Source organism: Nonomuraea angiospora (assembly GCF_014873145.1).
Lineage (GTDB): Bacteria > Actinomycetota > Actinomycetes > Streptosporangiales > Streptosporangiaceae > Nonomuraea > Nonomuraea angiospora.
Window position 1 is genome coordinate 5,632,693 of record NZ_JADBEK010000001.1, and the last position, 112,589, is coordinate 5,745,281.

Below are 112,589 nucleotides of genomic sequence, written 5' to 3' on the forward strand. Positions count from 1 at the left end.
GATGCGGCCCCGGCAGCTGATCCTCCTGGTACGCCCGTCGTACGTCATCCCTTGCGAGCGCAGGGCGTTGGTCAGGCGGCGGCCGGCGGGGGCGCCGTCCGGGAGGCGGATGCTGCGGATGTCGAAGTTGGCGACGAAGAGGCCGTCTTCGGTGAGCCAGTCGGCGGCCTTCGCCAGGAGCGCAAGCTTGTCGCCGATGTAGTGCAGGCCGTGCACGCAGGTGATGAGGTCGAACGGGGCATCGGGGCGCCAGGTGGCGGCGGAGGCGGCGATCAGTCGCAGTCGTGGCGGTCTCGGCGGGCAGGCGAAGAAGTCGACCAGGTCCACGCCCACGATCTCGGCGTCCTGTCCGAGCTGTGCGGCGGCCTCGTTGAGGGCGTTCGCCGTGCCGCAGCACAGGTCCAGCCAGCGCGCCGGGCGGGCTTTCGTGGCGCGGAGCACGTCGATGACGTCGATGCCGAGCTCGCGGTTGTAGGAGGGGAGGCGGCGTTCGCGGTTCATCAGGCTGTTGGCCACGACGGGCGAGTCCTCCAGCTCGTCGTCCATGGTCAGCGGCATGATCGCACCCTTCTGGCCGCGCCCCGGGCTACCGGAAGGTTTCCGACAGATCCGGAACTTCGCCACAAATCCGCATGCAGTCGCTATCGTACGTAACGATCACCCGCCCCCGCCTCAGGAGTCACTTCTCTCATGCCGCAAGTCGAACCGCTGCGGGAGGATGACCCAGCGACAGTAGGGGCATACCGCCTGTACGGCCGGCTGGGCGCGGGCGGCCAGGGGACCGTCTACCTCGGGCAGGCCCCCGACGGGAGCCCCGTGGCGGTCAAGGTGCTGCGCGAGGGTGCGGGGTTCGACGACAGGCTGGCGAAGGAGATCGCCGCCGCGCGGCGGGTGGAGCCGTTCTGCATCGCGCAGGTGCTGGACGCCTCGCTGGGCGGCCCACGGCCGTACATCGTGACCGAGTACGTGGAAGGCCCCTCCCTCCACCAGGCCGGCCGCCACAGCGGGGCCGACCTGCAACGGCTCGCCGTCGCCACGGCCACCGCGCTGGCCGCCATCCACCAGGCGGGCATCGTGCACCGGGACTTCAAGCCCGCGAACGTCCTGCTCGGGCCCGGCGGGCCGCGCGTCATCGACTTCGGCATCGCCCGGGCCATGGACGACGCCCTCACGCATACCAGCAGCATCGTCGGCACGCCCGCGTACATGGCGCCCGAGCAGCTGGCGGGGCAGTCGGTGGGGCCGGCGGCGGACGTGTTCGCCTGGGCGTCGGTCATGGCGTGGGCGGCCAACGGGACGCCGCCGTTCGGGCAGGACACGCTGCCGGCCATCATCAACCGCATCCTTCACAACGAACCCCAGCTCGGCGACCTCCCGCCTCCGTTACGGGGCATCGTGTACGACTGCCTGGCCAAGGATCCGCATGCCCGGCCGACGATGCGGGACGTCATCCTGCGGCTGTTGAGCGGGCAGAACTCCGGGGGGCAGCACTCCGGGGGGCAGCACTCCGGGGGGCAGCACTCCGGGGGGCAGGGCTCGATGCCCGGAGTCCCCCAGGGGGTGGGGCCCGGTCCGATGCCAGGAACCGCATGGGGGCCAGGGCAGGGTCAGGTGCCGGGCCAGATGCCGGGGCACGGGTCGAGGCAGGGTCAGGTGCCGGGGCAGGGGGCGGTGCCAGGCCACGGGCCGGGGTCAGGCCACGGGCCGATGCCGGGGCCAGGGCGGGGTCAGGTTTTCGGGTCTGGGAACGGGCCGATGCCGATGCAGGGGTCGGTGCCCGGGCAAGGCCCGATTCCCGGGCCGGGCCACGGGCCGGGGCAAGGACCGGCGACTGGGCCAGGGCGGCGGAGGACGGCTGGGCGGCGGGTTGTGCTTCCGGTGGCCGTAGGGGTGTCGGGTGTCATGGTGGTGGCGCTGGTCGGCGGCGTTGTCTGGCTTGCCCCCTGGTCGAAGCAGCCCGTCCAGGCGTCGTTCGCCGCCGATCAGCCCAGCCCGTCCGCCACCACCAAGACCACGCGGCCCCCGGCCACGAAGACTCCGTCCCGGAAGATCCGCAAGACCACCCCCGAACCCACCCCGAAGATCACCCCCAAGGCCACACCCACGACACCGGCGGCGACGCCCACCCCCAAGCGCACCACGGCGCGTCCCACCGTGACTCCCACCCCCACCAAGACCACCAAGAAGCCGGTCGCGAACGCCAGGGTCAGCATCCTCGAGATCGAGCTGTTCGGCGGCCCTGGCCAGAGTCAGGGAAGCGGCTGCTACATGCCGCCGATCCACTTCCAGACCAACGTGGAGGCGACCCGGCAGGAGGTGTGGGTCTCCTACACGTGGCTGCTGGACGGCAAGGCGGTCTCGCGGAGCAGGTCGTGGGTGTCCAAGGGCGGGTACACCGCGTTCGCGTCGACCTCCGGCCAGTACATGCTCAAGGCCGGACGCCACACGGTCGCCCTCAAGGTCACCTCCCCATCGGCGGCGCAGAAGAGCGTGTCGTTCAACGTCTGTGCCATCCCGACATGATGACGCCGGAGGCCATCGGCCCGTATCGGGTGGTCAAGCAGCTCGGCGAGGGCGGCCAGGGCGTGGTCTACCTGGCCACCGCACCCGACGGCACCCCGGTGGCCGTCAAGGCGCTGCACGAGGGGCTGCCGGGTGACGGCCGGTTCGCGAAGGAGATCGCGGCCGCGCGGCGGGTGGAGCCGTTCTGCATCGCGCAGGTGCTGGACGCCTCGCTGGGCGGCCCACGGCCGTACATCGTGACCGAGTACGTGGAAGGCCCCTCCCTCCACCAGGCCGGCCGCCACAGCGGGGCCGACCTGCAACGGCTCGCCGTCGCCACGGCCACCGCGCTGGCCGCCATCCACCGGGCCGGCGTCGTCCACCGGGACTTCAAGCCCGCGAACGTGCTGCTCGGACGCGACGGGCCGCGCGTCATCGACTTCGGCATCGCCCGGGCCATGGACGCGGCGCTGACCCGTACCAGCAGCGTCGTGGGGACGCCCGCCTACATGGCGCCCGAGCAGTTCATGGGCGCCGCCGCGGGTCCGGCGGTGGACGTGTTCGCGTGGGGGGCCGTCATGGTGTACGCGGCCACGGGCGCCCCGCCGTTCGGCAACGACTCCGTGCCCGCGGTGCTCAGGCGGATCCAGTACGAGGAGCCGCAGCTCGGCGGGGTGCCGGAGCCGCTGCGCTCGATCGTGTACGCCTGCCTGGCCAAGGATCCGGCGGCCCGGCCCGCCATGCACGACGTCCTCTTCCAGCTGATCGGCGGTCAGGCGCCTCCTCCGTCTCCAGGCGGTCCGGCAGGTCCGCCGGCCTCGGGCTCAGCACCCCTGGGCTCAGGGCACGCGGGCCCGGCGGCGTTTCCCGGTCCGGCGGCGTCTCCAGGAGCGGCGGCGTTCCCAGGCGGCCCGGCGCACGTGGCCGCCCCAAGCCCGGCGTACCCAGGAGCGGCGGCGTTTCCGGGGCCGGTCGGGTTTCCGGGAGGGTCCGCGCATGGGGCCGGCCCTGGTCAGGTGCCTTTCCCTGCCGGACCAGGGCCAGCGCATAGGGCCGGCCCTGGTCAGGTGCCTTTCCCTCCCGGACCCCATGGGCCGGGCCCGAGCCGGAGGGGGCCCGGGCAGTATCCCGGCGGGCCGTTTCCGCACCAGCCGCCGATCGCCCACCTCCAGACCAACCCCGGACGGGCGGCCTCCGGCAACGGGCGCGTCCTCGCGTTCCTGGCCGGCGGGACCGCGGTCGTCGTGACCGGTGCCGTGGTGGCCGCCTGGGCCTGGGCGCCGTGGTGGCCCGGCCGGGCCACCACCGCCAACATCGTCACGGCCTCCACCCCGACCGTCTCCGACCCGGGCACGGGGGCGAAGGGGTCCGCCAAGACCCCGCACCCCTCCAAGACCGCCAAGACCCCGAAGACCCCGAAAACTCCCAAGACCTCCACGACCCCCAAGGCCACCGCCCCGACCCGTCCCACCGCCGAGCCCACGGTCAGCCGAACGACCGAGCCCACCACGAGGCCCAGCACCTCCAAACCGACCGAGCCCACCACGAGGCCCAGCACCTCCAAACCGACCGCGACCAGCGGCGGCGGGGTGAAGTCGGTGACCTTCCGGTTCGAGGGCTACAAGCTGAGCGACTGCTGGCGTAACGACACGAACATCTGGGCCACGGTCTCGGCCACGGGCACCTACAGCTACCGATGGCTCGTCAACGGCCAGAACCAGGGCAGGCAGGAGGGCACGGCGTCGTCGAAACCCCTGCTGCCGTCCATCACGTGGAAGGGCGCCGGCACGTACAACGTCGTCTTCGAGGTGGTCACCCCCACGAGCTTCAGGAAGAGCGCCACGGTGAAGATCTGCAGCAACAGCGAGAGCTGGGGCGAGGAGTGGCCGGACTAGCCTCGGCCCTTGGCCAGCAGCTCCTCGAACGTGGTCGCGGGGTGGCCGGTGAGCGTGGGGATCCCGTCGTCGACCCCCTCCAGCTCACCGGCGGCGATGGCCTCGTACGTCGACACCCACGCCGCCACCTGCCACCCGGGCGCGTTGTAGCCGCGCCGGGACTCGTACGCCTCTTCGACCGTCTCCGGGTGGTACGTGATCGTCCGCCCGGTCGCCCTGGTCAGCGCGGCGGCCACCTCGTCCAGCGTCAGGGCCTGCGGCCCAGTGAGGTCGTAGGTCGCGCCCTCGTGCGCGCCCGGGTCCAGCAGGACGGCGGCCGCCGCCTCCGCGATGTCGTCCTGGGCCACCGCCGCGACCCGCCCCTGCCCGGCCGGGCCGCGGATCACGCCGTCCTCCCCCGCCATGCCCGGCAGGAAGTCGGCGTACAGGTTGTCACGCAGGAAGGTGAAGGGCAGGCCGCTGTCTCAGATGTGCTGCTCGGTGGCCCAATGGTCGCGCGCCAGTGTGAACGTAGCGTCCGGGGCGGCACCGTAGAACGAGATGTACACCAGGTGGTCGACCCCGGCGTCGCGCGCGGCGTCCACGAAAGTGCGATGCCGGTCGAGGCGGTCGGCGCTCTCCGACGCGGACACGAACAGCACGGTCGAGGCCCCTTCGAGGGCCCGCCGCACCGCGCCGGCGTCGCCGTACTCGGCGCTGACCGCCCTCGCGCCCGCGAGCGGGGCGACGCGGCCGGCCTGCCGTGAGACGAGCCGCTGCTCGGCCCCGGCGGCGGCGAGCAGCGCGGCCACCCGCCCGCCGAGGCGGCCGGTGGCACCGGTGGTGACGATGAGGCCCATGCCGTCACCCTATTGCGTCCGGAGCTGTCAACCAGGCGTCCCCGTGCCCCGTCTCCTCATGGTCCCCATCCGTCGCAAGGAGTCGCCGTGCGTGTTCTGCTGCTCGTCCCAGCCGCCACCCTGTTGCTCTCGTCCGCCCCCGCCCAGCCCGACGTCGTGGAGTACGCGTGCAAGGTCCGCGCCACGGGCCAGACGCAGGACGTGAAGGTCGAGGTCGAGCTGACGGTGCCCACGGACGCGCAGGTGGGCGAGGAGATGGCCATCGGCTGGCAGGGCTCGTACGTGGAGGGCTCCGAGTTACGCGCACCCACCACGGGCCTGGGGGACGACCTCAACCTGTACGCGTACGCGGGCATCAGCGGCATCGACAAGCTGACGTCGGCCACCGGCGTCGCCGCGATCGGGCCGATCATCCCCGGGGCACCCGTCCCACTCCCCGCGACGACGGTCAACCTGAAGACGAGATCCAAGAACCCGGGCACCGGCACCGTGCACGCGGCCTCCATCAACTTCGGCACCAGCTCCAGCGACCGCGCGATCGAGTGCGAGGTCAAGGACAAGGACGCCCTGACGAAGCACCCCCTCACCATCCCGGGAACCGGCGACACCACGAGCCCCAGTGACAGCGCCAGCGAGAGCCCCAGTGACAGCCCCAGCCCCGGCGAGACGGAGACGAAGACCAGGACCCCGGCGGGCGCGGCCGACACGGGTGGCGGTGGTGAGGCGGGGCCCGATGGGCGGGTGCTGGTGGGAGTGGGGTCGCTGCTCGTCCTCGCCTCCGTAACCGGCCTGGTCCTGCGGCGACGCAGGCTTGTAGCGGGCTTGTAGCGGCCCTGTAGGACCTGGGCTGATCGTTTACGGCAGAGGGGCGCAAGGACAAGGCCCCCGGTCCCGAACAACGAGGGAGAGTCCCATGGTCAAGACCGTTCGCCGGTACGCCAAGTACGCCATCAGCACGCTGTCGACCGCGGTTTTCGTCCTCAACGGCTGACACCCAGGTGTCCCCCGGGCGCTCCGGGCCTGGGGGACACACTGCACCATCGCGACAGGAGGGCGAGGCGTGTTCGGCACAGCGGTGCGGCAACTGGGCTACGCGTGGACGATGATGTCCGGCCGCAGGTTCCGGATCAAGGACGTGCGGGCGCTGGTGGAGGACACGCGGGCGACCATGGAGGCGTTCGGGTCGCCCGGCGAGGGCTCCGACGACATGCTCGCCGCCGCCGACCCGGAGATTCAGGAGGACCTCACGAAGCGGCGCCTGCGCCGGACGATCCGGCACGCCCGCGCGGAGGTCCCGTACTACCGCGGCCTGGAGTCGGACGACCTGGCCGGCATCGCGCCCACCCCCAAGCAGGCGCTGCGCGGCATGTCCGCCGCGTTCGTCTCCGAGCTGGCCCGTCCCGCCGTGCTCGCGCACACGACCGGCACGACCGGCAGCCCCACGCTCGTGTGGTTCTCCGCGTACGAGATCGAGCTGATGTCGTCGATGGCGGCGCTCGCCGCGATGCTGAACGGCGGCCTGCGCTCCGAGCACCTGTGGGCCAATGCCATCAGCTCCCGTTCCATCGCCCAGATCGTGGCCGAGCGGGCGGTGCCGATGACGGGCGCGGGCTTCGTACACCTCGGCATGATCGACCCGCGCGCCACCCTCGACCGGCTGGCCACCCCGATGCACGTCCCCGGCAAGCAGCCCCTCATCACGCACCTGAACGTGACCGCCTCCTATCTGGCCGCGCTGGTGCAGGAGGCCGAGCGCGGCGGCTGGAGCCCGCGCGACTTCGGGCTCGTCGAGGTGACGTCCGGCGGCGAGGTGCTCACCGACGCGCTGCGCCTGCGGGCGGAGGAGGCCCTGGGGGCCAGGGTCTACGACGGCTACTCCATGACCGAGGTCGCGCCCGTCACCGGGCGGGTCTGCGACGACGGTCACCTGCATCTCCCCGCCGACCAGGGTCTGATCGAGGTGCTCGACCCGGTCACCATGGAGCCCGCCGGGCCGGACGCGCTCGGCGTCCTGGTCATCACCCCCTTCTCCACCTTCCGCGACACCACGCTGCTGCTGCGCTACGTCACCGGCGACCTGGTCAGAACCCTGCCCGAGCCGCCCACGTGCGCGCTGGCGGCGATCCCGGCGACCTCCCGCATCCTGGGACGCGCGGTGGACGGCGACGTGACCACCCGTGACGTGCTGGACCTGCTGCAGGCCGAGCACGCGCTGCCGCTGCCGACCAGGTTCGCGGTCGAGGACGGGATCCTGCACGTCGTGTCGGGCAAGGACGACCCGGCGCTGCTCGGCCGGCTGGAGGAGCGGGCCGCCGCGACGAAGCTCGAGGGCATCGTGCTGGTCGAGAGCCCCGACGACCTGCCGCGCCCCTGCCACGTCCGGGCGGACCTGATCGAGCAGAGCTTCGAGCACGCCGCGCACCTCCCGATCGGAGTCCGATGACCGCGCACGTCCTGGGCCTGCACACGCTCATCGCGCTGACCGTCGCGCTGGCGGCCCTGTTCCTGTCCCGGTACGAGATCCCGCGCCCGCCGGTCGGCAAGTTCGTCGGGTCCGACATCGCCGTCATGATCGTGGCGCTGGTGGCGATGCCGTTCGCGTACCTGCACATCCCCGTCGGCGTCGTCGTGACGGTCTTCGGCGTCGTGGTGTTCACGCTCACGCAGCTCACGCTGGCGCCGGTGCTCGGCGGGCGGACGGCGGCGATCGCGGCGGCGGTGCTGGTCGGCGGCGACGTGGCCGCGTACTTCGCCGGCTGGGAGCCCGCCGTCCTCGTGCTGAACGACGTGGCGGTGATCCTGCTCGTCGTGGGGGTGGTCAACCTCTGGGTCCAGACGGCCGTCACCCCGGCCCAGGTGGCCGCCCTGGCCGCCGCGCTGACCTGCTACGACACGCTCGCCACCGGGCTCAGCTCGCTCACGCTCGACTTCGTGGCGCGGCTGGACGGGCTGCCGTTCGCGCCGGTGCTGGCCACCCGCTACGGCGCCGACGCCTCGCTCGTCGGGCTGGGCGACTGCCTCATGCTCACGTTGTGGCCGCTGGTGGCGTACAAGAGGTACGGCAGGCGCGCCGGCTGGCTGGCCGCCGGGATCGACGCCGCGCTGCTGGCCGTCGCGGCCACGGCCTTCCTGGCCGGGAGCGGCGCGATCCCGCTGCTGACCCCGCTCGGCCCGCTCATCGTCGCGCAGTGGCTCTTCTGGCGCACCCGCCCCGTCCCGGCGCCGTCGCGGCCGGTGGTGGAGCGGGCGCTGGGCGAGGCGATCCCCGCGGGCGTGTGGGTGGCGCTGGCGGACGGCGAGATCGTGGGCGAGGGCCCCACGCCGGGAAGCGCCCGGCGGGCGGCCCGGCAGTCGGGCCTCGAGACCGTCCCCGTGGTGCGGCACCGCCCCGCCGAATGACAGGTCAGTCCTGGTCCGCGCTCAGGAAGTCCTCGACCTGGGCCCGTTCCGGCCCGCTCTCGAACAGCTCGGCCGACTGGCGCCACACCGCCGCCGCGCACGGGTGCTCCCCCAGCTCGGCGTACGCGCGGCCGAGCTCCCTGAGCACGCGGGCCCGCCAGGTCGGCGGCCCGCCGGGGCCGAGCCCGTCGCGGGCGGTGACCAGCAGGCCGAGCGCCTCCGCGGCGCGCCCCTGCCGCAGCCGCACCTCGCCCAGCGCGTACGTGGCCAGCGCCTCCCCCAGCCCGTCCCCGCACTCGCGGAAGAGCGACCTGGCCCGGTCGAGCGCCTCCACGGCCTCGTCGAAGCGCCCGAGCGCCCCCAGCGCCTCACCGAGCCTGCGCAGCCCCCTGCTGGCCGCGACGCGGTCCCCGATCAGCTCGCTGATCACCAGGCTCTCCTGGTAGCACCACACGGCCTCGGCCACCTCGCCGTGCCGGTAGCGGGCGATGCCCAGGGCCCGCAGCAGGTCGCCGCGGGCCCGCCGGTCCTCCCCCGTCCTGGCCAGCCGCTCCTGGCAGAGCCGCACCGCCTCGCCGTACCGGCCCAGCTCCATGTGCATGTAGACGGGCCACGTCCAGGCGTAGTCGAGCCCGCCCTCGTCGCCCAGCTCCTCCAGCAGGGCGATGGCCCGGTGCGCCTCCTCCAGCCCCTCCTCGAACAGCCCGGCCCCGTGGAGGCAGGCCGCCCGGTTGATCAGCGCGTACGCGGCCCCGTGCGAGTCCCCGATCCGCAAGCAGTCCTGATATATCCGGCCGAAGTGCTCTCCCGACGGCCCGTAAGCCCCGCGCGACAGCGGCACCCCGGCCAGCAGCAGCTCGGCCCGCAGCGCGATCCGCTCGCTCGGCGCCGCCGCGATCACGATCCGCTGCAGCCGCTCCACGTCGTCGAAGAACCCCTCCAGGTTCAGGTACGCCGACAGGTGGTGCGCCAGCTCGGCCGCCTCCTCCGCCATCCCCAGCTCGACGGCCGCCGACACGCTGTGGACGAGCGTCCTGCGCTCCGCGGCCAGCCACGCGATCCCCACGCCGTCCATCCCCTCCGCCTGCGGGAAGGGCGGCGCCGTCGGGATGGGCAGGTCGCTGGTGGCCGCCCTGAGCCGGCGCAGGCACTCCCGCACGTGCCGAGTCAGCGCCGCCCGCTGCTCCTGCGGGTCGTCCTCGACCCGGGCCCGCTCTTCGGCGTACACGCGTAACAGGTCGTGCAGGCGGTAACGCGGCTGCCCCGCCCCGTCGACCTCGCCCGAGTCGAGCATCCCCCTGGCGACCAGCGTCTCCAGCGCCGCGTCCGTCTCCAGCCCGGACGAGCCGAGCAGGGCCGCCGCCGACCACTCGGCGATGCTCCCCAGGTCGGCCAGCCCGAGCAGCCTGAACGCCCGCCGCGCCGGCTCCGGCAGGGCCGCGTAGCTCTCCCCGAACGTGCTCCGCACGTCCAGCCCGCCCACGATCAGCTCGTCGAGCCGCCGGTCCTCCAGCCTGCTGGCGAACACGCCGACCGGCCAGGCCGGGCGGATCGCCAGCCGCGCGCCCGCGACCCTGATCGCCAGCGGCAGCAGCCCGCAGGCCTTCAGGATCGCCCGCGCGGCCTCCGGCGCGGCGCGGAAGCGCGCCCCGCCCGCCACCCGCTCAAGCAGCAGCCGGGCGTCGTGCTCGCCGGGCAGGTCGAGCTGCAGCCGGGTGGCCCCCTCCAGGGCGGGCAGCCGCGACCTGGACGTCACCAGCACGCAGCTGCGCGCGGTGCCGGGCAGCAGGTGGCGCACCTGCGTCTCGTCCTGGGCGTCGTCGAGCACGATGAGCACGCCCATGTCGGCCAGGCGCTGCCTGAGCAGGCTCGCCCGCTCCTCCAGCGGCCCCGGGACCAGCGTGCCGTCCACGCCCAGCGAGCGCAGCAGCTCGCCGAGCAGGTCCTCCGGCCGCCGCGGGCCGGCCGCGTCCCGGCCCAGCCGCAGGAAGACCTGCCCGTCGGGGTAGTCGGCGCGTAACAGGTGCGCCGCGTGCACGGTGAGCGTGGTCTTCCCCACTCCGGGCAGCCCCGACACGACCACGATGGGCGGCGACATCCGCTCCGGCCGGGCCCGCGCGGCGGGGAGCAGCACGTCCAGCTCGGCCTTGCGGCCCACGAAGTCGGAGGTGTCGGCGGGCAGCTGGCACAGCGGCACGCGCTGGGAGACCGTGGCGCTCGGCGCGGGGTCGCCGGCCAGCAGGGCGGCGTGCAGGTCGGCCAGCTCGCGGCCCGGCTCGATGCCCAGCTCGCTGCTGAGCACCGCGCGGGCCTGGCGGAAGGCGTCGAGCGCCTCGCTGCGCCGCCCGCTCCTGTGCAGGGCCAGCATGAGCTGTGCCCACAGCCGCTCGCGCAGCGGGTGGCCGGCGACCAGCGTGCGCAGCTCGACCACCAGGTCTTCGCCGCCGAGCTCCAGCCGGACGTCGATCCACTCGGACCTGGCCAGGAGGAGCTGCTCCTCCAGCTCGGCGATCCTGGGCTCCATCGCGCTGCCGAGCCGGCTGTCCTCGGCCGGCCTGCCCCGCCACAGGGACACCGCCGTCTTGTAGGCCTGCTCCGCGGCCTGGTGCTCGCCCGCCTGCCGCGCGCGCCGCGCCCGGCGTACGACGTCCTCGAACGCGAGCAGGTCGAGCCGGTCGGGTGACAGCTCGCACGCGTACCCGGAGGGCTCCGTGCGCAGGCGCAGCGCGGTGCCGCTGACGACGCGGCGCAGCTGGGAGACGTAGGTCTGGAGGTTGGCCACGGCCGAGCGCGGCGGGTCGTCCCAGACGGCGGCGACCAAGCGCTCGGTCGAGATCACGACGTTGGGGTGGAGCAGCAGGACGCTCAGCACCGCGCGCTGCTTGGCGCTCAGCCGAACGGGCCCGTCCGCGCCTTGTACGCGCAAGGATCCCAGAATCGAGAAATCCATCGTGGCAGTCTCCCCGAGGCCGTCCGGACCCACGACGCAGTACATCCCTTGCCGGATGTTTTGGCAACTGCCGACCTTGACGGGTCTAGTTTGATGTCATGGGATATCTGCCGATCGGCGAACATGGGCTGATCGGCGACCTGCGAACGGTCGCCCTGGTCGGCACGGACGGCACGATCGACTGGTACTGCTGCCCGCGCTTCGACGCGCCGAGCGTGTTCGGGTCGATCCTGGACGCCGAGCGGGGCGGCTGTTTCGAACTGGCCGCCGACCTCGACATCCGGACCAGGCAGTTCTACATTCCCGACACGAACGTGCTGGTCACGCGGTTCTTCGCGGACGAGGGCATGGCCGAGGTCCAGGACTTCATGCCGGTCGTCGAGGGGGAGACGCACGAGGCCGACCGGCACCGGCTGATCAGGCGGCTGATCTGCGTACGCGGCTCGCTGCCGTTCCGCGTGGTGGTCGCGCCCCGCTTCGACTACGCCGCGCAGGAGCACACCGTACGCATGCACGACGGCCGGGCCACGTTCGACTCGTCCGGGCTGTCCCTGACGCTGACCTCGACCGTGCCGCTGGAGAGCGACGGGCGTGACGTGCGGGCGCGGTTCACGCTCTCCGAGGGCGAGCAGGCCGTCTTCGCGCTCGACCGGACGGACTTGGGGCTCGGCCCGAAGTCGTGCGCGCTCGCCGAGGCCGAGCAGGAGCTGGCCGGCACGGTGCGGTTCTGGCGGTCGTGGCTGGCCGGCTCCCGTTACCGCGGCAGGTGGCGGGAGATGGTGCACCGCTCGGCGCTGACGCTGAAGCTGCTCACGTACGCGCCGACCGGCGGCATCGTCGCGGCCCCCACCACGAGCCTGCCGGAGCAGATCGGCGGCCCGCGCAACTGGGACTACCGCTACGTGTGGGTGCGCGACGCGGCCTTCTGCGTGTACGCGCTGCTCAGGCTGGGCTTCACCGAAGAGGCCGAGGCGTTCATGAACTTCCTGTCGAAGAACGTCACGCTCGGCCGCGGCGACCCGTCGGGCCCGCTGCAGATCATGTACGGCATCGACGGCCGCATCGAGTTCCCGGAGCGCGAGCTCCACCACCTGGAGGGCTACCGCGGATCAGCCCCGGTACGCGTGGGCAACGCCGCCGCCGGCCAGCTCCAGATGGACATCTACGGCGCCCTCATCGACTCCGTCTACCTGTACGACAAGTGGGGCCAGCCCATCTCCAGCGACCGCTGGGACGAGCTGTGCACGCTGGTCGACTGGGTCTCCGACAACTGGGACCAGCCGGACGAAGGCATCTGGGAGACCCGCGGCGGGCGCAAGAACTTCGTCTACTCCAGGCTCATGTGCTGGGTGGCCATCGAGCGGGCCATGCGCATGGCCATCCGCCGCGGGCTCCCGGCCGACATACCGCGCTGGCGCGAGGCCCGCGACGGCATCTACCGCCAGATCATGCGCAAGGGCTATTCGGCCACGCTGAACGCCTTCGTCCAGCACTTCGGCGAGGACGTGCTGGACGCGGCGGTGCTGATGATGCCCCTGGCCAAGTTCGTCTCGCCGATGGACCCGAAATGGCTGTCCACGCTCGACGCGCTCGCCGAAGGGCTGGTCTCCGACTCGCTGGTCTACCGCTACGACCCCGAGGTCAGCCCCGACGGGCTGCAGGGCTCGGAGGGCACGTTCTCGATCTGCACGTTCTGGTACGTCGAGGCGCTGGCCAGGGCGGGCCGGGTGGAGGAGGCTCGCAGGGTCTTCGACAACATCCTGAGCTACGCCAACCACCTGGGCCTGTACGCCGAGGAGATCGGGCGCTCCGGGGAGCAGCTCGGCAACTTCCCCCAGGCGTTCACCCATCTGGCGCTGATCAGCGCGGCCTTCAACCTCGATCACGCCCTGGGTTGACGCGTTCCGCTCCGGCAAACTGGGCGGATGACGTCGAGTGATCACGAACCGGCCACGCCGTTCGAGGAGCGGTTGTGGGCGGCGCACCGGGACGGGCAGGGCGCGCTGTGCCTGAGCCTGCTCCGCGACGCGGACCTGGCGCTGCCGATCACCGCCGCCGCGGCGGCCGGGACCGAGACTCCCGCGTGGGCGACCGCCGCCGACGGCGAGCGGACGTGGCTGCTCGCCTACACCTCCGTGGAGGCGATGCGGCTGGCCACCGGGGGCGTCGCCACGCACTGCCGCGTCCTGTCACTGGTCGAGCTGGCGGCCGGCTGGCCGGACCTCCGGTGGGGGCTGGCGATCAACCCGGGGCTGACGGCCGCCTTCCTGCTGGAGCCGGGGACGGTGGCCAGGCTGGCGGTGCCCACGCTGGCCCAGGACCTCGCGCTCGACCCCGGCTCGGGGGTGCCGGCGGTCCAGAAGCTGCTGTCCCCCGCCGCCCTCCACGACCTGCTGACCGGGGGCGAGCCGCGCGTCTCCGGCTACTGCCATCACGCCCTGGACGTCTCGCACATCGCGACGCCCGTCGTGCTCGCCGACGCGCTGGGGCAGCCGGACCTGCTGACCGAGAACGGCTCCTTGAACATCCTGCGCTGGCGCCCCGTCGGCCTGGCCGGCTACCGCACCCCCTACGGCGGGACCGACGAGGAGGGCAGGGCCGCGGTGGCGGGCTGGGTGATCGAGGAGCCGCCGTTCGTGGGGATGGGCCTGGTGCCGAACGTCGACCAGGTCATCCGCGAGTACAAGGTGTACGGCGTGGGCCTGCCGCACGGCGCGGAGATCTGGGAGCTCACCTCGGGAGGGACGGAGCACCGGCGCGCGATCTACCACGGCGACCTGGGGCGGTGGCTGCTGGTCGGGAGGCGGACGGGATGAGCCGGCACTTCTACCGGGCCCGCTGGCAGGGGGCGGACTACGTGGCCAGCCCCGAGCCGCACTCCCTGGAGCTGTGGATCCGGCTGCGCAGCCCCGAGCCGGCGGACGGGTTCGAGGAGGTCGAGCCCGGTTGCCACGTACGCCCGGTGCCCGCGTACGAGTGCACGGCCCTGCACTTCGTGACGACGGTGTGCACCTGGCGGGGCGAGCGCTTCCACGTGCACGACGAGCGTGACGGGCGGCTGCTGCTCGAATACCTGGGCGGATCCGCGCCCGCGGCGGTGGAGCTCGGGCTGGAGCGCGTCGAGCGGGGGGTGTACCGCCTCTGGGTGCCCCGGGGCGAGGTGACAGATCTCCACGAACACGCCGAACCACTAAATGTCGGGAAACAACACTTTTGAACACACTCTTGTCTCATGGTGTTCATGTGACGGAAACTAACTAGAAACGTGGAAGTTTCGTAAGAGGATTTCCCGTAGACGGGAGGCCTGGCTTCAGGGGGTGTCATGGAGTCGCTCGACCAGCCAGATTCGGCGGCGATGAGGGCATACGCCGACGAGCTGCGCGACATGTTCCGGCAGATCCAGGACGCCGGCATGGAGCTGCATGCCCAGGCCAGAGCGGTCCAGTTCACCGAGAAGTCGCGCGACGGCCTGGTGTCGGTCACGGTCGGCCCGCGCGGCGAGCTCGTTCGGCTCGACCTGGACCCGCGCATCTACCGGCGGCCCGAGGCCCGGCAGCTGGCCGACACGATCGTCGAGACGGCTCAGCGGGCGGCGGCCGGCGCCCGCGAGCGCGTCACGGAGATCCTCGAGCCGGTGATCCCCCGGGCGGAGCTCGAGGCGCACCTTGACGGCGACGTCGAAACCGCCCTGACGCAACTCGCCGAGCGGATGGAGGGTGAACGATGAGACTCTGGGACGGCACGCAGATCTTCAAGCCCAACGTGGACCGTGGGCTCTCGGAGTGGTCGGCGATGGCCGAGGACCTCGAACGCGAGTCGGCGAGGCTGGTCGCCCAGGTCCAGGAGGCGCTCGACGCCGCCCCGTGGGGTCCCGGCGCCGAGGGGGAGTCGTTCAGGGCCGCCCATTTCCGCAACGACGGCCCCAACCAGATGCTCACCCAGTGCACCCAGCTGGCCAAGGAGATCGCCGCCGCGGGAGGCGGGGTGCGTACGGCCGTCGACAACACCCTGAAGATGGACCTCGACATCAGGCGCGACATGGCGGCCGGGCGGGTGCGGGAGATCTGAGGCCCAGAACGTGACGGTCAACGCCGGTGACACCGGCGTCCACGGCTCCGGCAGCCGGAACGGCGGCGGCCTGGCCGCCCCGAGGCCGCCGGTCCGCATCGACAGCGACGTCCTCCCCGCGTGGGAGACCGAGGCGCTGCCCGACTGGGTCGTCCACTGGCTGATCCCGCTGCTTTCGGCTGGGCAGAAATGGCCGGGCGCCAGCGAGAGCGGGCTGTCGAAGCTGGCCGAGGCGTACGACAAGCTGGCCGAGGGGTCCGTCAGCTCCGCCCCCGCCGCGGGCTCGGCCACGCGCGTCCTCCTGGACGGGTGGATCTCGCCCGCGACCGCGAACTTCGTCACCAGGGCCACCTTCCTGTACGGCCACGAGGGCGGGCTGGCCGGGGTGTCCGGGAACGCGCGGGCCTATTCGCAGCAGGCCGGCAACTTCGCCGTCGAGACGCAGTACTCCAAGCTCTCCATCAACGTGGCCTTCTGGGTGACGGTCGTCGCCATCGCGATCGCTCTGTTCGTCGCCTTCTTCACCGCCGGCTCCTCCACCGCGATCATCGGGCCGTACGCGGCGGGGGCCCGCGCGGCCATCACGCGGATCCTCGTCAGGCTCATGACCCTGGGCGGCCGGGAACTGGGCGTGACGCAGCTGGCCAGGGTGACCGCGCTCAGCGGCGCCACCGGGCGCGGCCTCATCGCCAGGCTGCTGGCCTCACCGATCGGCCGGGAGCTGATCGAGGAGATCGGCGAGGAGTTCTTCATCGACGCGGCCGCCCAGTACCAGCAGCTCCAGCTGGGCACCGTGCAGGACTGGGACGTGAACAAGTCGGCCGCCTCGATCATCGGCGCGGGCGGCGGCGCGCTCTTCGGCACGGCACTGGCCGGGCCGGTGTCCCAGATCACCAGCCACGTGCCGGGATTCGCGGGCCGCGCCCTGACCACGGGCATGACCAACACGATCGCCTCCCCGGCCGGCAGCTTCATCGCCAACGGCGTGGTCTACGACCAGTGGCAGAACCCGTTCACGGCCGATTCCCTCCTGGGCGGCTTCATGGGCGGCGCCGGGCGCACGGGGACGATCAGCCCGTTCAACCCCGAGGTCTACACCGCGCTGGCCCACCCGGTCACCTCTCTCGCCTCCGCCTACGACCTCGCCGCGCGCGCCGACGCGGGCCACGCGGCGGGCGGCCCGCCCGGGGGCACGGCGGAGGGGAACACGGCGGGCGGCGGCCCCGCGAACGGCGGCCCCCAGCCCGGCACGCCCGGAGCCGTGCGCCAGCCCGACCCCGCGGCGCCCACCACCGTACGGTCCGGCGGGCCGGCGACCGCCCCGGCGGCCCCGAGACCCGACGCTCCGGCGACCCCGAGGGCCGACGGCGGCCGGGACGCCGACGGCCGGCGCACCCCCGCCGCGCCGGACCCGGACGCGACCTCGCAGCGGCGGACCTCCAGGGGCGAAAACCCCGACCAGGCAGACCCGAGCGCGGCGACACCGGACCAAGCGGACCCGGGTGCGACGGCACCCGACCAGGCGGACCCAAGTGCGACGGCACCCGACCAGGCGGACCCAAGTGCGACGGCACCCGACCAGGCGGACCCAAGTGCGGCGACGCCCAGCCAGGCGGACCCGAGCGCGGCGACGCCCGGCCAGGACGACGCCGCGCAGCAGCCCGCCGGCGACGCGGGCCCGCGACCGGACGACGCCTCGGGAAGGGCCGGGCACCCCTCGTCCACGGGCCAGGCGACGGACGGCACCACCGCGCCCGACGCCACCCCGGCCCAACCGGACAACAACCCCGCCCAACCCGACGCCCAGGCAGCGCCCGACACCCAAGCGGTGCCCGACACCCAAGCGGTGCCCGACGCCCAGGCCGCGGCCGGCTCCACGCAGCTCGCCGACGACGGCTCCGGGCAGCCGGTCACCACCCTCGACGGGTCGGTTCCGGCCGGTCAGCCCATGCCCGCCGCCGCCCGAGCCCGTACGGCGCTGATCGGCGCGCTCGCCACGAACTTCCCCGACGCGGTGGTCGGCCCGGCGGGCGACCTCCTCATCTCCACCCCCGGCGGCGTACGCGTGATCTCCGCGGCCACCATGGGCCGCATCCGCTCCGCGCTGGACATGCGGGCCGAGGAGGTCTCGGACCTCTCGGAGCTGCAGGCCGAGGCCGCCGCCATGCTGACCGTCGTCCAGGCGGAGGAGGGCGTCCAGGCCGGGGAGCCGGCCGCCCCCGCGACGGCCCCGGCCCCCGACGCCGCGCCGGCGTACACGAGCAAGCCGGGGACGGTCACGTCGCGGCCGGTCCCCGGCACCAGGTACGTCCCCGACGGCCGCCAGGGCCCCGACCTGACCTTCGACGAGCTGTACGACGCGGTCGCCGAGCTGCTCGCGGGCCACTTCCTCGACCAGGGCGTGACGGGCTTCAGCTGGTCGCAGGACGGCCGGACGCTGGCGGTCCACACGGCGACGGACGGCACCCACTACTTCCGGCCCGTCATCGGCGGCCTGTCCCCGCGTCTGATGGGCGAGACCCAGGTCAGGACCGGCAAGAGCGAGGACGACGCCCATCTGGTCCACTTCAACCCGCGCGTCGCCACCGACCAGCTGCCCAGGGTCTGGCTGCACGAGATCACCGACACCCTGCAGAAGCTGCAGGAGGCCGGCGAGGGCGGGCGGCGGAGCATCCTGCCGCGCAAGAGCGGCGAGACGCAGAACGCGTGCGTGCCCGCCTGGCTCAACGAGCTGGCGTTCCTGGCCGACAAATGGCACCAGGCCCAGACGCTCCCGGAGAAGCGGCTCATCGCCGTCGACATCGACGGTGTGGCCCGCCAGTTGCGCGAACACGGCCAGACCCCGCCCCTGCCGCCGTGGGCGCCCACCCAGGGCAACCGGCCGTCCCTCGCGCCTCCCTTACTCGGCCCCAACCCCTCCGCCAAGGACGTGCAGGCCGTCATCGACGCGCTGGTCCAGGCCGAGCAGGCGCTCAAGATCCAGATCCAGTCGAAGACGGACAGCGCCGAAGCGGCGCGCAGGAAGGCCCGCCAGGCCACGCGGGAGGCGCGCAAGGCGCTGAAGCAGCACGACCAGGGCCGCTTCGAGCGGGCGCGCAAGGCCCGGCAGGAGAACCGCGCGCACCGCGCCACGCAGGCGCGGCACACCAGGATCGCGAAGGCGTACGGCCCCGCCCTGGCGCGGGCGACGCAGACGAGAAAGGCCTACGAGCAGCTGCTGTCGGCGATGCGCCGGACAGGAGCGCCCACCCGGCCCGGCGAGGTCGGCATGGCCTCCATCGCCCGATCGCTGGCGAACGAGGCCGCGCGCCGCCACCGGGGTTATCTGGACGCGCTGTCGGCGGCGCTGCCGCCCCAGGACAGCCTGTCCGCGGCCATGCCGACGGGCCCGCTCGCGCATCACACCGCTCTCACCACCGCCGTCAACAACGTCCTGGAACGCCACGAGATCGGCTACCGGTTCAGCCCGGACGAGCTGGAGCGCGCCCTGCGCGCCGACTTCCACAAGCTCGTCTCCCCCGACGGCGTCGTGCTGCGGGTGGGCCGCGGCAGCAGGGCGGCGGAGGTGCGGGTCAGGCTCTCCCTCGCCGACCTCGTCGAGGTGCTCGACGCGAGTGTCAAGGCGTCGGAGACGATGGTGGGCCTGTTCTTCCAGGCCGGCCGTACGGTCACCGCCACCGAGTCCGGCAGCGGCGGGCTGCCCCTCGGCTTCAACACGGCCGTCCTGGCGCAGCTCCTGCCCGAGGGCGAATGGGGCAGGACGCTGGCCGAGATGCTGGGGGTCGGCGTCGGGGTCGTGGCCGGGCGCAACTGGTCGGCGACGGGCGGCGCGGGGATGTACGCGCAGGGCGGCTCCGTCGCCGACAACAGGAGCGAGTCGCTGCTGTTCGACGCCGCCGCGACGTGGACCGTCGAGATCCGCACGCGGAAGTCGGACGGCTGGCAGGACGCCACCGTCGTGGACTCCGGCGCTCCCGGCGACGCCGCCGGGCAGCGGCTGTGGGTCTCGCACTCCTTCACCGACCAGGCGCCGCGGAAGCTGGCCTGGATCGACGACGCCAAGCGCGACGACAAGCTCCCCAACCACGTCATCACCAGCATGACCGGCCTGGAAGGCGCGCTGGACACGGTCGCCGCGGCGCTGGGCGGGCTGTACGACCAGGTCGGCGCCGTCCCCCACGACCAGCTGCGGACCTTCGTGACCGAGGAGCTGCCCCACCGGCTGCGCGACGCGGTCAACGGCGATCTGGAGCGCGTCTTCACCAGGAACGGCAAGCCGCACGCGAGGGTACGCGCCGAGACCCGGGTCGTGCTGGTGGCGAGCGAGCCGCTCGGCGGGGCGACCGCCGAGGAGTGGGAGGAGGAGGTGCTCGTCGACTTCGCCGCGACGCCGGGCGGGGCGTCGTCCGGCGGGTCGCTGGAAGCGAGCGCCTCGGCCGGGTTGACCCATCCCGCGCTGCAGGAGATCGACGGGTTCGGCAGCTACGAGCCCAGCATCGGGCCGCGGGTCAGGGGCTCCAGGTCGGCGTCACGGTCGTACTCGGCCACCGCCAACCAGCAGGCGATCCACCCGAGCGTGCACCGGAAGACCAGCCCCAAGCAGAGCTACCGGCTCGCGCTGGAGACCACGTTCGTCGTGGAGGAGTTCGGCAAGCCGCCCGTCAGGCTCCGGCCGATGCGCAGCACGGCGGTGGTCAGCATGCGGGAGTCGGCCGCCTACCGCTTCGGCCTGCCCGTCGATCACGATGCGCTGGTCTACCACGACGGCCGGCCGCTGCTCGACGCGGACGGCAACCAGGTGCTGCGGGGCGACCCGCGCCCCGGCCCGCCCCCCGGCCGCAAGCCCGAGCTGCCCTCGTGGCTCGGCGACGGCCCGGGCCAGATGCGGGGCGCCGGCCCCGGCCTCGTCCAGGAGATCGACGGGCTGGCCGAGGTCAGGCAGAAGGTGATGGACGAGCTCGCCGAGCGCGGCATCATCCCGAAGGCCGAGGGCGACGTCCGGCAGTACGCGTCCAACACGCTCGCCCGCGCCGCCCAGATCCTCAACCTTCAGGAGGTCACCGAGCAGCTGTCCGAGCACCGGATCAGGTCCGGCTACGACACCCTGGCCCAGGAGGGCATCACCGTCGACCTGGTGACGCACGGCCTGAACGGCGCCCCCGAGCACCACATGCTGCACATCTCGCTGAAGCAGGACTTCAACGACTACCGCTACATCGGCTACACGGACTCGGAGACGGTGGTCAACCTCGACATCGGCTCCGATACCTCGGCCCGGGCCGTCAGCCAGTCCCGGACGTACGGCGGCGGCGCCTCCGTCGCCGAGAGCGACGGCCCCGACCAGGGGCACGACGGGCTGTCGCACGAGGTGGGCGTCAGCGCCGGCGGCAGCCGCACCCGTACGGCGGGCTCGAGCGTCGGCAGCACGGTCAACGTGGTGAGCCTGCACGAGAGCACCGGCCCGGTCGCGATCTTCTCCGTGAGCCACGACCTGAAGGTCGATCTCGTGCACAACGGGGAGACGACCCCCCTGGCGTCCGGCAGGGGCTCGGCCAGGCTGCTGTTCGCGGCGGACCTCCTCCCCGCCAAGGACGGCTCGCCGCCCGCGTCCATCGGCAAGGTGTCGAAGAAGGTGCTGTCCAGGGCGAAGCTCGTCCACTGGGACGCGCACGGCAGCGTGCAGGGCGCCGCCCAGAAGGTGCAGCCGGGGAGCATGCGCCGGGACTCGGTGGCGTACCAGATGTTCATGGCGGTCCTGGGCGTGCGCAACCTCGTCTCGCACCCCAGGATGCTGATGCGGCTGCTCACCACCGGCCTGGCCATCCGCCCCCAGGGGACGCCCACCCGGTCGTCCATGACGGTGACGGGTGAGGTCGGCGAGATGGAGGTCCTGGGCGTCGTCGACCACGTGAAGGGAGAGATCCTCTTCGGGCTCGGCAGCGCCGGCGTGTCCTGGGGCGGGTCGTCCGGTCACTCCGTCGGCGCCTCGACGACCGTCTCCGACCTCGACGGCGGCGGCACGTCGAGCGACAGCGGCACGCTCTCGCTGCCCTCCCGGTCGGGAGGCACCTCCGTCTCCACCTCGGTCCTCGACATCTGGGGCGACGAGGGGCTCTCGATCGACTTCGGCCGCCAGATCCTCCTCCGGGCCACCGCGGACCTCACGGTGACCGGCTCGGAGAGCATGGCGCACGCGGTGCCGCTGGCCGGCCGGGTCCCGACCGGCGAGAACGACACGGCCACGGCGCAGGGCACCGGGCTGTTCATGCTCTCCGAGGACGACGCCCTGGTGATGTACTCCGAGGGCGAGCTCCCGCTGCCCGGCCCCCTGGTGGGCGACGCCGTCGAGCGCTTCCTCAACGGCAGCATGAAGCTCGACCAGAGCCTCGCCGTACCCCTGGTCCAGCGGTACATCATGGACGTCGCCAAGGCGCGGGCCGCCGGCGAGGACGTGGGGTACGCCGCGCGGCACACCCCGCAGGCCCTGCTGGAGAAGATCCAGGAGCTGACCGGCCTCGGCCCGGCGGCCACCACGGCCCAGCAGGGGAACGGGCAGCAGCAGCTCGACCAGGCGCTGAGCGAGGCGACGGACCTGCTCGACCGCTCCAGGGACGTCGTGCTGGCGCCGTCGTACGACGGGACGGTGGGCCTGGGCACGGTGGAGTCGCTCGATCTGACCGACGAGCAGGGCAATCCCGTCGACATGATGGACGCGGTGCTGAACGCCGTGCGCGCCGCCCACCCCGAGGCCGTGGACGGGAGCCCGACCCTCCTCGACGAGCTGAGCGTCGACTTCTCCAGCGACGCCGCGCTGATCCACGTCAACGACATGTGGTCGGTACAGGGCTACGAGAAGAGCTACCACGTCCAGGTCGGCGCGCAGGCCTCGCAGGCCGAGGAGGTGACGGTCACCGCCCGGCTGGTGTACGACGACCCGGGGGACTCCCGCCGGGGCCGATTCCTCACGCACACCTCGCAGGCCGGCGCCATCAGGCAGCGCTACCGCTACACCGACCTGTCGCACTCCGAGTCGTACAACGGCTCCTACTCGGCGGGCGTGAACCAGGGCAGCGTGGACAACGGCGACGGCCACGGCGTCGGCGTGGGGACGGACCGGGGCCGCTCGTACTCGGGTTCCACCAACCGGCAGGGAACGCGGCTGCAGCGGATGGCCGTGTTCAACGGCATGAACCGGGTCGAGCAGTCGATGACGCTGGTCATCGAGGTCACCCGCAGGCCGGTGCGCAAGGGCAGGGTCCGCTCCGCGGCCCGTCGCGCCGCGGACGCGCTCCGGCGCATTCTCCGCATCGCGCCCCCGGTCAAATACCGCGCCACACTCGTACGGCGCATCCCGACCGGCATGATCCGGCCCGTCGCCGAGGACCCGGGGCCGGTCATCCCCGTGCTCGACCCCCGGCTGGTCGAGCTGCGTCCCGGCTACTTCCCCGACAGGCTGCGCGAGCACGCCGGCAAGCCGCTCCTCTTCGACATCATCACCTCGCGGTTCGCGAAGATGCTGGGTGCCGCCACGGTCGCGGAACGCCGCTCCGAGCTGGTCAAGCGGCTGTCGCACGACGCCCTGCTGACCGGGTTCGAGCGGATGGCGGGGCCCGCCGGCCTCGTCGTCCCGCTGGCCAGGCAGAAGTTCAAGGACCAGGGCGCGCAGGTCACGATCCGGGCCCGCCTGTCGGACTTCACCATCGTCGCCGGGCCCTTCGACGCGGAGAAGGGCGAGGTCGACAGGGCGGCCGACGCCCAGAACGCGACGGTGTCCCGCGGCCGCGCGCTGCCCGTCGGCACGAGCGGCAGCATGAGCGACGGCGACTCCGGCCTCGACGGCGGGGTGCGGGCCGGCGAGCAGGCGTCCGAGAGCGTTTCCGACCATCACGGGGCGCGCCGCGAGCGCAGCAAGTTCGAGCAGGGCAAGGCCTACGTCGTCCGGCTCAGGGTGGACTACGACCTCACGTTCGAGCACGTGGCGCGGCTGCGGGACGGCAACGTGCACCCGGTGGGCGACCCCGTCCACATGACGGGGGCAACCAGCGGCGAGATCGACGTGACGCTCTTCGAGGAGGAGATCGCGGAGCTGCGCTCCCGGGTGGAGTCGAACGTGCGGCTCGCGCCCGCGGTCGATCCCGGCTGGGCGACGTTCTTGTTCGCTCCGGCCGAGGGCCGCTCCGGGTTGATCCAGATCCTTCAGGACGCGCGGCTGGCCGCCCGCGAGAGCGGCATGGTGGCCCGGGTCGCGGTCCGGGAGGCGGACGGGATCCGCTGGTACCTGGCCGCCCCCGACGGCTCGGTCACCAGTGAGATGCCCGACGGCGGGTTCGCCGAGGCGTTCGCCACCCTTCCGCCCAGGCTCCTGGACGCCGCCGACCAGGCGGGCGTCGACCTGCGCGACGTCTTCATGAACTCCCACGAGCCCGGCACGTTCGCCCATCAGGTCAGGGCCGAGCTGATGGCGCGGGGCGTCGTGCCCGCCGACGTCGACAAGTCGGTGTGGCCCGCCGAGCGGCAAGCGGTGAGCCCGACGGCGGGCGGGAGCGTCGCCCAGGGGGTGACGCCCGCCGGCATGCCCTCTCCCGCGATCGAGGGCACGCCCTTCAGCCGGTCGGGCCGCCCCGACGGGGTCCCCGACCTGACCGTGGACGAGCTGCGCCGCCAGAACGTCACCCTCGGCGACCTGGGCGGCGCCGCCGCGCGGGTCACCTGGCACGGCGACATGGTGACCGTCCAGGTCCCCTCCGCTCCCGACCAGCACGTCCGCGTGCTGATCGGAGAGCCGGGCGCCGGCAACGACGCCTCCACCGAACTGCGCGCGGGCACGCCGGACGACCCGCACGTCATGCGCTTCTGGCCGCGCGTGCACCCGGACGTCGCGTCGTCGGTCCTGGTGCACGAGCTCTCGCACGTCCTGCAGCAGACGCTCGCCGCCTCGTCGGGCGCCCCGCAGGGCGTGATCAGGACCTCCCTGTCGGAACACCAGGCCGAGGGCACCGACTACTGCCTGCTCCCCCGCCTGAACGAGCACGCCCACCTGTCGCGCAAGTGGCACGCGACCTCCGACCCGGCCACGCGCTCGCTCCTGGCCGAGGCGATCGACGCCATCGCGGCCGACCTCGAACGCCGCGGCCACGCCCCGCCCGCGCCACCGTGGGGTACGGGCCCGCGGGCGCCGGCCGCCCCTCAGCCGATGAGCCGGCTCGCGCGGCTGCTCAACGGGGGAGGCCCCGTGGGGCTGGACACCTCGCCGGCCGGGCTCGGCAGGCTGGCGCAGATCGCCGGCGTCGCCGACCTGGCTCCGGCGGGACCCCTGGGCGAGTTCACGGTGTCCACGAGGAGCGGGACCTTCACCGTGGCGCTGGCCGACGCCGCGCCGGGCGCCACGGAGGTGACCGTCGACTCGCGCGCGCCGGGGCGGCTGGCGCTCCGGGTGCCCGCCGACGGCGGCGGGCGAGGGGTCGTCGAGGTGGCCGAGCAGATCGCCGCCCACGCGGCCGCGCTGGACGGCCGCCCGGCGGGGCAGGCGCTCAAGCCCGGACCGGTGGCGCCGGGCCTGACCTTCGGCACGGCGCCGGGGCAGGTGCTCGGGGTGGCCGACGCCGCGGCGCTCGCGCGGCTGCGCGGGCTGGCCCGCGCGGTCGCCGACGGCGGGTGGAGCGGCGCGGCCGACGCGCTGCGTGCCGAGGTGGCGCGGGCCGGCCTGGCGCCCGGCCAGGACGGGGCGGCGCCCCGGTTGCTGGCGCTGGCGCGGGCGGGCGAGCTCTCCCCCGCCGACGTCACGGCGATCCGCGGCCACGCGACGCTGCCGGAGACGGCCGCGGCCAGAGCCGTCGAGCGCGGAGCGGCGCTCATGGGCGCCCGGGTCCACGACTACGGCTCGGGCCTGCTGGACATCGTGCTCCCCGACCACTCGCCCATCCCCGTCGAGGTCCGGTCGGGCCCGGCAGGGGGCCCGGGGTCGGGCCTGCTGACCGTCCAGGTGGACGGCCGCCTGACGATCGGCGCGAACGAGCGGGCCGCCGCCGCGACGGCCGCCGGAGCGGTCGCCCGTACGCTGGGCGCGACGGCCGCCGGCGACCACGCGGCCCTGGCCGGGCTGTACGAGGCCGTGCGCCAGGCGCGCGCGGCCACCGCCCGCCAGCGGCCGGCCCGGCTCGGCGTGCTCCACGACCTGCTCGCCACCACCCGCCCCCAGGTGTGGCAGCTCGTCCCGCAGCCGCTGGCCACGGAGCTCACCATGCTGGCGGACGGGGCGCGTCCCCGGGACTGGCCCGCGTACCTGGACCGCCTGCGCGCGCTCGCCAACGCGACCGGCTGGTACCCGCCGGAAGAGCAGAAGTGCCGCTGCCCCGCCGGCGGGCCGTGCGGCTGCGGCCTGCGCGCCGGGCAGGCACCGGACGTGACGCGCACGATGGCGGTGTGAGCGGGCAGTGTGGGCATGGCGGTGTGAGCGGGCGGTGTGGGCATGGCGGCGCGAGCACGGCGGCGCGAGCATGACGGTGTGAGTGGGATCGCGCGTTCCGGCATGATGGGACTTCCGAGGAGAGGACGGCTATGGCATTCGCGGTGGCGCGGACGAGGGACGAGGCGCATCTCTACCTCGACCTGCACCCGTGCGCCTGCGGGTCGGTGGACACGACCTGGCACAGCGGGCTGGTGAGCGTCGAGGAAGGGCTGGTCAACCGCTACTCCGGCGTGTGCGGGGAGTGCGGGACGGCCCGGGAATACCTGTTCGGCCTGCCGGAGCGTCCCGTGCTGCCCACCGGCTATCCGACATTCGGCGGGGCGGAGCCGTCCGAGCTGCTCGACGCGGGCGAATGGTTGTGGGTGGCCGACCTGAGCGCGGGCAACGTGCCGGTGGACGACCGGGCCGAGGCCCGGCGCACGCTGCGGGTCGCGACCGCGGCCGTCGAGGAGGTCGTCAAGTTCGTGCCGCCGGGCGCGGACGCGGTGCCCGACGACGGGTTCTGGTCCGAGCGCGGGCAGCAGCTGCGGGCGGCCGACCCCGGCAGGTTCCAGCTCGACCGGCTGCTCATCGTCAGGGACACCTACCAGGACCTGGCGGGCCGGCATGCCTGAGCGCGCTCTCGCCCGTTCCCTCGTGGAGGCGTACGTCTACTTCGACCTGACGGCCGGCGGCGTGGAGCGGGGCGCGTCGCGCCGGGCGGTGGCCGAGCAGGACGCGGACGGCTGGGTGGTGCGGCTCGGCGGCACGGAGGTCCTGGTCCCCCGGGAGGCCGAGGTCGTGGCGAGGCAGGAGGGGCTGATCTTCGGCTCCGGCCTCTCCGAGCTGATCGACCCCGGCCAGTGGGTGCTCGTCGCCGCCACCTACGCGAGCCGGGCGCTGGAGGGCGCGCTGTTCTTCGCCGCCGGCCCCTCGGACCCCGAGGCGTTCGGCAAGGTCGAGACCGACTGGCGCTTCGCCGCCGACGCCGTGGCCGAGGCGCTGAAGTTCTTCCCCCGCGGCGCCGCCGAGCTGCCCCCTGACGCCTTCTGGAGCGAGATGGGCAGGGCGTTGCGGGAGTCGGAGCCCCATCGAGTCACCAGGCAGAAGCTGGAGAGCGATCTCGCCTTCTACCGCCAGAGTCTGAACGACTTCCACCGTCTCCACGACAGCTGAGGGCCGGTTCGGTCAAACGATTGATCTCCGGGTCGCATCTGTAATATTTTATCGATCATGGTGCGACGCAGCCGAATCAGAAGTGTGTTGGTCATCCTGGTCGCGGCCTTACCGGCGACCGCCGTGGCGCAGGCCCCGGCGGCGGCGGACGCCCCGCTCACCGTGTACGTGTCACCGGACGGCAGGGACGGGGCCCGCGGCACCAAGCAGGACCCGTTCGCGACCGTCGAGCAGGCCCGCGACGCGCTGGCGGGCCGGACGAGCGCCCGCTCCCCCGGGGTCGTCCGCATCAGGGGCGGCGTCTACCGGACGTCCAGGACCGTCCAGCTCAGCGGGGAGCGCAACTCCTACGTCACCTATGCCGCCTATCCGGGCGAGCGGGTCGAGTTCGCCGGGGTGACCACGCTCTCGCCGGAGAAGTTCCGCAAGTTGAGCGACCTCCCGGCGGGCGAGGCCAAGTGGTCGTCGAGGTCGCGGGTCCGGGACTCGGTGTCCGGCAACGTCTACGTCTACGACCTGGCCGCCGAGGGCATCCCGGCCGGGCGGCTCAACAAGAACGGGTTCAACTGGAAGCCGCAGCCGTACGCGCCGGAGTTGATCACCGACGACGTCGCGCAGACCCTGGCGCAGTACCCGAACGGCGGCGAGAAGCTGGACCGCGCCGACCTCACCGTCAAGGAGGCGCCGAAGGGCGCCCGCGACTACTTCTCGGACAAGACCGCGGACGGCACCACCATGCCCTACGAGGACATGCTGAAGCTGCCCGGCCCCGCCTACACCGCCCTCGACCCCGCGCTCAAGGAGCGCTCCGCCACGTGGGCCCCGCCCGGCGGGACCGCCGACAACACGGCGTACGAGACCGACGGCTGGCTGTCCGGATATTTCGGCAACAACTATGCCAACGACCGCGTACGCATCGACTCCGTCAACGGCGACGAGCTCAGGACCCGCTACCCCACGATGTACGCCGCCACGGACAAGTGGACGTCCTTCGTGGCCCAGAACGTGCTGAGCGAACTGGACGCCGAGGGCGAGTACTACATCGACCGCTGGAACGGCGGCGACACCCTCTACTACTACCCGCCCGGCGGCACGGTCGAGGGCAAGCGGATCAGCCTGACCTCCTTCGACGCCCCGTTCTTCACGCTGGAGAACGTCAAGGGCGTGACACTCAAGGGCCTGCGGCTCAACGGCACGACCGGCACCGGCGTACACCTGCTCGACGCGGAGTCGTGCACCATCGACGGCCTGGAGATCCTCAACGTCAGCATGGACGCGGTCGCGATCGGCGAGGCCAACGACGCCATCACGGCCATCGCCGAGTACCGCACCAGCCGGGGCGGCCACCGCAACCGGGTGGTCAACAGCACGCTGCACGACCTGGGCGGCGGCGGGGTGTTCACGGCCGGCGGCGACCGCGACTCGCTGGAGCGCGGCGACCACGTCGTGGAGCACAACGAGATCTACGACTTCTCCAAGCTCGCCACCTACACCCCGGCCGGCTACCTGTACGGCGTCGGCAACACCTTCAGGTACAACAACGTCCACGACGCGCCACACATGGCCATCCAGATCATGGGCAACGACATGGAGGTGAGTCACAACAGGTTCGAGAACCTCGTGACGCACGCCTCGGACCAGGGGGTGATCTACGCGGGCCGCGACTACACGTACCTGAACAACGTGATCGCCTACAACCTCTTCAGGAACGTCGGACCGAAGGGCAACCAGGCCGTCTACATGGACGACGGGATGTCGGGGATGGTGATCCACCACAACTTCTTCGACGGCGCCCAGCACGGCCTGTTCTACCAGTCGGGGCACAGCAACGTCGCGTCCGACAACGTCTTCAAGGACGTGACGTACGTGGGGCACGACAAGCTCTACCACGAGAGCGGCGGGCGGCTGCCGGTGCCCAACTCCAAGGTCGTGGTCGAGCGCTTCAACGACATGCTGAAGGCCGGCGACGGCACCGGCTTCACCAACACGCGCGAGAACGTCGAGAAGTGGTACCGGCACTACGGCCGCCAGTACCCGAACATCCGGTCCTGGTACGTCCCGGCGGACTCGAGCGGGCGGATCTGCACCGCCGTCGGCACCACGGAGTGCACGGAGGCGTACGTCTGGCACGACCCGGACTCCGTGTACGTGCCCTCCCACAACGTGCTGACCCGGTCGGTGAGCATCGCGTCGGGCGGCTTCGCCTACACCGACGACGCCGGCGGCCTGAGCAACAAGACGTTCAACCCCGACTTCGACTCCTACAACGTCAGGCAGGACACCGCCGCCGGCTTCGCCTTCGACCCGGCGACGGGGAAGTTCGACGCGGCCGCCACGCCGCTGAACTCGACCGAGGGCTTCGGCCGCGGGTGGGTGCGGGAGTGGAACGCGCGCTTCTCCCTGGAGGGCATCGGGCCTCACTGACTTCACGACTGACAGAAAAGCGGCGCCGTGTAAAGATCGAGACTCGGCGAACCCTTCTTTTGGAATTGAGCAAGATCTGCTTCTGCCGTTCCGGGTGGTTTCGGGTCATCGTGAGGACGTGCATCCGACCCCCCGGCAACAGGAGCAGGTCCTCATGGTCAGACGATCCCGCGCGCTACTCGCCGCTTTCGCCCTCTCTGTGATCACCGTACTCGGGTTCGCCCTGCCCGCCCACGCGGTGACCTTGGAGCAGAAGCTCGCCGCGCTTTCCGGTTTCTCGCAGCCCACGGCCGCCAGCGCCTCCTCCTGGCGGGCGGCCTGGGAGAACCAGGCGGCGTGGGCCGACTACGCCTTCGACTGGTCGACCGACCTGTGCTCGAGCAGCCCCGACCAGCCGCTCGGCTTCGATTTCCGGATGCCGTGCAGGAGGCACGATTTCGGTTACCGCAACTACAAGGACGTGAGCCAGTTCCCGGCGAACAAGTCGCGCATCGATGACTCGTTCTACTACGACATGAAGCAGGTGTGCGCCAGGTACTCGGGCGTCTCCAAGTCCACCTGCAACGGCCTGGCCTGGACGTACTACCAGGCGGTCAAGGAGTTCGGGAACCTCAACGTCACCCAGGAGCAGATCCAGGCGGTGCAGCAGGAGGCGCAGCTCAGCGCCCAGAACGCGGAGACCGCCGGGACCGCGGAGACCGTCGGATCCTGACAGCGAAAAAGGCGGGGATGCCTTGGCGTCCCCGCCTTTTTCGCATCTCCTTGTAACGCTCCACCCCTTTCCGTCGTCCTCGAAATGCCCCAAAATGCCACCTCCTTCATCCGGACGGTGAACGGCGGCCACGTGCTGAGGCAGAAGTGGTATGCGGAGGACGCCTTCGCGTGCCGCGAGCAGATATCCCCCGACCTGGACATTCCCCCGGGCTGCTTCGAGGAGTATCTACGCGAGGAGATGGGCCTTCAGGGGACGCAACGCAAGATGGCAGTCGTCGCCACCGGCGAGCTCGTCGAAGGCCACGAACGCCTGCCGGCCTACACCGCGCCCTGGTTCTCAGGCGGCGCGTCCGATCCGCTGCCGCCGCGTGACGACCCCCAGCGGCGCACCTTCAACCTCGGCATGGTGGCGCTCGGCTGAGCCGCCACCTTCGTCATCTACCCGTCCAACCCGCCTGCCTTCGACCTGAACCTGCTGCTCGACGAGGCCGCGACGGCATGGCAGGAGAAGCGCGGCGCGTGGCGCATTTCGGCCCGGATCTGCTGCTGGGTTACGAGCACCGCCCCTGCATCAAGCTCGGCACCCAGCACCTGGACGACCCCGCGGACGCCTACCAGCGCGTGTGCGTGGACTTGCGCACCCTGACCGAGGTCGGCCTGTACGGCTACCACGAGGTCCCGCCGCCGGACCCGCTGTGGATCTGGGCCAAGGACCTGGACCAGGCCCGCAAGGACCTGCCCATCAAGCACTGACACGGCGGAGCGCTTCGTCCTTGAGGAGGGAGCCGACCCAGGCGTCGACTCTCTCACCGTGGTGGAACAGGCGTTTGCGGAGCGTTCCCTCCTCGAGGAAGCCGGCCTTCTCGACGACCCGCCGGGACGCGTGGTTCCCGACCTCGCATCGCCATTCGATGATCTCCAGATCGAGGGTCTCGAAGGCCCAGGCGCAGACGGCACGCACCGTTGTGGTGGCGACGCCTCGCCGGCGCGCTTCGGGTCGACCCAGAAACCGATTTCGGCCATGCCTTGACGGCCGACGCCGAGCCCAGCCCGGCCCAGGCGGGCGCCGGTGGCGGCGTCTTCCGCGAGGAACTCCAGGCGATGGGCGCTTTCCCAGCCGGCGATGGCCAACTCCTCCACGAAGAATCTCGCGTTCTCGAGCCGGTAGGACGAAGGCAGCTCGACGAACTGCCGCAACGCCGGGTCCAGCGAGACCTCGTAGACCCATGGGATGTCGAACAAGGCGTTCAAGCGGTCCTGCCGGCCCTGAGGCCGTCGAGCATCACGGTGGTGAGCGGGTCGTCGGGCCGGGCTCCCGGGCGGCAGACCATCACGTTGAGCAGCCCCACGACCTGGTCGGGCGTGATGTCGCCGCGCATCGTGCCCTCTTCCTGCGCCTGCTTGGCGATCTCCGCCAGCAGCACGTTGACCTCCCGTATGAGCTCCTGGGTCGAGGGCGGCACCGGAGGCGTCCCGGCGAGTGATGTGATCAGGGCGAACGGCTGGCCGGCGCAGTGACGTACGACGCGCAGGAGCACCTCCCAGCGGGAGATGTCCTCGGCCGACTGAGCCAGAGCGTGATCGCGCAGACCTTGCAGAGCGGCGTTCGCGATGTCCGTCACCAGGGCGAGCCGGTCGGGGAAGTGGCGATACAGCGTGCCCACGCCGAGGCCCGCCGCGCGGGCGATGTCCTCCATGGACACGCCGGACCCGTGCTCGGCGAACAGGTCGAGCGCGGTCGTCGTGATGCGTTCACGGTTGCGCCGCGCATCGGCTCGTACCATTCCCACCCCTAACCGGAATTCCGGATTCAGGTTACTGTAGCGTTTCTAGACGGAAGCGGAATATCCGATTCAGGTTAGGAGCAACCATGAAGATCGGCGTCTACCTCCACAGCGGTGGTGCGGATGTGAACTCCTTGGTCGGCCAGGTGCGTGACGCCAGGGCCGCGGGTTTCGAGAGCGCCTTCTTCAGCCAGCTGACCTCGTGGGACTCGATCACCGTGGCCGCGCTGGCCGGGCGGGAGGTGCCGGGCATCGAAGTCGGCACCGCCGTGGTGCAGACGTACCCGAGGCACCCGCTGGCGCTGGCCGGACAGGCGCTCACCGCGCAGTCCGTCAGCGGGAACACCTTCACGCTCGGCCTCGGCCCGAGCCACCGGGAGATCGTCGAGGGCGTCTTCGGCCTGTCCTACGACCGCCCGGCCCGGCACGTGCGCGAGTACCTCAGCGCACTGATGCCGCTGCTGCGCGGCGAGACGGTCGAGTACCGCGGCGAGACGCTCTCGGTCGCCGGCCAGGTGAATGCGCCCGGCGCCACCACGCCACCGGTGCTGCTGTCCGCGCTCGGCCCGGTGATGTTGCGCATGGCGGGAGAGCTGGCCGACGGCACGGTCACCGTGTGGACGGGCGCCCGGGCGATCGGCGAGCACATCGTGCCCCGCATCACTGAGGCCGCGCGGGCGGCGGGCCGTCCCTCACCGCGTGTCGTCGCCAGCGCCATGGTGGCGGTGACAAACGATCACGAACGTGTCCGGAACCAGATCGGCGAACGTTTCGGGTTCGCCGGGAGCTTCGCCAGCTACGGCTCCATGCTGGAGCGCCAGGGCCTTTCGGGCGTGCACGAGACGGTCATCGCCGGGGACGAGGGCACCGTCGAGAAGGCGATCTCCCGGTACGCGGACGCCGGCGCGACGGAGTTCCTGGTGAGCCCGGTCGGGGACGAGCAGGAGCAGGCCCGTACCCTCGACTTCTTCCGCCGCTGAGACCAGGCGGCGCGGATCACCCGCCGCCTCCGCACCCCCCTCCTCCGCACCCCCCGCTTCCGCATCCAGAGCCGCCGTCGCCGAAGAGAGGCGTGTGGTTACCGCCGCACGCGTTGCGGAGGCCCAGGTCGGCCGGGTAGAGGTGGCCGTCGGGGATCGCCCTGGTGCTGATCTCGGCCGACAGCGCGGGGTCCCCGAGGTGGCTCAGCCCGTAGAGCGCCAGCGGCATGGCCACCGCGTCGGTGACGACCCCGTACGGGTGCTCCCGCCGCGCCTTCTCCACGTGATGGCGCCCCGCCCGGCCGAGCGTGACCCGCCGGCTCCTGGCGTACAGGGGTCCGACCTTCTTGGCCACCAGCCAGCTCGCACCGAACCCCAGCAGGCCGGCCACCGACAGCTCCGGCGAGTGCAGCACGATCATGGCGATCACAGTGACCACCGCCCCGCCGACCGCGATTCCGGGGATTCATCTCAGCAGGTCACGGCAGACGCGGTACCCGGCCACGGCCTGCGGATCGACGAGCAGGCCCAGACCGACGAGCCTGTCCCTGATCTCGGCGACCTCCACACTCCCCGCCACCTCCCGCTTGACGTGCACGGCCGGCCGACCGACCCGCCGCTCGGCCAGGATCGCGAGCACCCGCCGCTCCACCGGGTATCCCGCGGAGACGGCAGTCCGGACGTGGTGCAGCTTGCCTCCTCTCGAGACCCGAATCTCGCCCTCCCTGGAAACCGTCGTGACCAGCCCGCCCGCGCCCGCGGGCAGCCCGAACCGGTCACAGAACCAGGTCAGCACCCTGTGTTTCATGGCGACCGGCGCGGGCGCCACCTGGGCCACGCCGGTGAAGCGGTTGGCGGCCTGGGCCAGCAGTCCGGCCAGCGCCGCGGTGACCAGCCCGCCCGCCGCCGTCGCCGGGCGGCCGCCGCAACGTGGTGGCCAGCGGCGAGACGATCCGCTCGATCGCCCCGTTGACGGCAGCGAAGGTGAACGTGCCAGGAAGGCCGGCTGCAAGCGGCAGCCCAGGGACTTCGCCAGGGCCGGCGCGAGCTTCGAGACCTGCCGGCTCGCGGCCGCCCGTTCCGGTATCGACATCGTCGGCGCGAAGTTCGACCAGGACAACTACCGCAAGGATCCCGTGGAGTGGCGCCGTTAATACCCACACCCCTGACGAGCGGCCAGGAGCCACCGACTTCCACACGGGCACGCAACGAGTCCGGCACCAAGATGGTGGTGGCACGCACATCGTCGCCCCCGACCAGGGGCGGCCGCGTTGGCGGGTAGCCGAAGAAAGCCTCAGTTTTCAGACCCCGTGGGATGCATCCGGTCCCAGAGGGGATGGCTCGGCCAAGCCGGGACGGTCGACGACCCCCTGGGCACGCGCCGCTCAGCAGCCGCTTGTGATCGCGGTCAAGGTGCGTGCGGCTCCGATGGAGTACTTCTTCTTGCCCTTCGTCCCGCCGTTGGTGGTCAGGCACAACGTGTAGTTGGGGCCGATGGAGTTCTTGATGTGCAACTTCGCCCCCACCTTGTGCGAGCAGTGGTTGTTGAAGTACACCGTGACGGATGTGCGGCCATCACCCCACGAGTAGTTGGCCTTCGCACCCTTGGGACGGCTGCAGCTGATGCTGGCCCGATGAACCGGTGCCGATGCCTGGTTCGACGTCGCCGCCTGCGCGGTTCCGGTCGACAGCGTCGTGAGCGTGCTCGCCGTCACCGCGGCGACTACCAGCAGCCGAAGGTTCCTCGGCATGTTTCTCCTTCTTTGAACGATGTTGTGCGCGCCGCTGGAGTGCGTCTTGTCAGACGGGGCTCGTCGTGACCTGCGCGACCGAGACCTCAGGCGCTCGTCTTGCTGAACGAGAACCGATCGTGCCCGTGGCCGGTCATGCGCACCATCGGCACCGCGTGTCCCCTGGGCGCGTGATGACAGTCTGCCCAGGAGAGGTTGTCACTTCAGGTGCGTAAAGATCCTTTCTGGGTGATAGGGAGCCATCTTTACCTGATGCGGCCTGGATAGGCGATGTCGAGATCGATGAGTGCTTCGCGCCGGCCGATGGTGCGTTGCCCTTCGATGAGGCGGGCGGTGCTGGGCGAGTTTTTGATCTTGCCGGCTTGCTCTTTGTGTGCGGCGCGTTCACATGCCGCTGAACTGCGTGCATGGACTTTCCGGCGGCGCGCAGTCCGGCGGCGTAGAACGCGGCCTTGAGGTAGTCGACAAGTCCTGCGGTGTCGTGTCAGGTGATCCACAGCGTGACGGTGGTGCAGCTCGCCGGGATGTTCATGGCTGGAGGTTATTTGGCAAATAGCTCAGATCTCGTCCCACATACACACGTACGCCGAGACGGTTCGTCGTGCCGGGTCGGCAGCGACGAACCGTCAACGTCATCAATCATCGAGAATCATCCGTGACGAATTTCCTGGCGGTCGCGGCGCTGCGCGATCAGTCGATCCAAAGGTAGAGTGCGTAGGCCCGAACACCGCCGATGGTCACGAGATCGCACCGGTATTTCTGGCCGGAAGTCTTTCCCGCCGCGTTGCAGGCCCGTCCGCCCGCTGTGGTGCCGGGGAACAACGCATCGGGTTCGTTGGGCCAGTATCCCGGCTGTACCGGCCCGGAGTCCGGGGCCGCGGCGGCGTTGGCGGACGTTGCCAGCGCACCGACGCCCGTGGCCATTGTCAGAGCAAGGGCGAAGGCGCCGACAGCGCGTTTGATTGTGATCACACATCTCCAATATCTACATAAGTCCTGATGGACGATTCGAGATTCGAGCACAGCGAGTCAACGGCGGCCAAGGCATTCCCGAACCGTTTCTCGCCGTAACCAACAATAACCATCCCGCCAAGTGCGGTTTCAGTTCTATTTTCAGGCCAAAATTTAGTGGCCGCCGATAATTGTTTTAGGGCACGTGTCTGCGATTGACGGTCGGCGTTGTGGGGCTGTCGCGCGGCCGAAGCGCGACGGGAGAACGGCACGTACGACCTTGCGCCCTTCACGCGGAGAGCGCGATCCGCGACCCGGTTCCCCCGCAGCGTCATGCGACGGCCCGCTTCAACCACATCGGGGAGTATGAGCTCGAGGTGGTCGAAAGGTTTCGTCGCCTGGACGGCGCTGACATCCCGTCGGCCGTCCGGCAGCACCTGCGGGCGCGTCACACCAGCGTTGTGATCACCGAGCAGTCCTGCGCCTGTCCCCCGTCTGCCCTACGGGCCGGGGCCAGCCACGTCAGAGATCGGCCCGAATCGCTCCCCAGCCGCATCGTCAAGCCTTAACCGTAAGGAGGCAGGGTCATACGCGAGCAGAACATCAGTAGTAGCACTGGCCGGCACTGGCCACATCGGCGACCTTCACCCAGTAGCCGGAGGTGGTCTCCAGGCGGCCGTTCGACGCGGACCCCTGGTAGACACCAAGGGTTGCGCCCTTGGCCCAGGCGCCGCGGAAGCTGGAGCTCGTGGCGGACACGTAGCGCTGGGTCGCTCGCAAGGTCTTGTAAGGACAGATGACAGCAGCGGCCGCGGCCTCAGCCGTGGTGGTGGTGGTGGTGGCGGCGCCGGCTGCGGGGGCGATGGCCAGTGCAGCGCCGGAGACCAGGACAAGCGCCGTGAGCGTCGTGGTGAGACGGGCCTTAGATATGATCATGTGGTTAAGGTATGCACTTCGCGACCAGGTGTCGCTGGCCGTGAGTCGCCAATCTGTTGACCCAGCATCCACTGACTTGTGCGGCGCGGACGTGGGCTGGCGGATTTCTTGGCCCTTGGCACTTTCCAAGGGGTTTCCGCAGTGGTCAATCCGGTTGCGGGGTGCACGTCGTGATGTGGGGTGGGCTGGTTTCGTGACGGCCGGGTGAGGTTGTGTCCACGGGAGTGGTGTACGAGTTTTGACTGGTCACAGGCGTGGCGTTGGGAAATGAAGACGGCCATCGAGTGATCCTTCGAGTAGCTAGATCAAGATCGAAGGAGAAGCAGACGATGGCCGCAGACACCAGTGTGCCGCCCACCCAGTGGCTGGCGAAGCAGATCGAGACCGACGACCCACCGCTGTTCTCCGTGCTGTCCGACGGCGCGCCCCCGGCCCTCCCGCGTGACCTCCCCGAATCCCAGGGCGGCGATGGAGGAGCACGCCCGTCAGACGCTCGGAGACGACTTCAAGCGCCTCCAACCCCACCAGCTCGAACGCCTGCTCGGCAACGGCGAGGTGTTCCTCAGCGCCGACGCGCCCGACGTGGCCGCCTCACTGCCCGCGCCCGGCACGCTCGCCTCCGCTCTAACGGACTCCGCCGTCCCCCTTCACGTGCTGGCCGGCCCGGGAGGCCCGGAGCACGCGCTGCGCCGTACCTCCCGCTGGATCGCCGACCAGGCCGCGACCACCGTAATCGACCTGCCCGGCGGTCACATGCCGTACGCCGTCCAACCGGAGGCGACGGCGCAGATCCTCCGCAACATCCTCCGACGGCCCGCAACAAAGGAGACCCACACATGATCCTCGTCACCGGCGCGACCGGCAACATCGGCCGCCATGTGGTCACCGGTCTGCTCAACCAGGGGGAACGCGTCCGCGCCCTGACCCTCGACTCTTCCGAAGAGGCGGCGCTGCCCAACGGCGTGGAGGTGGTCACCGGCGACATGGCCGACCCCCAGGTGCTGGCCACGGCGCTGCGGGACGTGCGCCGGGTGTTCCTGTTCCCTGTCTTCGACGTCTTCAGCCAGGTCCTGGCCGGGTGCGTCGCGGCCGACGTCGAGCAGGTGGTCCTGCTCTCCTCCGCCGTCGTGACCTTCCCGGAGCCGGGGTGGCTAGGCCGCGAGCAGGCCCGGTTGGAGACGGAGGTACGCGAGTCCGGCCTCGGCTGGGCCCGAGGATCGTTTCCGGTCACAGCACTGTCGTCCGCGAGAGCCTCCTGGTCCAGGCCTGGGCGCGAAAGCCTCCCAGCCCAGCATGACGCCCGTGCGCCGCCGTTGCGGCTGGGCGCCAAGACGCGGATGATCGGCGAACTGCGCGACGTCCTGGCCTCCAGGGCGGCAACAAAGCCCACGCCCGGCAGCGGTCACACCTCCTGAGCATGATCCTGTTCCCAGCGGAGGAAGCACGCGGCTCAGGGCCGACCACCAGCCCTGAGCGTCAAGCACCACCTCTCACGGACGGGCTGAAGGTCGCCGTGGGTCCATCCTGACGGATGGAACGCGACGAGATCGTTGATCGTCGTTATAGGTGTGGTCACGTATTCGATACTCTTATCGATCGTCTTTTTCGTCGGATGCCTGATCAGCCCGCGATGGTTGTGGTGGAACCTGAGCGCATGGGCATACCGCGACCCCGAGGCGAACGAGCCCAGCGAAAGCGCTTATGCGACCGGCCGTGCGCTTCTGCTCGTGTTGGCGATCGTCTGTCTCCTCGTGGCGGTCTCGCAGTGCTCGGCGGACAAGCGGGCAGCCGAACGGACGGATGCCCGGCCGGACATGCCGGTCCGTACGGATGACGAGATACGCAAGAAAGCGGACCCGTACCCCGAGGACTTGGTCGCCAAGGGGGTGGCGCGTGTCCTTTCCCTTGAGCCGGGAACCGGCCACGCATCCGGCTACATCATCGGCTACGACTACGCCGACCGGGCGGCCAGTGCGGTGACCATCCTCTATTACTTGTCGCCGTGCGGGCGTCTCCATAGCGCCTGGGCAGAAGAGAAGTCCCCATACGACTACAGAGTGAAGATCCGCCTGGTGGAGGAGACCAGAAACGGGCAGAAGTTCACGAAAAAATGCCGGGGAAAGGAATGGAAGAACCGCAGTTTCGTGGTGCAGTCCACGACGATCGCACTCACCAGGCCGCTCGACAATCGATGGGTTGTCCTTTACGACGGAGGCCGAGTCCACCCCAAATAGCGTTCCGTTCCGGCCAGGTTCGTGTCGGCCCGAGCGACGGCAGGACTGGGGTCTTGTACTGGTGAGCTCGCCTATTCAACTGTCGCGGATTGTGGGTGGGACGGAGCTCGATGGTGACTGTCCGTGCTCCCCGGTGGCAGAGCGGCTCCACGCTCCTCCGCCTTCGTTGAGGAGCCGGGCAGTGGTCTTGTCGTGGTAGCCGAGGGCGTCGGCGACGACAGGGGCGGGCATTTCTAGGAGTTGCTGCCGGATGGCGGCGCCGCGGGCGGCGGCCGCGGGGATGCCGATCTGGTTGAGGAGCTCGGATAGGTGGTCGGGGCGGCAGGGCTGATGTGCGCGGCGGCCGGGGAACAGCCACCGCGAGGCGCGGTTGGTGGCGGTGTTCATGTTGTCGCGAGCCGCGATGTATTCCAGCAGTAGGAATGCGACCGGCGCGGGGACGGGCGAGGGCGGTTCCCCAAGGTGCAGGAGCACGGCTTCGCCGTCGTGCACCAAGTCATCGATGGTGAGCCGGACGTCACCGCGCTGATGTTGTCGGTGCTCAAGGACACCAAGCGCCTGCCCGACGTCGAGGAGGTGCGGCGCAAGGTCCGCACCCGCTGTCGGCGTACGGGCGCAGGTGCAGACTCAGGTACAAGTAAATGCGCAGAGATGATCACTGCGACGGTCGTAACGCACGATGAAGAAGTATTTGAAGGCCAAGGGGCCGACCGAGCCGACGTCGGCAGATCGCTCAGTACGAGCCGGTGATCGATGCGCGGTTGCGGGCGGAGCTCTCGCTGAAGGCCGCTGCCTCCTCGATCAGCTGCTGCACCACTCAGGCGATTGTCGGCTTCATCCCTGACGACGCCACACGGTGCCGCGACGGTCGTGGCCCATGAACCGCTCGACACGCACCGCCAACTGCGAATCGCCCAACTCACGCTCGATCAGCCACAGCGCCAGATCAAAGCCCGATTTCCAGCCGCTGCCCGAGGAAACGATGTCCCCATCGTCGACAACCCTCGCATCGACGACCTCGGCCCACTTCGACAGCCGCTCGAAGTCGGTGGCGAACGTGGTCGCCGCCCGCCCCTCCAGCAGCCCGGCAGCACCAAGCATGAGAGTGCCGGAGCACACGGCGGCCAGCACGAGCCGCCGACCCGCCGCCTCCTTCGCCTCGCGCAGCCGCATGACCAGATCACCATCCATCATCTGCTCCAGCCACCCACCGGCCACGACCAGAACATCGGCCTCCTCCGGACGCCATTGGCGCAGCCCACCTATGCGGATCCCCTCAACGGCGGTCACCTCGCTCCGTCCATCGACCGTCACCATGGCCACTTCGATATCACCGCCAAGGCGCCGGGCGAGCGAGAACACCTTGAACGGCGCGATGGTGTCAATCTCGGACACCCCGTCGTACATGAGCACTTCGACACGCATCGTCCAAGTATGCCTGCCAGCCGATCTAGCCGGCCTTCGTACAGGAAGCGCTGACACTGGATTGGGTGCCAGCAACCTCAAGCTCTGTACGTTTACTCGTACTCACCTCTGCATATTCAGGAGTACGCCGACACCCGCCAAGACCTCAACCGCAATGTCACGGTCGAGGAGTGGTTGGCGGAGTTCCTCAAGCGCAAGCGCGCCATCGAGCCGACCACAAGGCGCTCCTATGAATCCCATGTCCGGCTCTACCTCACCCCCTACCTCGGCAACATCCGCCTGGACCAGCTACGGGTCTCCGACATCGCGGGCATGTTCGATGCTATCGAGGAGTTCAACGACACCGTCGCCACCGAACGCGCCAGCGGCGACCCTGCCCGCGTACTGGCGGTCCGCTACCGGCGACCGGTTGGTCCCACGAGCATGCATCGCATCCGCGCCACCCTCCGCCACGCCCTGAATATGGCGATCAGACAAGACCGGCTCCTGGACTTCAACCCCGCCTCCGTAGTCGAACTGCCAGCGATCGACCGGCCCAAGCCGGTCGTGTGGACCGAGGAGAAGGTGATGCAATGGCGTAAGGATCACGCCGCACATCTGAACCTGCTTCACCGAGCCGGTGAGAGTAGGCGGGCCGATCCGATCGCCGCCTACATCAGCGCGCCCCGGCCCTCGTCGGTGATGGTGTGGACGGCCGAGCAGACGAAGACGTTCCAAGCCCACGCCCGCAAGGATCGGCTGTTCGTCCTGTACCGACTCATTGCTACGCGCGGCCTGCGACGCGGTGAGAGCGTGGGTCTGCGCAAGGTGGACGTCAACTACGCCACCTGCAGGATCGGCATTCACTGGCAGATCACCCAACTCGGCTGGGACCCGATCCAGGACGTCCCGAAAACCGATGCCAGCGACCGCGAGATCGCCGTCGACGCCGAGACGTTGACCCTCCTGAAGGAGCACGACAAGTGCCAGAGACGGGAACGGCAGGCCGCGGGCGAGGACTGGGCCGAGTCCGGGTTCGTCTTCACCGACGAGATCGGCCGGCCCCTGCACCCGCAGCATGTGACCGACCGCTTCTGCGGGATCTGCTACCAAGCAGGGCTGCCGCCGATCCGGTTGCACGACCTGCGCCACGGAGCCGCTACGGCAATGCTCGCGGCCGGGGTGGACATCAAGATCGTGCAGGAGACGCTCGGGCACACCACTTCGGCGTTCACACGTGACACCTACACCAGCGTCTACCCCGAAGCCGCAGCGGCGGCAGCCGAGGCAACCGCCGCATTCCTGACCGGATCCCCCGTACCCGCGCCCCGGCCGGTACCTCCCGGACGGCGCACCCCGCGTCCCGGACAGGACGCGAAAGATGCGGCTGCCGGAGACACGGGCGGGACGGTGACCCTCCTTCCCACCAGCTGATTGGCCACCGGCGGAAAAATGGAAGAGGCAGGTCAGCTTGCACGCTGACCTGCCTCCTTCTTCTTCTCCTCTTACCCGCATCGGGAAGGAGGGGCCTTCAAGATGGGATGATCCATCCACCAGGGGGGTGACTCCCAGCGTGAGGTACTTCCCGAAGGCCCCACGGGGGTTCGGCAGCGGCACGCGCGAGGGAAGATGTGCTGCCACTGCCGGCCGTCTATGCGGAACTGCATCGTCGCCTCGGCTCTTGAACGACGAACCCCACACCTGGAAACTCATCTGATACCCCCGCGACATAGGCGCTCAGGAAGGGCTGAGCAGATCAGATGCTTCCGCGAACGCCGCGCAAGCCCGGTCTGGCCACGAAACGTTTTGTCCATCCGGAGCGCCGCACCAGGCACCTGCGCCTGCCGATAATTACATCCGCCCAGCTCATGACTCTGCGAGGGCTTCACGTGGCGTACGCGAGCTCCGGGCACCCGGGAGGCGGAAGCGTGTACGGCAGGATGATCCGCTGTGCTCCTTCGCCTGGCCTACCTCACCGTTACGAACGCCTTCGCCGCGCTTCGGCTGCTGCCCATGAGCGATCGGGACAAGGACGTGGAGATCCTCGTCCTGCGTCACCAGATCGCCGTCCTGGAACGCCAACTCGGCGCTGACACCAGAGTGAGATTCGCACCCGAAGACCGGGCCCTTCTCGCCGCTCTCCTGGCCTCGCTGCCCCGCGAGGTCATGCGCCGACTGCGGCTCCTCATCCGGCCCGACACCGTCCTGCGCTGGCACCGCGATCTGATGCGACGGCGCCATGCCCGTACCTGCCGGCCGAAGCGGCCCGGGCGCCCACCTACGGTTCGCTCCATCCGCGCCCTCATTCTGCGCCTGGTCCGGGAGAACCCCAGCTGGGGCTACCGGCGGGTTCACGGAGAGCTCACCACGCTCGGCATCAAGGTGGCACCGTCCACGGTATGGGAGATCCTCAAGCAGGAGGGGCTCGATCCGGCGCCCGAGCGGGCGTCCACCACCTGGGCCGACTTCCTGCGCTCGCAAGCCGACGCCCTACTGGCCTGCGATTTCCTCGAGACCATCACCCTGAACGGACAGCGCCAGTACATCCTGGCCGTCATCGAGCACGCCACCAGGCGCATCCAGGTGCTCGGCACCACCGCGCACCCGAGCGCCGACTGGGTCACGCAGGCGATCAAGAACCTGGTGATGGATCTGGACGATGCGGGCTACCGGGCGCGCCATCTGATCCGCGATCGGGATGGGAAGTTCCCCGCCCTGATGAACGAGATCCTCGCCGAAGCCGGCATCAAGACCGTGATCACCGGCATCCGCATGCCACGCATGAACTCGATCATGGAGCGGTGGGTGCAATCGTGCCGTCACGAGCTTCTCGACCGCTGCCTCGTCTGGAACGAACACCATCTTCGGCACGCCCTACGCGAGTACGAAGACTTCTACAACCAGCACCGAGCCCATCAAGCCCTGAACCAAGCAGCGCCGCTGCGTACCGTCCCCGATCCGATCACGGATCCAGAGCGAATCACCGACCTGAATGTACGCCGACGAGACCGGCTCGGCGGTGTCCTCCACGAGTACTCACATGCGGCTTGAACTGCATGGATGGAATTTTCGGCAGGCGCAGGGTTCGGGTGGACGACAAGGTCTGGGTTGTTATCGTGATCGGGCTGATCTCGATCATCGTGGTGCTGGACGCCGGTATCCTGCGGAGCATCGGCGGTGACCGGGTTCCCGCGGCGATCCAGCACGCCACGATTCCACGGCGTATGCGAACTTGAGCCCTATTGACTAAACGTCGGTACGCTTCAAACTTAAGATCACCAAGGCTGCTGGGTCTTGCGCTGTGGAAATCGCTTCTCTCCATACGTTCTCATATGCCTCTCCTTGTAGAGAAAAAGAAGCGTTGTCGGGCACTTCAACCGTCAGCAGATGGTTCGGCCATCTTTGGGATCTAAATTGTACCCACATGGAAGTTTGCTCTGTAACCTTCCAGCTCTTCGACTGCAGCGACGCAGCTGCAGCGGTTAAGACTTCATTTGGACCACGAGCTTGGAGGGCGAGGACCACGAACTCTGTCACAACCACCGAGTCCGACTCGGTGTACCGGCCCTCTGCCCGCGCCACCACGGTGCCGATCGCCGTCACCTCTTGAAGCGCCCCATTGTCCACTTCTAGCGGTTTCGCCGCCCAGAACCAACCGATAGCGCTGCCGATGAGTGCGTATAGGAGCCCTAGCACCACAAGGAGCAGCGCCATCGATAGAGCTAGCGATCTTCCACTGATACGCGACACTATTTCACGTCACTCCCCATCGGCGGACCTTTCTTGAATAGATCCTTGCAGGACGGAGCATTCGCACAGTCCAAGTATTCGTTTGCCGCGTCTCTCACCCAGCCATATATAGCTCTCTCCCGCTTCTGTCCTTCCGCAGTAAGAGATCCGCCACCGTTCTTATATCTCTGGTAGTCAGTCGGACTGACCCCGTAGGCTACAGCCGCCTCCCAGTCATTGATCTGGCGAGTCGACTTTTCATTGCCGTTTCTGAGCGGGCCGGCGGGAGCGGTGATGGTTTCCTTAAGGTGCCGCATGTATGCTGCTGCGAGACGTATCGCGAACGCGACATCGTGATTCAGTACGGCCCCGATCCCGCGGTTGCTAAGTTCATCTCCCATTCCATCGTAGTATTTGTTCATCATCTCTCTGGCCGTTTGGATCTGCATCTGACCAACGCCGAGGGACGTCCAATCTTTCCAGCCTTCTTTTTCGCCGACTGCGTCGCCAGGATACCCGCCAGTGGGCTCCCAGTGGGACATTTCGTAGATGAGCACGGCCGCCAGAGCGTCCTTATTGATCTTGTGTTCTTTGGCGGCGCGTCTGATCGCACCTTCCAATGCGACGAGCCTTTTGTACTTCCCGTATTGTTCAAATCTGGGATCGACCGAATTGCCAGCCGCATTGCCGGTGGTGGTGTAATAGCGATTAGATGCCTTCAAATTTCCGGAACGGGTCGGCTTCATGATCTTAAAACCGGCCAGGCGGCGATCGCTCGAATTGATCGCTGCGGCTCTTTCCATCGCTCCGATACTGTCCAGTCCACCCGCCTTAACCCAGTTGAAGGCAAGGTCATCGTTCGTTAGGGCTGGCGACCAGCTCTCCATGTACTCATTCCGTACCTTCTCATCGGCGAACCAGAAGTTGGGCTGATCGACCGGTCGACCATTGGGCATGACCCTCATGCCCAACCTGTCGATTTCGTCCTGTCCGAGCCAGAACTTCTTCTCATTCTCCAGCTCGATCATGCGAGCCCAGCTTGGGTCGACGGTGGCGCCAGCACAGCTGTAGATGTCGCACGCGACACCTCCACCGCCGATGTCTTCCCGTCCGCAGGAGCCGATGCATTGCCCGCCACTCGACGATCCTGAGCTGCTGTAGCTGCCCGCAGGGCCGGTGCCGGGCTGGTACCAGCGGGCGTGCATGTTGACCTTGCCGGTGTCCGGGTCGGTGTACTCGCCCTGGTAGCCGAGGCTCGTCTTGGTGCCGGTCTGGGCGGTGGTGGTGCCGACCGCCTTCTGAAAACGACAGTCTTATTGATCTTGGACTTCCTCTTAAGTTTCGGGACCGTTTTAGAGTCACTCAAGTCATTTGAGCAACTGCTCAGACGTCAACCGCTCAAGATCTGCAAACCTGCGGGGGGCTGCAGGTCGGCGCATGGATCAATGATTCGAGCTATGCAAGATGGACGGCCGCCGCGTCGACCGCGCATGGACTCGGCCGAAGGCGACTTGACCACTGCTTGGAACCCTTGCCGGCCGTCCCCAGGTCGAGGACGACGCCGAGGCCCTTGCGCCCGTCCCCGTCGGTGGCGTTCTCCTCGACCGTGATGTTCGGGATCTTCGCCAGGACCCGGTACATCGCCGCGGCCTTCCCCGGAGGGACCATCGGCCCGTACTTCAGGTACCACCCGATCGCCTCGAAGGCCCTGACGTCCTTCCCAGTCCCGGCGGGACAGCCGGGCTCGCAGATCGACAGCGGCGTCTGCTCGTTCGGGAGGTTGCGGCGACGAGCTCGGCCCGATCCAGGACCGGCGCCGCGGCCAGCAGCCGGACCACGGCCTGCTGATTCACCTGTTCCCTCAGCTGGGTCGCGGCCACCACGGCGACGGCCAGCGCGGCCAGGGAGAGCTCCCAGCGCAGGCGCGGCGCGGGCCGGGCCGGCCGACGGCGGGGCGCGCAGGAGCTCTCCCGAATCTCGGCGAGCAGCCTGCCTTCCTCGGCCCGCACGTCTAGCCGTTCCGGGACCTCGTCCCGCAGTTTCCTGAGGAGTTCGAGCTCGCTATTCCTTCGTTCGTGGTCGGATCGATGTCACCGAGCGCCCGTCGGAGCTTGCTTCGAGCCCGGTTGACCCGCGAACGCACAGTTCCCACCGGAACGCCGAGCGCCTCCGCGGCTTGCTCGTACGTGAGGTCCGCCCACGTCACGAGCAGCAGCGGGTCCCGGTGCCCTCCCTGGGAAGCCCCGCCAGCACCGCAGCAGGCCTGCGCCGCGCACCGTCCGCCACCACACTCTCGTCCACCTGGTCGGTGAACGGTTCGGTCACCGAGTCCGCCCCCGTGCGGCTCAGCGCCCGGTACAGGGCGATCTCGCGGCGGCGGTGCCGCCCGATGAGGTTGGTGGCGATGCCGAACAGCCACGATCGCGCGTCGCCGCGGGTCAGGTCGTACGACTCCAGGTCCTGGAAGGCGACCGCGAAGGTCTCGGCGACGATGTCCTCGGCGGGGTCTGAGCCCAGCCGTCTGATGACGTAGCGCTTGAGCGCGGGCGCGTGGCGGGCGAACAGCGTGGCGAACCGTTCGGGCTCACGCCGGGACCGTGCGATCACCGTGGCGTCATCGGCTGTGTCCTGGTACAGGTCCGTGGCTGCGAGCGGAGGCGGTGCGTCCGTCCGGCCCTCTTGTCGCATCTCATGCCTCTCGGGGGTCTGTCATGACACCGGTAATTGCCGCCGGACGGTCCCGCGGTTCCCGTGATTTCGGTGGAAAGGCCAGTCTTCGCAGGGAACGGCGCGATCAAGGCCGAGTCGCTCACCGCTACGGAATGCCGTCGCGTACGCCCGCCCTTCCAACGTCTGGCGGGCCTGCGCGGCGCAGAACTCGTGGCGCGCACGTGATGCCGCAGTCGGGCCGGTGGACGCCCATCGCCTGCCAGGGCGAGTGGTCCACGCTCAGCATGCGGGCGGCGCGTTCGTGCTACTCGTACGAGCACGCGATCCAGGCGAGGACCTCGATGCACTCTATGAGGCCCACTGGTCGCCGATCGCGCTTCTGACCGACGCCGCCTCCTTCGTCATGGCCTCCGCCCGGTGCGGGCGTCCCTGGTGCCACGCGGTCAATCTTCGATGACGAGTTCGTGGCCGGACTTGCACTCGATGACCTTGGTGACGTCTTCAGAGGGGGACAAGGTGAGGGCGTGGTGTTCCGCAAGGATGATCACAGGGAGCTCAGTCCCCGCATGACCAGGTCGATGGCGTGACGCAAGGAAGCCACGGACTCCTCCTCCGACTGGCCCAGCCTGTGGCTGGCGAGCCCAGTCGCCTGGACGGCTCCCATCAGCGCGCCCACTGCGGCCGACGCGATGATCGGGTCGAGTTCGTCTGGGAAGGCTTTGACGAACGCGTCGGCGATCTTGCGTTGCAGGTTGAACATCACGTGCAGGGCCTTGGCCTGGACGGCCGGCACAGTCGCGATCAGCTGGGCGTACATGTCCTCCAGCTCGCGGTCGCCCACCGGAGGGCCGTCGGTCATATAGCGGTAAAAGACCCGTTCGTAGGTCTTGACCAGCAGGTCGGGCACGCGCTCGCCGGGCGCCCGACCCTCGACCACCTCCAGCGCCATCTCGTAGGACCGCTCGATGTCGGCGAAGACCACATCCTCCTTGCTGGGGAAGTAGTTGGAGAACGTCTTGACGGCCACGTCCGCCTCGGCGCTGATCTGAACGACGGTGGTCTGCTCATATCCCTGCTCCTTGAACAACCTGAAAGCGGTGTTGACCAGCAGCTCCCTGGTCTGGCGCTTCTTGCGCTCGCGCCGCGTCTCTTCCATGATGGCAATCTTACAAGACTAAGATAGTTACACTGATTGAAATTTTATGGAGGATGTAGTTATCTGGAAACACAGGAGGGTGAGCGCAGCGCGAAGCCGCCCTACACAAGGAGCGACATGTCCGATCCATCAGCCCTTTCCCGGCTCCTGCACCAGCACGCAGAGGGCTGTCCTTTCGACCCACCGCACGAGCTCCGGCAGCTACGCGATCAGGAGCCCGTCACCCCGATGACCTATCCCGACGGCCACGACGGCTGGCTGGTGACCAGCCACGCCCTGGTTCGCGAGGTGCTGGCTGACAACCGCTTCAGCCACCGGCACGAGCTCCTCCACTACCCGATGCCCGGGACGGAGGCCGCCGGGGAGCCCCGGCCGGCACAGCCCGGCGCCTTCACCGCGATGGACCCGCCCGAGCACACCCGCTACCGCCGCCTGCTCACCGGCCAGTTCACCGTCCGCCGGATGCGCCAGTGGACCAGCCGGGTCAAGAAGATCACCGCCGAGCACCTGGACGCGATGGAGCGGCTCGGCCCGCCGGTGGACCTGGTGGAGGCGTACTCGGGGCCCATCCCCGGCCTGGTGATCTGCGAACTGCTCGGCGTGCCGACAGGCGATCGAGCCGACTTCGTACGGACCATGTCCGTCGTGATGCGCCTGGACACCGCTCCGGATGGGCGAGTGGCCGCCATGGCCGAGATGCAGGACTACATGCGCGATCTGGTGCGGACCAAGCGGGCCGAGCCCTCCGACGACGTGCTCGGCGGCCTGGTCTCCGACAGCGACCTGAGCGACGACGAACTGGCCATCATCGGCAGCCTCCTGACGGGCGCGGGGTTCGACACCACCGCGAACATGATCGCCATCGGCGCGTACGCACTGCTGAGCCACCCCGACCAGCTCGACGTCCTGCGGGCCGAACCTGACCTCACCACCAACGCCGTCGAGGAGTTACTCCGATATCTGAGCGTCATCCCCGGCACGGTACGCGCCGCGCTTGAGGACGTCGAGATCGGCGGCCGGCTCATCAAGACAGGCCAGTCGGTGACCGTCTCGGTCCCGGCGGCTAACCGCGACCCGAAACGTTTCCCCGACCCCGACACGCTCGACCTGCGCAGGCCGACTGCGGGGCACGTCGCCTTCGGCCACGGCATCCACCAGTGTCTGGGCCAACAGCTCGCCCGGGTCGAGATGCAGGTTGCCATCCCCGCGTTGTTCGATCGGTTCCCGACGCTGCACCTGGCCGTCCCGCCCGAGGAGATCCCCATGCGCGACGACATGATCATCTACGGCGTACACAGCCTCCCCGTCACCTGGGACGAGCAACGAGGAGATCTGCCATGAAAGTGGTCGTCAACTAGGCCAGGTGCATCAGCGCCGGGCAGTACACGATCGCCGCGCCCGTGGCGTCGGACCAGCGAGAAGACGACGGCACCGTAGTCCTGCTCGATCCGATGCCCGGCCCCGGGCCAAAAGACGCGGTGTGCGCGGCCATGCCGGTATCCGGCAGAGCCATCAGCATTGTGGAGGAGCCCTGACCTCAGCTTGCTAGTCGTCGGCGCCTCGGCCACAGGCCCGGTCGTGGCGGGGAGCCACACCAGACCCTCACATCAGCATGGCGCCCGGTCGGACGACTTCCTGTCCTCCATTCAGCCGACACCACCACCGCAGCGGATCACGGTGTTCGGGGCCGATGCGGGCACGCACAACGTCGTGGGCGACAGGTGCCGACCGAGCGCGGCTACGCCTACGTGCTCGCCCGCGCCGCCGACGTACCCATGCGGCTGCACGGCCCCCAGCCGAACTGATGCCCTGCTTGTGACTTTCCCCGGGTCGACAACGTTCGCTTCCGCGCAGCCACCGGCCGATTCTCACGTCACCCCAGCGCCCGCAAGGGGCTGACGCGCCAACGATACATCTCGCACAAATATGCATCCGTTGCAACATCTTTGAAGGGTCCCGTCTGAGGGTCATGACAGCAACGCACCAAATGCCCTTGCTTACTCGCGTGGCGCCCGCGATCGGGCTGTTCTTCCTGGCGCCGCTGAACGCAGAAGCCCTCATGGGCAACTTTCCGATCGCCAGCCCCATCGGTGTCGTGGGACTCCTCGCCATACTTCCCCTGTACGGAGCCGGCGCCCTGTTCATCCGCGAACTGGTCCGGCGGACCGGGCGCGGCTGGCCGACCATGCTGGCGCTCGGGCTGGCGTACGGGATGTTCGAAGAGGCGTTCATCACCCAGACGCTCTGGAACGAGAACTGGGTCGACGTCCGCATCCTGGACTACGGCTACATGCCTGCCATGGGGACAGCGCTGCCATGGATACTGTTCATGGCAGGCGTGCACACCATCTGGAGCATCAGCGCCCCGATCGCGATCGTCGAGACGCTGGCCGGCACGCGCCGGACCACGCCATGGCTGAAGAAGCGCGGTTTCGTGATCGTCGGCGTGCTCTTCTTCGCCTATTCGGTGTTCGCCGCCGTCGGCAACGCCGTCAACGAGGGAGGCACGCTCGCCGGCCTGCCCCAGTTCATCGGGGCGGCCGTGGTGGTCGTCGGCCTGGTCGTGCTCGGCCTGCGTCTGCGTCGCAGCGCCCCTGCGGTCGAGGGTAGGGCGCCCAGCCCGTGGACGGTGTTCGCCTTCGCCCTGGCGGCCGGCGCGATCTTCGTCCTCCTCTACGCAGTCGACCCCACCGGCCTGTCGCCCTGGCTGGCGATCCCCGTCCCGGCGTGGGGCAGCGTGCTCATCTACCTGGCCCTGTTCGCCACGGTCGGCACCCTGGTCAGGCGCTGGTCGCACCGCTCCAACTGGTCGGACGCGCACCGGCTGGCGCTCGCGGCAGGAGCCATGCTCACCTACGCGTGGCACTCCTTTCCGTGGAAGCCGACCTTGACCGTGCCCATCAGCCAGACGGTGGACCTGACCAGCAACACGATCACAACGATCGGCGCCATCGTCCTGCTCGTGATCGCGGCACGCCGGGTCACCACATGACCAGCCGGAACCCGCAGCGGACCAGACCCACCCGATAGTCACCGCGGCTCACCAGAAGAGCCCGCCATAGGCGACCATGGCCTACTCCAGGCGAGGCCGGCCGCCGAGCTGCTGCAGCAAGTCCTGCCGAAACCGGGCCTGGGAAGTGCGCACCGCCGAACAAGATCACCAGGCCCTCCACCATTGTCGTGATCTTCATTGCTTGCATCCGGCAAATAACGGAGCATCTGCTCTAGAATCATGTATCTTTAGGGACGCCATTTCGACGGAGCTCGATACGACACGGCGGAACGCCGGAGAGGAGACATCATGACTGGTCTCGTCGATCGTCTACTGGCACGGGTCGCGCAAAAGGCGACCGTGGAGGCAGGCTGCAGCTACAGGTACTACTGCATCGGCAGCTACATGTATCAGGAGATGTGCTGCCTGGACCAGAAGTGCCAGGTGACCAAGGTCGGCAAGTGCATCTGAGGTAGTCGGGCTGGTGTCCGGCGGGCGGTGGCGGGCCACCGCCCGCCGATCGGTGGGGTGGGCGGATGGAGTACGTGCGGATCGGATGCGTTTGCCTGGTGGGCCTGGTCTTCGCGGTCACGGCGACGTCGAAACTGCGAGACTTTCAAGGGTTCGCCCGGTCGCTCCCCGGGCTTGCCCCTGTCTCCGGCAAGGCCGTCAGGCCGCTGGCCGCAGTGGTGGTGGCACTGGAGGCCCTGGTCTCGATCCTGGTCGCGGTGCCGACGGCTCGGCCGTACGGCCTAGCGCTCGCCTGCGGACTGCTCGTCACGTTCACTGCGGCGATCGCTTCCGCGTTGAGGAGAGGGCAGCGCGCCCCGTGCCGCTGCTTCGGCACGTCCCTCGCGCCCCTGAGCGCCCGTCACCTCGTCCGCAACAGCCTCCTGATCGCCGCCGCCACGCTTGCCGCGCTCTTGCCCGATGGCTCGCCGGTGCTCGCCGGGACGGCCATGGCACTGGGCGCAGGCTTGATCGGAGCGATTCTGATCGCTTCCTTCGACGATATCGTCGATCTCTTCGCTAGGAACACCTGATGCCCTTCTTGACTGCAGCGGTCGTGATCATCGGCCTGCTGTCCGTGTTCAACCTGCTGCTCACCGTCGCTCTCATCTGCCGGACGAGGCAGACGAACGAGAGTGCCGCCGCGACGGCCGGTCCCCCCATCGCGTTGCGGCCAGGCTCGCCTGTCGGTGAGTTCGCCGCCGAGTCCGTCGACGGGGAGGCGGTGTCGCACGACACGGTCACCGGTCTTGTCGGGTTCTTCTCCGCGGGATGCGTGCCCTGCCACAGGCTCCTGCCCCGCTTCGCCGAGCACGCCTGCGCCGTGGGACGGGAGAACGTGCTGGCGGTGGTCGCAGGGGATGACCCGGAAGCGGTCGCCGTGCTCAAGCCGGTGGCGCGCGTGATCGTGGAGGACTACGACGGCCCGGTGGCCGGTGCGTTCCAGAACACCTGGACCCCGGCGGTCTACCTGATCGGTTCCGATCACCGCGTCGTCGCCGCGGGTGGCCGTCTGGAGGACCTCTCCATCGCGTCGTCGGCATGATCGCTCGTGGGGCGATCCGGCGGAGCGGGATCCGTGAGCTGACCTCGGCCGCCGCGGCGGCCCTGTCACTGACCTGGCGGTCGGCGCCAGGAGGGGTCATCGGCCAGGTCATCATGACAGTCGCCGAGGCCGCGGCCCCCGTCGCCACCGCGTGGCTCACCAAATCCGTCCTCGACCGGCTGGCCACCCCGGACGGCGCGGTCGCCGGACTCGCGCTCGGGCTGGCCGCGGCGGGTCTGGCCGCCGCGGCGCTGCCGGGGATCGGCCGCTACCTGCGCGCGCAGACCGGCCGCCGGGCCGGGGTGGAGGCGACCGACAGGCTGTTCGCGGAGGCCGAGCGGCAGGTCGGTCTGCGGCGTTTCGAGGATCCGGTCTTCCTCGACCGCTTACGCCTGGCCCAGGAGGGGGCCGGGACCACCGGTGACCTCGTCAACGGCATCTGCGGCAGCCTGCACGGCATCCTGTCCCTGGCGGGATTCGTGGGCTCGCTGCTCATCCTCAGCCCTGCCATGACGGCGCTCGTGGTGCTGGCCGCCGTCCCCGTGCTCGTCGCCGAACTGCTGTTGTCGCGGCGACGGGCCGCCGTGCAGTGGGACATCGAGCCGATCCACCGGCGCGAGTTCTTCTACGGCCGGCTGCTCACCGACGTCCAGGCCGCCACGGAGATCCGGCTGTTCGGTATCGGCGCGTTCCTGCGTGCCCGGATGATGGCGGACCGGCGCGAGGCGAACGCCGCGGAAACCCGGATGGACCGCCGCGAACTGGTCGCCCAAGGCGGTCTTACCGCGCTGAGCGCGGTGGTCTCTGGTACCGGGCTGTGGTGGGCGATCACGGCCGCCCGCGGCGGATCGCTGAGCGTCGGCGACGTCGCCATGTTCGTCGCGGCCGTCGGCGGCGTGCAGGCCGGGCTGAACACGCTCATCTCCTCGGTCGCCTCCGCCCACCAGCGGCTGCTCACCTTCTCGCACTACGTCGCGGTGACCAGGGCCGAGCCGGACCTGCCGAGCGTCGACGAGGGCACGGCTCTCGCCCTGAGCCGGGGCATCCAGCTGCAGGACGTGTGGTTCCGCTACAGCGATGACCACCCCTGGGTGCTGAGCGGGGTCGATCTGACGGTTCCACAGGGCCGGTCGGTGGCCCTCGTCGGGCTGAACGGCGCGGGCAAGAGCACCCTCATCAAGCTGCTGTGCCGCATGTACGACCCGACGCGCGGCCGGATCCTGTGGGACGGTGTGGACCTGCGGGACATCCCTCCCGCCGCGCTCCGCGAGCGGATCAGCGCCGTGTTCCAGGACCACATGAACTACGACATGACCGCCGCCGAGAACATCGGACTCGGGGACCTACCCGCTCTGGGCGACCCTGCCCGCCTCAAGGAGGCGGCCGTCCGCGCCGGCGTGCACGAGACGCTCTCCGAGCTTCCGCGTGGGTACGACACCCTGCTCACGCGCATCTTCTTCTCCGAGGCCGACAAGGGCAACGCCGAGACGGGCGTGGTGCTGTCCGGCGGACAGTGGCAGCGTCTCGCGCTGGCCAGAGCCCTCGTCCGCGACGGCAGGGACCTGATGATCCTCGACGAGCCCAGCTCCGGCCTGGACCCGGAGGCCGAGCACGAGGTCCATACCCGTATCAGGGAGCATCGCGCCCGCCGTACGAGCCTGCTCATCTCCCACAGGCTCAGTGCCGTACGGGACGCCGATCTCATCGCTGTGCTGCACGACGGGCGGATCGCCGAGCAGGGACCGCACGAGGCACTGATGGAGGCGGACGGTCACTACGCCCGACTGTTCCGGCTCCAGGCCGCGGGATACCAGGAGGCGCGGTGAAGCGGGGCGCGCTGCTGCTCCCGGCGTGCGGTGCGCTGGCGCTGGGAGCCTCGCTGTGGTGGATCCGCCGGAACTATCTGGTCGCCGCCGTCGAGGGGCGGAGTATGGAGCCGTCCTTCCGCTCCGGCGACAGGCTACTCGTGCGCAGGGCCAGGCGGGTTCGCGCCGGCCAGGTCGTGGTCGTCCGGATTCCAGACCCTCCCGTGGTGTACGAGCCGCCACCGGGTCTTGAACTGGGCCTTGAACTGGTCCCCAAGGCGGAGGCGCCGAAGCGGGATCGTCCCGGCCGGCGACTGCTCATCAAGCGGGCGGTCGCGGTGGCCGGCGACCCCGTGCCGAGAGAACGCTTCCCGGCGCTGCGTGACGTCCCGGAGACCGTCGTGCCTCCGCGTACTCTCGTCGTGCTGAGCGACAATCAGGCCGCCGGCTGGGACTCTCGGGCCTTCGGCTTCGTCCGGGGCGACCAGTTGGTCGGCGTCATGGTGCGCCGCCTGACGCCACTGTGACCGCCGCCGAATGACAGCTGCCGGGCCGCTCCCCCACACCGCCGACGGCACCCTCGTGGAAAAGTATGGGACTCGTGCGCTCGGCCCGCCCAGCCCACTCCCCTGCGGTCCTGGGTGAAGCGAGGAGGCCGAGGAGTTCCTCCCGCCTAACAACAGCCGCTTACGCTCGGCGGACAGCTTGGCGTGGCGGGCCTGCAGGCGGGCGCCCACGTTCCGAACCCATTGGGTCGTCTTTGCGACCTCGCATCTCGACGCTTACTGGCGTTACCACCTCGCCCGACAACACGAACGTGTCTCCCGATGCCCTTCGCGTGGATCTCGGTCAGCGCCTCGGCGAGCCCCGCGGCCAGCCACCATCCGCCGATCGAGTCGACCGGACCGCACCTGCTGATCAACGTGTACAGCGAGGGTGCCTGGACGTAACGGGTGGCGATCCACGGGGGTTCGTCGTCTGCGCCAGCGTCCAGCAGCCCGGCTGTGTGGACGCCGCCCATGTCTCGGACGGCTTCAATCTCTCGGCGGAATCGGGCCAGCCAGGTCGAGGAGGAGGCGAGGCCCGATTTGAAGATCTTGACAGCCGTGCACTTCGCTCGCATAGCCCGCACCATTCAAGGACGCCGGAGTTCGCCGCGCTCGATGCCTCAGCTTGGATCCACGGCTTGATTTCCCACGGTCAGTTTGTTGGTCCAATTCCTCGATGAGGACCAATCTCGCAGGTAGAGGCCAGGTTCCGTGCCATGAGGGACCTGCCGTGCTCGGTCACGGCTTGTCCTGGGGACGGTCGGGAGGCAAAGGCGTGCGCCGGAGCGGCGCGGGTAACCGGGCGGGGTTGTCCAGCAGAGCGGTGATCTGGGCCTTTGAGATGGTCAGGCCTCGGGGGGCCGGTGACGGGCGGTGGGTCGGTGGAAGGCGTTGGTCCAGGCATGTTGCCAGGGCCAGTGCTGGACCAGGTGGAAGACCACGTGCCCGTGGCCGTGCCGGGCGATGCTGACGCGGCAGGCTTTCCAGCAGCGGCGAGGCGCTGTCGTGTCGTATCGGCGGACAGCGGTGTCGGTGCTGAGCTTCGTTCACGGCCTCGGCCGTCCCGCCCGTGCCGGTACCGGGCTGTCCGTCCCAGACGGCCACCAGCTGATCGACCGTTGACAGTACGGCCTCGTTGGCGGCCTCGTACGCCTGCCGGTTGGCGTGGTCGAAGTCCATGATACGGACGGTCTTCGCCGCCTCCATGAGCCGGTCGAACTGTTCGGCGTGATCCGGCTTCACCTTGGCCTGCCGGTAGTCCCGCGACGGCAGCACCACCTCCAGTGATCCGCCGACTGCGAGCACCGCGTCAGCGAACAGGCTGTCGGCCCCACGAGCAATGCAGGAGACGCCCACGAGTTCGCCGGTCAACAAGGCAAGGTGCGCGCGGAGCGCGTCGGAGACGAGGCGGGCCACCGCCGGCGTCAGGTTCATGTGGCCGGTCACGCCGATACGCATCATCGAGTCCTTCCCTGTGTGCCAGTTCCTGGCGTGCCAGCGTCTCGCGGATGTGCTGCTGAAGAGGAGCCACGATGGGATCTTTCCGGGTCTCAATCTCAAGATAGAACTCGCGGAGCCGCACCCTGAGCCTGTCGGACTGGACTTGCCCGGCGGTGTCGGCTGCGGCGTTTCCCACGGTCACGGCCTCGTCGAGGTCGCCGCTGATGAGGTGGGCGTAGGCGAGCCCAACCTGATCGAGTGCGAGGCTGCGCATGCTGGAACGTTGCCGGAGTGCCACCGCTTGTCGGATGTGGTCAAGGGCGTCGCCTGCGACCTCGGCGTTGCCCGTGGCGCGCTTGAAGGACTCGGGCCGGCCCATCTTGGCGTACGACCGCGCCTCTCGGGTGTGCAGCATCGCGCGGAGCCGAGGTGTCGCCGTGGACCTGACTCCGTCCAGGGCGAGCCGGATCAGCTCCAGCGCGTCCTGCGGTTGATCGAGGTACAACAGTTGCCGAGCCATGGACGCCAGGACGCTCGCGCCGAACGGCTTGTCTTCGCCGGGCGTGGACGCCTGCAGGGACATGACGTAGTACTTCTGCGCCGCGGTTTGCATGCCGCAGTCCCATGACATGGTGGCGGCGATCTTCGAGAGCTGCGCCATCACGTGGAACAGGCGCACGCTCACCTCGTGGGGGTGGCTGTCGCGCAGCAGGTCGGCCACTTCGTTGAGCTGCCCCATCACGGCCTTACGGGCAAGCCCGCCACCGTGCTGGTCGTCCCATGTGCGGAAGACGTTCGCCGCCTGCTCCAATTGGGCGACCTCGTCCAATCCGATCCGTCCGCTGTACTCCGACGGGGAGGGCACAAGGGGCGAGTGCGCGAGCACCCTCCAAGAACGGGGCCCGAGCAGGACGGAGCCGACACTTCGGAGACGAGTAAGACGAGCTCACGAAAGGAAAGCGCACCCCTGCCCGGTATGCCCGCTGCACCTTCCGGTTTGGCGTTCTATCGAACGTCCTACGGGTCTGACCTGACGAACGGGGCCACGCGTGGTTCCGGAACGCCCGGCCGCGTGCCGGGACCGTGCCGAAGAGCATCCAGCGAGCAACCACGGGAGCACCTCAACGCGGCCGGAGTACCGCGAAAACCGAGAAACCCCAGCTCAGTGCCCTGAGCTGGGGTTTGATGCGGTGCGCCGCCAGGGACTCGAACCCCGGACCCGCTGATTAAGAGTCAGCTGCTCTGACCAACTGAGCTAGCGGCGCTTGCAGAGAGGAATATACCGGTGATCCGCATCCTGGTCGAATCGGTAACAGGCGGGGCCTGTCGGGCAGTCAAGGCTAGAATAAAGTTCGGCCCCCGGCTCCGGCAGACAGGATCACCGATGTTCGACTCTCCCGCCGAGGTGGCGGAGCGGCTCGCCGCCGTGGACTACCTCTCCGACGACGCCATCTCCACCTCGGTGTTCCTGGCCGCGGCGCTGGGCAAGCCGCTGCTGGTCGAAGGCCCCGCGGGCGTCGGGAAGACGCAGCTGGCCAAGGCCGTGGCCCTGGCGACCGGGGCCGAGCTGATCAGGCTGCAGTGTTACGAGGGGCTCGACGAGGCCAGGGCGCTGTACGAGTGGAACTACAAGAAGCAGCTGCTCAGGATCCAGGCCACCAGCGCGGACGACGACATCTTCTCCGAGGAGTTCCTGCTGGAGCGGCCGCTGCTGAAGGCGATCAGGGCCCCCGGCCCGACGGTGCTGCTCATCGACGAGACCGACAAGGCCGACGTCGAGGTCGAAGGGCTGCTGCTGGAGCTGCTGTCGGACTTCCAGATCACGATCCCGGAGCTGGGCACGATCGCCGCCACCCGCCGGCCGTACGTGGTGCTGACCTCCAACGCCACCCGCGAGCTGTCCGAGGCGCTCAAGCGGCGCTGCCTCTACCTGCACCTCGAATACCCCACGCCCGAGCGGGAGCGGGACATCGTACTCAGCCAGGTGCCGGGCATCCGGGCCGACCTGGCCGAGCGCCTCGCCAGGACGGTGGCCACGCTGCGGGCGCTGGAGCTGAAGAAGGCGCCGTCGGTGGCCGAGACCGTCGACTGGGCCAACACGCTGCTGGCGCTCGGGCGGGACGACCTCGACGAGGCCACCGTGGCCGGGACGCTGGGCGTGGTGCTCAAGCACGCCTCCGACCAGGCGCGGGCGGTCAAGGAGCTGGGGCTGCCCGATGTCGCTGATCGATAGGCATGTCGGGTTCGTACGGGCGCTGCGCGAGGCCGGGATCCCGGTGTCGGTGGCCGAGGGGCTGGACGCCGCGCACGCGCTGCGGGTGATCGAGCTGAGCGAGCGGGAGTCGCTGCGTGCCGCCTACGCGGCCACGCTGGTCAAGAAGCCCGCCTACCGGCCGGGGTTCGACGTGCTGTTCGACCTGTGGTTCCCGGCCTCGACGTCCGGCATGCACGCCGAGCGCGCCGAGCGGCCGATCGACCTGGAGACGGCCCCCGTCCCCGAGCTGCGCGACCACCTCGCCCGGCTCCTGACCGGCGGCGGCGACCAGGAGCTGCGCGAGTTCGCCCAGGCCATGGTGGGGCGCTTCGGCCACCAGCCGGCCGCGACCCCCGGGCGGCAGAACTGGTTCTCCTACAGCGTCATGCGCGCCCTGTCCCCCGAGACGCTGATGGCCCGCATCCTCCAGAACGTCCTGCAGGGCCAGGAGCGCGGCGGTCTGGCCGAGAGGAACGCCCGCAGGACGGTCTACGACAACACCCGGCGCTTCGAGGAGGCCGTGGCCACCGACGTGCGCCGCCGCATCGCCGAGGACTCGGGGATCGAGCGCATCGCCCGCTCCGCCGTCCGGCCCCCGCTCGACCAGATCGACTTCCTGCGCATCACCAAGGCCGACCTGGCCAGGCTGCGCCGCGAGGTCCATCCGCTGGCCAGACGGCTGGCCACGCGCCTGACGATCAAGCAGCGCAAGGGCAGGCGCGGCCGCCTCGACTTCCGCAGGACCGTGCGGGCCTCGCTGCAGAGCGGCGGCGTGCCGCTGACCACGCACTTCAGGCCCCCGCGGCCGCACAAGCCCGAGCTGGTCGTCCTCTGCGACACCAGCGACTCGGTCTCGTCGTTCGCCCACTTCACGCTGCTGCTCACGTACGCGCTGAGGGAGCAGTTCACCAAGGTGCGGGCGTTCGGGTTCGTGGACACGGTGGACGAGATCACCCGGTTCTTCGTCCCCGGCGCCGACGTCGTCGAGGCCCTGACCAGGCTGACGACCGAGGCCGACATGGTGCGCTTCGGGCGTACCAACTACGGGCACTCGCTGGAGCGTTTCGCCGAGCGGTACGGCGACGCCGTCGGCCCCAGGACCTCGCTGCTGATCCTGGGCGACGCCCGCTCCAACTACCAGCCGCCCGCCCTGGACGTGCTCAGGTCGCTCGTGGGCCGCTCGCGGCACGCGTACTGGCTCAATCCCGAGCCCGTGGCGCAGTGGGACACGGGAGACTCGGTCGCGAGCGAGTATGGTGCGGTCGTCCCCATGCACGAGTGCCGCAACGTCGCCCAGCTCACGGCCTTCATCGAAACGCTGGCCTGAAGCGCTGGATTGAGGCCTCAGGCGCGGTGGAGCTCCCTGGCCGCGGTGCGGGTCAGCAGCTCGATCTGCTCGGCGTTGAGCGCGACGCGGTCGGCCGACTTGATCACCTTGGCCGCCAGGCGCGGCTTGAGCAGCGTCAGGCCCTCGGCGACCACGATGCCGCCCTTGGGCAGCAGGCCGCAGTGGACGGCGAGCAGGGGCGTGATCGTCACCGGGATGCGCGTCTCGCGGCTCAGCAGCTCGGCGAACGCCTCGGACGCCTCCACCAGCGGCTTGGCCGTCTTGGTGCCGTACTTCTCGCCGAAGAACAGCCGGCCGGCGTAGCAGGCGATCTCGGTGTCGGGACTCCAGGACTCGTTGTCGATGATCCACAATCCGCCCGGGCCGATCACCAGGTGGTCGATCGACGCCTGGCCGCGGATGGCGCGGCCGTCGAGCACGGTGTAGCCGAGGCGGCCGAGGGACCGGCGCAGCAGCTTGCCGGTGATCGCCTCTCCCTTCCGCGCACCGCGCCAGACCGCCGTCGCGTGGAAGGAACGCCAGTCGAGGAACCAGTCACCCGCCGCCACGAGCCCGGCCAGGAGCACGCCGAACAGCGGAGCAGCACCGGAGAGGCCGAATCTGAGGGCGAGCGCGACCCCGATCACGAACCCCACGGCGGCCTTGACATACCTGGACTTGCGCCGGTTGGCGGCGTCCTCCCGCCAGAACTTCTCATACCACCACTGCGGAGAAGACCCTGTGTACTTCTCATCCGGCTGCACGTAGATAGAGCCACCTGGCACGGCAGACCCCCCCAATCTAGATGTGTTGCAGGATCTGCCACGCCGAAGATCCCTCGCCAGTCAAGGGATACCCGCCCCTCAACCAAGGCGAGCCTAAGGTGACGTAATTAGTACCCGCAAGACCAGCAAATGACCTCAACCGACCAGTCGGTATGCTAAAGCAGGTGACAAAGGGGGACATGTGAAAGAGGAACCGGTCAGACAGCGACTGCTCGCCGAGGCGACCCGTCTGTTCGCCGAGCGCGGCTTCGAGAGCACCTCCGTACAGGAGATCGTCGTGGCGGCCGGCGTCACCAAGGGCGCCATGTACCACTACTTCGACTCCAAGGACGACCTGCTGCACGAGATCTACGGCCGGGTGCTGCGCATGCAGATGGACCGGCTGACGCGGATCGCCGACGGTCCCGGCGACGTGCGGGAGCGCCTGTACCGGGCCGCGGCCGACGTCGTGGAGACCACGGCCGCGAACCTGGACGACTCCAAGATCTTCTTCAGGTCGATGCACCTGCTCGCGCCCGAGACGCAGAAGAGCGTGCGCGCCGAGCGCCGCCGCTACCACGAGCGCTTCCGCGGCCTCGTGGCCGAGGGCCAGCGCGAGGGCGTCCTCAGCGACCGGGTCCCGGCGGAGCTGGTCGTCGACTACTTCTTCGGCTCGGTGCACCACCTGGGCTCGTGGTTCCACGTGGACGGGCCACTGACCGGAGCCCAGGTGGGCAGGCACTTCGCCGACCTGCTGCTCACCTCACTCGGGGCCGGGCACGTCGACGAGTGAGGCCAGCGCCGCGCGGTGGTCGCCGGGCGTGCCCAGTGCGATCTCCGCGGCCTTGGCGCGCTTGAGGTAGAGATGCACGGGGTGCTCCCACGTCATCCCGATCCCGCCGTGGAGCTGAAGGGCCTCTTCGGCGGCGTGTACGGCCACGCCCGCGTTCCACGACTGGGCCACGGCCACGGAGACCGCCGAGCCGTCGGTCGCGGCGCTCCGGGCGGCGGCCCTGGCCCGTACGACGTCCAGCCACAGGTCCGCCAGCCGGTGCTTGATCGCCTGGAAGGAGCCGATCGGCCGGGCGAACTGGTGGCGTTCCCTGACGTGGGCGAGCGTCGTGTCGAGGCACCATTCGGCCACCCCGAGCTGCTCGGACGCCAGCAGCCCCGCCCCGAACCTGAGCACCTCGGCCAGGTCGCACTCCCCCACGTCCCTGGCCTCGGCCCCGTCGAAGGTGACGGTCGCGACGGGCCTGGTCTGGTCGAGCGACGGCACCGCCTGGACGAGCGCGCCCCCTTCCACGGCGTGGAGCCTGCCGCCGACGGGCACCAGCAGCACGTCGGCCACGTCGGCCCCGGCCACCCCGGCGACGGTCCCGGTCAGCCGCCCGTCCTCGAGCCGCACGGCCGCGCCCGTCCGGTACGGGGAGGCCGCGAACGGCACGGCGAGGGCGGCGGTCTTCCTGCCCTCGGCCAGCTCCTCCAGCAGGGTGTCACCGGTCGCCAGCAGCGCGCGGGTGGCCAGCACCGAGCTGGTGAAGAACGGCACCGGCGCCACGCCCCTGCCCAGCTCCTCCAGCACGACGGCCGCCTCGCTGGCCGACGCCCCGGCGCCGCCGTACTGCTCGGGGATGAGCAGCCCGGCCACCCCGATCTCGCCCGCCAGCGTCTTCCACAGGTCCAGGTCATACGGCTCGGACTCGATGCGCTTGAGCACGGCGGCGGGCGGGCAGCGGTCGGCGAGCAGCCCGCGCACCGCGGCCCGCAGCTCCTCCTCGACCTCCGAGTACAGAAGAGTCATCGCGGCAGGTCCTTCCAGGGCACGTCCTTGTCGACGCGGGGCTCTGAGGGCAGGCCGAGCACCCGCTCGGAGATGATGTTGCGCAGGATCTCGGACGTGCCGCCCTCGATCGAGTTGCCCTTGGCCCGCAGGTAGCGGTAGCCGGGGCCGCGGCCGTAGAAGTCGACGTCTTCCGAGCGGCGGAACGTCCAGTCGTCGTAGCCCAGGTCGCGCCCGAACTCCACCTCGAAGCCGGACAGCGCCTGGTTGAGCTTGGCGAACGACAGCTTCATGCCGGACCCCTCGGGCCCCGGCTGGCCGGCGGCGAGCTGCTCCCGCAGGCGCACCCCGGACAGGCGGGTGACCTCCGCCTCCACCCAGAGCGACAGCAGCCGCTGGTGCAGGTCGTGGGTGCGCAGCTCGGGGTGGGCGCGCCAGGAGTCGGTCACGACGCCGACCATGCCGCCGCCGCGCCGCACGGGGGCGCCGCCGATGGCGACGCGCTCGTTCATCAGCGTGGTCTGCGCGACCCGCCAGCCGTCGCCGACCTCGCCGAGCCGCAGGTCGTCGGGGAGCCGCACGCCGGTCAGGAACACCTCGTTGAACTCGGCCTCACCGGTGATCTGCCGCAGCGGCCGCACCTCGACGCCCGGGGCGTGCATGTCGCAGATGAAGTACGTCATGCCGCGGTGTTTCGGCACGTCCGGGTCGGTACGGGTGACGAGGATCGCCCACCTGGAGTGATGGGCGCCGGACGTCCACACCTTCTGGCCATCGACGACCCATTCGTCCCCGTCCTTGACGGCACGGGTCGCGAGCGTGGCCAGGTCGGACCCCGCGCCGGGCTCGCTGAAGAGCTGGCACCAGATCTCCTCGCCGGTCCACAGCGGCCGGAGGAAGCGGCGTTTCTGCTCCTCCGTCCCGAACGCCAGGATCGTCGGGGCCGCCATCCCGAGCCCGATGCCCTGGACGCCGGCGTTGAGCTCCGGCGTGCCGGCCAGCTCCCGCTCGACGACCTGTTGCAGCTCCCGCGACACGCCCAGCCCGCCGAGCCCTTCGGGGAACCACACCCAGGCCAGCCCCGCGTCGAACCTCGCCCGCAGGAACTCCAGCCGATCCCCGTCCGGATCGTGCTCCGCGAGGAACGCCGCGACGCGCTCCTTGATCTCCGCCTCGTTCACATGTACCTCTTCAGCTCGCGATAGGCCAGGGACCGCTTGTGCACCTCGTCGGGACCGTCCGCCAGGCGCAGCGAGCGGGCGCCCGCCCAGAGCGCCGCCAGCGGGAAGTCCTGCGAGACGCCGCCCGCGCCGTGCACCTGGACGGCCTTGTCCAGGATCCACTCCACGGCGATGGGAGTGGAGATCTTGATGGCCTGGATCTCGGTGTGCGCGCCCTGGTTGCCCACCGTGTCCATCAGCCAGGCGGTCTTGAGCACGAGCAGGCGTAGCTCCTCGATCCTGATCCGCGACTCGGCGATCCAGTCCTGGATCACACCCTGCTGGGCGACGGGCTTGCCGAACGTCGTCCTGGCCAGCGCCCGCCTGCACATCAGCTCCACGGCGCGCTCGGCCATGCCGATCAGGCGCATGCAGTGGTGGATGCGGCCGGGGCCGAGCCGGGCCTGGGCGATGGCGAAGCCGCCGCCCTCCTCGCCGATCAGGTTCTCCACGGGGACGCGCACGTCCTCGAACACGATCTCGGCGTGGCCGCCGTGGTCGGCGTCGGTGTAGCCGAAGACGTGCATGCCGCGCTTGATGTGCAGCCCGGGGGTGTCACGGGGCACCAGGATCATGCTCTGCTGGCGGTGCGTGGGCGCGGCCGGGTTCGTCTTGCCCATGACGATGAAGATCTTGCAGTTGGGGTTCATCGCGCCGGAGATGAACCACTTGCGGCCGTTGATGACGTACTCGCCGCCGTCCCGGACGATGGAGGTGGCGATGTTGGTGGCGTCCGAGGAGGCCACGTCGGGCTCCGTCATCGCGAAGGCGGAGCGGATCTCCCCGTCGAGCAGCGGCCGCAGCCACTCCTTGCGCTGCCACTCGCTGCCGAACATGGACAAAACCTCCATGTTCCCGGTGTCGGGCGCGGCGCAGTTGGTGGCCGTCGGGGCGATGGTGGGACTGCGGCCCATGATCTCCGCCAGCGGCGCGTACTGGAGGTTCGTCAGGCCGGCGCCGTGCTCGCCCGGGAGGAACAGGTTCCACAGGCCGCGCTTCCTGGCCTCGTCCTTGAGGTCCTCCATGAGGGGCGGCGGGCTCCAGCCGCTGATCGCCGCCTGCTCCTCGAAGGGGGCCTCGGCGGGATAGACGCATTCCTCCATGAAAAGCAGCAGTCGTTCGCGCAGGTCCTCGGTGACGCTGTCAAAGGCGAAGTCCATGCCTGCGAGCCTACCGACCGGCCGGTATGAGTGTCGACAGGTGGTTCCCCACAAAAAGGTGCAGGTGGCCATAATCAGGACTTCGCGGGCGCCCCTAGAGTTGCCTGCCATGACCGCGAAGCTGCCCGTCCCCGTGGTGCTCGAGAACGGCGTCGTCCGGCTCGAACCGCTCACCCTCGACCACGTTCCCGACCTGTTCGCCGCCTCCGGGGGCGACGAGGAGGTCTGGCGCTGGCTGCCCGCGCCCGCGCCGCGTTCCGAGGAGGAGCTGGGGAAGCTCGCCCTGGGGCTGATGACCGACGACAACCACGTCCCCTTCGCGGTGGTGCCCAAGGAGAGCGGGCGGGCCGTGGGCTGGACCACGTACGCCGACGTGCCGGGCTTCGAGGCGAGCATCGAGATCGGCTGGACGTGGTACGGCCGGGCGGTCTGGCGCACGGCCGTGAACACCGGCTGCAAGGTCCTGCTCATCGACCACGCCTTCGCCCTCGGCTACAACCGCGTCCTGCTCAAGACCGACCACCTCAACCTCCGGTCGCAGAACGCCATCAAGCGCATCGGCGGGGTCCACGAGGGGACTCTGCGGCGGCATCGCAGGCGGCCGGACGGCACCTGGCGCGACACGGTCTATTTCGGCATCCTCGAAGAGGAGTGGCCGCAGCACCGGGCCCGCTTGGACCGTTAAGGGGTGTATGACTGATCGGCTGGGAGGCTACTGGCTCGGCGCCCGGCTCGACGGCGGCGGGCACGTCATCGTCCGCGAGGCCTACGACGAGTCGGGCACGCGGCATGCGCTGGGAGTGCCCTGCCTGCCGGACGCCGAGGCCCGCACCAGGCTCGCCGCCGCCGCCGCGGCGGCCGCGCGCGTGCGGTCGCTGTCGGTCGCCGGGCTGACGGAGGCCCGCCTGGACGGCGAGCCGCCCTACCTGGTCAGCGAGTACGTCCCGGGCCCCACCCTGCGGCAGGTCGTCGACCGGCACGGCCCGTACACGGGCGACGCCCTCTACCACCTGGCCACCGCCGTGGCCACCGCGCTGGCCGCCGCGCACGAGGCGGGCGCGGTCCACGGATCGCTCACCCCCGACAAGGTCGTCCTGGGCACCGAGGGGCCGCGCCTGGTCGGCCTGGGCTGGGGCCTGTCCCGTGAGCCCGCGGAACCGGCCGCGGACGTGCGCGACTGGGGGCGGCTGCTGATCTTCGCCGCCTACGGCCCGGACGCGCCGTCGGACCACGGCGAGCGGCTGGACCGCCTGTTACGCGGGCTGGTGGCCGCCGCGCTGCAGCGTGATCCCGAACGCCGCCCGAGCGCCCGCCAGCTCCTCCTCTCCCTCCTCGACGCCCCGCAGTCCCAGCAGGGCCGCCTGCTGCCCCCCGAGCCCGTCTCCGACCCGCCGCTGGGCGCCCGCGCCGAGACCGTGTACGCGCGGCTCACCCCGGCCGAGCAGGACCTGGTGCCGGAGGTCTTCCTCCGCCTGGTCGACCTGGACTCCGACGGCTCCGACACCATCGTCACCGCCTCCAGAGCCGACCTGGTCGCCGGCCGCGCCCCCGACGAGGTGAGCTCGATCGACGGGGTGCTGGAGGCGTACGGCAAGGCAGGTCTCCTCACCCACCGCCCTGAGGATGACGGCTCGCTGGCGATCACGTACGCGGCGCTCCTGCGGGCCTGGCCGCGGTTGCACGAGTGGCTGGACGGCGAGCGCGACGGGCTGGCCGTACACAGGGAGCTGGCGCGGGCGGCGCGGCGGTGGGAGGCCGGCGGGCGGCGGGAGGCGGCGCTGTTGCAGGGGGAGCCGCTGGACCGGGCCCTGGCGTGGGCGGCCGGCGGGCGGCGGCGGGTGACACTGAGCGCCGGCGAGCAGACGTTCCTGGACGCGGGGCTCGCGGGGGTGCGCAGGAGATCGCGCCGGCGGTGGACGGTCATGGCGGGGCTGCTGTCGGTGGTGGTACTGCTCGCTCTGTGGCAGCGGGGCGCCGCCGACGGGCGGCTGGACCAGGCGATGGCGAAGGTGGCGGCATCCAGGGCGGAGGCGCTGCGGCTGGCGGACCCGGTGACGGCCCGCAAGCTCAGCCTCGCCGCGTGGCGCCTGGCCCCGATCCCCGAGGCGCGGCGGGCGTTGACGTCGGCGGATCCGGCGGTGGACGTGTTCGCCGACCCGTACGCGGGCCCCCGCTCCCTCCACGCCATCAGCGACGACGGCTCCCGCCTCGCCGCGCTCGACGAGGGGACCCTGCGGGTCTACGACATCCCCTCCCGCCGCCAGGTCGCCCGGACGGCGGGCCCGGTCCAGTCCGTACGCGCCATGGCCTGGTCCCCCGACGGCCACACGCTGGCCCTCGTCGGCGTCGACCGCTCCTACCTCTGGGACACCACCTCCGGCGACGGCGTCGGCCCGCCCTTCGGCCGCGGCCTCGGCGCACCCGGCGAACAGTCGGCGTGGTTCAGCCCGGGCGGCGGCCTGCTGTTCGCGGCGGCCCGGCTGTCGGGCGAGCGCTGGGCGTGGAACCTGAGGGCGCGGCGAGCCGCGTACGTGGGCGAGTACGCGGTGGTGGGCCCCGGGGACCGGGTGGCGCTGGTCTTCGCGGGCAGACGTTCGGAGCTGCGCCGCCCGCCCCGGCCGTCCCCCGCGCCCTGGCTGGACCGGATGCCGTGGGAGTACACGACATTCGCCCCGGACGGCGAGCGGGTGGCGATCGCCGAGGAGAGCGGGATCCAGATCTACGACCTCGGCGGAGTGCCGACCCGGTCCACCCGGCTGCGCCCCTCGCCGGGCCACCTGCGCTTCAGCCCGGACGGTCGGCTGCTCGTCAGCACGGACAGCGATCGGGTACGGGTCTGGCGCCTCGACGACGGCAGCGGCACGCCGGTGGCCGACAGGGCGGTGCCCACGGCCGGTGTGGACCGGGCGGCGCAGGCCACGGTCACCGGGGACGGCCGGTGGCTGCGGGTCCTGGCCGGACACGGAATCGTGCTGACCATCGATCTGGAACGCGGGCCGGCGCCCCGGGATCAGGCCGCCTACATCTGCTCCACGTACGGCGCCCTCTCCCCGCGGGAGTGGTCCTGGCACCTGCCCGAACTACCGCACCGCGACACCTGCTGACGGGTCAGCCGGCCTGGGAGCTCGCGGACACCGGCTCGGGGGCAGGTTTCGAGGCCGGGGCGGGACGGGAGTGGTCGGGGGCGAGGCGGCCCAGGGTGATCGTGCCGCCGATGGTGAGCGCGCCGGCCAGGATGGCGGGGATCGCGGTGGAGGGGTTGGTGGGCAGGGGTTCGCCGAGGAGGATCACACCGGCGAGGACCGAGGTGATGGGGTCGATGACCTGCACGCCGGCGTAGGCGATGCCGAAGTAGCCGACCGCGTAGGAGCGCTGCAACAGCACCACCGCGCAGACCAGCAGCACGGGCACGGCGAGCGTGAACCAGTGCACCAGCCGGCCCCAGTCCCCCTGCATGCCGCCCCCGACGACCCGGACGAACGTGGACACGCTCGCCGTCACCACGCCCGCGCCCACGGACAGCAGTAACGCCCTGTTCGGCCCGTGCACCCGGGTCGCGAGGAGCTGCGTCACCAGGACGATCAGGCCGATCACGGCCACGAACACGAGCGCGGCGCCGTCGCTCAGGTGCGGCGTCACGTTGTGGTGCGGCACCAGGAGCATGAGCCAGAGCAGGCCCACGGCCACCGCGATCGAGCCGAAGATCTCCGCGCGGTACGGCTTGCGCCCGTACATGAACGCGGCCAGCGGCACGGCGAACACCAGCGTGGCGACGCTGATCGGCTGGACGGCCACCAGCGGCGCGAAACTCAGCGCCACGGCGTGCAGGCAGGCGCCGGTGAGGCCGATGGCGCCGCCGATCAACCAGCGGGGGCGCCTGGCCAGCTTGAGCGTGGCGCCCGCGGCCACGGCCTCATACTGCTGCAGGGCCGCGCCGAGTGCGTATCCAAGCGCTCCCACCAGGGCGATGATCAGACCGACCCAGGTCATGGGCGTCCGCGCAGGGGCATGGATCCTTCCAAGAGCATTGCTCTAGCTTATGAGGGAAGCGAAGCTGGCGAATCATACTTTTGGTGGATCGTTCGGGTGGGAGCTGCTCCCGGCCAGCACACATGTGTGACCGGGTGGGAAGAGGTCAGGAGCGCTCGGGGCAGACGCAGAACAGGTGCCCGGCGGGGTCCTGGAGGACGATCCAGCCGACGCCGTCCTCCGTGATCCCCGGCTGGAACTCCGGCTTCGTGGCGCCCAGCGCGACGTACTCCTCCGCCGCCTTCTCCACGTCCGGCACCCGGAAGTCCAGGTGGAACTGCTTGTCCGGGCTCGGCCAGGTCACCGGCTTGCGGTCGGGGATCCGGCCGAAGTAGATGCTGGTGGTCCCGTTTCCCACGGCCGCGTACTCGTCCTCCGCGTACTGGATCTCCCACCCCGTGATCTCGTGGTAGAACTCGGCCAGTTTCTTGGGCTCCGCGCAGTCGAGGGTGACGGCCAGGAGCTTCGCTTTCGTTGTCATGAGTCCAGGGTTCCAGCCATACCTGTCATCTTCTGTCAGGTACGGCTAGCCGCGCCGGGTGGCGGCCGTCACACGCTTGAGGATGCGGTCCCACTCCGTGCCGAACGGATTGTCCTGCACCAGGTACGTCCAGGTGGCCGTCGGCCGCTTCAGGTCCGGCTCGGGCGCCTCGAAGGACTCCAGCGAGCGCCGCTCCACCTCCGCCAGCAGCGACTTGTACTCGGCCACCGCCTCCCGGTGGAACTCGTCGATCGGGCTCATCCGGCCCAGCGCGCGCAGGTGGATGCCCTCGCGCAGGTCCGTCAGGAACGCCAGGTGCTCGGTCCAGCAGCGGTCGATGGCGTGCAGGACGATCTGGCGGGCGGTCTCGTCCCTGGTGTCCTCCGGCAGGGCCTCCCAGCGTTCGGGGTCGGCGGTGGACAGGGCCTTGGCGGCGGAGTCGCCGTGCAGGACCTTGTCGCGCCACTCCAGGATGAGCTCGCGCTGGTGCTCCAGGAGGCGGGTGTAGCGCCACGTGTTGCGGTGGATCTCCAGGTTGACGCCCTCGGCGACGCGCTGGGCGTGGCCGACGAGGTAGGCGCCGCGCCGGTGGCGGACGATGCCGTCGGGGTCGGCGGCGGGCGGGCGCTCGTCGGGGACGAACTGGGTGATCAGGTCGTCCTGGGTGCTGACGAAGAAGACAGAGCCGCCCGGGTCGCCCTGGCGGCCGGCGCGGCCCCGGAGCTGGTCGTCGAGGCGGCTGCTGGCGTGGCGGCCCGAGCCGATCACGTACAGGCCGCCCAGCTCGGCGACGCCGTCCCCGAGGCGGATGTCGGTGCCGCGCCCGGCCATCTGGGTGGAGACGGTGATGGCGTCGCGCTCCCCCGCCCTGGCGATGATCGCGGCCTCTTCGGCGTCGTTCTTGGCGTTGAGGACGACCGGCTCCATGCCGCGCCGCTGGAGGAGCTTGGCGAGGTTCTCCGACTCGGCGACGTCGAGCGTGCCGATGAGGATCGGCCGGCCGGTGGCGTGGACCTCCTGGATCTCCTCGACCAGGGCGGCGTCCTTGTCGGGGACGGTCGGGTAGATGCGGTCCGGTTCGTCCTCGCGCACGCAGGGCCGGTTGGGCGGGATGACCGCGACCTTGAGACCGTAGAACTCGCCGAGCTGCTCGCTGACCGCCACCGCCGTGCCCGTCATGCCGCAGATCTCCGGGTAGCGGCGGATCAGGCCCTGGACGGTGATCGAGTCGAGGATCTCGCCCTTCTCGCTCGGCGGCAGCGCCTCCTTGGCCTCCACGGCCGCCTGCAGGCCGTCGGGCCAGCGCTGGAGCAGCGCCACCCGGCCGCGCGAGGGGTTGATCAGCTGGACCTTGCCGTCGCGCACGATGTAGTCGACGTCGCGGGCGAGCAGCGCGTGGGCGTGCAGGGCCAGGTTGAGCTCGATGAGCGTGCCGGGCTCGTGCTCGTCGTAGAGCTCGACGCCGAGGAGGTTCTCGACGCTGTCGGCGCCCTTGGGGGTGAGGTAGACGTTGCGGGCCTGCTCGTCGATCTCGTAGTGGTAGCCGCGTACGAGCTGCCTGACCAGCGCCGCCATCTCCGGCACCGCGCTGCCGGGGTCGGTGGACCCGGCCATCACGAGCGGCACGCGGGCCTCGTCGACCAGCACGGAGTCGGCCTCGTCGATCAGGGCCACCTCGGGCGCGGGCACGATGATCTCGGCGGCCTCCGTGCGGAGCCGGTCGCGCAGCACGTCGAACCCGATCTCGCTGACGGGCCCGTACGTGACGTCCCTCGCGTACGCCTCGCGCCGCTCCTCCGGCGTGGAGTTCTGGCCGATCCAGCCCACGGTGACGCCGAGCGCCTCGTAGAACGGCCCCATCCACTCCGCGTCACGCCTGGCCAGATAGTCGTTCACCGAGATCACGTGGACGTGCTTGCCCTGCAACGCGTAGCCCGCCGCCGCCATGGCGCCGGACAACGTCTTGCCCTCGCCGGTGGCCATCTCGGCGACCTTCCCGTCGAGGAGGGCCAAGGTGCCGAGCAACTGCACGTCGTACGGCCGCAGGCCCAGCGTCCTGTCGGCGGCCTCGCGTGCGATGGCGCAGAACTCGGCCAGATCGTCCATCTTCGGCTCGGGCAGCTCGTCGAGCTTGCGCAACCGATCGGCGCGACCTTCCGCCGCCTTGACGATCTTTTCATAGGGGGTCAGGGGCACGCCTCCTGGACGATCCAGGAGATTCCTGATAATTCCCTTTATTGAGGCCACAGTTCCTCCAACGCACGCTTCGCCGACACCGTTCCCTCTTACAAGGGAGGGGAGCGGAGCGACGATACGGCAAGCGCCGCCGTACCGGACATTAGCTCATCCGGGACGCTGCGCCGCCACATCGCTCATGTCCGAGTCACGCGGATTCAGCCCGTACGGCGAGAACTGTGACGGCGGCCAGCAGCAGCACGCACCCCGACCAGGCAAGAGGGGTGAGCCGCTCCCCGAACAGCACCACGCCGAGCACCGCCGCGCCCACGGCCTCGCCGAGCGAGATGATCGACACCGTGGTGGCGCGCAGCGCGGTCAGGGCGCGGAAGAACAGGCCGTACGCGAGCGCCGTCGGCACCGCGCCGAGGTAGAGCAGCAGCGCCACGGACGGCAGGCTCACGTTCGGCACGACCCCTTCCACCAGCGCGAACGGCGCCAGGCACGCCGCCCCGACCACGAACCCGCCGATCGCCACCCCCTGCGGGTCGTCGTCCCCGAGCCTCCGGGAGAGGATCGTGACCCCGGCGTACCCGGCGGCCGAGAGCAGGGCGAGGCCGATGCCCGCGATGGAGGACGTCCGGGACTGCAGCGCGGTCTCCCCGGTGAGGAGGACGAGCCCGGTCAGGGCGGTGGCGAGCGCGGTGAGCGCGACGCGGCCGAGCGGCTCGCGGAGGAGGAAGCGGCTGCCCAGGGCGGTGAAGACCGGGGTGGCGCCCATCGTCACCACGGTCGCGAGCGCCACGCCGGAGTGGGCGATCGCGGCGAAGTACGCGGTCTGGTAGACGGCCATTCCGGCGCCGATCAGCAGGATCCGGCCGCTGAGCACGACCGGGCGGCGGGTGAGGAGGAGAAGGAAGGCGGCGCCGAGGAGGTAGCGCCAGAGAGAGACGCCGACGGCGCCGAGGCCGCCGGACTCGAAGAGCAGCGAACCGGCGGCGCCGCCCGTGCCCCAGGCGGTGGCGGCCACGGACACGTAAAGGGCGCCCCGCCGGGCGGAGACATGGGTCATGACAGGAGTGCTCCGGATGGAGTGGTTGGAATGGGCCCGGTGTGCGGGCAGCAACCACCCCCGGATCGCTCAGACCCGGAATCTCAGGGAATGCCGCCCGCTAGAGGGCGGGCGGCGGGGAGCAGATCAGACGTCGGTGCACCCGCCCACCCTAGCGCGGCGGGGCGGGCTAGGGTTTGCGGCCTACGCCGCCCAGGAGGAGCTGCTCCCAGGTGGCCAGCGGGCCGGGCAGGCGCTCGTCCGGATGCCATTCGGGAAAGTGCACCACTCCGGGCTCCACCAGCACCAGCCCGTCGAAGTACGCGGCGATGGAGTCCCGGTCGCGGAAGTACCCGGCGCCCATGGTGACGTGGAGCATGGCCTCCAGCGCCTGGGCCTTGGGGTTGGCCGAGGCCATCATGTTGGAGGCGGCGAGGTAGCTGCCCTTCGGCAGGGCGGACATGTACCGCCGGACCAGCCCGTGCGGGTCGTCCTGGTCCGGCAGCAGGTGCAGCACGCCGATGATCAGGATGGCCGTGGGCTGGGCCGGGTCGATCAGGCGGCGCAGCGAGGGGTGGCCGAGGACGGCCTCCACGTCGCGGACGTCGGCGGTGATGGCGTCGGCGTACGGGTTGCCGTTCAGAATGGCGCGGGCGTGCGGCTCGACCATGGGGTCGTTGTCGACGTACACCACCCTGGCCCTGGGGTCGGCGAACTGGGCCACCTCATGCGTGTTCTCCACCGTGGGCAGCCCGGCGCCCAGGTCGATGATCTGCCTGATCCCGGCCTCGCGGACGAGGAAGTCCACGACCCTGCCGATGAAGGCGCGGTTGCACCAGACGAGGTCCACCACCTCGGGCACCGTGTCCTTCAGCTTGCGGGCCACCGAGCGGTCGGCGGCGAAGTTCTCCATGCCGCCGAGCAGCGCGTCGTGGACGCGGGCCACGCTGGGCCGCGCCGGGTCGACCCCAGGAGGAGCCCACTCGTACTCTCCGCTGAGACTCAACCCCGCCCCCTTTTGCGTGCTTTGACCGGGATCGTAGTCGCACTCAGCGACTTAACGGGAAGAACGCGTCAGATTGTGGGACGCCCCTGCCCATACGTTTACGCGGCCGTGGCCGGGTAGCAGAAGGCATGCCCGAGAAGGACGGAAGAAGAGAGGGAGAGAGCCCCCATGGAGCTCTGGAACTATCGCGCTGACGTCTACGACCGCGGCCAGCCCCTGGATCTCGTGGGCTACCACGTCCAGGCGACCGATGGAAAGATCGGGTCCGTCGACGAGGCGACGTACGAGGTCGGCGAGAGCTACATCATCGTCGACACCGGCCCTTGGATCTTCGGTAAGAAGGTCATGCTCCCGGCGCAGGTCGTCACGAGCATCGACCCTCAGGAGCGCAACGTTTACGTCGCGCGCACCAAGGCCGAGATCAAGGACGCGCCCGAGTTCGACGAGGGCACGTTCAAGGAACCCGAGTACCGGACGCGGCTAGGCGACTACTACGGCCGGCTCGTGTAACTGACACGCCGCAACAAAAAGGGCCGCGCCCCCAGGGGGCGCGGCCCTTCGCGGTGCGTCACGGCCATTTCGGGTCGCCCTTCGGCTCGATCGGGCCCTGCAGCACGTCCAGCCGCTCCAGGAGCGTGATGAACGTCATCGCGTACGGCGAGTCCTGGAGCACGGCCGCCACGCGCGGCCAGTCGACCTGCTCGCGCAGCGCGCGCACCTGGGCCAGCAGCGCCCCGTAGTCGCAGGCGTGCTCCGACAGCGGCAGTAGCCACGAGATGACCAGGTCGGTGGCCTCCAGCACGGGCACGATCACGGCGGACGCCTTCAGCGGCTCGGCCCGGTCCAGCAGCTCGTCGGTGATCGGCTGGTCGGACACCCGGAAGATCAGGTCCACCAGCCGGCCCTCGTCGTACGCCTTGACCAGCCAGTCCTCCGGCGGCTTGGCCGTCTGGAAGCCGATCCCGCGCAGCGCCTCCAGCGCGGTCGGCACGTCGTGCTCGGTCAGCATGAAGTCGACGTCGTGCAGTGACGGTGCGGCGCCTCTCGCGTACGCGGCGCATCCGCCGGCCAGCGCGAATTTCACCCCGGCGTCCTTCAACCCTGTGCTGGCACGCTTGAGCGTGTCGAGAATGGCGTCAGTGACAGCGTGGCCGTGGCTCGTCATGTTTTCGGGCTACCCAAACGATCGTCAACTAGGCGTTGGACGGCGGGGTCTCTTGCTCATTGATTAAGGAAAAAACATGTTATGAGAACACCCCTTAGGGCAGAGGCAGACCCATGGCTACTTTGCTCTGGATCATCGCGGTAATACTCGTCATCTCCGGGATCTACGTGATCCTGGCCAGGCGCGATCTGCTCTGGGGGATCGTGCTCATCGTCCTCGGATTCCTGGTCGGACCGGGCGGGGTCAGTATCTTCAATGTGTAGGTTCCGCGCTCCCGAGGGCATGGGAGCGCGGAAAACAGATATCCACCGTTCACCCGTTCGGGTACGCGGGATGCCGGAAGCCGTCCACGCCTCGGCCCTCCACCTGACCCCCCGTCAAAGACGCACTGGGCCGCGTGGCCGGCTTCCGCATCCGCGCGGTGGCGCACGAACGCCGAACGTTCCCGACGCCCCCGCGATGATCGCGGGGGCGTCGGGAATGAACCGGCTGGGGGCTTGCCGCGAAGGTCCTTCAGAACCCGGTCTCGCAGTCGAGGCAGTAGACGGCGTAGGCCCGGCCCAGCACCGGCAGCGCCACGTTACGGACCCGGATGCCGCCCGACGTCATGCCCTTTTCCGTGCCCTTGTGCGCGTGGCCGTGCAGGATCAGGTCGGCGCCCGCCGTGTCGACCGCCTCCGCCAGCAGGTAGCTGCCCAGGAAGGGATAGATCTCGTGCGGCTCCCCCTCCAGCGTCTCCTTGATCGGGGAGTAGTGCGACAGCACCACGCGCTTCTCGGCCACGATCTCCTTGAGCGCGACCTTCCAGGACTCGGCGATGTAGCGGGTGTGGGCGACGAAGTTCTTGATCTCCCGCTCGCCGAACTCGCTGGCGCACTTGCCCGCGAACCCGCCGCCGAACCCCTTGCCGCCGACCACGCCCAGCTTCCTGTCGCCGCACTGGACGACGGCGCCGTCGTCGTCGAGCACCACGACGCCCGCGTCGCGCAGCTCGCCGGCGATCTCGTACTGCAGGTCTGAGTGGTAGTCGTGGTTGCCGAGCACCGCGACGACGGGGATCGGCAGGCCGCGCAGCTCGTCGGCCACGACCCGCCCCTCCTCCAGCGTGCCGTGCCTGGTCAGGTCGCCGGCCAGCATCAGCACGTCCGCGCGTTCCTCGATGCCCGCCAGTCTCTTGCGGTACTGGCCTCTGTCGTCCTCCCCCAGGTGGATGTCTCCGACGGCCGCGATACGCAGGTCAGTCAAGACGCTCATCCTCCCCCGGCTCACTGGCCTCCACGACTCTGATCTCGTTGTGCAGGTGGAGCTCGGGCGCGGCCTCGTGCGCCACCTGGCCGAGCCGCTCGCGCTGGCCTGTCCCGCTGACCTCACCGCGCAGGAACAGCTGGTCGCCTCGTATGTCCACGCGGATTCCGAGCTCGTGCGTGCGTCCGTCCTCGGCCAGCGCCTGCTGGACGCGGGCCGCGACGTACTGCGGAGCTTCCATCGCTCGCCTCCTTCTTCTGTCGCCGCATGCCCCTGGATTAACACCTCAAACGGCACGGATAAGGTCAATAACCGCCTGCTCGACCGGTCCTGCCGTGGCCAGTTGCCCGAAATCGGCTTCCGCGCCCAGCTCGGTCAGCGCGGCCGCGATGGTCCTGTCCTGGTCGTACGCCTCGACCACCCGGGGGTCCACGTACGACGCCCTGGCCACCGTGGGTGTGTTGCCCAGGTATTCGGCGACCTCCCGCATGACCCGGGCCACCGCACGTTTCTTCTGGCCGGCCGGCTTGGAGACCGCCAGGCCCACGGCGGCCAGAACGGTGGCGTGCCAGGTGCGGAAGTCCTTGGCGGTGACCTCGTACCCGATGGTCTCGCGCAGGTAGTCGTTGATGTCGTCGCTCCTGATGTAGCCCCAGCCGCCGTCGCGCCGCCGGTAGCGCAGCAGCTCGCCCTCCACGCTGAGCGCCTTGAGCGACCTGAGCACCTTGCAGGCCGCGGGATCGGCCACCTCGACCTCTCGGGAGATGTCCCCCTTGGCCTGGTAGGAGCAGGTGACCGTGCCGTTGGAGCAGGTGAGGTGCTCCATCCTGAGCGTGGCCAGCCCGTACGTGTCGTAGCTCTCGCCGCCGATGCGGAAGAAGCCGACGTCGAGCAGGCGGGCCGCGGCGGCCAGCACCCGCTTCCTGGTCAGGCCGCGGCCGCCGAGCTGGCCTTCCACGGTCTTCCTGAACTCCGGCAGCCGCTCGGCCACCTCCAGCACGCGGTCGAACTTGGCCTGGTCCTGCTGCTCACGCCACAGGTCGTGGTAGCGGTACTGCCTGCGCCCGGCCGCGTCCGTGCCCACGGCCTGCAGGTGGCCGTGGGGGGACGTGCAGATCCACACGTCGGTCCAGGCCGGGGGGATGGCCAGCGCCTTGATGCGGGCCAGCGTGGCCTGGTCGCGCACCGCACGCCCGTCAGGCCCCTGGTAGCCGAACCCGCGCCCGTAGCGCCTCCGTACGATCCCCGGCTCGCTCTGATCACTGGGACGCAGCTTGGGCACGGACGGCGGCTACCCCGGAAGTTAGGGGGCAAACAGAACGGGCAGGTGGGCGGCATGTCTGATAACAGGGACATGCCGGATAACGGAAAGTGGCACGAGGAACGGGACACCAAAGGCCATGCCATGGTGCCCGCCACGCCACGCGACGTGGCGCACATCAGGATCGGCTCGTTCCTGCTGGTGTTCATGTTCGCGTTCGCGGTGCTCGGGATCATCGTCGGGGCGCCCGTCATGACGGCGATCGCGCTCGTGGTGGCTCTGATCACGGTGGTCGACATCGCACTGGCCGTGCGACGCCAGAAGCTGCGACAGGACGGAGAGGCGGGCTGATTGCGACATGGCACCACTTGAAGGGCGCGTAGTGGTGGTGACGGGCGCCAGCGGCGGGGTCGGGCGAGCGGTCGTCCGGCAGCTCGGGCGCCAGGGCGCGAAGGTGGCGCTCATCGCCCGGGGCACGACCGGGCTGGGCGCCGCCGCCGTGGACGTGGGCGTGGAAGGAGGCACCGGCGAGGTATTCGAGGCCGACATGGCCGAGTACGACCAGGTGCGGAGGGCGGCCGAGCGCATCGAGGCGGAGATGGGGCCCATTTCCGTCTGGATCAACATCGCCTTCTCCTCCGTCTTCGCCAGATTCAGCGATATTTCGCCAGATGAGTACGCCCGCACCACCGCGGTGACGTACCTGGGCTACGTCTGGGGCACGAAGGTCGCCCTGGACCTCATGCGCCCGCGCAACACGGGTGCGATCGTCCAGGCCGGCTCGGCGCTGTCGCAGCGCGGCATCCCGCTGCAGTCGGCGTACTGCGGCGCCAAGCACGCGATCAAGGGGTTCACGGAGTCGGTCCGCACGGAGTTGCTGGCCGACCGCAGCGGCATCGACATCACGCTGGTGCAACTGCCCGCGCTCAACACCCCCCAGTTCGACTGGGTGCTGTCCAAGCTGCGGCGCCACCCGCAGCCGGTCCCCCCGATCTACCAGCCGGAGGTGGCCGCCCGGGCCATCGTGTACGCGGCCGAGCACCCGGAGCGCAAGGAGTACTGGGTGGGCGCCACCACGGCCGCCACCCTCCTGGCCCAGCGCGTGGCGCCGGCGCTCGTGGACCGGTACGTGGCCAGGACCGGCGCGCGGTCCCAGCAGACGGACGAGAAGCCGCCGGACGGCGTCGCCAACCTGTGGGAGCCGGCGGACGAGGACGTGGACTACGGCGCCCACGGCTCGTTCGACGAGCGCTCCCATGCCCGCAGCCCCCAGCTCTGGCTGTCCCAACATCGCGGCCCGGTCCTCCTCGCGCTGGCCGGAGGCGCGGCCGCCACGTGGGCGGCCCTGCGTCTGCGCGGACGATAAGCCCGGCGCCTGCGCGGGCGATGAGCCGTCGACTGGGCCGCCCGGTGCCCGTGCGGGCGATGAGTTGAGCCCCCCGTCCCCCTGACCGGCCGGACTTAAGCGGGCCTGGAGGGGTAGGCGGCGGGAAACCGCTTCCGAGGAGGTCATGATGCCTGAGCGCGATCTTCAGTACCTGACCGAGCTGGCCGCGCAGCTGCGGGTCGATTCCGTGCGGGCGGCCGCAGAGGCGGGGTCCGGCCATCCGACCTCGTCGATGTCGGCCGCCGATCTGATGGCCGTGCTCTTCGCGTGTCATCTGCACTACGACTTCGAGAACCCGGACAACCCCGCCAACGACCACTTGATCTTCTCGAAGGGGCACGCGTCCCCGCTGCTCTATGCGCTCTTCAAGGCGGCCGGGGTCGTCGACGACAAGGAGCTCCTGACGTTCCGCCGGCGGGGCAGCCGGTTGGAGGGGCATCCGACGCCGCGGCTGCCGTGGGTGGACGTGGCCACCGGGTCCCTCGGTCAGGGGTTGCCGGTCGGGGTCGGGGTGGCCATGGCCGGGCGGCTGGAGCGGATGCCGTACCGGGTGTGGGTGCTGTGCGGGGACAGCGAGCTGGCCGAGGGGTCCATCTGGGAGGCGGCCGAGCACGCGGGCTGCGAGGGACTGGCCAACCTGACCGCGATCGTGGACGTGAACCGCCTCGGCCAGCGCGGCCCCACCCGGCACGGGTGGGACACGGGGGCCTACGCGCGCAGGTTCGGGGCGTTCGGGTGGCACACGATCGAGATCGACGGTCACGATCCCGGGCAGATCGACTACGCGCTCAACGACGCCCGCAACACGCGCAGGCGGCCGACGGTGATCCTGGCCAAGACGCGCAAGGGCGAGGGGGCCCTGGAGGTCGAGAACCGCGAAGGCGCTCACGGCAAGCCGCTCAAGGAACCGGACAAGGCCGTCGATGAGCTGGGCGGCCGGCGGGACCTGCGGGTCGAGGTGCACAAGCCCGAGGCCCCGGCGGCGCCGTACCGGTTCGAGAGCAGGCCGATGAGCCTGCCCGCGTACAAGGTGGGCGACAAGGCGGCCACGCGGACGGCGTTCGGGGAGGCGCTGGCGGCGCTCGGCGCGGCGCGCGGGGACGTCCTGGCGCTGGACGGCGAGGTGGCGGACTCGACCAAGGCGGAGGCGTTCGGGAAGGAGTTCCCCGAGCGGTTCTTCGAGATGTACATCGCCGAGCAGCAGCTCGTGGCCGCCGCCGTCGGCCTGCAGGTGCGCGGGTGGAAGCCGTACGCGGCCACCTTCGCGGCGTTCCTGACCAGGGCGTACGACTTCATCAGGATGGCCGGCGTGAGCAGGGCGTCCATCCGGCTCGTGGGGTCGCACGCGGGGGTGGCGATCGGCGAGGACGGGCCCTCCCAGATGGGCCTGGAGGACCTGGCGATGCTGCGGGCGGTCTACGGCAGCACCGTGCTCTACCCGTGCGACGCCAACCAGGCGGCGGCGCTGACGGCCGAGCTGGCCGACGTCGAAGGCGTCTCCTACCTGCGCACCACGCGCGGGGAGACGCCGGTCATCTACCCGCCGGACGAGCGCTTCCCCGTGGGCGGGTCGCGGGTGCTGCGACACTCGCCCGACGACCGGGCCACGATCGTGGCCGCGGGCGTGACCGTGCACGAGGCGCTGGCGGCGGCCGACGAGCTGCGGGGGGCGGGGATCCCGGTGGGGGTGATCGACCTCTACTCGGTCAAGCCGGTCGACACGGCCGCGCTGGTCGAGGCGGCCACCACCACGGGCAACCTGATCACGGTGGAGGACCACCGGCTGGAGGGCGGGCTCGGCGACGCGGTGATGGACGCGGTCAGCGAGCTGGGGCCGCGGGTGGTGAAGCTGGCCGTGACGGGCCTGCCCGGGTCCGCGACGCCGGAGGAGCAACTGGCCGACGCCGGCATCGACCGCCACGCGATCGCCGAGGCGGTCAAGCGGCTCCTGTGATGACAGGCCGGACATGAGTGAGGGCCGACGGGCGACATGCCCCCGGCCCTCCCTTTTGGCCCCCTTTTTGGCGCGGCCCCCTGGCGGGGATGCCTCCCGTCAGCGGGTCCGGGCCTTCGCGGTCAGTTTCCTGTTCGCCTTCTTGATGGCGTTCACCAGCTCCTGCTTGGTCATCTTCGACCGGCCGGCCACGTCCAGCTTGGCGGCCAGCTTCTGCAGGTGCTCCTTGGTGGCGTTGGCGTTGACGCCCTCGGCCGTCTTGGCGGCCGTCTTGGTGGTCCGGGACATCGCGGCCTTGGCCGTCCGGGTCACCGCGGCCTTCCCGGCCCGGGCCATCTCGGTGGCCTTTCCGGGCCGGGTCATCGCCGCCCTCTCGTCGGAAGGCCCCTTCTTCTCCTTCGGCTCCCAGTGGTCGCCGACCTTCTCGAAAGAGTGCTTCAGTGCGGCGAACGCGGTCATGTGGGCGCGCCGGCCCTCGCCGTACTCCTTCACGGCGTTGTCGTGCGCCTTGATCCACGTGTTCTGTGCCTTCTTCGGCGAACGTTTGATGGTCGACGGCAGCTCTTCAACAGCTGGCATGTCGATTCACCTCCTACAGCGGTGGTTCGTCGTAGCGGCGGCGCTCCTCGTACACGGTGGTCCTGCGGGCTTCAGGCTCCTCGTAGACCTCGTGACGGTGAACCGGCTCGTCGATGGGTCCGACCGCCCTACGGGTGACGCTGATCCTGTAGATGCCGAACAGCAGACCGACGAGGCCGCCGAGCATGAGGATCACCCCCACTACGTTGATGTCGAGACCGGCGAGGTCGAACTCGACGGCCCAGGTGAGGATCGCGCCGAGCATGATGAGGATGATGCTTCCGGCGATGGTCATCAGCTTTACCTCCTTGACACGAAGGAACATCTATCCCCATGTCGAAAAACAAACCAGTCGTCCTGGTCGGGCTTATGGGCTCGGGCAAGTCGAGCGCCGGCCGGTTGATCGCGCAGGCGCTCGGGCTGCCGTTCAGCGACAGCGATCCGTTCCTCCAGCAGCGCTACGGCGGCACCGCCGCGCAGATCGCCGAGCGCGAGGGCGCGGACGCCCTGCACCGCTACGAGGCCGACCACGTGCTGCACCAGTTGGCCGGCGAGCCGGAGGTGATCGCGGCGGCGGCCAGCACGGTCGAGTTCCCCGACGTGCGCGCGGCGCTGGCCAAGGCGTTCGTGGTCTGGCTGGACGCCTCCGACGAGGTGCTGGCCCAGCGGATGAAGTCGAGCAGCCACCGCCCCGACTTCGGTCCCGCCGCCATGCGGGCCCGCCGCGAGCCGTTCTTCCGGGAGGTCGCGGACCTGAGGTGCGACGTCGGCGAGCTGACCCCCGAGCAGGTGCGGGACGCGACGCTGCGGGAAATGGGTTTGCCCGAGGGCGACCCGCACTGATAGCCAAAGGGGATGTTCGCCGAGAAGCCCACCCTGACGGGTGACCGCGTGACCCTGTGCCCGGTCGGCCCCGAGCATGTCGACGGCCTCTTCGAGCTGGTCTCCGACCCCGAGGTGGGCCGGCTGACGGGCTCGCACGGCGAGATCGACCGCGAAGCCGCCCGCCAGTGGTACGCCACCAGGAAGGACCACGCCGACCGGCTCGACCTGGCCATCATGGCCGCCGGCGAATACGTCGGCGAGATCGTGCTCAACGAGCTCGACCAGCACAACCTCGCCTGCAACCTGCGCATAGCGCTCATCGGCGAGCGCGCCTTCGGCAAGGGCTACGGCACCGAGGCCATCGAGCTGGTCCTCGACCACGCCTTCGCCACGACGCCGCTGCACCGCATCAGGCTGGGCGTCTACGCCTTCAACGAGCGGGCGCGCCACGTCTACAAGAAGGTCGGCTTCGTCGAGGAGGGCGTCGAACGCGACTCCCTGCTGTGGGACGGCGAGTGGCACGACGCGGTGCTCATGTCGGTGCTCCGGCACGAATGGCCGGCAAGATCCAGAAGCCTGGCATAATGATCATGACGCATGGGTCCCCCGAGGCGCGCGGGGGACCTGTGGCGTCTTTGGGACAACCATTGGGCAGTGGCGTGCATCTAAGCATCAGTGACGATGCGCTTGGTGCCCGGTGACCCCGAGAGGCTCGGCGGCTTTTGGCTGGCGGCCAGACTCGGCGCGGGCGGGCGCGGCGTGGTTTACGACGCCTACGACGACGAGGGGCGCCGCTTCGCGGTGACGGTGCCGCGTGGCCAGGTCGGTCGCCGGTTCGAGCGGGTCACCTGCCCCCATCTGGCGGAGGTGGTCGCCGTCGGCGACGACGAGGGCGTGCCGTACGTGGTGAGCGCCTACGTGGACGGGCCCGACCTGCGGCGCGCGGTCGAGCTGCACGGGCCCTACGCGGGCGACGAGCTGGTCGCGCTGGCCGGGGCGCTGGCGTCGGCGCTGAGCGCGCTGCACGAGGCCGGGCTGACGCACCGGGGGCTCAATCCGGAGAGCGTGCTGCTGGCCGCCGACGGGCCCAAGGTGATCGAGCTGGGCGTGCCGGCCGGCGGCACGTACACGTACATGGCTCCCGAGGTCCTGACCGGGCACGACTCGGGGGCGGCGGCCGACGTGTTCGCGTGGGGCGCCGTGGTGCTGTTCGCGGCCACCGGCGACGATCCGTTCAGCGGGACGAGCCTGGGCGGGGTCATGCACCGGCTGCTGACCGTCGACCCCGACCTCGGCGCGCTGCCGGAGCCGCTGCGCGAGCTGGTCGGGCGCGCCCTGGCCAAGGACCCCGCCGACCGGCCCGCCGCGCGGGAGCTGCGCATCGAGAGCCCGGCCGACGTGCGGCCGCCCGAGGGGCACGCGAGGCCGCGCTCGCTGGGCGAGGTGGCCGAGGAGGTCTACCTCGCGCTCACGCCGCGGCAGCAGGCGGAGGTGCCGGGGCTGCTGCTGCGCCTGCTCGACGGCGACAGCCCGCACGACGAGGGCGACGTGCTCGGCCCGCTCATGGCGGCGGGTCTCCTGGTACGGCGCAGCGTGCGCGTGGCGCCGACCGAGACCCCCGTGGGCAAGCTCGTCGCGGTCAGCGACCAGCGGGTGGCCCCGGCCAGCGCCGCCCTCTACCGGGCCTGGCCCCGGCTGCGCGCCTGGGTCGAGGACGAGCGCGAGAGCATGCACGTGCACCGGGAGATCCGCGACGCCGCCCGCAACTGGTCGGAGCACCGGCGCGGCAGGAGCCACCTCTTCCGCGGCCAGGCGCTCGACACGGCGCTCGCCTGGGCCGCGACCAAGCGCCGCCATCTGCGCCTCAACCAGCTCGAACGCGACTTCGTCAACGACAGCGTGGCCCTGTCCAAGCAGCGCAGGAGGCTGCTCACGCCCGCGCTGGCGGGGCTGGCCGCCGTGCTGGCCATCGCCGTGACGCTGGCCGTGGTGTCCGTGCACGGGCAGAACCAGCTGCGCGGGCAGCTCGTCGAGGCCAACGCGCGGGCCGTGGCCGCCAGGGCGGAGGCGCTGCGGTCCTCCGATCCGCGCACGGCGATGCGGCTGAGCGTGGCGGCCTGGAAGCTGTCGCCGGTGTTCGAGGCGCGGGCGGCGCTGCAGGCCTCGCTGGTGCAGCCGGAGCTGGGGGTGTTCACCGACCCGGCCGCCGACCTGCGGGCGCGTTACCTGCTGCGCGGCGACCGGCTGATCAAATGGGGCACGGGTACGGTCGCCGTCTGGGACCTGGCCGGCGGGCAGCGGGTCGCCTCGTACTCGCTGCCGGCGGGGAGCGTGCTGAGCGACGACGGGAGGTTCGCGGAGGGGGCCGACGGCCGGCCGTTCGAGGTGGCCACGGGGCGCGCGCCCTTAGAGCCGGTCACCTACGCGATCGGCCAGGGCAACAGGACCAGGGTCTACCGGGGCGGGCGGCTGCTGTTCGACGTCGCCGACCGCCAGGTGGCGCTCTCCGCCGACGGGACCAGGGCCGCCTTCTCCAGCCTGAGCGGGCGGGTCGAGCTGTGGGAGCTGGCAGGCCGGACCAGGACCGGCACCGTCTCGGTCCAGCCGCCCACCGGCGCGGACGCGGCGGCGCCCGCCCTGGCCTTCAGCCCCGACGGGGCCACGCTGGCCGTGGCCGGGCGCGACGGGATCACGCTCATCGCGGCCAGGCCCCCGAGCCCCGTCGCCCCCAAGCGGGCGACCACCCCCGACACCGCGGCGTCCGGGAAGCCCGAGATGTTCCGGGCGGACGGGCGTGCGGCCCGGGAGTCGGTGCGCGCCGTCGAGGTGGTCGGAGCCGACTCCCTGGGGCACACCTCGGCCGACCCGCCCGCCTTCAGCCCCGACGGGCGCCTGCTCGCCCTGCCGGGCGACGGCGAGGTCCGGGTCTGGAACGTCGCCGAACGCCGCCTCGCCGGCGCCTACCCCCTCCGAAACCCCGAGCGCGGCCTGGCCTTCTCCGCCGACGGCCGCTCGCTGCGCTACCTGAGCGGCACCGGCTCCGTCGTCTCGCTCGACGTCTCGGGGCTGCCCGTGCCGTCCGAGGACGCTCCCTCCGCCGCCTTCTCCGGCAACGGCCGGGTCGCCGCCAAGGAGGTCGGCGACTCCATCGAGCTCACCGACACCGTGGAGCGCAAGCCGCTCGGCCGCATCGCCGCCGCCGGCGACCTGGCCTTCGACGCCGACGGCCGGCTGCTCGCCGTCGCGGGCGACCCCGTGACCGTGTGGGAGGTCACCAGCAGCCGCCGGGTCGCCGCCATCGACGCGGGCGGCGACGTGCTCGCCGTGGCCCTCTCCCCCGCCGGCGACACGCTGGCCACCGCGCGGGGCAGGACCCTGGAGACGTGGGACGTACGCAAGGGGCGGCGCATCAAGGCGTACGAGGGGGCGGGCGACCTGGCGATGGCCTTCAGCCCCGACGGCTCGACGCTGGCCGCCGGCGCCAAGCTCCTCGACCTGCGCACCGGCGCGATCACCCCGCTGAACCTCGACCGCTCCGCCGACCCCGGCGAGGACCCGCCCGCGCCGACCGCGCTCGCATTCTCCCCCGACGGGCGCACGCTGGCGTTCGGGCTGGAGGGCGGGCACGTGCTGCTCTGGGACCTGCGCAAGGGGAAGGCGCGGGGCACCATCCAGACGGGGACGGCCCCGGTGGACGAGCTGCGCTTCTCCCCTGGTGGCGACCTGCTGGCCGTCGACGCCGCCCGTACCTCGCTCTGGGACGCGAGCACGATGCGGGAGGTCGGCCAGGCGGGCTCGTGGGCCGCCGGACCGGCCTTCACCCAGGACGGCAAGCGGCTGCGCGGCGTCGGGCTGGACGGCACCGTACGCGAGAGCCCGGTCGATCCAGCGCTGGCGGCACAGGAGGTGTGCGTCAGGGCGGGCGGGTCGCTGAGCAAGGCGGAGTGGACCCGGCTGATCCCGGAGAGCGGCTATCAGAAGATCTGCTAGTCGCTCGCGTAGACCTTGACCACCTTGCCCTGGAGGTTGGATACCAGGTAGCCCGAGCGATAGTCGTCGGACGCGTAGACGAGCAGCACCTGGCGTGGGGTGGCGAACGCGAAGTCGGGGTCCACGATCAGATACCGCGCGGTCGGCTTGGGGACACCGAGGTCCTTGTCCGCCTTCCGCAACAGGGCGGGGAGGGCGGCCCAGTTGTACTTCTGCAGGTCCACGACGGGGGTGCTCACCTTGCCGCCGGCGCTCGACCGGGTGATCTCGCCGTCGCGGTAGAAGTACGTGTCATAGAGCTGTTTGTCGCGCTTGAGCGGTGCCTCGATCGACGCGTACGTGGGGTACACCGTCATCCCGACGACCTTGGTGTCGCCGAGCGTGTTCTTGATCTTGGCGATCAGGGCCCGCATTCCCGCGGGGGTGTGCAGGTTGGCGGGGGTGGCGGGCGTGCTGCCGCGCGGGGACTCGGGATCGGTGCGATCCACCTCGGAGGAATCCTCCGAGGTGGTGCGCACCGACGGGTCGTTCTTCGTGGTGCTCCTCGAGGCGGAGGGGATCAGCTGCCACACCAGCACGCCCGCCACCGTGACCGCGACGGCCGACGTCACGATGCCCACGGTGCGGCCGCCGCCGCGGCGGCGGCCGTGCATGGTGGTCGCCTTCGGGATCGGCGCCGGGCCCCACGGGGGTTGCTGAGGCGCGTGCCCGTACCCGGGCGGCATGGTCTGCCCGTGCATGGGCGGCCCCGTGTAGGCGCCGTGCGGGCCGGGCCTCGCGGGGCCCGTGGCGTGACCCATCCCGGGACCTGTCCCGGGGCCCGAGCCGGGCCCCGGGCCGGGGCCCGGGCCGGGGCCCATCGAAGGGCCTGTCGGGGTCGGGCCCTGGGCGTGCGGGCCCGGCATCGCCTGGGCGGGGGCGGCGGGCATCGGGGGCGGCGTCGCGCCGGGGTCGGCCGCCGCGGCCAGCATGCGGTCGAGGGTGTCGGCGTCGGGGCGGGCCGCCGGGTCGCGCCTGAGCAGCGCGCTCAGCACCGGGGTGAGCGCCCCGGCGCGCTCCGGCGGTGGCACCTCCTGGTTGAGCACGGCGGCCAGGGTCGCCAGCGTGGTGCTCCGACGCAGCGGGTGCCGGCCCTCCACCGCCACGTACAGCATCATGCCGAGCGACCAGAAGTCGGAGGCCGGGTCGCCCTCGACGCCGTTGATGCGCTCGGGCGCCATGTACTCGGGCGAGCCGATGAACGACCCGGTGGCCGTCAGGCTCGTGGACTCGCGTACCGCCGCGATGCCGAAGTCGGTGAGCACCGACCGGCCGTCCTCGCGTAACAGGACGTTGGCGGGCTTGACGTCGCGGTGCTGGATGCCGACGGCGTGCGCGGCCCGCAGCGCGGACAGGACCTCCCGGCCCAGGCGGGCCACCTCCTGCGGCGACATGGCCCCGCGCTGGATGCGGTCCTGGAGGGAGCCGCCCGTGACCAGCTCCATGACGATCCAGGGATAGCCCTGCTCGCCGGGGTCGACGATGTGGTGGATAGTGGCCACGTGCGGGTGGTTCAGCCGGGCCAGGGCGCGGGCCTCGCGCAGCACCCTGGCCCGCAGCTCGCGGGCGCCCGCCGGATCGTGCTCGTCCATGGAGGGGTCAGGCGGGCGCACTTCCTTGAGCGCGACCTCGCGGTGCAGGGCCACGTCCCAGGCCCGCCACACCAGGCCCATGCCCCCGCCACCGAGCCGCTCCGTGAGCTCGAAGCGGCCGTCGATCACCCGTCTGTGCATGCAGAGCAGCGTAGGGCCGACCCGCTGCCCGCGCCATCGGGCCCCGGCCGTACGGGCATCAGGCGCTTGTCGCCAGCGACTCCGCTTCTACGCCGTACCGGAAGGGCAGGCCCTGGGCGTACCTGGACAGCTCGTCGAGCGCCTGGTGGGCCAGCCGGGACAGTTCGCCGCCGAGCGATCCGGCGATGTGCGGGGTGAGCAGGACGTTCGGGAGGTCGAAGAGGGGCGAGTCGGCGGGCAGCGGGTCGGGCTCGGTCACGTCGATCACCGCGTACAGCCGCCCGCCGGCCAGCTCGGCGACGAGCGCGTCCTGGTCGACGAGCGCGCCCCTGGCCGTGTTGATCAGCGTGGCGCCGTCGCGCATGCGGGCTAGGCGGGCCGCGTCGATGAGGTGCCTGGTCTCCGGGAGCGAGGGCGCGTGCAGGCTGACCACGTCGCACCGCTCGATCAGCTCGTCCAGCCCGACGTGCGGCACGCCCAGGTCCTCCGTCAGGTAGGGGTCCGCCACCAGCACGTCGAGCTCGAACGGCCGCAGCAGCTCGATCACCCGGCGGCCGATCCTGGAGGCCCCGACGATGCCGACCGTGCGCCGGTAGTTGCCGAACCCGGGGAAGCGGCCGTCCACGTCGATCCCCGCCCGCTGCTCGCGGTAGAGCGCGGCGATGTCGAGCACGCGCTTGTTGGCGAACAGGATCGAGGCCAGCGTGAACTCGGCCACCGGCTCGGCGTTGGCCGACGCGGCGGACGACACGACGATGCCGCGCTCCCAGCACGCCTCGGTGACGTGGTGCTTCACGGTGCCGGCGGCGTGCACGATCGCGCGCAGCCTGGGCGCCCTGGCCAGCACGTCGCCGGTGACGGGCGGGCACCACCAGCTCGTGTAGAGCACCTCGGCGCCCGCCAGCGCCTCGGCCACGGCCGGATCGGCGAAGTCCTCGGCCACCAGGCCGGGGTCCACGTCGGCGAGGCCGACCAGGCGCTCGCGCACCTCGCCGGTGAGGAGCCGGGCCGCCACCGGCCGTCCCATGGCCAGCAGCGTCTTCGGCCGTGATTCGCTCATATCGCTCTCCCCGTAATCAATACGATCGAAGCGATCATAACGAAGGGGGCGCGGACGACTCGCGGGGCCTGAGCTCGGGCAGCAGCGCCACGTGGCGGCCGACCGGGGCGGTGTCCGCGGTGATTCGTGCGAGCAGCAGGTCGACCGCGCAGCGCCCGACCTCCTCCTTGGGCGGCGCCACGGCGGTGAGCGAGGGCGAGCTGAACGCGGCCACCTCGTCGTCGTAGGCGACCAGCGACACCTCGCCCGGGATGTCCACGCCCGCCGCGGCCAGGTGCCTGACCAGCGCGAGCGCGTCCTCGTCGTTGTGCACGAGCAGGCCCGTCACGCCCCGCTCGCGCACCAGGCGCAGCACGCCCGCCACGAGCTCGTCGGTGCGGTCGCGGTCGATGACGATCTCCGCGGGGGCGTCCAGGCCCAGCGCCGAGGCGCCCGCCAGCAGGCCCGCCCGGATCCCCGGCGCGGTCGGGCTGGGGGAGGCGACGAGCGCGAGCCCGCGATGGCCCAGCTCGGCCAGGTGGCGCACGGCGAGATAGGCGCCGTGGGCGTGGTCGGAGGCGACCGCGTCGAGCGTGGCGGCCGGGCCGGCCGGCTCGGCCCGGCGCTCCACCAGCACCGCCGGGACGCTCAGCCCGGCCAGCCACTCCGCGTGGGAGCCGTCGGGCTGCCTGCTCGGGGTGAGCAGCAGGCCGTCCGCGCCGCCCTTGACGAGCTGGCGCACCTGGGCGCGGTCCTCGGCGTCCTCGTAGCGGGAGATGCCGAGCACGAGCCGCGCCCCCGCCCTGGCCGCCTGCTCCTGGGCGCCCTTGATCACGGCCGGGTAGTAGTAGTGCGCGGTCGGGACCAGCATGCCGACGGTCAGCCCGCCGGCCCGCGGGGCGGGGGCCTCGGCGGGCAGCGTGACGCCGCCGTGCACCCTGGTGAGCAGGCCCTGGGCGGCCAGGCGCTCGACATCCCTGCGCAGGGTGACGGCGGAGACGCCCAGCGCCTCGGCCAGGTCGGCCACCCGGGCCGAGCCGCGGTCGCGGACCTGGCGGAGGATGAGCCTGTGGCGCTGCTCGACGGACATGCCCCGATCCTATGCCTTTCGAAATGATCGTTTGGGTTTCGTTCGATCAATTGCCATTGAGGACCGGAATGGACCTCATTACCCCCTACCCTCGACCCATGGACCCCCTCATCAGCCGCAGGGCGCTCAACCGGGCCACGCTCGACCGCCAGCACCTGCTGCGCCGTACCGACCACTCCGTGGCCGAGGTCGTGGAGCGCCTCGGCGGGCTCCAGGCGCAGACCCCGCACACCTGGTACACCGGCCTGTGGAACCGCGTAGAGGGCTTCAAACCGGCCGACGCCGCCGACCTGCTGCTCTCGCGCGAGCTCGTACGCATCGCGCTGCAGCGTGGCACGATCCACCTCGTCACCGCCCGCGACTGCCTGGCCATCCGGCCGCTGCTGCAGCCCGCCATCGGGCGCATGACCATGTCCACGTTCGGCAAGCGGCTGCAAGGGGTCGACCTGGACGAGCTGGCGGCGGTCGGGCGGGCACTGCTGGAGGAGCGGCCCATGACGTTCGCCGAGCTGGGCCGGAAGCTGGCCGAGCGGTGGCCGTCGAACGATCCGCACGCGCTCGGCCAGGGCGTGCGGTGGCTGGTGCCGCTCGTGCAGGTGCCGCCCCGGGGCGTGTGGGGCAAGAGCGGGCCCGTCGCCCACACGAGCGCCGAGTCCTGGCTGGGCTTCGAGGTGCCGCCGATGACGCCGGCCGAGCTGGTGCGGCGCTATCTCGCGGCGTTCGGGCCGGCGTCGGTGATGGACGTGCAGACGTGGTCGGGGCTGACGCGGCTGGGCGAGGTGGTGGAGACGCTCGACCTGGTCCGCTTCAGGGACGAGGCCGGCCGGACCCTGTACGACCTGCCCGACGCCGCACGGCCCGGCGAGGACACCCCGGCGCCGGTGCGGCTGATGTACGACTTCGACAACCTGTTCCTGTCGTACGCCGACCGCTCCCGCGCCATCTCCGACACGGGGGCGAGCGCTCTCCAGGGCTTCATGGGCACGAACGTGGTGCCGCGCGTCATCCTCGTGGACGGCTTCACCGCCGGCGACTGGACGATCGCCCGCGCCAAGGGCACCTCCACGCTCACCATTCACCGGTGGACGCCGATCCCGGTCATGGAGGAGGTGGAGGAGGAGGCGCTGAGGCTGCTGGAGTTCCTGGCCCCGGGCGACAAACACGAAATCACGCTCTCCGAAGGGCCTTCCAAGCCCTGAGCCAGGGGGGGCATCAGGGGAAACGCATGGTCTTCGCTGGATGGCGCTTCGCGCACAGGAGCTCAGGCTGTGACATGGGGGGCGCATCGGGCCCATCTCCGCAGGGGCGTCGGGTGCCGGACGTGGAGAAGGCGGCAGACCGGCCGGCGAGCTGCTCGGCGGAGAGTGCGCGGCGGGGGCGATCGCGGTGGCCTCCCAGGGTGACCCGGGGAGGGCCCTCCGCGGCGGCCCGCCGGCGGCGTGACCAGGTGATCAGGCACCCTGACCTTTACCTTTGGGCTCGCAAGAGAGACCCTCGAAGGTAGGGAGGTGTTCCTCCATGGAGTACAAACAGTGGAACATACAGATCTGGATCAGTGAGGACGACGAGGACGCCGTCACCACGGCGACGGCGGTGCTCTTCACCGCGGACGGTAAACGTCACGAGAGCGTGGCGCACGCCCGACGCAATCCCACCGACCGGCCGGTGCCCGGGATCGGGGACGAGCTGGCCGCTGGGCGGGCCCTGTCCAACCTGGCCTCGAAGTTGATCGAGGACGGCGCGGACGACGTGGCCCAGCTGGCCGGCACGGCATAGCTCAGAGCAGCCCGGCGGCAGCCAGGAGCTTGCCGATCCGGCCGACCTCGTCGTCATTGAGCGGAATCTGCGGGAGCGCGGTGATCGGGCAGTCGATGACACCGCGTAGGTGAAGTGCGGCTTTGAAGGCCCCGAGGCCCGAGGAGCTGCCGCCCATGCGTGAGCCGCCTGCACGGACTATCTCGAACAGCCTGACCAGGCGCTCCTGCTCCGCTCTCGCCGCCTGCCAGTCGCCCCGCGCGGCGCACCGGTAGAGCTCGACGTATCCCTGCGGGTCCACGTTGCCCAGCCCGGGGACCACGCCGTCCGCGCCCATCCACAGCGCCGAGTCCACGGTCACCTCTGACCCCGTGAGCACGCTGAAGGGCGCCTCGCGGCCCAGGATGACCTGGCGCAGCCCGCCGTCGTCGCCGCTGGAGTCCTTCACCCCGGCCAGCGCGCCCTCGGCGGCCAGACCGAGCAGGAGTTCGGCGCTCAGCTTGGTGTGTACGGAAACCGGCAGGTCGTATGCGTAGACCGGCAGCCCGCCCCGCGCGGCGATGGTCCGGAAGTGGGTGCGGATCTCCTCCGGATGGGTACGCGTGTAGAACGGCGCGGTCGCCACCAGCCCCGACACCCCCGCCCCGGCCGCGACCCGCACGTGTTCGAGCACGCGCGGCGTCGTCATGTCGATCACCCCGGCCAGCACCGGCACCTGCCCGCCCACGTGGCCGACCACGGTGTCCAGCACCACCCGGCGCTGCGCGTCCGTCAGGTACGCCACCTCCGACGACGACCCCAGCACGAACAGCGCGTCCACGCCCCCCGCCAGCAGGTGGTCGACCAGCCGGACCAGCGAGGCGGCGTCCACCTCGTAGTCAGGGGTCAACGGGGTGCAAACCGGGGGGATGACACCGGTCAAAGTCATGCGCGCTCCTGGATCAGCTCTACATCAGTGGCTCCCGCCGCCACCGGGTGGTGGCAGTGGAAGAGGTGGTCGCCCTCGGTCTGCGCCGCGGGCCAGTCCTCGGCACACAGGTGGTCTGCCCGCCAGCACCGGGTGCGGAACGGGCAGCCGCTCGGCGGCCTGGTGGCGGAGGGCACCACGCCCACGAGCGGGATCGGGTTGATGGGCGAGATCAGGCCCGGGGTCGCGGAGAACAGGGCCCGCGTGTACGGGTGGCGGGCGCCCATCGGCGTGGCCCGCGCGGGCGCCTGCTCGACGATCCTGCCGAGGTACATGGTGACCACGCGGTCGCTCATCCTGCGCACCGTCTGGATGTCGTGCGAGACGAACACCAGCGCGAGCCCGAGCCGTTCCTTCAGGTCGAGCAGCAGGTTGAGGATCTGGGCACGGACCGACACGTCGAGCGCGCTGGTGGGCTCGTCGGCCACGACCAGGTCGGGTTCGAGCGCGAGCGCCCTGGCCACGGCCACGCGCTGGCGCTGCCCGCCGGACAGCTGGGTGGGCAGCGCGTCGGCGGCGCCGGCGGGCAGGCCCACCAGGTCGAGCAGCTCGCGTACGCGGGCGTCGCGCTGGGCGGGGGTGCCGCGGCGGTGCACGTTGAGCGGGTCGCGCAGCACCTGCCTGACGGGCAGGCGCCGGTTGAGCGCCGTGGACGGGTCCTGGAAGATCATCCCGACGCTGGAGCCGATCAGCGCGCGCCGCTCGCCCTCCTTCAGCGACCAGAGGTCCTTGCCGCGGAAGTTCACGGTGCCCTGGGTGGGCCGTTGCAGGCCGACCAGCACCCTGGCCAGCGTGGACTTGCCGCAGCCCGACTCCCCCACGACCCCGACCGTCTCGCCGGGGCTCACCGTGAGGTCCGCCGCGGTCAGCGCGTGGACGCGGTCCCGCGAGAACAGGCCGCCTGAGCGGGCCTTGTGCACGACGTGCACGTCCTTCAGCTCAAGCATGCTGCTCACTTCCTACGAGCGCCGGATGATGGCAGGCCACCGCGTGCGTGGTGTCCCCCGTCAGCACCGGGGCCTCGGTACGGCACACGTCCGTGGCCATGGGGCACCGGTCGGCGAAGCGGCAGCCGGCAGGGAAGTCGGCCGGGGCGGGCACCACGCCGGGGATCTGCGTGAGCCGCTCGGCGCCCGACTCCAGCGACAGCACCGAGCCCAGCAGGCCGCGGGCGTAGTGGTGGGCGGGCGCGCCGACCAGGGTCGCCGTGGCGCCGGTCTCGACGATCTGGCCGCCGTACATGACGACCACGCGGTCGGTGACGTCGGCGACCAGCGCGAGGTCGTGCGAGACGAGGATCAGCGCGAACCCCAGCTCCTCGCGCAGCTTCAGCAGCAGCTCGATGACCTGCGCCTGGACGGTGACGTCGAGCGCGGTGGTGGGCTCGTCGGCGACGATCAGCTTCGGGTCACGCGACAGCGCCATCGCGATCAGCACCCGCTGCCGCTGCCCGCCCGACAGCTCGTGCGGGTAGGCGGACAGGGTGCGGCGGGCGTCGAGGCCGACGAGTTCGAGCAGTTCGGCGGGGGTGCGCCGGCCGCCGCGGCGGGTGAGCTGCTTGAGCTGGGCCTTGATGGTCATGGCCGGGTTCAGGGACGAGAGGGCGTCCTGGTAGATCATCGCCATCTCGTGGCCGAGCAGGCGGCGGCGGGCGCGGCGCGACTCCGAGAGCAGCTCGCGCTGGTCGAAGCGGACATGGCCGCTGACGCGGGCGTTGCGCGGCTGCAGGCCCATGATGGTCAGCGCGGTCAGCGACTTGCCGCAGCCCGACTCGCCGACCAGGCCGAGCACCTCGCCCGGGTGCACCTCGAAGCCGATGCCGTCCACGATGTCCACGCCGCCACCTGGGCCGTCCGCGAACCCGATCCGCAGCCGTTCCACCGAAAGGATCGGCGGCCCCTGCGGGAGCGGGCGGGCGCGTTCGGCCAGCCTGCGGGCGGCCTCGGCCAGCCCGGGCAGCTCGACGACCTCGCCGGAGCCGGGCCTGGCCCGCTCGAACGCGTCATCCTTCTTCGGGACGACCCTGCGGGCGGCGGGCGCGGCCCAGGCGTCGGAGATGCCCTCCGAGAGGATGTTGAGCGCGAGCACGGTCAGCAGGATCAGCAGGCCGGGGAAGACCGTGGCCCACCAGCCGCCGAGCAGCACCATGTTCTTGCCGTCGGCGATGACGCTGCCCCAGGAGGGGTTCGGCGGGCGCACGCCGGCGCCGATGAACGACAGCGACGCCTCGAACACGATCGCGTCGGCCACCATCACCGTGCAGAACACGAGGACCGGCGCGGCGCAGTTGATCGCGACGTGCTTGACGACGATGTACGGCGTGCGCGCCCCGATGATCCGCTCGGCCGCCACGTAGTCCTCGCCGTACTGGGCGATCACGTTGGCCCGCACGACCCGGGCCACGGACGGCATGTAGAGGAAGGCCATGGCCATGACCAGCACCGGGATGCTGCCGCCGAACACCGCCACCAGCACGGCCGCCAGCGCGATGCCGGGGAAGGCCATGACGACGTCGAGCAGGCGCATGATGGTCTCGTCCAGGGCCCGGCGCGAGGTGGCCGCGATCGCGCCGACGACCGCCCCGGCCACCAGGGCGAGCGCGGTCGCGCCGAGGCCGATGATCAGCGACCAGCGGGCCCCGTACAGGAGCCTGGACAGGATGTCGCGGTTGGCGCTGTCGAGGCCCATCCAGTGCGCGGCCGACGGGCCGCCGCCGGTGACCTCCTGGAAGTACGGCGAGTGCGGCGCGATCCACGGCGCCAGCAGCGCGGCCAGCACGACCACGGCCACGATGCCGACCGCCACCCACGACAGGGGGTTGAGTCGGCGCAGGGCCATGCCCGGCCGGGAGAGCCGTTCCGTCAGTCCACGTCTCATGCGGCGCTCCTGAGGCGGGGGTTGACCAGCAGGTAGAGGATGTCCACGACCAGGTTGACGACCATGAAGCCGACCGCGATGGTCAGCACCACGCCCTGGACGACGGCCGGGTCGCCGTCGCGCACGGCGTTGATCATGAGCTGGCCCATGCCGGGCAGGCCGTAGATGGTCTCGATGACGACGGTGCCGCCGATCAGGTAGCCGATGCGCAGGCCGAGCACGGTCAGCGGGGTGATCAGGGCGTTGCGCAGCACGTTCCGGCCGACGACCACGATCGGCGGCAGGCCGCTGCCGATCGCGGTGCGCACGTAGTCGCGGTCCAGCTCCTCCACCATCGACGTGCGGATGATGCGAGTGAGCTGGGCGGCGATCGGCAGCGACAGCGACAGGGCGGGCAGCGTCATCGACTGCAGCCAGCCCGCCGTGGAGTCGGCCGGGTTGATGTAGCCGCCCGTCGGGAACAGGCCCTCGCCGACGGCCAGGTACTGGATCATCAGCAGCGCCAGCCAGAACGACGGCGCGGCCACCCCGACCAGCGACACCACGCGGATCACCTGGTCCGGCCAGCGGTCGCGGTACAGCGCCGCGGCGACGCCGAACACCAGCGACAGCACCACCGCGACGGCCAGGCCCAGGAACGTGAGCTGCAGCGTCAGCGGCAGCGCGGTCGTGATGGACTCCAGCACCGGCTTCTTGGTGAGCACGCTGGTGCCCATGTCGCCCTGGGCCAGGTCCGCGATGAAGCGGACGTAGCGCAGGGGCAGCGGGTCCAGCAGGCCGTTCTCGAGCTGGAACTGGTGGATCTGCTCGGGGGTCGGGTTCGCGCCCTGGAAGTACGCGTACTCCGGCTTGCTGTTGGAGAAGCGCATCACGATGAAGACGAACGCGACCACGCCGAGCAGCAGCGGGATCAGCATGAGGAGCCGCCGCAGCAGCATCCTGGCGACGAGCGTCATGTCCTCTTGGCCTGCAGCAGGTTGATGCCGGGGTAGGGCTGGGCGCGGATGCCGGACAGCTTCTTCGGGTCCCAGGCGGTCATCAGCTCGTTGTGGACGACGGGGTAGAGGATGGCCTGCTCAGCCACAAAGTCCAGATATTTGTGGATAAGTTCGGTCCGCTGGGCCTTGTCGGTCTCCTTGCCGGCCTCGTCCATCATCGTGAACAGCTTCTTGGCGTCCGCGGTGCCGTCCCAGTGGCTGTACTTCATCCACAGGCCACCGGGCACGTAGTTGTAGTGCAGGATCAGGTCGGCGTCCATGCCGAACTGGTTGGGGTTGGAGGCGGCGGCGACCACCTGATAGTCCTGGAACTGGTCCATCTTGGCGAACAGCGCGGCCGTGTCCTGCGGCTCCAGCGTGGTCTTGACGCCGATGGCCTCCCAGGAGGCGGCGATGGTGGGCAGGCAGTCCGCGATCCAGCTCACGTTCACGGCCATGAGGTTGATCGTGAGGTTCTTGACCCCGGCCTCGGCCAGCAGCGCCTTGGCCTTCTCGGGGTCGTGGTCGTAGACGACCGAGGCCCGCTTGTGGTCGGGGTGGCCCTCGTTGAGGAAGGAGCTGGAGGCCGTGCCGTGGCCCTTGAGCGCCACGTCGATCATCTTCTGCTTGTCGATCGCGTAGTGCAGGGCCTGGCGCACCCGTACGTCGTCGAAGGGCTTGGCGCCCGTGTTGAACATCAGGAACATGTGGTTCATGCCCTTGCCGCCCTCGACCGTGAGGCCCTGCTGCTTGAGCTGGTCGACGTTGGCGTACGGGATGTTGTCGGCGATCTGCGCCTCGGCCGAGCCGCCGGAGATCTTGGCCACGCGGGCGGCGGCGTCCACGATCGTCAGCCAGTTCATCTTCTTGACCGTGGCCGGGCGCGGGCCGTTGTAGCCGTCGAACGCCTCGAAGGAGGTGTTGGACTTGGGGTTGTGCGCGGTCTGCTTGTACGGGCCCGAGCCCATCGTCATGCCGCTCTTGGCCTTGTCCCACGCGCCCGCCTGGCTGAAGACGTGCTTGGGCATGATCTTGGCGATGGTCAGCCGGGGCGCGGCGTCGGGGAAGGGGAACTTGAAGACCAGCTCGACGTTCCTGTCATCGACCTTCTTCACCTCCTGGAGCCAGGACTTGAAGAAGTTGCCGGTCAGGACGTTGTCGGGGCCCAGGATCCGCTCGAAGGTGAAGACCACGTCGTCGGCCGTGACCGGCTGGCCGTCGTGCCACTTGGCCCCGTCCCTGAGCGTGAACTTCCAGGAGGTCGCGTTCAGGTCGGTGGGCAGCGCGGTGGCCAGGGCCGGGTACGGCTCGCGCGTGATCGGGTCGGTGTCGAGCAGCCCCTCGTAGATGTGGTTGATCCCCGCCATCGCGAACGCCGACGCGGTCTGCGTCGGATCCCAGCTCTGGTCGTTGCCGTACCCGATGACGGCGGTGATCAGGTCCTTGTTGGATCCGGCGCCGACCGATCCGGTCGAGGCCGGACCGCCGGAACACGCGGAGAGCGTCGCAGCGACGAACGCCGCCGCGCCTGTGGCCCCGCTGTAACGCAGGAAGTCGCGGCGGCTGAACTCAGAGCTCACGGAATCCTCCAGGGACGTAGCACGTGGGACATCCCATGTCCTATCTTTGCCGTAACGTGGACGGTAGATGCTGCCCCCGCTTGAGGTCAACCGAAGATTTCCGGAATGTTACATACGGCGAAAGGAATTTTCATGGCCACAGTCCCGCGTCCGGCGCGGCCGAGCCGTGCCGTCGAGGCCCAGGAGGGCGTCAAGGACCTGATCGTCCGGCGTGGGCTGGTGGCCGGAGACCCCCTGCCGACCGAGTCGGAGCTCATGGAGGAGCTGCGGGTCAGCCGCAACTCGATCAGGGAGGCGCTCAAGGCCCTGCAGGCGGTCGGCATCGTGGACATCCGCCACGGCTTCGGCATGTTCGTGGGCCGCATGTCGCTGGCGGGGCTGGTGGACGAGCTGACCTTCCACAGCCGCATCACGCTGCAGGACGGCAAGAACCACCTGGCCAACCTGATCGAGATCCGCGAGATCCTGGAGAGCGGCCTCGTCGAGCGCCTCATCGAGCTGGGCCCCGAGGCCGACCTGACGCCGGTCGCAGACGTCATCGCCAGGATGGAGGCCGAGGCGCCCGCCGGGCCCGTCTCCCCCGAGACCGACCGCCTCTTCCACGACCTCCTCTACCGCCCGCTCGGCAACCCGCTGGTGAGCCAGCTCCTGGGGGCGTTCTGGGACGTCTACTACCAGCTGCGCGACAAGCTGGGCGCGCCCGACGAGTCGCCGGGCGACGTGGTCAGGCGCCATCGCGACATCTACACGGCCGTGCTGGCCGGCGACCGGGGCGCGGCCGTGGCCGCCGTACACGCCCATTTCGAGGGCGTACGCAACCGCGTGGCCAGGATCGGCGGCTAGATCGGCGGCTAGTACGCGCTGAGCCGCTCCACGCGGGGATGCCAGCGCGTGCGCCACTCCCCGAACCACCTGGCGAACCAGGGGTGGGCACCGGCCAGCGGCATGATGTAGGCCACGGTCTCCAGGTAGTAGCGCCGCTGGAACCGCCACGGCATCCGCTGCAGCTCCTGCACGTTGCTCACCCGGTCGGCCAGCTTCACGAACACCGCGTGCAGCGGCGCCTGCACCAGGGAGCTCAGGTAGTCGACCTTCGCGACCCCGCGCGGCCTGGTCACCCACCGCACGAGCTCGGCCACGCCGGCGCCGAACCGGCGCGCGATCTCCGCCTCGGTGCACGGCGTGTCCTCCAGCACGTCGTGCAGCACGATCGCCACGAGCACGTCCCGGTCGGCCAGCTCGGCGCCGACCACGGCCACCTCCAGCGCCTCGAGCAGATGCTCCACGTACGGGCGCCCGGTCGGCCGCTGCTGCACCCCGTGCTGCGCGCGGGCGAAGGCCACCGCGTCACGCAGGGACTCCGTGGTCCCCGGCGGGAGCGCCTTGCTCACAGGGCCCTCCGCCTGCGCCCAGGACGACCAGCTCGTGAAGATCTCCATCCCGCTCCTCTCGTCCCGCGTGTCCTAGGCTGAGAATATGGCCGAGATCGCCGTCGCCGACGGCTCGTGGACGTTCAACGGCGAGTTCCTGCGCATTGTCCCCGGAAGCGACAAGGGCGTGCACGAGCTGCGCAGGACGCTGGGCGAGATCGTGGTGCCGCTGGAGGCGATCGCGAGCATGGCGTTCGAGCCGTCGCGCAAGGGCGGCCACGTGCGGATGCGGCTGCGCAAAGGGGCCGACCCGCTCTCCGACGCGGTGGCGGGGCTGCTCGGCCCGCCCGCCGACCCGTACCGGCTGAGCGTCCCCAAGAGCCGCGCCGGCGCGGCCGAATACTTCGCCGACGAGGTCCGCGACACCCTGCTCGTCTACCAGACGCCCACCGCCGCCTGCGACGACTACCTCCTGGCCGGGCCCTCCGTGCCCGTCTCGGCCACGGCGGGCGACGGCACCGCGCTCTTCGACGGGGAGCGGGTGCGGCTGGAGTGGACCGGGTTCGCGAGCACGGAGAAGGAGAAGGCGGGGCCGCAGGAGTTCCCGCTGGCGGACGTGGCAGGCGTGGAGTGGAAGCCGCAGTCCGGCATGGGCTACGGCACGCTGCGCTTCCGCGTCAAGGGCGAGGGGCCCGCGCAGCCGCCGCAGAAGGACCTCCACTGCGTGTCGTGGGGCATCCAGCGCTTCGGCGGCACCACCGCCCTGGTCGCCGCGGCCGTGCTCGCCCGGCTGCCGAGGGAGGCCGAGCTGCCGCCGCCTCCCCCGCCCGTCTCCGACGACGTGCACGACGCGGTCCTGCGCCGCCTGGGGGAGCTCGGGGAGCTGCACCGCTCCGGGGTGCTGACCGACGAGGAGTTCGCGGCGGCCAAGCAGGCCATGATCCGCCGCCTCCAGGAGACGTGACCCCACCAGGTCAGGGCGTCGGGGCCCCATGGAGAATGTGGCCAGATGCCCAGGATCGGAGGACCGAGCGTGACCCGCGACGAAGAGAGACTCCTGCGCCGCGCCATCGAGCTGGCCGCGGAGGCCCGCGCTGGCGGCAACCCGCCGTTCGGCTCGCTGCTGGCGGGGTCGGACGGCTCGATCCTGGTCGAGGAGCGCAACAGCTCGCTCACCGACCGCGACATCACCGCGCACCCGGAGCTGAAGCTGGCCCGCTGGGCCGCCCGCGAGCTCGATCCCTCGGCCGCGGCCACGACCACGATGTACACCAGCTGCCAGCCGTGCGGGATGTGCGCGGGGGCCATCGCCCGTTCGGGCCTGGGCCGCGTCGTCTACGCGCTGTCCGGCGAGCAGCTCGACGGCCTCAAGCCGCCGGGCAGCGCCTTCGTGGACCCGCCCGCCGAAGGCCCGGCCCTGTACGACGAGGCGCGCGTACCCGTTGAGGGCTACTACGCCTGATCCCGCGCGGCTCATGCTGCCGCTCCGCCTCCGTGCCGGGAGGCGGAGAGGCGGGCGCCCCGGCCGGTGTGCGCCTCAGAGGCCGCGCAGGCGGGCCACGCCGTCACGGCGGGCCTGGTCGGCCACCGCCGCGGCGACCGCGGGCACCACCCGGGGATCGAACGGCTCCGGGATGATCCGCTCAACCGACAGCTCCTCCTCGATCACGCCCGACAGGGCGTGCGCGGCGGCCATCTTCATGTTCTCGGTGATCTGAACGGCCCGCGCCGACAGGGCGCCCCGGAACACGCCGGGGAAGGCGAGCACGTTGTTGATCTGGTTGGGGAAGTCGCTGCGCCCGGTGGCCACGACGGCGGCGTGCTCCAGCGCGATCCCCGGGTGGATCTCCGGCTCGGGGTTGGACAGCGCGAACACGATGGAGCCCGGCGCCATCGACGCGATGGCCCGCTCGCTGACCGTCGAGCCCGACAGGCCGATGAAGACGTCCGCCCCCGCCATGGCCTCCTCGGTCGTGCCGGTGTGGCCCGACTGGTTCGTGCAGGTCGCGATCAGGGCCTTGTACGTGTTGAGGTCGTCGCGGCCCTGGTGGATCACGCCCTTGCTGTCGGACACGATGACCTCGGCGATGCCGGCCTTGAGCAGCATGCTGGTGACCGCGAGCCCGGAGGCGCCCGCGCCGGCCACGACGGCCCGCAGGTCCCACAGCCGCCGCCCGGTCAGCCGCGCGGCGTTGCGCAGCGCGGCCAGCACCACGATCGCCGTGCCGTGCTGGTCGTCGTGGAAGACCGGGATGTCCAGCCGCTCCTTGAGCCGGCGCTCCACCTCGAAGCAGCGCGGGGCGCTGATGTCCTCGAGGTTGATGCCGCCGAAGGACGGGGCCATCCGGGCGATCGTCTCCACCAGCTCGTCGACGTCCGTGCAGTCCAGGCAGATGGGCACCGAGTCCACGCCCCCGAACTGCTTGAACAGCAGCGACTTGCCCTCCATGACCGGCATGGCCGCGGTGGGGCCGATGTCGCCGAGCCCGAGCACGGCGGTGCCGTCGGTGACCACGGCGACCACGTTGGACCGCCAGGTGTAGTCGTCGGCCAGCTCGGGCCGCTCGGCGATGGCCGTGCACACGCGGGCCACCCCCGGCGTGTACGCGAGCGACAGGTCGCCGGCGTCGCGCACCTGCACCGACGGGCGCGTCTCCAATTTGCCGCCCTCGTGCAGGCGGAAGGCCGGGTCCTGGTCGAGAAGCGTGGCGAGGCTGATGGCCGGCGCGGTGATTTCGGTGGTCATCGGGAACTCCTAGAACCGCAGCAGCCGGCCGGACGGGGTGCGTAAGTCGGGCACCTCGTGTCGCACCGTGGTGCGCGCCGGGCGCGCCTTTTTGAGCTGTGCACGTTTCATGACGTCCATCCCTTTCCGCGACGACCGCTGTGATTCAGAACACATCCCGAGTGTCACACGCGCGGCCATTCCCGATTACCCCACGTGCCCCCTATATCGGAGCCCTCCCCTGGTAAGAGGTACGAGGCAGTAGGGGTTGTCCGGGATAGGGGTCGGTCGGGAAATTCGAAGCACAGATACCTGCGAAAGGACAACGATGACGGTCCTGACCGCTTTTCCCACGGAAGCACCACTCGATCCGCGGACGCCATCGGCACGCCTCTCGCGGCTCCTGGATCCCGGCTCCCTGGTGCCGATGCCCGGCGACGACGAGAGCGGCGTGCAGGCCGCACACGGTCTGATCGACGGCTCGCCGGTCATCGCCTACTGCACGGACGCGACGCGCATGGGCGGCGCGCTGGGCTGGGCAGGCGCCAATCGCATCGTCGAGGCCATCCAGCTGGCCGTCCGCCGGCGCTGCCCGGTGATCGGCCTGTGGCATTCCGGCGGCGCCCGGCTGGCCGACGGCGTGGAGTCGATGGACGGCGTCGGCCGCATGTTCGCCGCCATGACCGCGGCCTCCGGCCTGATCCCGCAGATCTCGGTCGTCCTCGGACCGGCCGCGGGCGCGGCCGCCTACGGGCCCGCGCTGACCGACGTGATCATCATGTCGGACGTCGCGCGGGTCTTCATCACCGGGCCCGACGTCGTCCGCAGCGTCACCGGCGAGGAGATCGACATGGCGGGCCTGGGCGGCCCGGAGGCGCACGGCCCCAAATCGGGCGTCGCGCACATCACGGTCGACTCCGAGCAGGCCGCCTACGACCGGGCCCGCCTGCTGACGGGGTTCTTCACCCGCCCCGGCCGGTTCGACTTCGCCGCGCTGAGCGAGCCGCGCGACCTGCGCGCCCTCCTCCCCGAGCAGCCGCGCCGCGCCTACGACGTGCGGCCGGTCCTGCGCGAGCTCCTGGACCCGGAGTTCCTGGAGTTCCAGCCCCGCTGGGCCGCCAACATGGTGGTCGGGCTCGGCCGGCTGGGCGGGCGGACGGTGGGCGTGATCGCCAACAACCCGCTGCGCAAGGGCGGCTGCCTCGACTCGCTCTCGGCGGAGAAGGCCTCGCGGTTCGTGCGGATGTGCGACTCGCTCGGTGTCCCGCTCGTGGTCGTGGTGGACGTGCCCGGCTACCTGCCCGGCGTGCAACAGGAGTGGGGCGGCGTGGTCAGGCGGGGCGCCAAGCTCCTGCACGCCTTCGCCGAGTCGGTCGTGCCCCGCGTCACGCTCATCACCCGCAAGTCGTACGGCGGCGCCTACATCGCCATGAACTCCAGGTCGCTGGGCGCGACCGCGGTGTACGCCTGGCCCGACGCGGAGGTGGCGGTCATGGGCGCCGAGGCGGCGGTCGGCATCCTGCACCGCAAGCGACTGGCCGCGGTGGACGAGTCCGAACGGGCGGACCTGCACGCGCGGCTGGTGGAAGAGCACCGGCGGACGGCCGGCGGGGTCGAGCGGGCGATGTCGCTCGGCGTGGTCGACGCGGTCGTCTCGCCCCTGGAGACCCGGCTCCGGCTGGCGGAAGCACTGGCATCGGCGCCGCAGGACCGCGGCTGCCACTCCAATATCCCGCTCTGAATCGAGGAGACCATGTCGAAAATCAAGGTAATGCTCGTCGGCGGACCGAACCACCTGCCGGCCGAGCAGCGGGTCGTGACCCTCGCGAAATTCTGCGAGAAGATCAAACTGCCTTTCGGCAGCGGCTACGAGCATTTTCTGCACAAAGGCGAGCGCACGCACGTGGACGGGCAGGAGGTGCCCGCCTACCACTGGATCATGCGGACCGCCATTGCCGAGTGACCGGTGACCTCCTAAGGGTTCGCTAGGGGTGGGAAAACCGCCGGACCGGCGATTCAATATGAGTAGTCGGGTTTTGACGGATGTTTATCCCGCCGGAGAGGTGAGGCATTGAACTAGACGGCACTCCCCCTTTTGCGAAGCCCCCAGCAGAACGAGAGCCACCGTCCAAAATCAAATGGACGGTGGCTCTCGTTCTCGCTTTTCCAGAGAAAACGCCGCGGCGGCCGCCCTTTCGGCGGCCGCCGGCGTGTCCCCCCGGCATCAGCTGGCGTTCGCGAGCGTGCCCCCCGTCCGCCCGCTCCGCCTGGCGGCCGAGCCGACCGCGGCCAGGGTCGCGTCGACCACGTTGGTGTCGACGCCCACGCCCCAGACCGTCGTGCCGTCCACCTTGCATTCGGCGTAGACCGTCGTCTTCATGCCCGTGACGCGCTCGGTGCCGTCGGCCCGGTGCACCGCCCGCACGTCGACGCCCCAGGGCGCCATCGTGACGCCGAGGGCCCGCACGGCCTGCTCCTGCTGGCCGTCCATGTGGAGGGTCGCGGTGATCCGGTCGCCCGGCCGCAGCGTCTCGGTCCGGGCCTGGCCGGCCAGGTACTCCTGCTCGAACAGCGCCCAGATCTCCTCGGGCGCCAGCTCGCTGCCCCGTGCCTCCGCCCGTGCCTGGACCAGCCCGGCGAACTCCCGCTGCAGCTCGCGGGGCAGCCGCATCCCGTGCCAGGCGCTCATGACGTACGCGATGCCGCCCTTGCCCGACTGGCTGTTGATCCGCACGATCGCCTCGTACGTGCGGCCGACGTCCTTGGGGTCCACCGGCAGGTACGGCATGTTCCACGGCATCTCGCCGACGTCGACGCCGTCCTCGCCGGCGGCCCGCTCCAGGTCGTCGAAGCCCTTCTTGATCGCGTCCTGGTGGGAGCCGGAGAAGGCGGTGTAGACGAGCTCGCCGCCGTACGGGTGCCGGGGGTGGACGGGGATCTCGTTGCAGAGCTCGACCGTGTCGCGGATCCGGTCGATGTCGGAGAAGTCGATCCCCGGGTCCACCCCGTGGGTGAACATGTTCATGCCGAGCGTCACCAGGCAGACGTTGCCCGCCCGCTCGCCGTTGCCGAACAGGCACCCCTCGATGCGCTCGGCCCCGGCCAGCAGCGCCAGCTCGGACGCGGCCACCCCCGTGCCACGGTCGTTGTGCGGGTGGATGGACAGGCAGACGTGCTCCCTGCGGGAGAGGTTGCGGTCCAGCCATTCGATCTGGTCGGCGAACACCGAGGGCAGGGAGCGCTCCACGGTGGTGGGGAAGTTCAGGATGATCGGACGGCCGGGGCCGGTCTCCCACACGTCCATGACCGCCTCGCAGACCTCGAGGGCGAAGTCCGCCTCGGTCTCGTTGAACAGCTCGGGCGAGTACTGGTAGCGCAGGTCGCAGTCCGCCAGGTCCCGCTCGGCGTACTTCATCATCAGCCGGGTGCCCTGCACGGCCAGGTCCTTGCACTGGGCGCGGTCCATGTCGAACACCACGCGCCGGAACAGCGGCGCGGTCGCGTTGTAGAGGTGGAACGTGGCGCGGGGGGCGCCGGCCAGCGCGGTGACCGAGCGCTCGATCAGCTCGTCCCTCGCCGGCACGAGCACCGAGATCCACACGTCGTCGGGGATGCGGTCCTGCTCGATGAGCATCCGGACAAAGTCGTGGTCGTCCTGGCTGGCCACCGGGAATCCGACTTCGATCTCCTTGTAGCCGAGGTCGACGAGCAGCTCGAACATCCGCAGCTTGCGCGCCGGCGACATCGGGTTGGCCAGCGACTGGTTTCCGTCGCGGAGGTCCGTCGACAGCCAGCGGGGCGCCGCCACGATCCTCTTGTCCGGCCAGGTACGGTCGGCCAGGGCCAGCGGGGTGAAGTTCGAATAGCGCTCGACGGGACGGGTCGCGGCCATCGTGTATCTCCTTCGCAGGTCTCATGGTGTGGCTCTAGGAGATCTCCGGACTCAACGTACAAGCGGCGACGGACCCGCGAACAGGTCGGGGATCATGAGAGTGCCGGTCCTGACCAAGGGATTCCGCAGGGGTATCGAGAGTGCGCGCCCCCGGTATCTTTCGACGCACCCCCCTTCTCGGGCCCCTGCCCGCCCTTCACACTCCGATCATGGCGACTATCGAACCGGCGCTCCGGCGAGGCCGTCTGTGCTTCGCGGAGGCGCGGCCTACCGTGCAGTTCATCTTCCTGCTGCGCTTCCTCACCGGCACGGCGCTGTGCGCCTCGGTCGCCGGCGACGACGGCCACCTGGGCAGAACGGTCTGGGGCGCCGCGGCATGGGTGATGATGATCTTCGCCGTCTACCTCTTCAACGGCGTCATGGACGTGCCGGAGGACCGGCTCAACGGCTCGCGCCGGCCCATCGTCCGTGGCGACCTGCCGCCGGGCTTCGCCGGCGCGGTCGCGATCGGGGCGGCACTGCTGTCGCTCGCGGCCGGCTTCGCGCTCTCCCCGCTGATGGGCGGCATGCTCGCCGTCGTGCTGACGCTCGGCTACCTCTACTCGGGCCCCCCGTTCCCGCTCAAGCGCAGCTCCGGCGGCACGGTCCTGTCGGGAGGCGTGGCCACCCTGCTCACCTACTACGGGGGCGCCTTCTCCTACGCGAGCGAGATCAGGCACTCGCTGATGCTGGTCGTCTTCGTGCTCGCCGCGTCGCTGTGGACGGCTCTCGTGGGCTCGACGACCAAGGACCTGCCCGACATCGAGGGCGACGCCCGCGCCGGGCGGATGACCTTCGCGGTCATGCACGGCGAGCGCGTCCTGCGGCTGACGATCTGCTGCACGGCGATCGGGCTGGCGCTGGCCTTCGCCGCGACCGTCCTGCTGCTGAAGCTCCCGCTGTGGCCGTCCGCGCTCGCCATGGCCGGCGGCGCGCTGGTCATCACGGTCCTGTGCTTCAAGGGCCGCCGCCGCGAGCCGTACGGCGCCTTCATGGCCACCCAGTACGCCCTGCACGGCCTGGCGATCCTGCCGCTCCTGCTCATCTGACGGCATCTGACGGCATCTGACGGCATCACGGTAGCTGACAGGCGGACCGGCCGATCAGCCGGCGCAGTCGGCGCCCGTCGAGCCGGGCGGGAAGGACTCCTCCAGCCGCCGGCACACCCCCTCGGTCATCCGGAGTTTGACGGAGCCCACGTTCATCTCCAGGTGGACCGGGTCGCGCGTGCTGGGCACGGGCACCACCTGCGGCCCCCGCGACAGCAACCAGGCCAGGGCCAGGCGGCCCGTGCTGACGTCCATGTTCGCCGCCTCGGTCTCGACCCGCCGCAGCATCGCGATGTTGCGCGGGAGGTTGTGCGGCGAGAACCGGGGATCCGCCCGGCGGGGGTCGGCCGGGCCGAGCCGCGAGGGCGCCAGGCTACGCCCGGTCAGGAAGCCGCGGCCCAGCGGCCGGCCGGCCAGCACGCCGATCCCGAGCTCGCGCGCCACCGGTAGCTGGTCGAGCTCGACCGTACGGTGCCAAAGGGAGTATTCCGTCGCCAGGGCGGCCACCGGATGGACCGCGTGGGCCCGGCGGAGCTGCTCCCCCGTCACCCCCGACAGGCCGACGTGGCGGGCCTTGCCCGCGGTCACCAGGTCCGCCAGCTGGCGGGCGGTCTCCTCGACCGGCACGGACGGCTCCTCGTGGCCGGCGATGTAGAGGTCGACGTAGTCGACGCCCAGGCGCTTCAGCGAGGCGTCGCACGCCTGCGCCAGCTCTCCGCAGCCGGTGCCGCGCTGGACGGTCCGCGTCGCCAGGAGCACGTCGTCACGCCAGGGCCGGACGGCCTCGCCGACGAGCCGCTCGACCTCGCCGTCGGCGTGGTCGTCGGACATGTCGAGCAGCGTCACGCCCACGTCGAGAACGTAGTGGATCAGCGCCAGGGACTCCGAGCGGTCGACGTGGCCGTACACGCCTGAGAGGGCCAGACACCCGAAGCCCAGACACGAGGTGATGAGCCCCGCATCGCCCAGCCTTCTGCTGTCCACGACACTCCCCTTCATTCGGCCGGCACGTTATACATACGATCTGTGGGCCGTGATTGTGCCACAACCCCTATCCCCCCTATGGGCAGATGAATAAGGGGAGAATCTTTCCCGTTTATGCCGCCTGACACAGAACGCAACGATCAGTTATACACCTAGTTAATGACGCTGCCCACCACGCGGACTCCGCGTGGTGGGCAGGCTCTGGGAGGGTTAGCGGACGGCCGGGCTCAGCTCCAGATCGGTGGGAAGATCCGAACGCTGGGTGATTCCGAGCTTGCGATAGATGCGCGTCAAGTGCTGTTCCACCGTGCTCACCGTGATGAACAGCTTGGCCGCGATCTCGCGGTTGGTGTAGCCGACGGAGGCCAGGCCGGCGACCCGGCGCTCGGCGTCGCTGAGGATGGCCACGACCTTGCTGATCTCCGCGTTCTGCCCGTCGCCGGCGGAGGAGGCGTCACCGGCCAGCGCCTGGCTCAGCGGCTGGGCACCGCACTCCTGGGCGAGGATGCGCGTACGGCTGGCGATGATGCCCGCCCTGCGGAACTCCCCGACGCTGTGGAACGCCTCGGTGAGGTCGAACAGCGACCGGGCCAGCTCGTAGCGGTCGCCGCAGGCCTGCAGGCGGTCCGTGGACTGCCGCAGCAGCATGGGCCGGTGCCGGAGCTCGCTCGTGGCGGCCAGCAGGCGCAGCGCGATGCCCTGCGTACGCGAGGCCATGGGGCCGCAGCGTGACAACTGCTCCTCGACCAGGGCACGGGCCTCGTCGTGCTCGCCCATCCGGATGAGCGCCTCGGCCGCGTCGGCGCGCCAGGCGATGAAGCCCGGCGTGTCCATCTCCCACTCGCCCATGAGCTCGCCGCAGAAGCGGAAGTCCCGCAGCGCCGCCGCCGGATGGTCCACGGCCAGGTGGTAGCGCCCTCGGGCGTGCAGGTAGTGCAGCCCGAAGCGGGTGCGCAGCATGGCGTCCGGGACCGCGGTGTTGACCTGGGCGAGCGCCTGGTCGTACTGCCCCATGGCCGTGCCGGCCAGCATCAGGTTGGCCAGCGGGGACCCCACGGTGACGCCCCAGCTGGCCGGCGGGATGAGCTCCAGGGCCAGGCGCGCGGACGAGGCCGCGGTCTGCAGGTCGCCGCGCCGCATGGCGATCTCGGCGCGGATCGCGGTGAGCCGGGCCCGGCGGGCCGGCGCGCTGCGGGACTGCGCCTCCTCGATGAAGGCGTCGCACCACGGCGCCGCCTTGTCCGGCCAGCCGCCGTAGGTGAGCGCGAGCAGCGAGCTCTCCACCGTGTCCATGGACATCTCGTCCAGGCGGGAGCTGTGCAGGATCCGTTCCACCGTGGCCAGGGTGCGCTCGCGGGGACCGCGGGTGAGCACCGAGGTCAGGGCGTTGATCGCCTCCAGCCGCCGGCTCACCCGCACCGGTAAGACGGCCTCCTTGTTCTGCTCGGTGGTCGCCCTGTTGACGTGGGCCAGCAGCGGCGGCGCCGAGGCGCGCAGCCACAACCGGGTGCCGACCAGCTCGGCCACGGTCTGCGGCTCGGTGTCGCCGGTCTCCTTCAGGTGTTCGAGCACCTGGCAGGCGTCGTCCACCTTGCCGTGCCAGAGCAGTGCCCTGGCCAGGACGACCGCGTCGCTGCCGCGCAGGGTGCCGTTGTGCAGGGCGTCGGTCAGCTCGGCGATGTGCTCGGCGGGGGTGCTGGGGTTGATGCGCCACTCCGCGCGCATCAGGAGCGTGGCGATGGTGGTACGCCGCCGCTCGTCGGTGCAGCAGCGCCAGGCGAGCTTGAGATAGTCGACGGCCTCGTCCACGAACCCGTCGTCCAGCCGGTGCAGCGCCGCGGCCTCCAGCACCGGGACGGCCCACGGCAGGTCGGTGGCGTCGGCGCCGGCCAGGTGCTCGGCTATCACGACGTCGTCGGCCCCCTCCAGGTGCAGCAGCTCGGCGGCCCTGCGGTGGACGCTGCGCCGCGTCTCGTCGCCCAGCTCGGCCAGCACCGTCTCCCTGGCGATCTCGGCCCGGTAGTGGCCCGACTCCAGCAGGCCGGCGGTCTCCAGCCAGCGGGTGGCCTGGGCCACCGTCGTGCCGTCCGCGTCGACCAGGCGCTGCAGGAGCTCCGGGTCGTCCAGCACCGATAGCCAGCCGGCCACCTGCAGGAGCGCGGGGTCGGCCCGGTGCAGGCAGGACAGCACGGCCTCGCCGTAACGCTCGGCGGGGGCGCCGCCGCTCGTCCCGAAGTCCTCGATCAGGCCCCTGAGCAGGAGCGGGTTGCCGCCGCTCAGCGCGTACCAGTCCGGGGCCACGGCTTCGGCCGCCACCTCCCCCAGGTGCTCGGCCGCCATGCTCACCACCGCGTCGTACGACAGCGGCGCCAGCCGCACGGCCGTGCAGTGCGGCTGGCGCAGCATCTCGGTGGCGAAGAAGCCGTGGGTGTGCGGCCGGTAGTCGGCCTGGCCGAACACCGCCATGAGCGGGGAGTATCTGGCCCTGCGGACCAGGTAGGACAGGCAGAGCAGCGAGGCCCTGTCGGCGAGGTGGACGTCGTCGACGACGATCACCAGCGGGTGGCGCTCGGCGAGCGAGAGCAGCACCGCGCACAGCGAGTGGACGATCTGGGCGTCCACCTGTTCAAAGCTCTCCCCCTTCGCGGGGGAGGCCATCTGCGCGCCCTCTCGCAGCAGGTCCGCCGCGAGCGCGCGTACGTCTTCCTGTAGCGGCGCGTTCTGGAAGAGCTGGCCGAGCACGCCCAGCGGCAGGTCGCTCTCCGCCCGGGTGGCCGAGGCCACCAGCGGCAGCGCGCCGTGCTCCAGAGCCTGCTCGGCGAAGGCGTGCAGGAGCTCGCTCTTGCCCGTCGCAACGACTCCCGTCACCATTGCGACCCGGCCCTTGCCGCTCACGGCCTCGGCGAGGAGACCTTGCATGGAGGCCATGGCGGTGTCTCTTTCGTACAGCCCCATGATGGACACCCCTTTTAGAAAGGCAATTTCCGGCCGGAAGGGGTTCTGAGGTCCAAGGAGCCATTCAGCTCTTTTTTCGGCTTCGATTTCACGATCCGTCGGACTTGTCGCACGACCCTCAACCTCTTCCGTGTCCGGTTATGGGTTGACGGTCCTCACGTTAGGTGTCAGTTCGGGGTGCCCACAATATGACTTATCCTTAATACCGCCCACCGCTCCACACGGACCAACCGGTCTCCAACTTTCGGACCAACGCGTGGTCCGAGTCGATCCGCCGGGCGGTCACCTCGGGGCGGCACCAGGCCCTGGGCCGCCCTCCGCGGCCCCGCGGCCCAGGGGCGGGCGGGGGCCCGGCCGTCCCGGCGAAGCGCTTGAGTCATTTATTACCGGCGCGTTAACATTGGCCGAGCAGCGCTAATGCGAGCCATGCTCATGTCGATCCAGGCCGTCTCCCCGGCCCCTGGAGCCCTCCGCGGTGCCCCCTCAAGATAGGGCACCCTAAGTCACAGAATATTGACATTCCCTGCGTCGCAGGCGTTCCCACTGGTCACAGGGCTCGCAGGCCCGGAACGCAGGCCGCGACGCATCGGGGCCTATGTTCATACAGTTGCCTACTCACCAGTGTTGACCCAAGATGTAAGCATTCGTGCATTTCCAAGGGGACATGGTGGGAGAAATTGCGCAAAGGGGCGAGCAAGATGCCACGGGGACTGCGAATCTTATCGAGGAGTGCCGAGCCGACATACTGAGCAGGTACGAGCAGGGACTGGCCTCGATCGGCAGCGTACTGATCAGGGATCAGCATACGAAAGCCCAGGTCATGGCGAACGCGGGCGAGATCCTGACGGAGATGGCCGGCACGCTGCGCGCAGGCCGCTTGCTCGACGACGAGACGTCCCGTTTCCTGTCCTGGGACATCGGCGTGGCCAGAGCGTCCGCCGGTATCCACCCGAGAGAGTCCCTACTGGCCGCGTCGGTCTTCTTCCGCGCCGCATTCACTACTCTCAGTCACCGACTTCAGGACGACACCCACGCCGCCCGGCTGCTCAGGCTCGTGGTGACGGCCCTGGAACAGAGCATCTCCCTGCGCATCCGAGAGGCTTCGAGCAGCTACACCGGGTTCTTGCTGAACCAGGTGACCGAGGCGCAGATGGCCGAGCGCCGCCGGATCGCCAGGGAGTTACACGACCGCATCGGCCACAGCCTCAGCGTCGCCCAGCGCCAGCTGGAGCTGTCGAACCTCTACCGGCCGTCCGAGCCGGCCAAGGCGCTGGCCAAACTGGAAATGGCGCAGCAGGCCATCCAGGAGACGATGTGCAGCCTGCGCCAGGTGACCTCCGACCTTCACCCTCCCGACGGGAGGACCTTGGAGAAGGGACTGCTCGGCTACCTGGACGTGATCGGGACCGACGACGTACAGGTCGAGCTCATCGTCAACGGCGACCAGAGCTGGGCGCCCCCGATCGTCAGCGAGGAGTGCCTGCTCATCCTGCGCGAAGCGGCCCGCAACGCG

Annotated in this window: 106 protein-coding genes, 1 tRNA gene and 1 pseudogene (2 of these 108 only partly in view); 56 read left to right on the forward strand and 52 right to left on the reverse strand. The window is 70.5% G+C overall.

Features of this window, described 5'->3' with window-relative positions:
* A protein-coding gene (locus H4W80_RS25555; RefSeq protein WP_192787416.1) for a class I SAM-dependent methyltransferase crosses the window boundary here: on the reverse strand, positions 1–558 show its 5' portion. It extends 99 nt beyond the left edge of the window; only the first 558 of its 657 coding nucleotides appear in the window; it begins with the start codon at positions 556–558; its stop codon lies off the left edge, out of view.
* A 132-nt stretch (positions 559–690) separates the two neighbouring features.
* Between H4W80_RS25555 and H4W80_RS61065 the strand changes: the two genes are divergently transcribed.
* Positions 691–2,523: a serine/threonine-protein kinase gene (locus H4W80_RS61065; RefSeq protein WP_225963658.1), complete on the forward strand. Its 1,833-nt coding sequence runs from the start codon at positions 691–693 to the stop codon at positions 2,521–2,523.
* The gene (locus H4W80_RS25565) at positions 2,520–4,397 is read left to right on the forward strand and encodes a serine/threonine protein kinase (protein ID WP_192787417.1); all 1,878 of its coding nucleotides are present in this window, start codon (positions 2,520–2,522) and stop codon (positions 4,395–4,397) included. The genes H4W80_RS61065 and H4W80_RS25565 overlap by 4 nt, the downstream gene beginning before the upstream one ends.
* Here the strand turns inward: H4W80_RS25565 and H4W80_RS63765 are convergent.
* The gene (locus tag H4W80_RS63765) at positions 4,394–4,801 is read right to left on the reverse strand and encodes a Rossmann-fold NAD(P)-binding domain-containing protein (protein WP_318787053.1); all 408 of its coding nucleotides are present in this window, start codon (positions 4,799–4,801) and stop codon (positions 4,394–4,396) included. The two genes, H4W80_RS25565 and H4W80_RS63765, sit on opposite strands and share 4 nt — an antisense overlap.
* 60 nt (positions 4,802–4,861) lie before the next feature.
* Positions 4,862–5,236, reverse strand: a complete 375-nt coding sequence (locus tag H4W80_RS63770) for an NAD(P)H-binding protein (RefSeq protein WP_318787054.1) — start codon at positions 5,234–5,236, stop codon at positions 4,862–4,864.
* A gap of 87 nt (positions 5,237–5,323) precedes the next feature.
* On the opposite strand from H4W80_RS63770, the gene H4W80_RS25575 reads away from it, so the two are divergent.
* From H4W80_RS25575 to H4W80_RS25585, 3 genes are all read left to right on the forward strand, one after another.
* Positions 5,324–6,064 carry a hypothetical protein gene (locus tag H4W80_RS25575; RefSeq protein WP_192787418.1) on the forward strand — a complete coding sequence of 247 codons (741 nt, stop codon included), beginning with the start codon at positions 5,324–5,326 and terminating at the stop codon, positions 6,062–6,064.
* Positions 6,065–6,296: 232 nt separating this feature from the next.
* Positions 6,297–7,679, forward strand: a complete 1,383-nt coding sequence (locus tag H4W80_RS25580) for a phenylacetate--CoA ligase family protein (RefSeq protein ID WP_192787419.1) — start codon at positions 6,297–6,299, stop codon at positions 7,677–7,679.
* Positions 7,676–8,635 carry a hypothetical protein gene (locus H4W80_RS25585; RefSeq protein ID WP_192787420.1) on the forward strand — a complete coding sequence of 320 codons (960 nt, stop codon included), beginning with the start codon at positions 7,676–7,678 and terminating at the stop codon, positions 8,633–8,635. Before H4W80_RS25580 ends, H4W80_RS25585 begins: the two co-directional genes overlap by 4 nt.
* A 4-nt stretch (positions 8,636–8,639) precedes the next feature.
* On the opposite strand, the gene H4W80_RS25590 is transcribed toward H4W80_RS25585, so the two are convergent.
* Positions 8,640–11,561, reverse strand: coding sequence for an AfsR/SARP family transcriptional regulator (locus tag H4W80_RS25590; protein WP_192787421.1), 2,922 nt, complete (start codon positions 11,559–11,561; stop codon positions 8,640–8,642).
* A 122-nt stretch (positions 11,562–11,683) separates the two neighbouring features.
* Here H4W80_RS25590 and H4W80_RS25595 point away from each other — a divergent pair, with 122 nt between their 5' ends.
* The 12 genes from H4W80_RS25595 (at position 11,684) to H4W80_RS25650 (ending at position 31,167) form a co-directional block, all read left to right on the forward strand.
* Positions 11,684–13,483, forward strand: a complete 1,800-nt coding sequence (locus H4W80_RS25595) for a glycoside hydrolase family 15 protein (protein WP_192787422.1) — start codon at positions 11,684–11,686, stop codon at positions 13,481–13,483.
* Between the two features lie 27 nt (positions 13,484–13,510).
* Positions 13,511–14,401, forward strand: a complete 891-nt coding sequence (locus H4W80_RS25600; protein WP_192787423.1) for an SseB family protein — start codon at positions 13,511–13,513, stop codon at positions 14,399–14,401.
* Positions 14,398–14,802 carry a hypothetical protein gene (locus H4W80_RS25605; RefSeq protein WP_192787424.1) on the forward strand — a complete coding sequence of 135 codons (405 nt, stop codon included), beginning with the start codon at positions 14,398–14,400 and terminating at the stop codon, positions 14,800–14,802. The genes H4W80_RS25600 and H4W80_RS25605 overlap by 4 nt, the downstream gene beginning before the upstream one ends.
* A 138-nt stretch (positions 14,803–14,940) precedes the next feature.
* Complete coding sequence (locus tag H4W80_RS25610; protein ID WP_225963659.1) at positions 14,941–15,312, forward strand: YbaB/EbfC family nucleoid-associated protein; 372 nt, start codon at positions 14,941–14,943, stop codon at positions 15,310–15,312.
* A complete protein-coding gene (locus tag H4W80_RS25615; RefSeq protein WP_192787426.1) occupies positions 15,309–15,653 on the forward strand; it encodes a hypothetical protein in 345 nt (114 codons plus the stop codon). Before H4W80_RS25610 ends, H4W80_RS25615 begins: the two co-directional genes overlap by 4 nt.
* 10 nt (positions 15,654–15,663) lie before the next feature.
* Positions 15,664–26,079: a WXG100-like domain-containing protein gene (locus tag H4W80_RS25620; RefSeq protein ID WP_192787427.1), complete on the forward strand. Its 10,416-nt coding sequence runs from the start codon at positions 15,664–15,666 to the stop codon at positions 26,077–26,079.
* Positions 26,080–26,210: 131 nt separating this feature from the next.
* Entirely contained in the window at positions 26,211–26,735 is a 525-nt protein-coding gene (locus H4W80_RS25625) for a hypothetical protein (protein ID WP_192787428.1), read from the forward strand.
* Positions 26,728–27,276, forward strand: coding sequence for a hypothetical protein (locus H4W80_RS25630; RefSeq protein ID WP_192787429.1), 549 nt, complete (start codon positions 26,728–26,730; stop codon positions 27,274–27,276). The genes H4W80_RS25625 and H4W80_RS25630 overlap by 8 nt, the downstream gene beginning before the upstream one ends.
* An 84-nt stretch (positions 27,277–27,360) precedes the next feature.
* Positions 27,361–29,700 (forward strand): right-handed parallel beta-helix repeat-containing protein, encoded by a 2,340-nt coding sequence (locus H4W80_RS25635; protein WP_192787430.1) that lies wholly within the window; start codon positions 27,361–27,363, stop codon positions 29,698–29,700.
* Between the two features lie 154 nt (positions 29,701–29,854).
* Positions 29,855–30,412: a phospholipase gene (locus H4W80_RS25640; RefSeq protein ID WP_192787431.1), complete on the forward strand. Its 558-nt coding sequence runs from the start codon at positions 29,855–29,857 to the stop codon at positions 30,410–30,412.
* An 84-nt stretch (positions 30,413–30,496) separates the two neighbouring features.
* Complete coding sequence (locus H4W80_RS25645; RefSeq protein ID WP_192787432.1) at positions 30,497–30,835, forward strand: hypothetical protein; 339 nt, start codon at positions 30,497–30,499, stop codon at positions 30,833–30,835.
* A 98-nt stretch (positions 30,836–30,933) separates the two neighbouring features.
* Positions 30,934–31,167 carry a hypothetical protein gene (locus H4W80_RS25650; protein ID WP_192787433.1) on the forward strand — a complete coding sequence of 78 codons (234 nt, stop codon included), beginning with the start codon at positions 30,934–30,936 and terminating at the stop codon, positions 31,165–31,167.
* On the opposite strand, the gene H4W80_RS64640 is transcribed toward H4W80_RS25650, so the two are convergent.
* Entirely contained in the window at positions 31,157–31,642 is a 486-nt protein-coding gene (locus H4W80_RS64640; RefSeq protein WP_192787434.1) for a GNAT family N-acetyltransferase, read from the reverse strand. The two genes, H4W80_RS25650 and H4W80_RS64640, sit on opposite strands and share 11 nt — an antisense overlap.
* Positions 31,643–31,661: 19 nt before the next feature.
* Complete coding sequence (locus tag H4W80_RS25660) at positions 31,662–32,198, reverse strand: TetR/AcrR family transcriptional regulator (RefSeq protein WP_192787435.1); 537 nt, start codon at positions 32,196–32,198, stop codon at positions 31,662–31,664.
* An 86-nt stretch (positions 32,199–32,284) separates the two neighbouring features.
* Here H4W80_RS25660 and H4W80_RS25665 point away from each other — a divergent pair, with 86 nt between their 5' ends.
* Complete coding sequence (locus tag H4W80_RS25665) at positions 32,285–33,178, forward strand: LLM class F420-dependent oxidoreductase (protein ID WP_192787436.1); 894 nt, start codon at positions 32,285–32,287, stop codon at positions 33,176–33,178.
* 16 nt (positions 33,179–33,194) lie between these two features.
* Here H4W80_RS25665 and H4W80_RS25670 read toward each other — a convergent pair whose 3' ends face one another.
* Positions 33,195–33,599, reverse strand: coding sequence for a hypothetical protein (locus H4W80_RS25670; protein ID WP_192787437.1), 405 nt, complete (start codon positions 33,597–33,599; stop codon positions 33,195–33,197).
* Between the two features lie 45 nt (positions 33,600–33,644).
* Positions 33,645–33,986 carry a DUF2207 domain-containing protein gene (locus tag H4W80_RS25675; RefSeq protein WP_192787438.1) on the reverse strand — a complete coding sequence of 114 codons (342 nt, stop codon included), beginning with the start codon at positions 33,984–33,986 and terminating at the stop codon, positions 33,645–33,647.
* Between H4W80_RS25675 and H4W80_RS25680 the strand changes: the two genes are divergently transcribed.
* On the forward strand, positions 33,985–34,332 hold the full coding sequence (locus tag H4W80_RS25680; protein ID WP_192787439.1) for a hypothetical protein: 348 nt from the start codon (positions 33,985–33,987) through the stop codon (positions 34,330–34,332). The genes H4W80_RS25675 and H4W80_RS25680 overlap by 2 nt on opposite strands.
* A 231-nt stretch (positions 34,333–34,563) precedes the next feature.
* Here H4W80_RS25680 and H4W80_RS25685 read toward each other — a convergent pair whose 3' ends face one another.
* From H4W80_RS25685 to H4W80_RS25700, 5 genes and pseudogenes are all read right to left on the reverse strand, one after another.
* Entirely contained in the window at positions 34,564–34,929 is a 366-nt protein-coding gene (locus H4W80_RS25685; protein ID WP_192787440.1) for a hypothetical protein, read from the reverse strand.
* Positions 34,930–35,174: 245 nt separating this feature from the next.
* A pseudogene (locus H4W80_RS64645) lies at positions 35,175–35,321 on the reverse strand (IS256 family transposase); the annotation flags it as partial.
* A 298-nt stretch (positions 35,322–35,619) separates the two neighbouring features.
* Positions 35,620–35,901, reverse strand: coding sequence for a hypothetical protein (locus tag H4W80_RS25690; RefSeq protein ID WP_192787441.1), 282 nt, complete (start codon positions 35,899–35,901; stop codon positions 35,620–35,622).
* On the reverse strand, positions 35,898–36,332 hold the full coding sequence (locus tag H4W80_RS25695) for a hypothetical protein (protein WP_192787442.1): 435 nt from the start codon (positions 36,330–36,332) through the stop codon (positions 35,898–35,900). The genes H4W80_RS25690 and H4W80_RS25695 overlap by 4 nt, the downstream gene beginning before the upstream one ends.
* Before the next feature lie 151 nt (positions 36,333–36,483).
* The gene (locus tag H4W80_RS25700) at positions 36,484–36,816 is read right to left on the reverse strand and encodes a hypothetical protein (RefSeq protein ID WP_192787443.1); all 333 of its coding nucleotides are present in this window, start codon (positions 36,814–36,816) and stop codon (positions 36,484–36,486) included.
* 441 nt (positions 36,817–37,257) lie between these two features.
* Between H4W80_RS25700 and H4W80_RS25705 the strand changes: the two genes are divergently transcribed.
* The 3 genes from H4W80_RS25705 to H4W80_RS25715 all read left to right on the forward strand — a co-directional run bounded on the left by H4W80_RS25705 (position 37,258) and on the right by H4W80_RS25715 (position 39,050).
* Entirely contained in the window at positions 37,258–37,656 is a 399-nt protein-coding gene (locus H4W80_RS25705; protein ID WP_192787444.1) for a hypothetical protein, read from the forward strand.
* On the forward strand, positions 37,653–38,231 hold the full coding sequence (locus tag H4W80_RS25710) for an SDR family oxidoreductase (protein ID WP_192787445.1): 579 nt from the start codon (positions 37,653–37,655) through the stop codon (positions 38,229–38,231). Before H4W80_RS25705 ends, H4W80_RS25710 begins: the two co-directional genes overlap by 4 nt.
* A 153-nt stretch (positions 38,232–38,384) precedes the next feature.
* Positions 38,385–39,050 (forward strand): DUF6199 family natural product biosynthesis protein, encoded by a 666-nt coding sequence (locus H4W80_RS25715; protein ID WP_192787446.1) that lies wholly within the window; start codon positions 38,385–38,387, stop codon positions 39,048–39,050.
* Between the two features lie 75 nt (positions 39,051–39,125).
* Here H4W80_RS25715 and H4W80_RS25720 read toward each other — a convergent pair whose 3' ends face one another.
* Complete coding sequence (locus H4W80_RS25720; protein ID WP_225963660.1) at positions 39,126–39,545, reverse strand: hypothetical protein; 420 nt, start codon at positions 39,543–39,545, stop codon at positions 39,126–39,128.
* Between H4W80_RS25720 and H4W80_RS25725 the strand changes: the two genes are divergently transcribed.
* Positions 39,537–39,800, forward strand: a complete 264-nt coding sequence (locus H4W80_RS25725) for a hypothetical protein (protein ID WP_192787447.1) — start codon at positions 39,537–39,539, stop codon at positions 39,798–39,800. The genes H4W80_RS25720 and H4W80_RS25725 overlap by 9 nt on opposite strands.
* Before the next feature lie 84 nt (positions 39,801–39,884).
* Here the strand turns inward: H4W80_RS25725 and H4W80_RS25730 are convergent, their stop codons facing one another.
* Positions 39,885–40,475 (reverse strand): DJ-1/PfpI family protein, encoded by a 591-nt coding sequence (locus H4W80_RS25730; protein ID WP_192787448.1) that lies wholly within the window; start codon positions 40,473–40,475, stop codon positions 39,885–39,887.
* 114 nt (positions 40,476–40,589) lie between these two features.
* Between H4W80_RS25730 and H4W80_RS25735 the strand changes: the two genes are divergently transcribed.
* The 3 genes from H4W80_RS25735 to H4W80_RS25745 all read left to right on the forward strand — a co-directional run bounded on the left by H4W80_RS25735 (position 40,590) and on the right by H4W80_RS25745 (position 43,690).
* Positions 40,590–41,888, forward strand: a complete 1,299-nt coding sequence (locus H4W80_RS25735; protein ID WP_318787625.1) for a site-specific integrase — start codon at positions 40,590–40,592, stop codon at positions 41,886–41,888.
* 516 nt (positions 41,889–42,404) lie between these two features.
* Positions 42,405–43,505 (forward strand): integrase core domain-containing protein, encoded by a 1,101-nt coding sequence (locus H4W80_RS63775; protein WP_192787450.1) that lies wholly within the window; start codon positions 42,405–42,407, stop codon positions 43,503–43,505.
* Positions 43,506–43,543: 38 nt separating this feature from the next.
* Positions 43,544–43,690 carry a hypothetical protein gene (locus tag H4W80_RS25745; RefSeq protein WP_192787451.1) on the forward strand — a complete coding sequence of 49 codons (147 nt, stop codon included), beginning with the start codon at positions 43,544–43,546 and terminating at the stop codon, positions 43,688–43,690.
* Between the two features lie 10 nt (positions 43,691–43,700).
* On the opposite strand, the gene H4W80_RS25750 is transcribed toward H4W80_RS25745, so the two are convergent.
* The 6 genes from H4W80_RS25750 to H4W80_RS25770 all read right to left on the reverse strand — a co-directional run bounded on the left by H4W80_RS25750 (position 43,701) and on the right by H4W80_RS25770 (position 48,009).
* Complete coding sequence (locus H4W80_RS25750) at positions 43,701–44,168, reverse strand: hypothetical protein (RefSeq protein ID WP_192787452.1); 468 nt, start codon at positions 44,166–44,168, stop codon at positions 43,701–43,703.
* Positions 44,169–44,203: 35 nt separating this feature from the next.
* A complete protein-coding gene (locus tag H4W80_RS25755) occupies positions 44,204–45,211 on the reverse strand; it encodes a hypothetical protein (protein ID WP_192787453.1) in 1,008 nt (335 codons plus the stop codon).
* A gap of 427 nt (positions 45,212–45,638) precedes the next feature.
* The gene (locus H4W80_RS25760; RefSeq protein ID WP_192787454.1) at positions 45,639–45,851 is read right to left on the reverse strand and encodes a hypothetical protein; all 213 of its coding nucleotides are present in this window, start codon (positions 45,849–45,851) and stop codon (positions 45,639–45,641) included.
* A 343-nt stretch (positions 45,852–46,194) separates the two neighbouring features.
* On the reverse strand, positions 46,195–46,389 hold the full coding sequence (locus tag H4W80_RS63780) for a sigma factor-like helix-turn-helix DNA-binding protein (protein WP_318787055.1): 195 nt from the start codon (positions 46,387–46,389) through the stop codon (positions 46,195–46,197).
* A complete protein-coding gene (locus tag H4W80_RS63785; protein WP_318787056.1) occupies positions 46,386–46,790 on the reverse strand; it encodes an RNA polymerase sigma factor in 405 nt (134 codons plus the stop codon). The genes H4W80_RS63780 and H4W80_RS63785 overlap by 4 nt, the downstream gene beginning before the upstream one ends.
* 607 nt (positions 46,791–47,397) lie before the next feature.
* Positions 47,398–48,009, reverse strand: coding sequence for a TetR/AcrR family transcriptional regulator (locus H4W80_RS25770; protein WP_192787455.1), 612 nt, complete (start codon positions 48,007–48,009; stop codon positions 47,398–47,400).
* A 117-nt stretch (positions 48,010–48,126) separates the two neighbouring features.
* On the opposite strand from H4W80_RS25770, the gene H4W80_RS25775 reads away from it, so the two are divergent.
* The 8 genes from H4W80_RS25775 to H4W80_RS62855 all read left to right on the forward strand — a co-directional run bounded on the left by H4W80_RS25775 (position 48,127) and on the right by H4W80_RS62855 (position 55,311).
* A complete protein-coding gene (locus H4W80_RS25775) occupies positions 48,127–49,350 on the forward strand; it encodes a cytochrome P450 (protein WP_192787456.1) in 1,224 nt (407 codons plus the stop codon).
* 646 nt (positions 49,351–49,996) lie between these two features.
* Positions 49,997–51,001 carry a hypothetical protein gene (locus H4W80_RS25785; RefSeq protein WP_225963661.1) on the forward strand — a complete coding sequence of 335 codons (1,005 nt, stop codon included), beginning with the start codon at positions 49,997–49,999 and terminating at the stop codon, positions 50,999–51,001.
* A 309-nt stretch (positions 51,002–51,310) separates the two neighbouring features.
* Positions 51,311–51,472, forward strand: a complete 162-nt coding sequence (locus H4W80_RS25790; protein WP_192787459.1) for a hypothetical protein — start codon at positions 51,311–51,313, stop codon at positions 51,470–51,472.
* Between the two features lie 65 nt (positions 51,473–51,537).
* Complete coding sequence (locus tag H4W80_RS25795; RefSeq protein ID WP_192787460.1) at positions 51,538–52,044, forward strand: MauE/DoxX family redox-associated membrane protein; 507 nt, start codon at positions 51,538–51,540, stop codon at positions 52,042–52,044.
* Positions 52,044–52,556: a TlpA family protein disulfide reductase gene (locus tag H4W80_RS25800; RefSeq protein ID WP_192787461.1), complete on the forward strand. Its 513-nt coding sequence runs from the start codon at positions 52,044–52,046 to the stop codon at positions 52,554–52,556. Before H4W80_RS25795 ends, H4W80_RS25800 begins: the two co-directional genes overlap by 1 nt.
* Positions 52,553–54,382: an ABC transporter ATP-binding protein gene (locus H4W80_RS25805; protein ID WP_192787462.1), complete on the forward strand. Its 1,830-nt coding sequence runs from the start codon at positions 52,553–52,555 to the stop codon at positions 54,380–54,382. The genes H4W80_RS25800 and H4W80_RS25805 overlap by 4 nt, the downstream gene beginning before the upstream one ends.
* On the forward strand, positions 54,379–54,888 hold the full coding sequence (locus H4W80_RS25810; RefSeq protein ID WP_318787057.1) for a S26 family signal peptidase: 510 nt from the start codon (positions 54,379–54,381) through the stop codon (positions 54,886–54,888). The genes H4W80_RS25805 and H4W80_RS25810 overlap by 4 nt, the downstream gene beginning before the upstream one ends.
* Positions 54,889–55,188: 300 nt before the next feature.
* The gene (locus H4W80_RS62855) at positions 55,189–55,311 is read left to right on the forward strand and encodes a hypothetical protein (protein WP_264086002.1); all 123 of its coding nucleotides are present in this window, start codon (positions 55,189–55,191) and stop codon (positions 55,309–55,311) included.
* A gap of 336 nt (positions 55,312–55,647) precedes the next feature.
* Here the strand turns inward: H4W80_RS62855 and H4W80_RS61075 are convergent, their stop codons facing one another.
* From H4W80_RS61075 to H4W80_RS25825, 3 genes are all read right to left on the reverse strand, one after another.
* Complete coding sequence (locus H4W80_RS61075) at positions 55,648–56,280, reverse strand: hypothetical protein (protein WP_225963662.1); 633 nt, start codon at positions 56,278–56,280, stop codon at positions 55,648–55,650.
* Positions 56,219–57,178, reverse strand: coding sequence for an NsdA family TPR-like regulatory protein (locus tag H4W80_RS25820; RefSeq protein ID WP_225963663.1), 960 nt, complete (start codon positions 57,176–57,178; stop codon positions 56,219–56,221). The genes H4W80_RS61075 and H4W80_RS25820 overlap by 62 nt, the downstream gene beginning before the upstream one ends.
* Before the next feature lie 362 nt (positions 57,179–57,540).
* Positions 57,541–57,614 (reverse strand) — tRNA-Lys (locus H4W80_RS25825).
* A 119-nt stretch (positions 57,615–57,733) separates the two neighbouring features.
* Between H4W80_RS25825 and H4W80_RS25830 the strand changes: the two genes are divergently transcribed.
* Complete coding sequence (locus H4W80_RS25830) at positions 57,734–58,582, forward strand: AAA family ATPase (RefSeq protein WP_192787463.1); 849 nt, start codon at positions 57,734–57,736, stop codon at positions 58,580–58,582.
* A complete protein-coding gene (locus H4W80_RS25835; RefSeq protein WP_192787464.1) occupies positions 58,566–59,930 on the forward strand; it encodes a vWA domain-containing protein in 1,365 nt (454 codons plus the stop codon). The genes H4W80_RS25830 and H4W80_RS25835 overlap by 17 nt, the downstream gene beginning before the upstream one ends.
* 17 nt (positions 59,931–59,947) lie before the next feature.
* Here H4W80_RS25835 and H4W80_RS25840 read toward each other — a convergent pair whose 3' ends face one another.
* Positions 59,948–60,715, reverse strand: a complete 768-nt coding sequence (locus H4W80_RS25840) for a nuclease-related domain-containing protein (protein WP_192787465.1) — start codon at positions 60,713–60,715, stop codon at positions 59,948–59,950.
* Between the two features lie 181 nt (positions 60,716–60,896).
* On the opposite strand from H4W80_RS25840, the gene H4W80_RS25845 reads away from it, so the two are divergent.
* Positions 60,897–61,487 carry a TetR/AcrR family transcriptional regulator gene (locus H4W80_RS25845; RefSeq protein ID WP_192787466.1) on the forward strand — a complete coding sequence of 197 codons (591 nt, stop codon included), beginning with the start codon at positions 60,897–60,899 and terminating at the stop codon, positions 61,485–61,487.
* Here H4W80_RS25845 and H4W80_RS25850 read toward each other — a convergent pair.
* From H4W80_RS25850 to H4W80_RS25860, 3 genes are read right to left on the reverse strand one after another with little or no spacing between them, the layout of a single operon-like run.
* Positions 61,458–62,498 carry an acyl-CoA dehydrogenase family protein gene (locus tag H4W80_RS25850; RefSeq protein WP_192787467.1) on the reverse strand — a complete coding sequence of 347 codons (1,041 nt, stop codon included), beginning with the start codon at positions 62,496–62,498 and terminating at the stop codon, positions 61,458–61,460. The genes H4W80_RS25845 and H4W80_RS25850 overlap by 30 nt on opposite strands.
* A complete protein-coding gene (locus tag H4W80_RS25855; protein WP_192787468.1) occupies positions 62,495–63,658 on the reverse strand; it encodes an acyl-CoA dehydrogenase family protein in 1,164 nt (387 codons plus the stop codon). Before H4W80_RS25855 ends, H4W80_RS25850 begins: the two co-directional genes overlap by 4 nt.
* Positions 63,655–64,857, reverse strand: coding sequence for an acyl-CoA dehydrogenase family protein (locus H4W80_RS25860; protein WP_192787469.1), 1,203 nt, complete (start codon positions 64,855–64,857; stop codon positions 63,655–63,657). Before H4W80_RS25860 ends, H4W80_RS25855 begins: the two co-directional genes overlap by 4 nt.
* Before the next feature lie 109 nt (positions 64,858–64,966).
* Between H4W80_RS25860 and H4W80_RS25865 the strand changes: the two genes are divergently transcribed.
* Both H4W80_RS25865 and H4W80_RS25870 read left to right on the forward strand, forming a co-directional pair.
* The gene (locus tag H4W80_RS25865) at positions 64,967–65,542 is read left to right on the forward strand and encodes a GNAT family N-acetyltransferase (protein WP_192787470.1); all 576 of its coding nucleotides are present in this window, start codon (positions 64,967–64,969) and stop codon (positions 65,540–65,542) included.
* 7 nt (positions 65,543–65,549) lie between these two features.
* Positions 65,550–67,961 carry a protein kinase family protein gene (locus H4W80_RS25870; RefSeq protein WP_192787471.1) on the forward strand — a complete coding sequence of 804 codons (2,412 nt, stop codon included), beginning with the start codon at positions 65,550–65,552 and terminating at the stop codon, positions 67,959–67,961.
* Positions 67,962–67,965: 4 nt separating this feature from the next.
* On the opposite strand, the gene H4W80_RS25875 is transcribed toward H4W80_RS25870, so the two are convergent.
* The 5 genes from H4W80_RS25875 to H4W80_RS25895 form a co-directional block, all read right to left on the reverse strand.
* Positions 67,966–68,847 (reverse strand): DMT family protein, encoded by an 882-nt coding sequence (locus tag H4W80_RS25875; RefSeq protein ID WP_192787472.1) that lies wholly within the window; start codon positions 68,845–68,847, stop codon positions 67,966–67,968.
* A 145-nt stretch (positions 68,848–68,992) separates the two neighbouring features.
* On the reverse strand, positions 68,993–69,367 hold the full coding sequence (locus H4W80_RS25880) for a VOC family protein (RefSeq protein ID WP_192787473.1): 375 nt from the start codon (positions 69,365–69,367) through the stop codon (positions 68,993–68,995).
* Positions 69,368–69,412: 45 nt separating this feature from the next.
* A complete protein-coding gene (gene secA2, locus H4W80_RS25885) occupies positions 69,413–71,563 on the reverse strand; it encodes an accessory Sec system translocase SecA2 (RefSeq protein ID WP_318787058.1) in 2,151 nt (716 codons plus the stop codon).
* Between the two features lie 187 nt (positions 71,564–71,750).
* A complete protein-coding gene (locus H4W80_RS25890) occupies positions 71,751–72,614 on the reverse strand; it encodes a DMT family transporter (protein ID WP_192787475.1) in 864 nt (287 codons plus the stop codon).
* Between the two features lie 169 nt (positions 72,615–72,783).
* A complete protein-coding gene (locus tag H4W80_RS25895) occupies positions 72,784–73,599 on the reverse strand; it encodes an SAM-dependent methyltransferase (RefSeq protein ID WP_192787476.1) in 816 nt (271 codons plus the stop codon).
* A gap of 168 nt (positions 73,600–73,767) precedes the next feature.
* Here H4W80_RS25895 and H4W80_RS25900 point away from each other — a divergent pair, with 168 nt between their 5' ends.
* The gene (locus H4W80_RS25900) at positions 73,768–74,109 is read left to right on the forward strand and encodes a PRC-barrel domain containing protein (RefSeq protein ID WP_192787477.1); all 342 of its coding nucleotides are present in this window, start codon (positions 73,768–73,770) and stop codon (positions 74,107–74,109) included.
* 58 nt (positions 74,110–74,167) lie between these two features.
* Here the strand turns inward: H4W80_RS25900 and H4W80_RS25905 are convergent, their stop codons facing one another.
* Positions 74,168–74,764, reverse strand: coding sequence for a nucleotidyltransferase (locus tag H4W80_RS25905; protein ID WP_192787478.1), 597 nt, complete (start codon positions 74,762–74,764; stop codon positions 74,168–74,170).
* Positions 74,765–74,877: 113 nt separating this feature from the next.
* Here H4W80_RS25905 and H4W80_RS25910 point away from each other — a divergent pair, with 113 nt between their 5' ends.
* Entirely contained in the window at positions 74,878–75,027 is a 150-nt protein-coding gene (locus tag H4W80_RS25910) for a GPGG-motif small membrane protein (RefSeq protein WP_165959640.1), read from the forward strand.
* A 250-nt stretch (positions 75,028–75,277) separates the two neighbouring features.
* On the opposite strand, the gene H4W80_RS25915 is transcribed toward H4W80_RS25910, so the two are convergent.
* From H4W80_RS25915 to H4W80_RS25925, 3 genes are read right to left on the reverse strand one after another with little or no spacing between them, the layout of a single operon-like run.
* Entirely contained in the window at positions 75,278–76,009 is a 732-nt protein-coding gene (locus H4W80_RS25915; protein ID WP_225963665.1) for a metallophosphoesterase family protein, read from the reverse strand.
* Entirely contained in the window at positions 76,002–76,250 is a 249-nt protein-coding gene (locus H4W80_RS25920; RefSeq protein WP_192787480.1) for a BON domain-containing protein, read from the reverse strand. Before H4W80_RS25920 ends, H4W80_RS25915 begins: the two co-directional genes overlap by 8 nt.
* Before the next feature lie 45 nt (positions 76,251–76,295).
* Positions 76,296–77,291 carry a DNA topoisomerase IB gene (locus tag H4W80_RS25925; RefSeq protein ID WP_318787059.1) on the reverse strand — a complete coding sequence of 332 codons (996 nt, stop codon included), beginning with the start codon at positions 77,289–77,291 and terminating at the stop codon, positions 76,296–76,298.
* A 72-nt stretch (positions 77,292–77,363) separates the two neighbouring features.
* On the opposite strand from H4W80_RS25925, the gene H4W80_RS25930 reads away from it, so the two are divergent.
* The 3 genes from H4W80_RS25930 (at position 77,364) to H4W80_RS25940 (ending at position 80,611) form a co-directional block, all read left to right on the forward strand.
* Positions 77,364–77,621 (forward strand): hypothetical protein, encoded by a 258-nt coding sequence (locus H4W80_RS25930; protein WP_192787481.1) that lies wholly within the window; start codon positions 77,364–77,366, stop codon positions 77,619–77,621.
* Between the two features lie 7 nt (positions 77,622–77,628).
* Positions 77,629–78,636, forward strand: coding sequence for an SDR family oxidoreductase (locus tag H4W80_RS25935; RefSeq protein WP_192787482.1), 1,008 nt, complete (start codon positions 77,629–77,631; stop codon positions 78,634–78,636).
* Positions 78,637–78,781: 145 nt separating this feature from the next.
* On the forward strand, positions 78,782–80,611 hold the full coding sequence (locus tag H4W80_RS25940; protein ID WP_264086003.1) for a transketolase: 1,830 nt from the start codon (positions 78,782–78,784) through the stop codon (positions 80,609–80,611).
* 99 nt (positions 80,612–80,710) lie between these two features.
* On the opposite strand, the gene H4W80_RS25945 is transcribed toward H4W80_RS25940, so the two are convergent.
* On the reverse strand, positions 80,711–81,190 hold the full coding sequence (locus H4W80_RS25945; protein WP_192787483.1) for a ChaB family protein: 480 nt from the start codon (positions 81,188–81,190) through the stop codon (positions 80,711–80,713).
* Positions 81,191–81,203: 13 nt separating this feature from the next.
* The gene (locus H4W80_RS25950; protein ID WP_192787484.1) at positions 81,204–81,485 is read right to left on the reverse strand and encodes a hypothetical protein; all 282 of its coding nucleotides are present in this window, start codon (positions 81,483–81,485) and stop codon (positions 81,204–81,206) included.
* Positions 81,486–81,523: 38 nt separating this feature from the next.
* Here H4W80_RS25950 and H4W80_RS25955 point away from each other — a divergent pair, with 38 nt between their 5' ends.
* From H4W80_RS25955 to H4W80_RS25965, 3 genes are all read left to right on the forward strand, one after another.
* Positions 81,524–82,033 (forward strand): shikimate kinase, encoded by a 510-nt coding sequence (locus tag H4W80_RS25955; protein WP_225963666.1) that lies wholly within the window; start codon positions 81,524–81,526, stop codon positions 82,031–82,033.
* Between the two features lie 12 nt (positions 82,034–82,045).
* Entirely contained in the window at positions 82,046–82,600 is a 555-nt protein-coding gene (locus H4W80_RS25960) for a GNAT family N-acetyltransferase (RefSeq protein WP_192787485.1), read from the forward strand.
* 96 nt (positions 82,601–82,696) lie between these two features.
* Positions 82,697–86,005 (forward strand): WD40 repeat domain-containing serine/threonine-protein kinase, encoded by a 3,309-nt coding sequence (locus tag H4W80_RS25965; RefSeq protein WP_192787486.1) that lies wholly within the window; start codon positions 82,697–82,699, stop codon positions 86,003–86,005.
* On the opposite strand, the gene H4W80_RS25970 is transcribed toward H4W80_RS25965, so the two are convergent.
* Genes H4W80_RS25970 through H4W80_RS25980 form a run of 3 tightly spaced genes read right to left on the reverse strand, consistent with a single transcriptional unit; the run spans position 86,002 to position 89,906 of the window.
* On the reverse strand, positions 86,002–87,777 hold the full coding sequence (locus tag H4W80_RS25970) for a serine/threonine-protein kinase (RefSeq protein ID WP_225963667.1): 1,776 nt from the start codon (positions 87,775–87,777) through the stop codon (positions 86,002–86,004). The two genes, H4W80_RS25965 and H4W80_RS25970, sit on opposite strands and share 4 nt — an antisense overlap.
* A 58-nt stretch (positions 87,778–87,835) precedes the next feature.
* Entirely contained in the window at positions 87,836–88,837 is a 1,002-nt protein-coding gene (locus H4W80_RS25975) for a hydroxyacid dehydrogenase (protein WP_192787487.1), read from the reverse strand.
* Positions 88,838–88,871: 34 nt separating this feature from the next.
* A complete protein-coding gene (locus H4W80_RS25980; protein WP_192787488.1) occupies positions 88,872–89,906 on the reverse strand; it encodes a LacI family DNA-binding transcriptional regulator in 1,035 nt (344 codons plus the stop codon).
* A 98-nt stretch (positions 89,907–90,004) separates the two neighbouring features.
* On the opposite strand from H4W80_RS25980, the gene H4W80_RS25985 reads away from it, so the two are divergent.
* Positions 90,005–91,105, forward strand: a complete 1,101-nt coding sequence (locus tag H4W80_RS25985) for a winged helix DNA-binding domain-containing protein (protein WP_192787489.1) — start codon at positions 90,005–90,007, stop codon at positions 91,103–91,105.
* 319 nt (positions 91,106–91,424) lie between these two features.
* On the forward strand, positions 91,425–91,682 hold the full coding sequence (locus H4W80_RS25990) for a DUF1876 domain-containing protein (protein ID WP_185067965.1): 258 nt from the start codon (positions 91,425–91,427) through the stop codon (positions 91,680–91,682).
* A gap of 1 nt (position 91,683) precedes the next feature.
* Here the strand turns inward: H4W80_RS25990 and H4W80_RS25995 are convergent, their stop codons facing one another.
* The 5 genes from H4W80_RS25995 to H4W80_RS26015 are packed head-to-tail and all read right to left on the reverse strand — an operon-like array spanning position 91,684 to position 98,062.
* Entirely contained in the window at positions 91,684–92,589 is a 906-nt protein-coding gene (locus tag H4W80_RS25995; RefSeq protein WP_192787490.1) for a dihydrodipicolinate synthase family protein, read from the reverse strand.
* Entirely contained in the window at positions 92,586–93,575 is a 990-nt protein-coding gene (locus tag H4W80_RS26000) for an oligopeptide/dipeptide ABC transporter ATP-binding protein (RefSeq protein ID WP_192787491.1), read from the reverse strand. Before H4W80_RS26000 ends, H4W80_RS25995 begins: the two co-directional genes overlap by 4 nt.
* Complete coding sequence (locus H4W80_RS26005) at positions 93,568–95,505, reverse strand: dipeptide/oligopeptide/nickel ABC transporter permease/ATP-binding protein (RefSeq protein ID WP_192787492.1); 1,938 nt, start codon at positions 95,503–95,505, stop codon at positions 93,568–93,570. The genes H4W80_RS26000 and H4W80_RS26005 overlap by 8 nt, the downstream gene beginning before the upstream one ends.
* Positions 95,502–96,461 (reverse strand): ABC transporter permease, encoded by a 960-nt coding sequence (locus H4W80_RS26010; RefSeq protein WP_192787493.1) that lies wholly within the window; start codon positions 96,459–96,461, stop codon positions 95,502–95,504. Before H4W80_RS26010 ends, H4W80_RS26005 begins: the two co-directional genes overlap by 4 nt.
* Positions 96,458–98,062: an ABC transporter substrate-binding protein gene (locus H4W80_RS26015; RefSeq protein WP_318787060.1), complete on the reverse strand. Its 1,605-nt coding sequence runs from the start codon at positions 98,060–98,062 to the stop codon at positions 96,458–96,460. The genes H4W80_RS26010 and H4W80_RS26015 overlap by 4 nt, the downstream gene beginning before the upstream one ends.
* A 132-nt stretch (positions 98,063–98,194) precedes the next feature.
* Between H4W80_RS26015 and H4W80_RS26020 the strand changes: the two genes are divergently transcribed.
* Complete coding sequence (locus H4W80_RS26020; protein ID WP_192787494.1) at positions 98,195–98,905, forward strand: FadR/GntR family transcriptional regulator; 711 nt, start codon at positions 98,195–98,197, stop codon at positions 98,903–98,905.
* A gap of 8 nt (positions 98,906–98,913) precedes the next feature.
* Here H4W80_RS26020 and H4W80_RS26025 read toward each other — a convergent pair whose 3' ends face one another.
* Positions 98,914–99,501 carry an HD domain-containing protein gene (locus tag H4W80_RS26025; protein ID WP_192787495.1) on the reverse strand — a complete coding sequence of 196 codons (588 nt, stop codon included), beginning with the start codon at positions 99,499–99,501 and terminating at the stop codon, positions 98,914–98,916.
* Positions 99,502–99,538: 37 nt separating this feature from the next.
* Here H4W80_RS26025 and H4W80_RS26030 point away from each other — a divergent pair, with 37 nt between their 5' ends.
* A complete protein-coding gene (locus H4W80_RS26030) occupies positions 99,539–100,396 on the forward strand; it encodes a DUF4429 domain-containing protein (RefSeq protein ID WP_192787496.1) in 858 nt (285 codons plus the stop codon).
* A gap of 69 nt (positions 100,397–100,465) precedes the next feature.
* The gene (locus H4W80_RS26035) at positions 100,466–100,894 is read left to right on the forward strand and encodes a nucleoside deaminase (RefSeq protein WP_192787497.1); all 429 of its coding nucleotides are present in this window, start codon (positions 100,466–100,468) and stop codon (positions 100,892–100,894) included.
* A gap of 75 nt (positions 100,895–100,969) precedes the next feature.
* On the opposite strand, the gene H4W80_RS26040 is transcribed toward H4W80_RS26035, so the two are convergent.
* Positions 100,970–102,178 (reverse strand): NAD(P)-dependent malic enzyme, encoded by a 1,209-nt coding sequence (locus H4W80_RS26040; RefSeq protein ID WP_192787498.1) that lies wholly within the window; start codon positions 102,176–102,178, stop codon positions 100,970–100,972.
* A 307-nt stretch (positions 102,179–102,485) separates the two neighbouring features.
* Between H4W80_RS26040 and H4W80_RS26045 the strand changes: the two genes are divergently transcribed.
* Complete coding sequence (locus H4W80_RS26045) at positions 102,486–103,898, forward strand: acyl-CoA carboxylase subunit beta (RefSeq protein WP_192787499.1); 1,413 nt, start codon at positions 102,486–102,488, stop codon at positions 103,896–103,898.
* Between the two features lie 12 nt (positions 103,899–103,910).
* Complete coding sequence (locus H4W80_RS26050; protein WP_192787500.1) at positions 103,911–104,120, forward strand: DUF5988 family protein; 210 nt, start codon at positions 103,911–103,913, stop codon at positions 104,118–104,120.
* A gap of 261 nt (positions 104,121–104,381) precedes the next feature.
* Here H4W80_RS26050 and H4W80_RS26055 read toward each other — a convergent pair whose 3' ends face one another.
* Complete coding sequence (locus H4W80_RS26055) at positions 104,382–106,049, reverse strand: 2-isopropylmalate synthase (protein WP_192787501.1); 1,668 nt, start codon at positions 106,047–106,049, stop codon at positions 104,382–104,384.
* A gap of 209 nt (positions 106,050–106,258) precedes the next feature.
* On the opposite strand from H4W80_RS26055, the gene H4W80_RS26060 reads away from it, so the two are divergent.
* A complete protein-coding gene (locus H4W80_RS26060) occupies positions 106,259–107,137 on the forward strand; it encodes a UbiA family prenyltransferase (RefSeq protein ID WP_192787502.1) in 879 nt (292 codons plus the stop codon).
* Positions 107,138–107,191: 54 nt separating this feature from the next.
* On the opposite strand, the gene H4W80_RS26065 is transcribed toward H4W80_RS26060, so the two are convergent.
* Complete coding sequence (locus tag H4W80_RS26065) at positions 107,192–108,121, reverse strand: aldo/keto reductase (protein ID WP_192787503.1); 930 nt, start codon at positions 108,119–108,121, stop codon at positions 107,192–107,194.
* Between the two features lie 210 nt (positions 108,122–108,331).
* Positions 108,332–111,076: a helix-turn-helix transcriptional regulator gene (locus H4W80_RS26070; protein ID WP_192787504.1), complete on the reverse strand. Its 2,745-nt coding sequence runs from the start codon at positions 111,074–111,076 to the stop codon at positions 108,332–108,334.
* Positions 111,077–111,896: 820 nt separating this feature from the next.
* Here H4W80_RS26070 and H4W80_RS26075 point away from each other — a divergent pair.
* Positions 111,897–112,589, forward strand: partial view of a sensor histidine kinase gene (locus tag H4W80_RS26075; RefSeq protein WP_192787505.1) — the 5' portion only. Its footprint extends 255 nt past the window's final position; only the first 693 of its 948 coding nucleotides appear in the window; the start codon lies at positions 111,897–111,899; its stop codon lies off the right edge, out of view.

Coding starts and splice junctions, on each gene's coding strand:
- H4W80_RS63765 (WP_318787053.1), bottom strand. CDS start 4,801: ATGGCGGGGGAGGACGGCGTGATCCGCGGCCCGGCCGGGCAGGGGCGG.
- H4W80_RS25850 (WP_192787467.1), bottom strand. CDS start 62,498: ATGACTCTTCTGTACTCGGAGGTCGAGGAGGAGCTGCGGGCCGCGGTG.
- H4W80_RS25960 (WP_192787485.1), top strand. CDS start 82,046: ATGTTCGCCGAGAAGCCCACCCTGACGGGTGACCGCGTGACCCTGTGC.
- H4W80_RS25980 (WP_192787488.1), bottom strand. CDS start 89,906: ATGTCCGTCGAGCAGCGCCACAGGCTCATCCTCCGCCAGGTCCGCGAC.
- H4W80_RS25595 (WP_192787422.1), top strand. CDS start 11,684: ATGGGATATCTGCCGATCGGCGAACATGGGCTGATCGGCGACCTGCGA.
- H4W80_RS25995 (WP_192787490.1), bottom strand. CDS start 92,589: ATGACTTTGACCGGTGTCATCCCCCCGGTTTGCACCCCGTTGACCCCT.
- H4W80_RS25945 (WP_192787483.1), bottom strand. CDS start 81,190: ATGCCAGCTGTTGAAGAGCTGCCGTCGACCATCAAACGTTCGCCGAAG.
- H4W80_RS25875 (WP_192787472.1), bottom strand. CDS start 68,847: ATGACCTGGGTCGGTCTGATCATCGCCCTGGTGGGAGCGCTTGGATAC.
- H4W80_RS25965 (WP_192787486.1), top strand. CDS start 82,697: ATGCGCTTGGTGCCCGGTGACCCCGAGAGGCTCGGCGGCTTTTGGCTG.
- H4W80_RS25605 (WP_192787424.1), top strand. CDS start 14,398: ATGAGCCGGCACTTCTACCGGGCCCGCTGGCAGGGGGCGGACTACGTG.
- H4W80_RS25970 (WP_225963667.1), bottom strand. CDS start 87,777: ATGCACAGACGGGTGATCGACGGCCGCTTCGAGCTCACGGAGCGGCTC.
- H4W80_RS25805 (WP_192787462.1), top strand. CDS start 52,553: ATGATCGCTCGTGGGGCGATCCGGCGGAGCGGGATCCGTGAGCTGACC.
- H4W80_RS26070 (WP_192787504.1), bottom strand. CDS start 111,076: ATGGGGCTGTACGAAAGAGACACCGCCATGGCCTCCATGCAAGGTCTC.
- H4W80_RS25600 (WP_192787423.1), top strand. CDS start 13,511: ATGACGTCGAGTGATCACGAACCGGCCACGCCGTTCGAGGAGCGGTTG.
- H4W80_RS25685 (WP_192787440.1), bottom strand. CDS start 34,929: ATGCCGAGGAACCTTCGGCTGCTGGTAGTCGCCGCGGTGACGGCGAGC.
- H4W80_RS26030 (WP_192787496.1), top strand. CDS start 99,539: ATGGCCGAGATCGCCGTCGCCGACGGCTCGTGGACGTTCAACGGCGAG.
- H4W80_RS26010 (WP_192787493.1), bottom strand. CDS start 96,461: ATGACGCTCGTCGCCAGGATGCTGCTGCGGCGGCTCCTCATGCTGATC.
- H4W80_RS25770 (WP_192787455.1), bottom strand. CDS start 48,009: ATGGAAGAGACGCGGCGCGAGCGCAAGAAGCGCCAGACCAGGGAGCTG.
- H4W80_RS26060 (WP_192787502.1), top strand. CDS start 106,259: ATGGCGACTATCGAACCGGCGCTCCGGCGAGGCCGTCTGTGCTTCGCG.
- H4W80_RS25900 (WP_192787477.1), top strand. CDS start 73,768: ATGGAGCTCTGGAACTATCGCGCTGACGTCTACGACCGCGGCCAGCCC.
- H4W80_RS25660 (WP_192787435.1), bottom strand. CDS start 32,198: ATGGTACGAGCCGATGCGCGGCGCAACCGTGAACGCATCACGACGACC.
- H4W80_RS25775 (WP_192787456.1), top strand. CDS start 48,127: ATGTCCGATCCATCAGCCCTTTCCCGGCTCCTGCACCAGCACGCAGAG.
- H4W80_RS25615 (WP_192787426.1), top strand. CDS start 15,309: ATGAGACTCTGGGACGGCACGCAGATCTTCAAGCCCAACGTGGACCGT.
- H4W80_RS25665 (WP_192787436.1), top strand. CDS start 32,285: ATGAAGATCGGCGTCTACCTCCACAGCGGTGGTGCGGATGTGAACTCC.
- H4W80_RS25870 (WP_192787471.1), top strand. CDS start 65,550: ATGACTGATCGGCTGGGAGGCTACTGGCTCGGCGCCCGGCTCGACGGC.
- H4W80_RS25800 (WP_192787461.1), top strand. CDS start 52,044: ATGCCCTTCTTGACTGCAGCGGTCGTGATCATCGGCCTGCTGTCCGTG.
- H4W80_RS25935 (WP_192787482.1), top strand. CDS start 77,629: ATGGCACCACTTGAAGGGCGCGTAGTGGTGGTGACGGGCGCCAGCGGC.
- H4W80_RS26025 (WP_192787495.1), bottom strand. CDS start 99,501: ATGGAGATCTTCACGAGCTGGTCGTCCTGGGCGCAGGCGGAGGGCCCT.
- H4W80_RS25955 (WP_225963666.1), top strand. CDS start 81,524: ATGTCGAAAAACAAACCAGTCGTCCTGGTCGGGCTTATGGGCTCGGGC.
- H4W80_RS61065 (WP_225963658.1), top strand. CDS start 691: ATGCCGCAAGTCGAACCGCTGCGGGAGGATGACCCAGCGACAGTAGGG.
- H4W80_RS25755 (WP_192787453.1), bottom strand. CDS start 45,211: ATGATCGAGCTGGAGAATGAGAAGAAGTTCTGGCTCGGACAGGACGAA.
- H4W80_RS25990 (WP_185067965.1), top strand. CDS start 91,425: ATGGAGTACAAACAGTGGAACATACAGATCTGGATCAGTGAGGACGAC.
- H4W80_RS25680 (WP_192787439.1), top strand. CDS start 33,985: ATGGCGACCGGCGCGGGCGCCACCTGGGCCACGCCGGTGAAGCGGTTG.
- H4W80_RS26005 (WP_192787492.1), bottom strand. CDS start 95,505: ATGAGACGTGGACTGACGGAACGGCTCTCCCGGCCGGGCATGGCCCTG.
- H4W80_RS25630 (WP_192787429.1), top strand. CDS start 26,728: ATGCCTGAGCGCGCTCTCGCCCGTTCCCTCGTGGAGGCGTACGTCTAC.
- H4W80_RS25930 (WP_192787481.1), top strand. CDS start 77,364: ATGCCGGATAACGGAAAGTGGCACGAGGAACGGGACACCAAAGGCCAT.
- H4W80_RS25920 (WP_192787480.1), bottom strand. CDS start 76,250: ATGGAAGCTCCGCAGTACGTCGCGGCCCGCGTCCAGCAGGCGCTGGCC.
- H4W80_RS25910 (WP_165959640.1), top strand. CDS start 74,878: ATGGCTACTTTGCTCTGGATCATCGCGGTAATACTCGTCATCTCCGGG.
- H4W80_RS25835 (WP_192787464.1), top strand. CDS start 58,566: ATGTCGCTGATCGATAGGCATGTCGGGTTCGTACGGGCGCTGCGCGAG.
- H4W80_RS25585 (WP_192787420.1), top strand. CDS start 7,676: ATGACCGCGCACGTCCTGGGCCTGCACACGCTCATCGCGCTGACCGTC.
- H4W80_RS25670 (WP_192787437.1), bottom strand. CDS start 33,599: ATGATCGTGCTGCACTCGCCGGAGCTGTCGGTGGCCGGCCTGCTGGGG.
- H4W80_RS26045 (WP_192787499.1), top strand. CDS start 102,486: ATGACGGTCCTGACCGCTTTTCCCACGGAAGCACCACTCGATCCGCGG.
- H4W80_RS25830 (WP_192787463.1), top strand. CDS start 57,734: ATGTTCGACTCTCCCGCCGAGGTGGCGGAGCGGCTCGCCGCCGTGGAC.
- H4W80_RS26000 (WP_192787491.1), bottom strand. CDS start 93,575: ATGCTTGAGCTGAAGGACGTGCACGTCGTGCACAAGGCCCGCTCAGGC.
- H4W80_RS25700 (WP_192787443.1), bottom strand. CDS start 36,816: ATGATCATATCTAAGGCCCGTCTCACCACGACGCTCACGGCGCTTGTC.
- H4W80_RS25785 (WP_225963661.1), top strand. CDS start 49,997: ATGCCCTTGCTTACTCGCGTGGCGCCCGCGATCGGGCTGTTCTTCCTG.
- H4W80_RS25730 (WP_192787448.1), bottom strand. CDS start 40,475: ATGCGTGTCGAAGTGCTCATGTACGACGGGGTGTCCGAGATTGACACC.
- H4W80_RS25640 (WP_192787431.1), top strand. CDS start 29,855: ATGGTCAGACGATCCCGCGCGCTACTCGCCGCTTTCGCCCTCTCTGTG.
- H4W80_RS64640 (WP_192787434.1), bottom strand. CDS start 31,642: ATGGGTCTACGAGGTCTCGCTGGACCCGGCGTTGCGGCAGTTCGTCGA.
- H4W80_RS26050 (WP_192787500.1), top strand. CDS start 103,911: ATGTCGAAAATCAAGGTAATGCTCGTCGGCGGACCGAACCACCTGCCG.
- H4W80_RS26040 (WP_192787498.1), bottom strand. CDS start 102,178: ATGACCACCGAAATCACCGCGCCGGCCATCAGCCTCGCCACGCTTCTC.
- H4W80_RS25675 (WP_192787438.1), bottom strand. CDS start 33,986: ATGAAACACAGGGTGCTGACCTGGTTCTGTGACCGGTTCGGGCTGCCC.
- H4W80_RS62855 (WP_264086002.1), top strand. CDS start 55,189: ATGCCCTTCGCGTGGATCTCGGTCAGCGCCTCGGCGAGCCCCGCGGCC.
- H4W80_RS25625 (WP_192787428.1), top strand. CDS start 26,211: ATGGCATTCGCGGTGGCGCGGACGAGGGACGAGGCGCATCTCTACCTC.
- H4W80_RS25950 (WP_192787484.1), bottom strand. CDS start 81,485: ATGACCATCGCCGGAAGCATCATCCTCATCATGCTCGGCGCGATCCTC.
- H4W80_RS25905 (WP_192787478.1), bottom strand. CDS start 74,764: ATGACGAGCCACGGCCACGCTGTCACTGACGCCATTCTCGACACGCTC.
- H4W80_RS25645 (WP_192787432.1), top strand. CDS start 30,497: ATGCCCCAAAATGCCACCTCCTTCATCCGGACGGTGAACGGCGGCCAC.
- H4W80_RS25860 (WP_192787469.1), bottom strand. CDS start 64,857: ATGGACTTCGCCTTTGACAGCGTCACCGAGGACCTGCGCGAACGACTG.
- H4W80_RS25985 (WP_192787489.1), top strand. CDS start 90,005: ATGGACCCCCTCATCAGCCGCAGGGCGCTCAACCGGGCCACGCTCGAC.
- H4W80_RS25790 (WP_192787459.1), top strand. CDS start 51,311: ATGACTGGTCTCGTCGATCGTCTACTGGCACGGGTCGCGCAAAAGGCG.
- H4W80_RS25760 (WP_192787454.1), bottom strand. CDS start 45,851: ATGGTCCCTCCGGGGAAGGCCGCGGCGATGTACCGGGTCCTGGCGAAG.
- H4W80_RS25750 (WP_192787452.1), bottom strand. CDS start 44,168: ATGGCGCTGCTCCTTGTGGTGCTAGGGCTCCTATACGCACTCATCGGC.
- H4W80_RS25865 (WP_192787470.1), top strand. CDS start 64,967: ATGACCGCGAAGCTGCCCGTCCCCGTGGTGCTCGAGAACGGCGTCGTC.
- H4W80_RS25565 (WP_192787417.1), top strand. CDS start 2,520: ATGATGACGCCGGAGGCCATCGGCCCGTATCGGGTGGTCAAGCAGCTC.
- H4W80_RS26055 (WP_192787501.1), bottom strand. CDS start 106,049: ATGGCCGCGACCCGTCCCGTCGAGCGCTATTCGAACTTCACCCCGCTG.
- H4W80_RS26020 (WP_192787494.1), top strand. CDS start 98,195: ATGGCCACAGTCCCGCGTCCGGCGCGGCCGAGCCGTGCCGTCGAGGCC.
- H4W80_RS25975 (WP_192787487.1), bottom strand. CDS start 88,837: ATGAGCGAATCACGGCCGAAGACGCTGCTGGCCATGGGACGGCCGGTG.
- H4W80_RS25710 (WP_192787445.1), top strand. CDS start 37,653: ATGATCCTCGTCACCGGCGCGACCGGCAACATCGGCCGCCATGTGGTC.
- H4W80_RS25610 (WP_225963659.1), top strand. CDS start 14,941: ATGAGGGCATACGCCGACGAGCTGCGCGACATGTTCCGGCAGATCCAG.
- H4W80_RS63770 (WP_318787054.1), bottom strand. CDS start 5,236: ATGGGCCTCATCGTCACCACCGGTGCCACCGGCCGCCTCGGCGGGCGG.
- H4W80_RS25940 (WP_264086003.1), top strand. CDS start 78,782: ATGATGCCTGAGCGCGATCTTCAGTACCTGACCGAGCTGGCCGCGCAG.
- H4W80_RS25880 (WP_192787473.1), bottom strand. CDS start 69,367: ATGACAACGAAAGCGAAGCTCCTGGCCGTCACCCTCGACTGCGCGGAG.
- H4W80_RS25795 (WP_192787460.1), top strand. CDS start 51,538: ATGGAGTACGTGCGGATCGGATGCGTTTGCCTGGTGGGCCTGGTCTTC.
- H4W80_RS25890 (WP_192787475.1), bottom strand. CDS start 72,614: ATGACCCATGTCTCCGCCCGGCGGGGCGCCCTTTACGTGTCCGTGGCC.